The organism is Planotetraspora phitsanulokensis (assembly GCF_016863295.1).
GTDB lineage: Bacteria > Actinomycetota > Actinomycetes > Streptosporangiales > Streptosporangiaceae > Planotetraspora > Planotetraspora phitsanulokensis.
The window spans coordinates 113995-227905 of record NZ_BOOP01000003.1; the positions used below are offsets into that span (position 1 = coordinate 113995).

Genomic DNA, 113911 nt, shown 5'->3' on the forward strand with positions numbered 1-113911 from the left:
CTGGTCGGCTACCCAGTTCGACGTGCGCGACGCGTTCATCGACAGGTACGGCAAGGGCTCGTCCAAGGACCAGCAGGCCTGCGCCGAGGGCAAGAAGGCGCTCGAGAAGTGCCCGGGCAACCGGCGATGGGTGCAGCTGCACTTCGACGCGTTCCTTCTCACGGCCGCCGGCAACCTCAGCATGGTGGACATGCGGGACGCGATGCTCGCCGCGGACAGGATCCGCTTCGGCGGCGCCAACCAGGACATCATGTGGAAGGCGTTCGCGGAGCACGGCCTGGGCGAGGGCGCGGCCAGCAACGGAACGGCCGACCCCGACCCCACGCCCAGCTTCGCCTCTCCGGACGGCGGCAACGCGACGCTGACCCTGCAACCGGCGGGCGAAGCAGCCGAGGCGCCCGTCCGGCTGTACGTGGGCGACTACGAGGGCCGTGCGGTCCCGATCGCGGACACGGATCCGGCGACCGCCCTCGGCGCGACCTTCCAGATCGTGCCCGGCTCCTACTCCTTCGTCGCGGCGGCTCCCGGCTTCGGCCACAAGCGGTTCACGTCAACGGTGAAGAAGAACCAGGTCAGGGACTTGCACGTGGAGATGTCCCGCAACTACGCCTCGGCCGCGGCAGGTGCGGCGGCGACAGGCGACGGAGTCAACCAGGGCAAGCTGATCGACGAGACGGAGGCGACGAACTGGGCCTCGCTCACCGCCCCGGTGGCCGGCCGGTCCGTCGTCGTCGACCTGGCGGGCACGCAGGCCGTCCAGATCCGCAGGGTCGCGGTCAGCGCCATGCTCCGTCCGGACACCGGGGACCTCTCCGACCCCGGCGGCCAGAACCGGTTCAGCGCGCTGCGGGCCTTCGAGGTTCTGGCGTGTGACTCGACCCACGGGACCGACTGCGCCGACCCGGCGAACTACACCAGGATCTACACCAGTCCCAAGGGAGCCTTCGACACCAGCGTCCCGCGTCCACGCGGCGGCGACCTGATCATCAAGTCGTTCGACGTCCGCAAGACCGAGGCGACCCACCTGATGCTGCGCACGGTGTCCAGCCAATGTACCGGCAACCCGCTGTACGCGGGCGAGCAGGACAACGACCCCAACTCCGCCACCGACTGCGCGACCGCCAGCCCGTTCGCCGGTCAGATCCGGGCCGCCGAGTTCCAGGCGTTCTCGCACTGATCCGTCGACCGGTCACGCGGTGGGGGCGGCCCGGAGCCGGGCCTCCCCCACCGCCCCGGTGTGATCAGTCGGTGCCGGACTCCATCGCGGCGCTGTCGAGCAGCTCGTCGTCGCCGGTGACCTCTCCGCGGGAGGCGATCGCCTGGGCGCCGCCTTCGGGCATCGCGCCGATCAGGCCGGTCGAGGCGGCCTGCGCGGCGCCGATCAGCACCGGCTGCCCGCTGCCGACCATGCCGAGCCTGGCGTACTGCTCGAGCTTGGCGCGCGAGTCGGCGATGTCGAGGTTGCGCATGGTCAGCTGGCCGATGCGGTCGACCGGCCCGAACGCGGAGTCCTCGGTCCGTTCCATGGAGAGCTTGTCCGGGTGGTAGCTGAACGCCGGTCCGGAGGTGTCCAGGATCGAGTAGTCCTCACCGCGCCGCAGCCGCAGGGTCACCTCTCCCGTGACCGCCATCCCGACCCAGCGCTGCAGCGACTCGCGCAACATCAGCGCCTGCGGGTCCAGCCAGCGGCCTTCGTACAGCAGCCTGCCCAGCCGCCGTCCCTCGTTGTGGTAGCTGGAGAGGGTGTCCTCGTTGTGGATCGCGTTCACCAGCCGCTCGTACGCCGCATGCAGCAACGCCATTCCCGGCGCCTCGTAGATGCCGCGGCTCTTGGCCTCGATGATCCGGTTCTCGATCTGGTCGGACATGCCCATGCCGTGCCGGCCGCCGATGGCGTTGGCCTCCAGCACCAGGTCGACGGCGGAGGTGAACTCCTTGCCGTTGATCGTGACCGGCCGTCCCTGCTCGAAGCCGATCGTGACGTCCTCGGTGACGATCTCGACGGAAGGGTCCCAGAACCGCACGCCCATGATCGGCTCGACGATCTCGATGCCCGTGTCCAGGTGCTCGAGCGACTTGGCCTCGTGGGTCGCGCCCCAGATGTTCGCGTCCGTCGAGTAGGCCTTCTCCGTGCTGTCCCGATAGGGCAGGCCGTGGGCGAGCAGCCACTCGGACATCTCCTTGCGACCGCCGAGCTCGCCGACGAAATCGGCGTCCAGCCACGGCTTGTAGATCCGCAGGGAGGGGTTGGCGAGCAGGCCGTAACGGTAGAACCGCTCGATGTCGTTGCCCTTGAAGGTGGAGCCGTCGCCCCAGATCAGCACGCCGTCCTCGAGCATCGCGCGCACCAGCAGAGTGCCCGTGACGGCCCGCCCGAGCGGCGTGGTGTTGAAGTAGGTGCGGCCACCGGACCGGATGTGGAACGCCCCGCAGGCCAGGGCGGCGAGCCCCTCCTCCACGAGGGCCGCGCGGCAGTCCACCAGCCGGGCGAGCTCCGCGCCGTACGCCGTGGCGCGGCCGGGCACCGAGGCGATGTCGGGCTCGTCGTACTGGCCGATTTCAGCGGTGTAGGTGCAGGGCACCGCACCCTTGTCGCGCATCCACGCGACCGCTACCGAAGTGTCGAGGCCGCCGGAGAAGGCGATCCCGACACGTTCGCCGACAGGCAGAGAGGTGAGCACTTTGGACACGAGTAGAAATATATACACAGTCATGCATGAGCATGCAAGTCCGTTCGGGCGTTCCGCGGGCGTCCCACCCGCCCCTGCGGCCCCGATGCCCCTGCCGGCAGGGCCGACCAGGGCCATGTCCAGCGCGAATGCGGCGCTTCCCAAGAGGTGCGGCCGCCGCGTGGGCGCTCGCCTTTACGTTGTAGATTCATAAGCAGGGGGCCGATGCTCACCGAATCGAATCGGTGACCATCGGCCCCCCAGGGCGCGGGGAAGGCGCCTCTATGAGCCCATCGCGGCGCGGAGCGCCTCAAGGCGGTGCCGGTACTCGTCATCGTCGATCTTCCCGGCGGTGAACCTCTGGAAGAGGGCCTCCTCCGGAGTCCTCGACCTCTGGGCGCGGGTCTTCGCGTGGAGCGCGGCCCCCACGCCGCCGATGACGGCCACCCAGATCAAGACCGTGACGAGGAGGAAGAGGAGCTCCTCCTGGCTAGTTGCCATGCCGTACACGTGCATCCGGCCACCCTCCGATCAACATGTCTTCACCGATGCCGTGTATTCATCTTCGGGCGAGCGGCCAGGGGGCGCCAGGGTGCGATTCGCCTGGGTGTGGCACTGCCACCTTCGAGGGGCGACATCGGAGTCCGCCAATGCCCGACGTCACGGAGGGGCACCACTTTTGCTCGGCTATGCATTGTTTTGACCCTTGGATTTTTACTCTGTCCGGCATGGGAAATCCTCTGGGCGAGTTCCTTCGCGCTCGACGCCACCTCACGACGTTCGAGCAGGTGGGTCTCCCGCACATCGACGGTCGCCGCCGGACGCCCGGATTACGCCGCGACGAGGTCGCCGTGCTGGCCGGCCTGAGCATCGACTACTACACCCGGCTGGAACAGGGAAGGGAACGCCATCCCTCGGCCCAGGTGCTCAACGCTCTGGCGCAGGTCCTCCAACTCGGCCCCGAGGCCACCGAATACCTTCACGAGCTCGCCCACCCCCGGGCGTGCAAGCGTGGGCCGATCGATCAGGTCAACCCGACCGTGGCGCAGCTCGGGAAAGATCTGGACCATTTAGTCGTCTTCACGACAGATCGCCGGATGGATGTGCCGTACCGGAACCCACTGGCCGCCGCCCTCCACGGATGGCTGAAGCACAGCGACAACATGATCCGGATGCACTTCCTCGACCCCGCGGCACGCGAGTTCTACCTCGACTGGGAGCGAGAGGCCCGGTTCAGAGTGGCCCACGTCCGAGCCGCCACGGGAGTGGCCTACGGCGACCGGCAGTTGCTCGCTCTCGTCGATGAGCTCTCCGCCGGCAGCGAGGACTTCCGGCGAATATGGGACCGGCATGACGTACGGGTCAGGACGAACGAGTCCATCCGCTACCGGCACCCCGAAGCCGGGGAGATGACCCTTCTCTACGAGACATTCGCGATCAACAGCACCCCCGGCCAGAATCTCGTGATCGGCCGAGCCCAGCCCGGCAGCCCGTCCGAGCATGCACTGTGCCGGCTGAGGGCGCTCGCCGCCGCCCGCGGCTGATTCGACGGCGTCGGCTGAACCACCGGCCCTGGCGCGCCGCCGTCACCCCATGCCCGGGGCGTCCAGGAGACCGTGCCGAGGGCGCGCGTCCGCCGCTCCGCCGTGCGACGGTCGACCCCTCCGGCGCGATGCGAACGCCGGTCCATGGAGAGCGGTCACGATCCCGGCAAGACGCCGCCGAACCCGTTCCAAGGCCGGTCCGCGTCAACATCGCGATGAGATTCCATCGTGGACGCGTTAAGCGGCTTGCGTGACCCGCTATAGGAGGACCTACGTTCTACAAGCATCCTCAGCGTGGAATTTATGGTGATCTCCGGTGACCGTCGAAAATCTTATCGGCTTGATCGTTGCCGTCGCTCTGCTCGTTTATCTCCTCCTCGCGATCCGCTTCCCTGAGAGGTTCTGATGGCCGTCGAAGCGCCGGTCGCCCCGGACACCACCCGTGTCGAGGAGCCCCGATCCGCCCACAGGGTCGCCGCCGGGATGCTCGATCCACGGCAGCTCTGGAAGGCGATGCCGGAGGCACTGCGCAAGCTCGACCCGCGGACTCTGTGGCGCAACCCCGTCATGTTCGTCACCGAGGTGGGCGCGCTGCTGACCACGGTGTTCACCATCCCTCATCCGTCCCTGTTCGGCTGGCTGATCACCGCCTGGCTCTGGCTCACCGTGGTGTTCGCCAACCTGGCCGAGGCCGTGGCCGAGAGCAGGGGCCGCGCTCAGGCGGACACGCTGCGCCTCACGCGGCAGCAGACCGTCGCCCGGCGCGTCGCGGGCTGGGCCGAGGGTGTCCCGTCGTCGGCGATCCGCGCCGAGGAGATCCCGGCCGCGCTCCTGCGCCGTGGCGACGTCGTGGTCGTCGACGCCGGTGAGCTGATCCCGGGCGACGGCGACGTGGTCGATGGCGTGGCCAGCGTCGACGAGTCCGCGATCACCGGCGAGTCGGCCCCGGTCATCCGGGAGTCCGGCGGCGACCGCTGTGCCGTGACGGGAGGAACGCGCGTCCTGTCCGACCGGATCGTCGTGCGGATCGCCCAGGATCCGGGCGAGAGCTTCATCGACCGGATGATCGGTCTGGTGGAGGGCGCCAAGCGGCAGAAGACCCCGAACGAGCTCGCGCTCAACCTGCTCCTGGTCGCGCTGACCGTCATCTTCCTGATGGCCACCGTCACGCTCCAGCCGATGGCGATCTTCTCCAAGGGCGTGATGGCCGCGGCGCCCGACACCCTTGCCATCACCGGCGCGGGCATCTCCGCCGTCGTGCTGGTCTCACTCCTGGTCTGCCTGATCCCGACGACGATCGGCGCTCTCCTGTCCGCGATCGGCATCGCCGGCATGGACCGGATGGTGCAGCGCAACGTGCTCGCGATGTCGGGGCGGGCGGTCGAGGCCGCCGGCGACGTGCACACGCTCCTGCTGGACAAGACCGGCACCATCACGTACGGCAACAGGCAGGCCGACTCCTTCATCCCCGTCGGCGGGACGCGGGAGGCCGAGCTCGCGCACGCCGCCCTGCTGTCCAGCCTCGCCGACAGGACACCCGAGGGACGCTCCATCCTGGACCTGGCCCGCCGCCGCGTCGGCGCGCACGCGGGCGCCGAGGAGGACGGGCAGTGGGTGCCCTTCTCCGCCGTCACCCGGATGTCGGGCGTGGACCTCCCCTCGCGCAGCCTGCGCAAGGGCGCTGCCGCCTCGGTCTCCGCGTGGGTGCACGACCACGGCGGATCCGTTCCGCCGGAACTCGGCGAGACGGTCCAGAGGGCGTCCGCGTCCGGCGGCACTCCCCTGGTCGTGGCGGAGCAGACGCGCGTCCTCGGCGTGATTCACCTCAAGGACGTCGTGAAGCCGGGTCTTCGCGAGCGGTTCGCGGAGATGCGCCGGATGGGCATCCGCACCGTGATGATCACGGGCGACAACCCGACCACCGCGCGGGCGATCGCCGAGGAGGCGGGGGTCGACGACTTCCTGGCCGAGGCGACTCCCGAGGACAAGCTCGCTCTGATCAAGAAGGAGCAGGAGGGCGGCCGGCTGGTCGCGATGACCGGTGACGGCACCAACGACGCGCCCGCGCTCGCGCAGGCCGACGTCGGGGTGGCGATGAACACCGGCACGTCGGCCGCCAAGGAGGCCGGCAACATGGTCGACCTCGACTCCGACCCGACGAAGATCGTCGAAATCGTGGAGATCGGCAAGCAGCTGCTCATCACCCGCGGCGCGCTGACGACCTTCTCGATCGCCAACGACATCGCCAAGTACTTCGCGATCCTTCCCGCCATGTTCGGCCCGATCTATCCGGGCCTGTCCCGGCTCAACGTCATGGGCCTGCACTCGCCGCTCTCGGCCGTCCTCTCCGCCGTCGTCTTCAACGCCGTCGTCATCGTCGCGTTGATCCCGCTCGCGCTCCGGGGCGTGCGCTACCGCCCGTCCAGCGCCGGGACACTGCTGGCCCGCAACCTCTGGGTGTACGGCCTCGGCGGTGTGGTCGTGCCCTTCGCGGCCATCAAGCTGATCGACCTCGTCGTCCAGTTCATCCCAGGAATCTGATCATGACTCGTCTTCCGCGGTGGCTCGCCCACCACCTGGCGGCCTTACGGATGGTGGTGGTGCTCACCCTCACCCTCGGCCTGCTCTATCCGCTCGCGATGACCGGCGTCGCCCAGGCGGTCTTCGGTCATCGGGCCGGCGGCTCCGTCGTCAAGAAGAACGGCGCGGCGGTCGGCAGCGAGCTCGTCGGTCAGTCCTTCACCGGAACGGACGGCAAGCCGATCAGGCGCTACTTCCAGAGCCGTCCCTCGGCCGCCGGCGACGGCTACGACCCGGGCGCGACCGGGGCGAGCAACCTGGGCTCGCAGAGCGTCGTCGACGTCCTTCCGGATCCGGCCGACCCCGACTCGGGCAAACTCAGCCTGCTCACCCAGGTGTGCGCACGGAGCGTGGCCGTCGGCGAACTCGAGGGAGTCAGCGGCTCCCGGCCGTACTGCACCTCGGACGGCGTGGGCGCCGTCCTCGGCGTGTTCCGCGAGCAGGGGCTGAGCGGGCGGGCGACCCGCGTGGTCAGCCTGAACCAGGCGTGCCCCGCCGTGCCGTTCCTGTCCGCGTACGAAGGCGTGACCGTGGAATGCGCCAACCCGCGCGGCGACTACAGCAAGGCGCTGGTCGTGCCCGTCCGCGGGGACGCGCCCGCCGACCCCGTGGTGCCCGCGGACGCGGTCGCCGCGAGCGGAAGCGGCCTCGACCCGCACATCTCACCGGCGTACGCCGCCCTCCAGGCCCCCCGCGTCGCGCGGGAACGCGGCCTCGGCCTGGACCGGGTCAAGGAGCTCATCGCCGAGAACACCACTGGCCGCGGCCTCGGCTTCCTCGGAGAGCCCGGCGTGAACGTCCTGACGCTCAACCTCGCGCTGGACCAGGAGTCCTGATCATGTACGGCTGGCTGCAAGCACTGTTCGTCCTCGCCCTCCTGGTGGTGCTGCACGTCCCCGTGGGCGACTACATGGCCCGCACGCTGGACGGCGGCCGCCACCTCGCCGTCGAGCGCCGCCTCTACCGGATCTGCGGCATCGATCCCGACCGTGAGCAGGACTGGCGCCACTATCTGGTGGCGCTGATGGCCTTCACGGTGCTGAGCGTCGTGGCCCTGTTCGCCCTGTTCACCTTCCAGGGCTCGCTGCCGTGGTCGCTCGGCCACCCCGGCATGCCATGGCAGCTGGCCCTGCACACCGCGGTCAGCTTCACGACCAACACGAGCTGGCAGAACTACGCCGGCGAGGCCACGACGGGCCACCTGGCCGTCATGGCCGGGCTCGGCGTCCAGGGCTTCGCGTCCGCGGCCGTCGGCATGTGCGTCGGCCTCGCGCTCATCCGCGGCCTGGTCAGGCGGAGCGGTACGGAGATCGGCAACTTCTGGGTCGACCTGGTCCGCAGCGTCTTCCGCGTCCTGCTGCCGCTGGCCGTCCTCTTCGGAATCGTGCTGATCTGCATGGGCGTCCAGCAGAACCTGGACGGCGCGCAGGTCGTGAACACGGTCGCGGGCGGCACGCAGACCCTGATCGGCGGCCCCGTCGGCTCCTGGGAGCCGGTCAAGCTCATGACCGGAGACGGCGGCGGCTTCTTCAACGCCAGCAGCGCCCACCCGTTCGAGAACCCCTCGTCGCTGAGCAACAGCCTCGAGATCCTCATCATGCTGATCGTCCCCACCGCGTTCATCCGGACCTTCGGCCGGATGACCGGCAACCTCAGGCTGGGCTGGACGCTGCTCATCGTGGTCGGCATCCTGTTCGGCCTGCTGCTCATCGCGGGCAACGCCGCCCAGGCCGCGCACACCGGCACGGTCGCGCAGGCGGTGGGCGCCCAGACGGAGGGGACGGAGACCCGTTTCGGCATCCCCGCGAGCACGCTCTTCGGCGTCTCGGCGACGGCGAGCGCCGACGGCGCGCTCAACGCCTCCTACGACAGCTTCTCCAGTCTCGGCGGCGGGGTCCTGCTCGCGGCCATGATGCTGGGCGAGATCGCCCCCGGCGGCACGGGCAGCGGTCTCTACGGCCTGATCATGGTCGTGCTGGTGGCCGTCTTCCTGGGCGGACTCATGGTGGGCCGTACACCCGAGTTCATGGGCAAGCGCATCGGCTTCTCCGAGATGCGCTACGTCGTGCTCTACTCACTGGTGTCGCCCAGCCTCATCCTCGTCTTCACCGGGCTCGCCGTCGGGCTTCCGGCGGGGGTGTCGTCGATGGGCAACGTGGGGGCGCACGGTCTCACCGAGGTGCTGTACGCCTACACCAGCAACGTCAACAGCAACGGCAGCGCCATGGCGGGCCTGAACGGCAACACGATGTTCTACAACCTCACGATGACGGCGGCAATGTTCATCGGGCGATATCTGCCGATGGCCTTCGTCCTGGCGCTGGCCGGCCGGCTCGTGAGGCGGCAACCCCAGGCGGTGACGGCAGGCACACTGCGCACCCAGGGTGTCAGTTTCGTGGTCCTTGCCACCGGCACCGCTCTGATCGTCGCGCTGCTCAACTTCCTGCCCGCGCTCTCCCTCGGCCCCCTCGCCGACGGCCTGCTCGGCTGACCCAGTCCGTGCGCCGGAGCCCCTCCGGCGCACGGACCGCCGACGCGGAACCTCGGCACCCGACGCGATGGTTCGCGATGCCGGTCACCGACCGCCGCTTCCCGCTTGGCGAATAGGAGTCCGCCGGAAGGCGAATACGCCACAGCGGCAATTCTCTTCTTCGATGAATCAGGGACCGCGAACCGGAAAGGCGCCTTACCGGTCACCTCTCGATCCGCTCGGACGCGCCGCCCCTCGGACGGCGGCGCGTGCACGTCAATGAGAGCTCCATCGCCGTTCGCCACCCCTATTCGGCGCGAATTCACACCGCGAAGGGCCGTGCTCCGACGACATTCGTCGCAAATGCCGCGTAGATGTCACCTATATCCGCCTTCGGCGGCATGAGATTTCGAAGTCGTGAACGGCTCAGGCCGTACCGTGCGGAGGCTGTTCGACCGTCCACGCCGACGCCCGCAGCCATGGGGTGAGCGCCACGTCCGTCGCACGGCGGACGGCCTCCTGCACCGCGGCCGGGTCGTCGAGCTTGTCGGTGTCGTCGAGCAGCACCTGCAGCGCACTCGTGATCGCGCCGATGAACGCCCCGGTCAGCGCGGCCGCGCTCACCTCGTCGAGCTGCTCGGGGAACGCCTCGGCCAGATTCCTGGCGATCTCCCGCTGCGCGTCGAGCTGGATCTGCAGGGCGCGCCCGCGCACCACCGGCACGGTGCGCACCAACCGCAGCCGCAGCGCGGCGAGCCTGCTCGCCATGTCGTCGCTGTCCTCGCCGACCTTGCGCAGCGCGCGCAGCAACACCTCGGCCGGGCCGTCGTCTGGACCACGCGACTCGATGGCCTCGACCGCCGCCCGCACCCGCGCGTCGCTCTCCGGGAACAGCAACTCCTCCTTGCTGGCGAAGTAGCTGAAGAACGTGCGCGTGCCGATGTCGGCCGCGGCGGCGATGTCGGCGATGGTCGTCTCGTCGTAGCCGTCTCGTTCGAACAGCTCGATCGCGGCCTCGACGAGGGTCTGACGGATGCGGGCCCGCTTGCGTTCGCGAAGAGACACGGGCCACAGCATACGGCACTCGACGCAGATAGGCATCCGACGCATATCCGCACTCATTGCAAATCCGCACTGAGTGCGGTTATGGTGTCGGCATGTCCCCTCGCAGCGTGCTCATCTCCGGCGGCGGCATCGCCGGCCCCACCCTCGCCTTCTGGCTGGCCCGCCACGGGTTCCGGCCCACCGTCGTGGAGCGGTCTCAGGGCCTGCGCTCCAGCGGCAACCCCGTCGACGTGCGCGGCCCCGCCCTTCCCGTGGCCGAAGGAATGGGCATCATGTCCCGCCTGCGCGACGTCGCCACCCAGGCGACCGCGATGCGCGTCGTCGACGCCTCCGGACGGCAGGTGGCCCGTGTGGCCATGCGCGCCTCCCGCAGCGCCGCCGGCAATCGGGAGGTCGAACTTCCGCGCGGCGACCTGGCCGCCGCCCTCTACGAGAGCGCCCGCGACGACGCCGAGTTCCTGTTCGACGACACGATCGTCTCGATGCGGCAGGACGAGCACGGGGTCGACGTCATCTTCGACCACGCCCCACCGCGCCGCTTCGACCTGGTCATCGGCGCCGACGGGCTCCACTCCACGGTGCGGCGGCTGGCGTTCGGCCCGGAGGCCGGCTTCGTGCGGCACATGGGCGTCTACGTCGCGACCATGCCCCTCGACGGTGTCGTCGACCACCCGCACGACGTGGTCCTGTTCAACACCCCCGGCAGGCTGGTCTCCGTCCACCCGTCACGAGGCCAGGCCCTCGCCGCCTTCATCTTCCGCGGCCCCGCGATCGCCGGCTTCGACCACCGCGACACCGAGCAGCACAGGCGAATCGTCACCGAGGCCTACGCGGACGCCGGCTGGCGGGTGCCGGAACTGCTCGGGCGGCTGCGGAAGACCGAGGACCTGTACTTCGACTCGGTCAGCCAGGTGCGTCTGCCCACCTGGGCGCAGGGCCGCATCGCGCTGCTCGGCGACGCGGCGTCGTGCGTGTCGCTGTTCGGCGACGGCTCGAGCCTCGCCATGGCCGGCGCCCACACCCTCGCCGAGGCGCTCGCGCGGACGACAGACCACGCGGAGGCGTTCCGCCGCTACGAGACCGGGCACCGCACCCTCGTCGGACCGAAGCAGCGCAACATCGGACGAGCCGCAGGGCTGCTCATCCCGAGGACGCGACTGGGGATCGCCGCCCGCAATCTCACCGCGCGGGTCTTGATGAACCGCCCCGGCTCTGACGGATGACACGCGCCGTCGGCCTCCGGATTCCGCCTCACTCCCGACCTGCGGAAGTCGGCGGCGTACGGCGTCGTCCGCTCGCGTCCCCCTCTCCGGCACCGCCGGTTTCCGCGGCGGAACGCCTGAATTTTCCGTCAAGAAGGCGTTGACCATCCAGTCGGATGTAAGTAACTTCCAGGCAACGCGGTGACCTTGCATGACATTTACTCACATGCGAGTGGTTGGAGGACCAGATGCGTTACCGGCGGTTACTGACTCTGGCGGCGGTGGCGGTTCTCGGAGTGGGGACGGCGCCGGCCGCACATGCTCACGGCGGGAAGGACCGCTGGATCCTCGACAAGATCGCGAACATGAGTCTCGAGGAGAAGGTCGGGCAGCTCTTCGTGGCGAACGTCTACGGAGAGAGCGGTGACGCGCCCGCCCCGGCCGACGTCGCCGCGAACCAGGCGATGTACGGCCCCGGCGTCAGGAACGGCGACGACCTCATCGCCAAGTACAAGCTCGGCGCGATCCTCTACTTCCGGTGGTCGAACAACCTCAACGACCCCGTCAAGACGGCGGGACTGTCCAACGACCTGCAGCGGGCGGCGGCGAGGCAGCCGGCGAAGATTCCGCTGCTGATCGCCACCGACCAGGAGCACGGCGCCGTCTACCGGCTGGACGAGCCGTTCACCGCGTTCCCCGGGCAGATGGCGCTCGGAGCGACCCGCAGCGCAGGTGACGCGTTCACCACGGGGATGGTCACCGGCAAGGAACTGGCCGCACTCGGCATCAACCAGGACTACGCGCCGGTCGCCGACGTCAACATCAACCCGGGCAACCCGGTGATCGGCGTCCGCTCGTTCGGGGAGAGCACCTCGCTCGTGTCCGACCTGACGCGAGCCTCCGTCCGCGGTCTGCAGCAGGGCGGCGTCTCGTCGAGTCTGAAGCACTTCCCCGGTCACGGCGACACGATCACCGACAGCCACAACGGCGTGCCGTGGATCTTCCACACGAAGCAGGAGTGGGAGCAGGTCGACGCGCCGCCGTTCCGGGCCGGCATCGCCGCGGGCGCCGACATGATCATGACGGCGCACGTGGTCATGCCGTACCTGCAGAGCGACTGCGACGTGGTGACCCAGGAGGGCTGCGACCCCGCGACGCTCGATCCGGAGATCATGACGGGGCTGCTGCGCGGCGAGCTCGGCTACGACGGCGTCGTGGTCACCGACTCGCTGTCCATGCAGGGCGTGCGCGACAAGTACGGCGACGACCGCGTCCCGGTGCTCGCGCTCAAGGCCGGGGTCGACATGCTGATGATCGTCGACGACCCGGCGAGCTCGCTCTCCCTCGACGTCGCCTACAACGCCGTGCTGAACGCCGTCCACTCGGGCGAGCTGACGGAAAAGCGCATCGACGAATCCGTCTACCGCGTCCTGCGCCTCAAGCAGCAGCGTGGGTTCTTCCGCGGTGACCAGCTGGTCAATGAACGCAAGGTGCTCGACCGCGTCGGCACTCCGGGGCACGAGGCGCTCGCCCGCGCGGTCGCCGGCCGCACCGTGACGCTCGTGCGGAACGACGCCCACGCGCTGCCGTTGAGGAGAACAGGTCAGCGGGTCCTGGTGACCGGCTACCGCAACGTCGCGCCGCCGTCCGTGAAGATCCCGCCGACCGAGCGGCTCGCCGAGGCGATCGGCGATCTCGGAGTCACCACCGAGTTGTTCGAGACGGGGACGGCCCCCACCCAGGCCACCGTCGACACGGCGGTGGCCAAGGCCGGCGCGAGCGACCTCGTCGTGGTCACCACCGTGAACTCCAACAACTCCGCCTCCCAGCGCAACCTGGTCAACGCGCTGCTCGCCACCGGCAAGCCCGTCGTCATCGTCGCCGCCCGCAACCCGTACGACATCGTGGACTTCCCCGACGCCCCGACGTACCTCGCGACGTACTCGTGGGAGAAGCCGGCGATGGAGGCCACCGCACGGGTGCTGTTCGGCATGACCCGCCCCACAGGCAAGCTGCCGGTGACGATCCCGGCCGCCGACGGCTCGGTCCTCTACCCCTACGGACACGGCCTGAGCTACTGACCCTCCGGCAGAACGGAGCAACCCCCTCATGGGCCAGCCCTTCACACGAAGGGCCCTGCTGTCCACCGCGGCCGTCGCCGTGGCCGGGACAGGCATGGGCTTCCCCCGAAACGACGACCGTCCATCGCGCCGCGACTTCCAGACCGGCGTCCAGGTCCTGATGGCCGACGGCTACAGGCTCGTGCGTGGCCAGAAGGTCGGCATCGTGACCAACCCGACCGGCATCCTGCCTGACCTCACCCACGAGGTCGACGTGATGGCCGCCGACGACAGGATCGAACTCGTCGCGGTGTTCGGCCCCGAGCACGGGTTCCGCGGCGCGGCTCAGGCCGGCGGCTCCGAAGGCTTCTACGTGGACGAGCAGACCGGGCTGCCGGTCTACGACACGTACCTGAAGAGCGGCCAGGCGCTGGCCGACATCTTCACCAGGTCGGGCGTGGACACGATCATGTTCGACATCCAGGACGCCGGCGCCCGCTTCTACACCTACATCTGGACGATGTTCGACTCCATGCAGGCCGCGGCGCTGGCCGGCAAGCGGTTCGTCGTCCTCGACCGGCCCAACCCGATCACCGCCCGCAGGGCCTACGGGCCCGTCATGACGCCGCAGTTCTCCACGTTCATCGGCAGGGAGGCGATCTCCCAGGCGCACGGCATGACCGTCGGCGAGCTGGCGAAGCTGTTCAACGCCGAGTTCCTGGACCAGCCGGTGGACCTGACGGTCGTGGAGATGCGCGGCTGGAAACGGGACCTGGCGTACGAGGACACCGGCCTGCCCTGGGTCCTGCCGTCGCCGAACATGCCGACCGTGGACACCGCGTTCGTCTACTCGGGGACCGGCATGTTCGAGGGCACCAACCTGTCGGAGGGACGCGGCACGACCCGGCCCTTCGAGCTCATCGGCGCCCCGTACGTCGACCACCGGTGGGCGGACGCGCTCAACGCGCAGCGCCTGCCCGGCGCCGGGTTCCGCCTGGCCTACTTCACGCCCACGTTCTCCAAGCACGTGAACGTGTTGTGCGGCGGGGTGCAGCTGTACGTCACGGACCGGAAGGTGTTCGACCCGGTCAAGACGGCCATCGCGATGATCGTCACAGCGAAGGGGCTCTACCCGGCCGGCTTCGCCTGGCGATTCGACACCTCCGACCCGGCCAGGCCGTACTGGATCGACAAGATGACCGGCTCGACCCGGGCCCGGACCGACATCGACGCCGGGAAGGGCCCCGACGAGGTCGAGGCCGGCTGGGCCGCCGAGCTCGCGGCGTTCGCCAAGACGCGCGAGAAGTACCTGATCTACCGCGGGGGGCGCTGACCGTGCGTGCATCGCCGGCCCTCGTGGTCGCCGCGGCCCTCATCGTGGCCCTCACTGCCGTACTCACCGTGGCGAGTCCCCCCTCCGCGTCGGCGGCCGTCGGGGGCCCGCCGACCGTCACCATCGACGACGTGCGGTTCGCCGACAGGACGCTGCGGTACGGCGACGCCCGCATGGCGGGCCTGGTCCCCGAGTACGTGGACCGGATCGCGCCAGACGCCGCGGGGTTCATGCGGCCGTCGCCGACATGGCCGCTCTACTCGGGGGCGGTCGTGATCGCGGGCAGGAACGGCGTGATCGCGACCCACGAGGCGATGGGGAAGGCGGTGCGCTACGCCGACTCCACGCCCACCGAGCTGCCACCCGACCAGCAGATCCCGATGCGCAAGGACACGATCTTCGACCTGGCGTCGGTGTCCAAGCTCTTCACCTCGATCGTGGCCGCGCAGCAGATCGAGCAGGGACGGATCGGGCTCGACACCCCCGTGACCGCGTACATCCCGGAGTTCGCGGCCAAGGGCAAGGGCGGGATCACGGTCCGGCACCTGCTCACCCACACGTCGGGGCTGCCGGCGTGGATACCGCTGTACAACCAGCCGACGATCGAGGATCGGTACGCCGCGGTCTGGAACGTCGCGCCGGCGAACCCGCCGGACAGGGTCTACGTCTACTCCGACCTCAACCTGATCACGCTCGGGGTCATCGTGGAGCGGGTGACCGGCAAGCCACTCGACGTCGTCGTCGCGGAGAACCTGACCGGGCCGCTCGGGATGCGCGACACCGGTTACAACCCGGACCCGGCGCTCAAACCGCGGATCGCCGCCACCGAGTACCAGACCACGACCGAGCCCGACCGCGGCATGGTCTGGGGCCAGGTGCACGACGAGAACGCCTGGTCGCTCGGCGGGGTCGCCGGCCACGCCGGGGTCTTCTCCACGGCATACGACATGGCGATCCTGGCCCAGACGCTGCTCAACGGCGGCCACCACGGCCGAGCGCGCATCCTGTCGGAGGACTCGGTGCGGCTGCTGCTGACGAACTTCAACAGCGCCTTCCCCGGCAACGCGCACGGCCTCGGCTTCGAGCTCGACCAGATGTGGTACATGGACGGGCTCTCCTCGCCGGTCACCGGCGGGCACACCGGCTACACCGGGACGTCGCTGGTCATCGACCCGCTGTCGGGCTCGTTCATGATCCTGCTGACCAACCGGGTGCACCCCAGCCGAGACTGGGGCTCCAACAACCCCGCCCGCCGGGCGGTCGCCCGTGACCTGGCGCTGGCCGTTCCGGTACGGCCCGCCCAGGGCCGGGACGCGTGGTTCTCCGGAGTCGCGGACGCCCGGACGGCGACGCTCACGCTGCCGGTCGGCGCGCCGGAGGGCGCGCGGATGTCCTTCGCCCTCTGGTACGACACGGAGGCGGACTCCGACATCGGGTCACTCGAAGCCAGCGCCGACGGCGGGGCCACCTGGAGCCGCGTGCCGATGGAGCTGCGCGCCGGCCCGCACCGCTGGTCGTCGGACGGCACGTTCTCGGGTTTCGAGGGCCGCCAGTGGCTGCAGGCGACGGCCGACCTTCCGGCCGGGACCACCGGGCTGCGGTGGCGCTACGTGAACGACCCGCTCTACCAGGGCCGCGGCGTGTACGTGGACATGGTGCGGATCAGCGGGCCGGGGGTTCACTTCGAGGACCGGAACCCGCACGACGCGAACCTGTTCGTCCCCGACGGCTGGAGCCGCTCCATGTATTGACGCCCGGCTCACAGCGAGATCCATGCCCACCACGCACTCCCCTAAGGCGGAAAGTTCCGTGACGGATGATGAGCTCGAGGCGGTCAAGGTGGCGGCCCCGACCGAACGCGCCAACCCGCGTACGCTCGACATCGACCTCCGCTCGACCCTCGACATGCTGAAGCTCGTCAACGACGAGGACCGCCTCGTCGCCCCGGCGGTCCGGGCCGTCCTCCCCGAGCTGGCCAAGGCCGTCGACCTCGGGGTGGCCGCGCTGACGGCGGGCCGGTCGATCCACTACTTCGGCGCGGGCAGCTCCGGCCGCATCGCGGTGCTCGACGCGGCCGAACTCGTGCCGACGTACACGATCGACCCGGGGCAGGTCGTCGCGCACCACGCGGGCGGCATCGCCGCCTTCGAGCAGGCGATAGAGAACGTGGAGGACGACGAGGCGAAGGGCGCCGCCGAGGCGCTCGTCCTGCGCCCGGGCGACCTCGCGATCGGGCTGTCGGCCAGTGGGCGCACGCCGTACGTCGCGGGGGCGCTGCGCGCGGCGGGCGCGGCGGGAGCGGCGACCGTCCTGGTGTCGTCGAACCCGCCGGCCCCGCTCGGTGAACTGGTCGACGTCCACGTCGCGGTCGACACCGGCCCCGAGGTCATCGCGGGATCGACGCGGATGAAGGCGGGAACCGCGCAGAAGCTCGTGCTCAACACGTTCTCCACCGCAGTCATGATCCGGATCGGCCGGACGTACTCGAACCTCATGACCGACGTGACCGCCACCAACGCGAAACTCCGCGGCCGCCTGGTCACGATCCTCGAAGAGGCCACCGGCCGCACCGAGGCGCAGTGCGCCGAAACGCTCACCGCGGCAGAGGGGGACCTGAAGGTCGCCCTGGTCTGCCTCCTCGCCGATGCCCCCGTGGGAGAGGCGCGAATCGCACTACAGGCCGCCGGCGGCAGGGTGCGCGCAGCGCTCGCCGACCTGGCTACGAGCCGAAAGGAAGTCTCATGAAGAGAAGGTGGATCGCGGGGGCGATCGGGGCGCTCACTCTGGCGCTCGCGGCGTGCGCGCCCGGAAGCGGGTCGTCCGGCGAGAGCGACGAGACCGCCGGCAAGGTCACGCTCAGTCTGTGGTCGTGGCGGGTGGAGGACGTCAAGGCGTACGAGAAGATCCTCGCCAAGTTCGAGGAGTCGCACCCGAAGATCCACGTCGAGTTCAAGCCGTTCCAGGCCACCGAGTACAACAACATCCTGGCCACGGGCCTGTCCGGCACCGCCGGTCCCGACGTCGCCCAGCTGCGTGCGTACGGCGGCCTCCAGCCGCTGGTCGAGGCGGGCCAGCTGGTGCCGCTGGACGGCAAGGTGGACGCGCTGTCCGGCTTCGACGCCAAGCTGCTCGAGGGCGCCAAGGGTCACACGGACGGCAAGATCTACGGCGTTCCGTTCGCCTACCAGACGCTCCAGGTGCTCTACAACAAGAAGCTGTTCGCCGACAACGGCATCCAGCCCCCCGCCACCTGGGACGAGATGATCGCGGCGGCCAAGAAGCTGCAGGGGGCCGGGATCACCCCGTTCGCCGTCGCCGCCGGTCCCGACGCCACCTGGACACTGCCGATCGTCCACGAGATCTTCGGCAACGCCCGCTACGGCAGCACCGCGTTCCGGGACGCCGTGATCGGCGGCAAGAAGAAGTTCACCGACCCCGACTTCACGGCCTCCGTCAAGCTGATCAAGGACCTGGAGCCGTACTTCCCCAAGGACGTGGTGGCCGTCAAGATCCCCGACGTCCAGGCGCTGTTCGCCACGGGGAAGGCCGCGATGTACCCGACGGGAGCCTTCGACCTGGCGCCCGTGCTCAAGGCGAACCCGAGCCTGGAGGTCGGCCAGTTCCCGGTGCCGCCGCCACCCGGCTCCCCCGTGACCACGCCGGTCACGCCCGGCTGGGCCGACGGCTCGTTCGGCGTCAACGCCAAGTCCACCCACCAGGCCGAGGCGCTCGAACTGGTCAAGTGGATGGCGACGCCGGAGTTCGGGCAGCTCTACGCGTCCGAGCTGAAGCAGTTGTCCGCGGTCCCCGGCGTCACCCCCTCGGACCCGCTGCTGGCCGAGATGGCCAAGAACTACGCCGACAACGGCGCCCCGTACACACTGCTCGTCGACTTCCGGTACGGCCAGCCGAACGGTGACGCGGTCTTCCGGGACGAGGTGCAGAAGATGCTCGCGGGCCAGACCGACCCCGAAGCGGTCTCCGAGAGCGTGCAGAAGGGCGTCGAGCAGTGGTTCAAGCCAGGGAACTGAGCGCTCCTCGGCGTCGCGCGGCACGTACCGGCACCGGTCGCCGGTACGTGCCGCGGTGGCGGGTGCTGGCCGTCTTCCTGCTGCCGGCGTTCCTGCTCTACTCGGTGTTCATCATCTATCCGCTGGTCAGCGCGCTCGACTACAGCTTCTTCGAGTGGCGCGGGATCCGGCAGGCGGGGTTCGCCGGGCTCGACAACTACCGGGACCTGCTGAGCGTCTACCCGTACGACCAGCAGCTGTGGCGGGCGTTCGCGCACAACGGGCTGTTCTTCGCCGGGACCATGCTGGTCCAGAACACGGTCGGGCTGCTCTTCGCCGTCCTGCTGTTCCGGTACGGCCGCGGCAAACGGTTCCTGCAGGCCTCGTTCACCACGCCGTACCTGGTCGACCCGCTCGTCGTCGGCTACCTGTGGAGCCTGCTGCTCAACCCGACGTTCGGCCCGGTCAACGCGCTGCTCGAAGCGGTGGGCCTGGACTCGTGGGCGTTGCCGTGGCTGGGCGACACCCACACGGCGCTGCCGATCGTCATCCTGGTCAACGCGTGGCAGTGGGTGGGCTTCCCCATGCTGTTGTTCTCCGCCGCGCTCGCCAGCATCCCGGCCGAGTACCACGAGGCCGCGCGGGTCGACGGGGCCTCGGCCTGGCAGGCGTTCCGGCGGGTCACGCTGCCACTGCTCACTCCCGCGATCGGCGTGGTGAGCGTGCTGACGTTCATCGGCAACTTCAACGCCTTCGGGCTGGTCTACGCGATGGCCGGGTCGACCGGGTCCCCTGCCGGCTCGACCGACGTGCTCGGCCTGCTGTTCTACCGGGTCGCGTTCGTGGAGGGAGGCGTGGAGGCGATCGGGCGGTCCTCGGCGCTCGCCGTGCTGATGTTCGTGTTCATCTTCGGGGTGTCGCTGCTGGCCACCTCGTACTTCCGCCGCCGCGAACGGAGGCTGGTGTGACGGCCGGGCGCCGGGCGCCGGGGCGGGTCGCCGTCCACGTGCTGCTGTGGGGGTACGCGGTCGTCGCGCTGCTGCCGCTGGTCGTCATGCTGCTCAACTCGCTGCGGCCGACGAGCGAGGTCTTCACCGCGCCGCTCGGGCTGCCGACGTCCCCCACGTTGCGCAGTTACGGCCAGGTGTGGACGGATGCGTCGTTCAGCACGTACTTCCTGAACTCGCTGACCGTCACCTGCGGCGCGGTCCTGCTCGGCACGGCGGTCTCCGCGCTGGCGGCCTACCCGCTGGCCCGCTACGACTTCTTCGGCAACCGGGTGCTCGGCGCGTACTTCCTGGCCGGCCTGATGTTGCCGATCCGGCTGGGCCTGGTGCCGATCTTCTACCTCATGGACTCCATGGGCCTGATCGACTCGCTGCTCGGTCTCACGCTGCTGTACGCCGCGTCCGGGGTGCCGTTCTGCATATTCGTTCTGTCGGCGTTCTACCGTTCCCTGCCGGGCGAGCTGGACGAGGCGGCCCGGCTCGACGGGGCGGGCGAGTTCCGGATCTTCGGGCAGATCATGCTGCCGCTGGTGCGGCCGGCCCTGGCGTCGGTGATGCTGTTCCAGTTCGTACCGCTGTGGCATGAGTTCCTCTACCCGCTCGTGCTGCTGCGCTCCGACGAGAAGTTCACGATCCCGCGCGGGTTGTCGCAGTTCTTCGGCGAGTACACGACCGACTGGTCGGCGCTGTTCGCCGGGCTGGTCCTCGCCACGGCGCCGCTGTTCGTGCTGTTCGTCCTGGCGACCAGGCAGATCATCGCCGGATTGACCGCCGGTATGAGCAAGTAGTCAAGGACTGGCACGATTTACCCTGTACACGTCAGAAACTTGCACGGAGGCGACGTGGACCCCGGTGGCGACAACTCGAGCGGCATCCTGGTGCGACTGCGCGGAGCGATCCCGTCTCTGCGGCCCGCCGAGCAACGGGTCGCGCACGCGGTGCTGGCCGACCCTCAGGGGGTCGCCGACCGGCCGATCGGCGTGCTCGCCCGCGAATGCGGCACCTCGGAGACCACCGTGCTGCGGTTCTGCCGCGCCATCGGGCTGCGCGGCTACCCCGAGTTGCGGCTCACGCTCGCCCGCGAGGCGACGCGGGAGGCGTCGCGCGCCGGCGGGGGCCGGCCGCTCGACGGCGACATCAGCGTCGACGACCCGCTGGAGGAGATCGTCGCCAAGATCGGCTACAGCGACTCCCGAGCGGTGGCGGAGACCGCCGAGCACCTCGACGTCGCCGCCCTGGAACGCGCGGTCGACGCGATCGTCGAGGCCCGCCGGGTGGATCTCTACGGCGCGGGGGCGAGCGGGTTCGTCGCGGCCGACCTGCACCAGAAGCTGCACAGGATCGGCCTGATGGCGTTCGCCTGGCAGGACTTCCACAGCGCCCTCACCTCGGCCGCGCTGCTGCGCAAGGGCGACGTGGCGATCGGCATCTCGCACACCGGCACCACGGTCGACGTGCTGGAGGCGCTGCGGCTCGCCAACGACCACGGGGCGACCACGATCGCGATCACGAACTTCCACCCCTCACCGATCACCGAACTCGCCGACATCGTGCTGAAGACGGCGGCCCGCGAGACCCCGTTCCGCTCCGGCGCGATGGGCAGCAGGATCGCCCAGCTCACCGTCATCGACTGCCTCTTCGTCGGGGTCGCCGCCCGGCGGACGTACGACGAGACCCTCACCGCTCTCGAGGAGACCTACCGCGCGATCAGCAGCCGCCGGCGCAGGTGAGCACGGCCGTGGCCGTCACGCACGGGTGAAGGCCGCGGGTTCCGGGGCCTGTACGGACTTCGGATCTCCAGACGGGTTGGCGGCTTCGGATCCACAAGCCGGCTCCGCGGAGGCGGAGGCCGAATGGAAGGAGGGGCCACTCGTCCGAGTGGCCCCTCCGCTGCGCGCCGACGAGCGGCTAGGCTTCAGATTGGCAGTTCAACCGTGCTCTGCTGTGGCGGGCGCGGCCTCGAGAGGGTGTTCCAGCACCCTCTCGGGGGCCCGTCCAACCGGACGGTGCCTACTCGCAGAAGACACGCACTCTGGCCTCGGACTGGTCGACCTCCACGATCATCTCGTCGAGGTGCTCCACGAGCTCCTCGAGCTGTTCGGGCTTGAGCTGCGTCAGGTCGAACGGCACGCCCGACTTGTTCATTTCGGCGGTGGCCTTGGCCAGTGCCTGCGGCGGGATCAGGGCCGCCAGCCGTACGCCGGCCCGCAGCAGCTGCAGCGGCACCCGCACGTTGACCCGCGTCGGCTCGTCGTCCTCGATGGCGTCCACCACCACCCGCAGGTACTTCGCCTTGCCCTTCGGCCGGGTGTCGAGACTCGACGCCGGCGGCGTCTGGTCCCGTTCGAGCACGGCGATGAGCTGCTCCGCCTCCTCTGCGGTGATCTTGCCCTCGGCCAGCATGTCGAGGACGTCCTTGCGCTGTTCGTTCATCGGAATCTCTCCTATCGGATGGTTACGAGCACAGCCGTACGGCCCTGCTCGACGTCGACCCGGGTGCCGGGCGACGCGGTTACGATGCGCCAAGCGGCGCCGAATGCCCGCGCCACATTGACGCGGAACACGAGACAGGCCACGGCCGCCCCCAGTACGGCCAGGACCACGACCGGTGAGAACACGAGCACTACGGGGAGCACCGGGACCCAGATCCGGAGGGGACGACCGTCCGGGCGTTCGACCCGCACGGTCACCAACTGCGGCATCACGTCCGGCCCTCCAGTTCGGACAATGCCTGCTGTGCGGTGATCTCGCCGCGGCGCAGCCGATCGATGACGTCGGCCCGCGACGGCGCCGGATCGGTCTCGACGAAGTCGAGCATCTGCATGATCCGGTTCAGTCGCGATTTGATCGTCGGGTAGCTCACTCCGAAGATCCGCTCCATCTCCTTGATGGAACCGTGGCACCGCACGAACGCCGTGACGAAGACCTGATCCTCGACGTTGAGCTGAGCCAGTTGCGGCAACTCGAACTCGCCCTCGATCGCGACGCCGCTGCCCGCCAGGCGCACCCGCTCGACGACGAACGGCCGGCCCCGGGTCAGGTTCGTGAGTTCCTGCCAATCCATCGTCTGCTCTGTCATATTTAAAGTTATACCCGGCACGACTTTAACTTTCAAGAAGTTGATCTTAATTTTCTTAAACTCGCGCCCCCTCCGAGCTCGTCGCCGGCCCGCCGCCCCGCCCTGCGGCCTGTCACGACCCCGCCGCCGTCGATCCAGGGCCTGTGCGGACTCGAATCTTCACGCAGGTCAGAGGCTCCGGATCCACGCGAAGGCACTAATTCAGTCGCCGACGGGGCGCCGTCTGCGGCAGCATGGCCGTGATGTCCCGAGCGTAGAAGCACCTCGATCACCAGCAGGGGAAGGTCCCCGGAGCCACCGGCCCGGCGTGACGACCGTCCCCTGCTGAGGCCGCATGCCGTCAGCAGCGCCTGGGCCTCTCCTACGCGCCGCTCCCCCATCTGGGATGACGAGGATCCGCTGGCGGATCCGAATGTGATCGATGTGCAGGCGTCGAGTACGCCGAGAAATGGACTGACATGGAACTCCACGAGTACGCGCGGTATGACGCCGTCGGACTTCGTGACCTGATCGCAGCGGGCGAGGTCGGCGCCGAGGAGGTCGAGAGCGCCGCCCGGCACGCCCTGGCCATGGCCGACGCGGAGGTGAACGGCCTGGCCCTGCCGGTGTTCTCACCCGCGCTCGACCACGCCGGGGACGGGCCGTTCACCGGGGTGCCGTTCCTCATCAAGGACCACGGGCCGGTGGCTGAGGGGGTCCCGTTCTTCCTCGGCAGCCGGAGCCTGCCGGGCATCGTTGCCCAGCACGACAGCGACCTGATGGCACGCTTCCGCGCCGCCGGCCTGGTGACCCTGGGCCTGACCACCGTGCCGGAGATGGCGATCAGCTTCTCCACCGAATCGGTCAAATACGGGCCGACCCGCAACCCGTGGGATCCGGAGCGGGGCGTGGGCGGTTCGAGCGGCGGTGCCGCCGCCCTTGTCGCGGCGGGCGCCGTGCCCGTGGCGCATGGCAGCGACGGCGCGGGGTCCCTCCGGATCCCCGCCTCCTGCTGCGGGCTCGTCGGGCTGAAGCCGAGCCGGGGCCGCGTCACGTGCGGCCCCGACCTGGGGGAACCGATGCTCGGCATGGCGTACGAGTTCGCGCTGACGCGCACCGTCCGCGACACCGCCCACCTCCTGGACGCCGTCCAGGGGCCGGGTGTCGGCGACAAGTACACCGCGCCGCCGCCACGTGGCCGATATGCCGACGACGTGGGGGCCGACCCCGGCTTCCTGCGCGTGGCCGTGACGACCAAGGCCTGGTCGGGCGTAGTCGTGGACGGCGAGGTGGCCGCGGCGGCGGTCGAGGTCGGTCGCCTGCTGGAGGAGATGGGGCATCCCGTCACCGACGCGAGCCCGGTCCTCGACTGGGACGACGTCATGCGGGCCGCGGTGGCCGAATCGGTCGCGCTCGCGTCTCCGCTGCTCCTGGCTCCCCGGCGGCCGGACCCGGCCAGGATGGAAGCCGTCTCCAGGCGACTCCTTCAGGTCGCCGGCGACTACAGCGCGCTGGACATGATGGCCGCCTTCGGCGCGCAGAATCGGGTGACCCGGTCGGTGGGGGCGTTCTTCACCGAGTACGACCTGCTCGTCACCCCGGCCTTGGGCCGCCTCCCCGCACCCCATGGCACTCTGCGCTACGACGATCCCGGACACACCCTGACGAGCTGGCTGACGTCGCTCTTCGACTACGGCCCGTTCACCATGGTGTTCAACGTCTCCGGGCAGCCCGCCATCAGCCTACCGCTGGGCATGAGCGCCGGTGGCCTGCCGATCGGGGTGCAGCTCATCGCCGGCTACGGCCGTGAGGATCTGCTGCTCCGGGTCGCCGCCCGGCTGGAACAGGCCATGCCCTGGAAGGACCGGATCCCCCGGTTCTTCGTCGGGCGGCGCTGAAAGGACGGCTCCGCAGGCCCGCTCGCCTCAGGGGGGCGAGCCTGCGGGCCGAAGGGCCGCCTCGACGATGCCGAGTGCCTCGCGCTCGTCGAGGCCGACGCTGGCGACGACGGCCGCGTATTCGGCGGCCGCCTGGACGGCCCGCTCACGGGCCCGCTCGCCGGCCGCCGACACGAACGACCCCGCCCTCCCCCGGGTCTCGATCAGCCCGGCCTCCTCCAGCTCCCGGTAGGCACGGCCCACCGTGTTGACGGCCAGGCCGAGGTCGGTCGCGAGCCGGCGGATGGTCGGCAGACGGGAGCCCACCGGCAGCGTGCGGTCCTGAATCCGCCGGGCGAGCTGGGCCCGCAACTGCTCGAACGGCGGCACCGGCGAGCCCGCGTCGATGACGATCATCGAACGCCCACCACGCGCCGCGCCATGGCCGCGGCACACGGCGTCCTGACGTGGACGGCGATGTAGGCGCCCAGGCCCAGCAGCACGAAGCCGATGGAGGCGGCGTTCCACCAGCCGGGCGCGGTCCCTAACAGCAACACCACCGGCAGCGACCACAGCACGGCCGGCATGGTGCTCTCTCTCGCGTCCTCGATGCGCATGATGACGTCGGCCGTCAGCGAGACCTCGTCCTCGGCCACGACCGGCCGGGCCAGCAGGTCGCGCAACTGCAGGACCGAGCCGGCGGCGACCCCTGCCACGGCGACCAGCAGCACGACGGCCCCGTGCCGCGCGGTGCCCTCGCCGACGGCGAGGGCACTCCCCGCCAGCGCGAACGCGCCGCCGAAGGTTCCTGCCGCCAAGAAGGCATACGGCCGTCCGAGCAGGGCCCGCCAGCCGAGTTGCGTCGGATGGGCCGCCCGCCGCGCCAGCGACTCCCCGGTCTGCCTGTCGACCCGCCGCACCCAGGCGTCGACCATCATCCGGGCCAGCAACAACCCGACGATCAACACGCTCAGGACCAGCACCTTCGCCGGCGGATGCGACGCGTCCCCGCCGGACGCGGACGTGGCCAGCAGGTCGGAGGCCTGCACCAGCGCGGCCCCGAGGATCAGCACGGCCGGCAGGACACTGGCGAGGAGCCGTGCCCGGCGCCGCACCGCCAGTCGCGCGGTCAGCAACGGCGTCGGCGCACCGTCGCCGAGGCCGTGCCGTCGCAGCCAGGCTCCCGCGGCTTGAACGTCGAACTGCCGCCGCCCGGAGCGCGGCATGAAGCCGTTCATCATGCCCTTCTCCTTATGTCGCAAGCTTTGTATCAACATATTGCGTCATCGCTTGCGACAAAGTCAACAGAGAGGGCGTTCGGCACGGGCGAGAGCGCCTCCACGACCCGCTGCCGGATCAGGAATGCACCAGGACACCCATGGCCGGGAACCCCGTTCCACGCGCGTTCACAGGCCGGTCGGGATCCCGGGCTCGAGCCAGTGGACGAGGGAACCCGCACGCGGATCGGCGGCCAGCGTGTCGCGCAGGTGGTCAGGCGCTTCGGAGAAGTGTGACCAGCCCTCGTAGTGGACGGGGACCGCCACACGCGGTCGCGACAATGCGAGCAGTTCAACGGCGTCGCGGCCGTCCATGGAGTAGCGCAGGGGGCCGGTCTGCGGGAAGCGGACGCTGCCGAGGTGAAGGAGAAGGACGTCGACGTCCAGCGTGCGTGCCACCCGGCGGAGCGGCCGGTGCAAGACGGTGTCGCCCGTCATCCACACCGCGACGCCTGACCGGTCGCCGACGGCGAGGGCGAACCCGACCACGGCTCCGGCGACGGGACGGCTCAGGGGTGGCCCGTGCCGGCAGGGGGTGGCGGTGACGGTCAGCGGCGGCCTTCCCGGTGCGGTGAGGCGAGTCGTCTCCCCTGGCGCGAGGCCACGGGCGTTGGGCAGGGCCAGTCGCCGCGCCCCCGGCCTCGTCGTCACGACCGCGGTCGCGCCGGGAAGCAGCGCCCGGCCGAGGTCGTCCAGGTTGTCGGCGTGGTGATCGTGGCTGAGCAGAACCACGTCGACGGTGCCCACGTCTTCAGCCGACAGAGCGGGGCCGCGCTGCTTGACGGACGCGGTGCCCCACCCGAATCCGTACCGCCATCCTGCCGGATCGAAGGTGGGGTCGGTGAGGATGCGCCAGCCGTCCAGTTCCATCAGGACGGTGGGCCCGCCCACGTGGGTGAGGGTCGTCATGGGCGGGCCACCTTCCTGCATGCGGATCACTGGTCCGCGTGGGTTCCACGGGGAGAGGACGTCGCGTGCTCCAGGGCCCAGGCCAGGCCGTAGTCGGCCACGGCCTCCCATCCGGGTGCGGCGCAGGTCCAGTGGTCGCGGCCCTCGAACTCGTGGTACTCCGTGAGCGCGGGAGACTTCTCGTAGTGCTTGGCGTTCGACTTGTTCACCGACGGCGGCATGATGTGGTCCTTCTCGCCGCCGATGAACAACAGCGGAGCCCGGTCGGCGGAGTAGTCGACCCACGTGTCCTGGTGTCCGGGCTTGAAGTTCGCGAACAGCCCGTATTCCCACACCCAGTTGCCGGGCGCCGCGATGGCGTAGCGCTCCCACACCTTGCGCGACTCGTCCTCGGTGAGGGTGTTGGTGAAGGCGTAGTGGAACTCCTCGGGAGTGAAGCCGACGGCCTTGTGCCGGTTGGCCGGGTTCTTCAGCGCCGGGAACAGCGACTTCACCTGCGACAGCGGGTTGACCCGGACGCCCTCGGTGGGCGCGGAGTCGATGACCACCCCCGCGGATCCCAGCCCGCGGGCCAGGAGCAACTGGGTGAGCGTCCCGCCGAAGGAGTGCCCCACGATGATCGGCGGGGTCGGGACGGCCTCGATGACGGCGGCGAGGTGGTCGACGGTCTCGGGGACGGTCAGGTTGGCGATGACGTCCGGGTTCTCACGGAGCGCCTCGACTTCGATCTCGAAGCCCGGGTACGCCGGGGTGAGCACGGTGAAGCCCTTGGCCTCGTAGTGCGCGACCCAGTTCTCCCAGCTGCGGGGCGTCATCCATAGGCCGTGAACGAGCACCACGGTGTCGGGGCGGACATTGTCGTTCATGGGGGGCTCCTTCGGGAGGTCAGGCGTCGATGAACTCGAGCAGGTCGGCGTGCAGGCGATCGCGGTCGGTGTCGGGGAGTGCGTGCCCGCTTCCCTCGTAGACCTTCAGGACGGCGCCGTCGATCATTTCGGCCGACCGCTTGCCCCCGACCTCGAACGGCACGATCTGGTCGTCGTCGCCGTGGACGACCAGGGTGGGGACGTCGATCTTCGCCAGGTCCGGCCGGAAGTCGGTGGCCGAGAAGGCCGCGATGCACTCGTACGCGCCTCGGTGCCCGCATGCCATGCTCTGCAGCCAGAACGCGTCCCGGAAACCCTGGTCGACGTCCTGCCTGCGGTTGTGCCCGAAGAACGGGCCGTCGGCCAGGTTCCGGTAGAGCTGGGACCGGTTCGCGGCCTCGCCCGCGCGGATCCCGTCGAAGGTCTCGATCGGCAGCCCCTCGGGGTTGTCGTCGGTGCGCAACATCAGCGGCGGCACGGCGGACACGAGGACCACCTTGGAGACGCGGCTGCTGCCGTGGCGGCCGATGTAGTGGACGACCTCCCCGCCACCGGTCGAGTGCCCGACCAGGGTGAGGTCCCGCAGGTCGAGGTGTTCGATCAGGCAGGCCAGGTCGTCGGCGTAGGTGTCCATCTCGTTGCCGTGCCAGGTCTGCGACGAGCGGCCGTGGCCACGCCGGTCGTGGGCGATGGCGCGGTGCCCGTTCTTCGCGAGGAACAGGGCGGCCGCCTCCCACGCGTCGGAGTTGAGCGGCCAGCCATGGCTGAGGAGAACCGGGGATCCGTCGGTCCCCCAGTCCTTGTAGAAAATCTTGGCTCCGTCGTCGGCGGTGACGTGGGGCACCATGGCCTCCTTCAGCTCGATGGGATGGATCGAGCGTGCCGCCGGCGCCCGCCTTCGCGGACCACGTGATCCGCGTAGTCGCTCAGTCGTCGTCGGCTTTCAGTTTGTCCGCGAGCTGCCGCCGTGAGGAGATGCCCAGCTTCTGGAACACCTTGCGCAGGTGGTAGTCGACCGTGTTCACGCTGATGAAGAGGTTGGCCGCTATCTCCGGATTCGTGTGTCCGACCGCCGCCAGCCTGGCGATGGTCGACTCCTGGGTGGTGAGTTCGGGAGTGCCGGAGCCGCTGTGGGTCATCGGCGTCGTGCCGACGGCCTCGAGCTCGGCGCGGGTCCGCGGGACGAACATCTGAGCTCCACTGTGTTCGAAGTGCTGGACCGCCAGCTGAAGCTGTTCGCCGGCTTCACGGCGGCGCCTCATCCGCCGCAACCACTCGCCGTAGAGCAGATGGGCACGCGCGAGGTCGATCTCCGCGCCTGTCCGCCCAAGCACCTGGACCGCGGCCAGGAAATGGGATTCCGCCACTGCGTCGTCGCCGGCCAGGGCTCGAGTCCGTTCGGCGACCCCACGGCACCACAGGGACTCGTTCGCCGCGGCCCGCTCGACGAGCAGGTCGACGTACGGCTGTGCCTCGTGTGCGTGTCCGCTGCGGATCGCGGCCTCGACGAAGTCGGGGTACTGGTGGGGCGTCACATGCAGGAACGGCTCCCGGACCAGCGGCTTGAGGCGGTCGTAGGCGTCACGGTACTGGCCTTCGGCGAGGTCGCGAAGGCCGACGGCCGCGATCGCGGAGGCGCCGACACCGCCGAAGCCGACGGCGTTCGCACCGTCCGCGACGGCGAGGACGACATGGCGCGGCGAACCGGTCCACGCCATCAGGGCGGCGTTGATCACGTTCTCCGCGTCGTAGCCCATCGCCCGCCGTACTTCGCGGACCTGTTCGATGGCCTCCTCGGCCCGCCGCACGGTCCCACCGGTCAGCTCGGACAATGAGATGACCCACATCAGCTGGTCGAGGATCTGAAGCGCCCCCGCGTCACGGGCCACCGCGGCGGCCCGGGCGAGCGCGGCCCGGCGCCCGGCGTCGTCCCACAGGAAGGTCCCCAGCGAGGCGATCGCCGGGCCCATGTGCATCATCTCGTGGTCCGGCAACTTCACGATCGCATCGAACGCCGCCCTGACACGGGGAACCGCCTCCGTGTAGGGCTGCAGGACGAGTGACCCGAGGCCGGCCAGGATGGTCGACTCCGGTCCGCCACCCAGCTTCGACGCGGCCTCGAAGCGCCTGCCCAACTCGTGCCGCGTGACACCCCGCATGAGCCGGTCGGCGTTCGTACAGGACTCGAAGGCCTTGAGGAGCGCTCGTTGTTCACGCTCGGTGTCGAGTCCGTGGAACTCGTCCGCGGCACGGACGAGTTCGGCCGCCGCGATCGACAACACGGCCGGATCCACGGTGAATATGCCGAGCGCGCAGCGAACGACGATCATGCGCCCGCGATCGACGCGATCGGCGGTGTCGGCGTCCACCCTCTCGAGCAGTTCGTGGGTTATCTGGGCGGCGCCCGCGACGAGCGCGGCCTCTGCGGCGCCGACCAGGCGCGAGTCCTTGACGCGGCCGGGCGGGGTCAGCTCCGCGGCACGGGTGAGGATGCTCGCCCGGGACGCGAAGCCGCCACGGCGCGCGGCGAGGTCTGCCGCGTGCTCCAGCCGGTCGGCCACGTGCGCGTCCGTTCCCAGCGTGGCCTTCGCGGAATGCCACGCCTCGAGTTCGACCATCCCGTGCCGGTCAGCGGCCCCGGCCAGGGCGCGGTGCGCGCGCCTGCGGTCCGCGCCGGAGGACGCGTTGTAGACGGCGGAACGCACCAGCGGATGCCGGAACCGGACCGTTTCCCGCAGCTCCACCAGCCCGGCGGTCTCGGCGTGGTCGACGACGTCTTCACGGAGACCCATCGCGCGTGCCGCCGTGGTGATGAAGTCGACGTTGCCCGTGGCGTCCGCGGCGGCCAGGAGAACCCACTGCTGGACCTGGGGGTCCGTCTGGCGCACCCGCCGTGCATAGTGCGCTTCGAGACGACGGCCCACCGGGATCGGGTCGTCGCCGAGGCCGAGACCGCCGAGTTCCTGCGCGGACAGCCCCTCGGCGAGATCGATGAGCGCAAGCGGGTTCCCTCCTGTGGCCCGCGCGATCGCGGCCGCCGAGGCGGGGTCGATCGGAGCGGTGAGCGACCTGCTGAGAAGGGCGGTGGCCGACTCCTGATCGAGCCCGCCGAGCGCCAGTTCGGGAACGCCACCCATGCGAGCGGCGAAGCCCTCTTCGTCCCTTGCGGCGAAGAGCATAGCGACCGGCTCGACGGCGAGACGCCGGGCCACGAAGGCCATGACCTCCAGGCTCTCCTGGTCGAGCAGGTGCGCGTCGTCCACCGCACACAGGACGGGAGTCCCGGCGGCGGCCGCGGCGAGCAGTCCGAGCACCCCCAGTCCCACCAGGAAGCGATCGGGTGGCGGGCCCTCGGCGACGCCCGAAGCCACCTCGATCGCCTGCTGCTGGCGCTCGGGCAGGCCGGGCAGATGTCCGCTGAGCGGGATGGTCAGCCGCTGGATGCCCGCGAAGGGAAGCGTCGTCTCCGATTCGAAACCGTCGAGCCGGAGCAGCGACAATCCGGCCGCGCCGTCAGTGGACGCCTCCAGCAGCGCGGTCTTGCCGATCCCCGGTTCTCCGGTGATCAGCAGTGATCCACCGCGGCCGTTGCGGGCATGGCCGAGCAGCAGGCCCAACCGCCGCCGCTCGTCGTCGCGACCGACGAGTCCCCCGATTTTGATCACGCCGACGACGTTAAGCCACCCGCGCGGACCACACCAGGCCCGGAAACTACGGACATCACGTGGTCCGGCGCACAGGTCCACCGGCCGACGATGTGCGGGTCCCTCCGACCCGAGGAGTCCCTATGACATCCCGCAATTCCCAGGCCGGCGCACCCCTGCGCTCCCGTCCGCGACGCCGGTTGCTCGGGACGATCGCCGGCGCCGTGGCCACCGTCCTCGTGGGCGGGCTCGCTCTCACCGGGGCCACCGCCTCGGCGAACGCGTCCTCCGCCCCCCTCACCGCCGCCGCGCAGACGGACCGGACGTCGTCGCCGAAGCCGACGATCGTCCTGGTTCACGGTGCCTTCGCCGACTCCAGCGGCTGGAACGCGGTCGCCGGTCGGCTGCTCGCCGCCGGCTACAAGGTGGTCTCCTTCTCCAATCCGCTCCGCGGGCCGCAGGCGGACGGTGAGTACCTCCGTCAGTTCCTGACCGCCGTCGAAGGTCCGGTCGTGCTCGTCGGCCATTCCTACGGCGGCGCCGTGATCAGCAACGGCGCCACCGGAAACCCGAACGTCAAGGCACTGGTCTACGTGGCGGCCTACGCTCCTGACCAGGGCGAGAGCGTCGCCGCCGCGAACACGCTGGGCGGTGGCCACACCGACGTGACCGACCACCTCATCGTGCGGCCCTACCCGGGCGCCTCGCCCGGAGACGGGGACGCCTACATCGACCCCGCCTACTTCCACAACCTGTTCGCACAGGATCTGCCGCGGAGCACCGCCGGCGTCATGGCCGCGACCCAGCGGCCCGGCGCGCTGGCGGCGCTCGTCACGCCGTCCGGTGCACCGGCGTGGAAGTCGGTGCCGAGCTGGTACCTCGTCGCCCGCCAGGACAGGATCATCCCGCCCCAGGCCGAGCGTGCGATGGCGAAGCGAGCCGGCGCCACGACCGTCGAGATCGACAGCTCACACGTCGCGATGATGAGCCACCCCGACGTGGTGACGAAGCTGATCCTGCGGGCCGCCCGCTAGCCGTACCGATCTGACAGGGAGAAACGCGCCGGGAACGATGAGGCCCCGAGCGAACTCGGCGCGTTTCAATCCACGCGCCTCGTCCACGTGTTCCGTCCACCCGTTCCGCGAGGTCGCGCTGCCGTTCAGGTCGGGAGCTTCGTGAGGAGGCGCGAGGTGTGGTCATGCTCGAAACGCGCGTCGATGCGGCTCCACCCCCGCAGCGACTCCCGCAGGGCGGCGTCGCCGTGCAGGCGGCCCCGCGCGCGGGCGAGACACGCGGCGGCCCAGTCGTTCTCGCCGGCCACCTCGGCCACGGCGGTCAGGAGGCGGTCCGCTTCGGACAGGCCGGACAACACGGCCAGCTCGGCCGCGACGGCGCGGGCGTAGGCGGAGGGCCATCCCGTGGGCGGGTCGGCGAAGGCCCGGGAGACCAGGGCGGCGGCGTCCTCGACGGCGCCCGTCTCCACGGCGACGCGGGCGTCCACGAAGGCGGCGAAGACCGTGGAGCCGGCGGCCGGGGCGCGCCCGCCCGTCCCCTGAGCCTGCTCGGCGCGGGCCCGCCAGAGCCGGTACGCGGCGTGGTCGCCGTGCAAGCCGTGGGCGAGCGCGACGGCCGAGGCGGCCGGTGAGAGCCACGCCGCGATCGGCATGCCGGAGCGCCGCCAGGCATCCCACATGGGCTGGGCGAGCTCCAGAGCCTCGTCGAAGCGCCCGAGCAGCACCAGCGGCGGGATCAGCTTGCCCGCGGACCGGTACGGGTGAGCGCCCAGCAGGTCGTCGTCGGCGATCTGCTCGGCTGTGGACAGTGCGGCGAGCAGGTCGCCGGCGGCGAACGCGCTGAGCCAGGCGTTGTGAAAGGCGTCGAGGATCTCCGCCGCGCACGCCGGCCGACGGCGGTCCATCACGCCGACCAGTGCCAGCCGTTCCCGGGCGATGCCGCACGCCTGACGGAACCGGCCCGCGCGGATCGCCAGTGTGCCGGGCGCGTCCAGGGCGGCGCTGATGAGGACGGCGTCACCGGTGACACGCGCCGACGCCACGGCGGCTTCGGCGAGTGACGGGTCGGGGGACGGGTGGGGCGAGCGGGTACACCAGGCTGTCGCGGCGGCCAGGTGGGCTGCCACCACGGGATCGTCCGAGTCGCCCATCGCGGCCGCCTGATCCAGCAGCTCGCGCAACCGAGACCCGGGGATCCGTTCGGGGAAGCCCGAGGTGAACCTGTGCGCCGTGACCACCGCGTGGGCGAGCGCGATCGCCCGGGCGTCGCGGTCACCCGCGGCCTCCGCGTGTGCGGCCGACTCCACGAGCAGGTCGAACGCTCCGCGGGCGAGCCCCACCGCATACACGACCTCGGCGGCGGTGCGCAGGTCAGCGGCGGCGGCCGAGGCGGTGGGGGCGCGGCGGGCCGCCTCCTTGAAGTGCTCCAGGGATTCGCTGGCCAGATGACGGGCGTAGGTGAGGTGGCCGAGCGCGCGGGCGAGCCGGTGCGGCAGCTCGCCGGGGCCCGGTGGGGCGTTCCGCAGCGCCGCGCGCAGGTCGTCGCACACGGCGTCGAAGCGGTCCCTCCACTGGCCGTCGCCTGGGTGCTCCGCCAACTCGTGCGCGGTCTCGGCCGCCCAGATCAGGTGCAGTTCCTGGACCTTGTCCAGGTCGCCGCTCGTCTCCAGCCGATCCAGGGCGTACGCGCGGACGGTCTCCAGCAGCCGCCAGGAACCCGCCTGGTCACTGCGGACGAGCAGGCTCTTGTCGACCAGCCTGCCGAGGAGGTCGGCGACGGCGCCCCGGGAGGCGAAGAGGGCGACGCGGCAGGCGGCGTCGAGGTCGAACGCGCCTGCGAAGACGGCCAGCCGGGGGAACAGGGCCCGTTCCTCGTCGCCGAGCAGGTCGTGGCTCCAGCCGATCACCGCGCTGAGGGAGCGGTGCCGCTCGTCCGGGTGGCGGCTGCCGGCCAGCAGCCGCAGTGTGTCGTCCAGCGCGGCCAGCACGCCGTCCGCACCCAGTGACGCGCAGCGGGCGGCGGCCAGCTCGATCGCGAGCGGCATGCCGTCCAGCCGGGCGCAGATCTCGGCGACGAGCGCCGGCTCGGCCGCGAAGCCGGGATCGACCGCGGCGGCGCGGTCCACGAACAGCGCCTCGGCGTCGGAGGCCAGCGGCAGCGGCGAGATGGGCACCACCTGCTCGCCCGGCACGCCGAGCCGTTCCCGGCTGGTGACCAGGATCGTCGTGCCTGGGCACTCGCCCAGCACCCGGTCGGCGAGGCCGGCCACGGCGTCGAGCAGGTGCTCGCAGTTGTCGAGGATCAGCAGCCGCCGGTCCCGGCCGAGCGCGCAGGCCACGGACTCCTCCAACGACCTGCCCGGCGACTCGCTCACGCCGAGCGCCCTGGCCACCGCCCCGGCGACCTGTCCGTCCCGCACCGGGACGAGGTCCACGAACGCCCCGCCCAGTGGGAACTCCGGCGTGGCGGCCTCGGCGACGACCGCGGCCAGCCGGGTCTTGCCCACCCCGCCCGGCCCGGCCAGGGTGACGAGCCGGCCGGGCCGCAACAGGTCGAGTACGGCGTCGCGTTCGTGCGACCGCCCGGTGAAACCGGTACGCCAGGTGGGTGATCCGGCGATCGTGCCGAGGGGTGCGGGGACGGCGTCCCGCGCCCGCTCGGCGAGGGCGGCCAGCGCCCGCCGGTCGGCGACTCCGTACTTGCGCAGCAGCGAGGACACGTGGTTCTCGACGGTGCGGACGGAGATGTGCAGGCGTCTCGCGATCTGAGCGTTCGACAGGTGCTCGCCGAGGTGGGCCAGCACCTCCGCCTCGCGCCGCGACACCGATTCCGGGCTCATTCAACATATCTGACCGCAGTTGTCGACATTTCGGAACCCGATTGAGCGTCCCCCCGCGTAGGTGGTCTCTGCGTGGCCGATAGGTGGCCGGCACGCATGCCCTCCTCGGGGGTGACCGCGCAGACTGGGTTCCGTCCGGCCACGTGGCGATGCGAATGGGGTGACGGCCGTGAGCGGCGGAGTGCTGAACGAGGCCTACGAACGGTTCCACCGCACCGGCCCCGAATGGGGGGAGGACCAGCTGACCAATCACGGTCCGATGGCCGTGGAGGTGCTGGTGCGCCGAGGGCGGGCCGACAGCGTGGAGGGCTGGGTGGGTGCCTATCTGGACCGGCTCGACGACATGCCCTCCCGCACCGCCGACATCACCGACGCGGACTGGGCGGAGGCGCTCGGCGACGGGCGGCGGATCGGCGACTGGACCGTGTACTTCAGCCGGGCGCTTCAGGAACGGCCGTGGCGCGAGGTGCTGGCCCTGTGGTGGGCGCGGCTGCTGCCGGGCATCGTGGCGGGCACCACGCACGGGGTCATCAGGGTCGGGCACGTGGTTCGCGCGCTGCTCGCCGGCGCCGAGAACCCCGCCACCATCGGCGAGCTCGCCCACGGGCTGGCGTTCTGGGCGGCCAGGTCGCGGCCCGTGCCGGCCGCCGGCCCACCGGCGGGACGGCTCAGCCCGCGGGCGGCGCTGGACGCCGTCCCCCGAATCCCCGACCAGCGGGGCAACGTGGCAGGCCGGTTCGGCCAACTGCCGCAGCTACCCGGCTGGGAGGCCGCGGTGGCCGGGCTGTCCCCCGCCGCCACACCGGACGAGGTGCCCACCCGGCTGGCGGACCTGGTGACGGCGGCCACGCTGGGCTATCTGGCGCACGGCCACGGACAGCCGGTCCTGCTGGTGCACACCGCCACCGCGCCCAACGCGGTGCTGCACACGCTGCCCGCCCTGCCGCGCGAGCTCTGGGCGCCGAGCCTGAACGCCATCTGGACCACCACCGCGGCGATCCACTCCGCCTACGCCCCGCCCGAGAGCGCTCCGCGCTCGGCCCTGCCCACCCCGCCCTCAGGCTCGGGCGCCGTCGCCGAGGTGCTGGACCGTGCGGTCGCCCATGCCGACGAGCACGTCATCAAGTTCACCGACACCGCCGCCGAGGTCTACACCCGCACCGGCCACCCGGACGCACTGGCCGCCGCCCTCCGCGCCGCCGGTCTCATCCGGTCCCCGTCCTAGACCGGCCCCGTCCCCGCGACCGCTGCCCGTCGGAGACATGCCGCGGCGCCGCACGCCGCAGCTGAGGATCCGGCGGCCGCGCACACCGTCCACTAGATCTTTACCGTGGGGAAGAACCCACCCGAAAAGGAGAACGTGTGAAGCTCACTGTCACGACTTTCATGACCCTCGACGGCATCGCGCAGGGACCCGGTGGTCCGGAAGAGGACCGCAGCGGCGGGTTCGAGCACGGTGGCTGGCTCGTCCCCCATGTCGATGAGGACTTCGGGCGCGCGATGAACGACTGGTTCGTCCCGGCCGACGCGTTCCTGCTCGGCCGCAAGACCTACGAGGTCTTCGCCGCGACCTGGGGCAAGGTCACCGACGAGGACAACATCGTCGCGAACAAGCTGAGCACGTGTCCCAAGTACGTCGCGTCCCGCACGCTCGAGAGCGCCGACTGGGCGGGCACCACGGTGCTGCGCGACGACGTCGCCGAGGCCGTCGCCAAGCTGAAGGCCGAGCCGGGGCGTGAGCTCCAGGTGCACGGCAGCCTGACCCTGATCCAGACCCTCATCAAGGCCGACCTCGTCGACGAGTTCCGCCTGCTGGTCTTCCCCGTCGTGCTCGGCACCGGCAAGCGGCTGTTCGGCGACATCGTCCCGACCGGTCTCAAGCTGATCGACTCCAAGGCCACCGGCACCGGGGTCATGCTGCAGACCTACCAGGCCACCGGCCGCCCGGCCTTCGCCACGGTCCCGCCGCTCGAGTAGAGCCACGCCGCGGGCCTGGGCCGGAGCCACCCATGTTGGCCTGGGGTGGAGCCACCCTGTGGGCTTTGGGCAGAGCCACCCCGCGGGCAGGGGCGCGCCTGGCCCGGGCGGCGAATGACGACGAGAAACAGCGAAGCCGTGATCGCTCGTCCGCGATCACGGCTTCCGCCTGCGGGCGTCAGGGCGACCCGTGGGTCCTCACCGCCGCCCGCCGAACTCCCAGTCGTGCACCTCGATGTCGGCGTACCGGTCCTGGGTCAAGACTGCGCGTGCCGCGGCCGGGTCCGGCGCCCGGACCAGCGCCGCCGTACCCAGCCAGGTGGCCCCGTCGTCGGACAGCAGCGGACCGTACGCGATCAGTTCGTCGCGGTCGGCCGGCACAGCGAGGTCCACGGCCTGCCCCGAACCGAGGCCGAGCACCAGATACCGGTTGCCGCCGGTCCGGCCGCCGGGGAAGTCCCACATGGTGCGCCCCAGCAGGTTGCGCCACCGGCGCAGCATCACGTCCCGGTACACGCCGCCCTGGTAGTTGGGCTCGTCGAAGGCGAACGCACGGGCGGCGGCGGTGTCGGGCAGGTCGACGATGTGCACGCTGCCGGTGGCCACGTCGTCGTCGGCGGTGAAGGTCGGACCGCGGGCGATCAGCTCCTTCTCGTATCGGTCCATGTACGACCAGTGCTCTTCCAGCAGCTCGTCGCGCAACGCCATCGAGCCGGGCCTGTCGCGGTGATAACAGAAGAACTCCATGCCCCATTGTCGATCACGGAGTCCCGCTCTGACGCTCCTGCGGCCGCGGATCCATGCGGCCAGGCGGGCCAGGCGGGCCACAACCTATGGCATGAATCCGACCAGGCCTCAAATAGAGATCACCTACCATGCCGCATTCGGTAGCGTTCACATTCATATTCGGACATCGGCGACAGGGGCGAGGAATGGCGAGCAGATCCCGGTGGACGACCGACCACATGAAGAGGCCGGCGCGACCACCCAGGCGACGGCGCCGTTACAGGGTCCGCTGGATACGCTCAACGGTCAGCTGGGGTATCGCATCCGCAGCGGCCCTTCTTTTCTTGGCTTCGGTGATGATCTCACCTCTGTTCCTGGAGAGCCTCGCCGAGTTCGACGTTTCGTGGCCCCTTCTCGCCAACGTCGGGCAGACATACGACGCCGTGGCCGCATTGGTGACCACTCTCGCGTTGCTCGGCGTCGTCGGATCACTGATCATGCAGGCGCGGGACGTCCATGTCGCCCGGTTGGAGGGACGCCGGGCGAGCCATCGGGAACTGGTGCGGATGGCTTTGGATGATCCGGTCTACCGGCGAGCATGGGCGGTATCCATACCCGGCGCCGATCAATACGATCGGACTCGGCAGCACATGTACATCAATCTGGTCGTGTCATTCTGGGGCACCGGCTTAGAGCTCGGCACCATTTCCGAGGAGGAATTGCACTACGAGGCCATGACCTTGTTCGACGGAGAGGCCGGCCGCCGCTATTGGAAAGTCGCCAGAGATATTCGCATCAGAACAGCAGAAGGACCTCAACGTAGATTCGTGCGAATCATGGAGGCGGCGTACGTCGAGGCCCTGAGCGCCGGGCCGCCCGCCGTCCCCTCCGAGGATCCGGCGAGCGCGGCCACATCCCCGGTCTCACGTGACCGGGAACGGCTCACCAGAGTGGCGTTGGGGGCGGCCGGCGCTGTGACCTTGGTCGCGCTCGGGGCCGTCGCAGGCCGTATGCGACGCAGATAGCCCCCGACGACCGGAAGTGCCGAAGGGCTCAGCCTGCTGACGCCGGGGCCGTGGAGGACGCGGTCTGACGCTCTCTGGCGCCCGCGAACAGCGCGATGCCGACGCCGAGCAGCAGCAGGTTGGTCGCCAGATCGACGATATTCGTCAGCAGGTCGTGGCGGTCGCTCTGGGCGAAGGTGAGCAGGAAGCCTCCGACACCGTAGACGAGGGGCGCCCATCGGCGGCCGCCCGGCAGGTCGGCCCGGCGTGCGATGAGGATTCCCGCCACGAGCGCCACGAGCGCCGACCCGAGACCGCCTATCGGCAGGAGCAGGTTGTCCTGGCCGGTCGTGAGCATGATGATCCCGCCGATGCCCAGCAGCATCCAGCACACCGACCACAGAGCCAGCGTGATCCGGGACGGCAGGCCGGGACCGGCCTCCTTCAACAGGAAGAGCCCGGTGGTGAGCACGGCGACGGAAAAGCACGTGATGTCGCCGAGCGTGTTCCCGATGTACCAGGAGGCCGTCCTGTCCGCCGGGTCGCCGAGCATGAAGGGCCACCCGGCGAGGGAGAACAGGGCGCCGGCGATGCCGACGGCGCCGAAGACACGGGCGCGGGAGGAGTGGTGCATGTCGATCCTTTCTGCGGCGGCCGGGACAGGCCCACCTGTGGGGGTGATGAAACGGGGGTCAGGTGATGGGTTGGGCAGTGAGCAGCAGCGCGGCGACGACCACGGCGACACCGAGCCGCGCGGCGGAGATCACGACGTCGAGCGGGGGGACGGCAGGCAGCACGAACGCCGGCACGCCGGTAACCGCCGTCAGCGCCTGGGCGGACACGACCGTGTTGCGGGCCCAGACCGCCCCACGCCACGCCGCTGGAATCGCCGCGAGAGTGAGGACGGCGAGTCCGAGCACCACCGCCGGTGTCACGGATCCCGACGGCAGCCGATGGACGGACACGGCGATGTCCGAGTCGGCGCACATCGCCGCGATGACCAGCCCCCAACGTGCGGGGGCCGGGATCGGCGCCTTGCCCTGGCCGGCGTCGCGCATCGCATGAGTCCTTCCGGTGGTATGGGGACATCAGTCTGCGAAGACGGACGGCACGCGCGGATGAGTCGGGCTTCCCGAGGGGCGCCGGCGGAGCGGGAGGGATTCCCGGCGGAATCGGGACCGCCGCCCTACGACGACCGTGATCGTGTGCCTTACCCCGCCGCGCCGGTGATCGCCATACTGTGCGCATGGACACGGATCGCGACGCTTCCGCCGCAATACGGGTGCTCCTCGCCGACGATCACCCGGCGTTGCGGCGGGGACTCGCGCTCCTGCTCGAGACCCTTCCGGGCATCGACGTCGTGGCACAGGCCGGGGACGGCGAGGCGACGCTGCGGGAGGTGGCGCTGCACCGCCCGGACGTGGTCGTCATGGACCTGCACATGCCCGTGATGGACGGCGTGGAGACGACCGCGCGGGTGGTGCGCGACCATCCGAGCACGGCGGTCCTGGTCCTGACGATGGTCAGCGAGGACACGATGGTGACCGAGGCGTTGCGGGCGGGCGCCCGCGGTTACCTGCTGAAGACGGCCGAGTCCGACGAGATCGAGCGCGCGATCCGGGCGGTGGCCGCAGGTGACGCGATCTTCTCGCAGGCGGTCGCGGGGCGGCTCATCGACCGGCTGTCGACGCGGGAGCCGCCTCTCCCGCAGCTGTCCCCCCGGGAGCGTGAGGTGCTGGACGAGGTGGCCACGGGCGCGACCAACGGCGCCATAGCGCTGCGGTTGCACCTGTCGCACAAGACGGTCGCCAACCACGTATCGGCGATCTTGATGAAGCTCGGCGTCGCGACCCGCGGCCAGGCCATCGTGATCGCCAAGGACGCCGGGCTGGGCCGGCGTGGCTGACACGCGCACCCGTGCCCGCGTCCTCGTGACGGGAGTCGCCGGTCTCGTCCTGACCGCCGTCGCGATCGTCTTCGCCCGGCTCGCCGGCGTCACCTGGCGGGACTGGGTGGACACCTACGCGATCACCAACATCGTCTTCGGCGTCGGATTCCTCCTGCCCGCCTCGATCATCGGGTGGTACCGGCCGCGTCACCCCGTCGGCACCCTCTTCATGATCAGCGGTCTGGGGCACCTGGTCACCGCGGCCAGTGGCATGCTGCTGACGTACGGGCTCCAGCACGGCTGGCCGCTGCCGCTGGAGCGCACGCTGGTCACCTTCTACTTCGCGGGCTGGCAACTGGGGATCGGCTTCCTCGCCAACATCGCGTTGCTGCTCTTCCCTGACGGTCGGCTGCCGTCCCGCCGCTGGCTTCCCGTCCTGTGGCTGACGATCGCCGCCGGCCTGTACGAAACCGTGAGCAGCGTCCTGTCGACCGGCACGTTCTTCGGCCACCCCGGCGTGACGTCGATTCTCAACGTGGGCCTCGTCCAGCCCAACCTCGCCGACTCGGTCTTCGAGCTCCTGTTCATCCCCCTGAACATCGCGTGGGTCACGGCGCTCGTCGTCCGGTACCGGCGCGGCGACGAGCGGACGAAGCGGCAGCTGCTGTGGCTCATCCTGGCGCTGATCGCCATGATCGTGCTCAACACCCAGCGCTGGATCACCGGCGACGGGCCGATCCTCCTGCTGCTGTCGTTCGTGATGATCCCGCTGGCCGTGGGTGCCGCGATCGTGCGCCACCAACTGTTCGACATCCGGCTGGTGTTGTCCCGCACGCTCCTGTACGGCCTGACCCTGACCGTGATCGTCGCCGTGTACGCCGGCCTCGTCGCCGCGTTCTCCCTGTTCGTTCCCCCCACCGCCGAACGGGGCGCCCAAACCGGCGCGGCGATCCTGGTGGCGATCGGATTCACGCCCGTACGGCTGCTGATGCGGCGCCTCACCGATCGCGCCTTCTACGGCGGCCGATCCGACCCCGCCCGCACCGCGCAGCAGATCGGGCAGACGCTGCATCACGAGGACGACCTCGGTGGTGTGCTCGACCGCACCCGCGCCGCCCTGCGCATCCCGTGGATCGAGTTGTCCACGGCGGACGGCGCCCTCCTCGCTCAGGCGGGCACATCGCAGGAGGGCACGACCGTCGAGGTCCCGCTTCGGTACCGCGGCGACCACGTCGGGACGGTCCGCGTCGAGTTGCGCCGCGGCGAACGGAGCCTGCACACCGCCGACCGCGACACGCTCGGCCTGATAGGCACGCCTCTCGCAGTCGCGCTGCACGCCTTCCAGCTGACCGAGCAGGTGCGCCAGGCGCGCGTCGCCACCGTGGAGGCCGCCGGGGCGGAGCGCGTGCGCCTGCAGCGTGAGCTTCACGACGGCCTCGGACCTTCGCTGACCAGTGTGGCGTTCCGCGCCGACGCCGCGTCCAACCTGCTCCGGTCCGACGTCGAAGCCGCCGGGCGGCTGATCGGCGAAGTGCGCGCCGACCTGCGAGCGGTCATCGACGACGTACGGAACATCGTGTACGGCCTGCGCCCCATAGAACTCGATCGGCTCGGGCTCGACGGCGCCCTGCGCGAACACGTGGCGGCCATCCCCGCACAGACGGAGAAGGGCGTCGCGGTCGAGGTCACGGCCCCCCGTCCCATACCCTCCCTGTCCGCGGCGGTCGAACTCGCGGCCTACCGGATAGCGAAGGAGGCCCTGACGAATGTGCTTCGCCACTCCGACGCCCGCAACTGCCGCATAACGCTGCGCGTCGACGATGACCTACACGTGGAGGTGAGCGATGACGGGAGCCGGCCCGCCACCTGGCGTCCCGGTGTCGGGCTCCAGTCGATCGCCGAACGCGCGGAGGAGCTTGGCGGCGCGGCCTCCGCGGGGCCGATCGAGGGCGGATGGCTCGTCACCGCTCTCATCCCGATCCACCCCAGGGCGGCCGAGCCGGCCGGCGACCAGGGACATACACACCGGTCCGATGTCAGTGAAGGCACCGCTGGCACGCCGTCCGACCTCGGGAGCGGCGTGTGACGACCCGCGTGACCGCGGCGTTCTGAACGCCCGGCCGTACGGCGTCGAAGCCGGGCCGTACGACATCGCATGCTCACAGGTCGATCGGCGCGGCGAGCAGCCGTTCCAGCTCGCGGCCGGCCTCGTCGCACCCGGCGTCCCACAGCCGCTGCAGCTCACGCAGGTCGCCCGCTGTTGCCGCGCGTCGCGTGAGCAGGTGCCCGGCCCGCATGCAGCCCTCGTCCAGCAGGTCGCTCAGCTCTTCGAGGTCACCACGGGCGTCCGCGAGGTCGGCCAGGCGGTCCAGTGCCGTCTCGTTCCCCTCGTTGGCCAGCGCGCGGAGGGTGTCCCTGTCAGGGGTGATGTTCGCCATGGCCACATGCTGCAACCCTGCCCTTGGGGCAGGGTCAAGCGGGCGAACATGGAGACGTGATGACCATCAGCCGACTCGCCAGGTACGCCGCGACGGTCAACGCCTCATCCCCGGCGTGGCGGCGGCTCGACGCCCTGATCCGGGCCGGGCTCCCGCGCACCTGACCGTTGACTGCGCAGGTCACGGCCGCACCGGATTCGACGCCCCGCCGTGCAAAATGCCCGCCGAGCCGCCGGGGGGACGAAGCCACAGGTCACCGCGTCATCGCGAGACACCGTAAAGTGCCGTGGTGTTTGTGGCAGACCTTGCGAGAATCGGCGGCCGAACGGCGTGGCCGGAACACTTTTTGTCGGGTCTCCACAAACCAGCAGCTCAGCTATGCGCGATGCGGGACCTTGGTTTATCCCGGTGCGAGCGAGCAGGGTATCGAGAGGTGCAGACCGCGCTTCCGGGAAGGACCCGGACGTCGGCGTCTGCACTGCGGGCATTTGGGAGGCTCAACCGGTGTTCAGTCGTGTCGCCATCGTCAACCGTGGAGAGGCTGCGATGCGGCTCATTCACGCCGTCCGGGACCTTTCGGCGGAAACCGGGGCGAGGATCGAGACGGTCGCCCTCTACACCGACGCCGATCGCAACGCGACCTTCGTCCGTGAGGCGGACGTCGCCTACCCGCTGGGCCCCGCCTCGGCCCGCCCGTACCTCGACCACGCCGTCCTGGAGCAGGCGCTGATGGAGACCGGAGCCGACGCCGCGTGGGTCGGCTGGGGCTTCGTCGCCGAGGACCCGGCGTTCGCCGAGTTGTGCGACAAGATCGGCGTCACCTTCGTCGGGCCGAGCGCCGAGGCGATGCGCAGGCTCGGCGACAAGATCGGCGCCAAGCTCATCGCCGAGGAGGTCGGCGTCCCCGTCGCACCGTGGAGCCGCGGCGAGCTCGCCACCCTCGAGGACGCGCTGCGCGCGGGCGAGGAAATCGGCTACCCCCTGATGCTCAAGGCGACCGCGGGCGGCGGCGGGCGCGGCATTCGCATGGTCGCCTCGGCTGAGGAGCTGACCGACGCCTACGAGCGCACCCGCCAGGAGGCGCTTCGCGCGTTCGGCTCCGGTGTGGTCTTCCTGGAGAGCCTGGTCACCGGTGCCAGGCACGTCGAGGTCCAGGTCATCGCCGACGGGCAGGGCACCGCGTGGGCGCTGGGCGTCCGGGACTGCTCGGTGCAGCGGCGCAACCAGAAGATCATCGAGGAGTCCTCCTCCCCGGTCCTGGCGATCGAGCAGACCGCCGAGCTCAAGGCGTCGGCCGAGCGGCTCGCCGTGGCCGTCGGCTACCGCGGCGCCTGCACCGTCGAGTTCCTCTACCACCCCGGCGAGAAGCTGTTCGCCTTCCTCGAGGTCAACACCCGGCTGCAGGTCGAGCACCCGATCACCGAGATCACCACCGGCACCGACCTGGTCAGGCTGCAGCTGCACGTGGCGAGCGGCGGGAGGCTGGAGGGCGCCCAGCCGGCCGAGGCCGGGCACGCCGTCGAGGCCCGGCTCAACGCCGAGGACCCCGACCGCGACTTCGCGCCCGCCCCGGGCCGCATCGCGCGCCTGGTGCTGCCCGCCGGGCCCGGCATCCGCGTGGACACCGGCGTCAGCGAGGGCGACACGATCCCGGCCGACTTCGACTCGATGATCGCGAAGATCATCGCCTACGGCCGCGACCGCGAGCAGGCCCTGGGCCGGCTGCGCCGCGCGATGACCGAGACCACGGTGATCATCGAAGGCGGCGCCACCAACAAGAGCTTCGTGCTCGACCTGCTCGACCAGCCCGAGGTGATCGACGCGAGCGCCGACACCGGCTGGATCGACCGTGTCCGCGCCCAGGGCCGCCTGGTCAGCCACCGGCACTCCGCCGTCGCCCTGGCCGCCGCCGCGATCGAGGCGTACGAGGACGAGGAGGAGGTCAGCCGCCGTCGGCTGCTGTCCACCGCGCACGGCGGGCGCCCGCAGGTGCAGCACGACTCCGGCCGCCCGCTCGACCTCAAGCTCCGCGGGGCCGGCTACCGGGTGAGCGTCGCCCGGGTCGGGCAGAAGCGGTTCCGCGTCGGCATATCCGGCGGCGGCGAGCCGCACCTCGTCGACGTCGAGGTCGAGCGGTTCGACGAGCACAGCGGCCAGATCCTGGTCAACGGCCGCCGGTTCCGCCTGGTGTCGGCCACCCATGGGCCGATCCACCTGGTCGAGGTCGACGGCGTCACTCACCGGATCAGCCGCGACGAAGGGGGCGTCGTCCGCTCCCCCGCGCCCGCCCTGGTCGTGGCGACGCCGTTGTCGGTCGGCGACGAGGTCGAGCCGGGCGCGCCGATCCTGGTGCTCGAGAGCATGAAGATGGAGACGGTGCTGCGTGCGCCGTTCCGCGCTCGCGTCCGCGAGTGCCCGGTGTCGGTAGGCAGCCAGGTCGAGACGGGCGCGCCGCTGATGCGCCTGGAGCCCCTGGCCGACGAAGGAGCGGACGAGGAGGCCGCAGGCACCGGCGAGACCGTCGAGATCGACCTGCCCGCCGGGCCGACGGACGTGTCCGCCGCCGACCGGGTCGAGCGCTGCCTGCAGGACCTGCGCAGTCTGCTGCTCGGCTTCGACGCCGACCCGTACGAGCCCAAGAGCGTGCTGTCCGGGTATCTGGCCGCACGGGCCGAGCTGGGCGGCCGGCCGCTCGACGGCGAGCTGGACCTGCTCACCGTGTTCGCCGACATGTCCGAGCTGAGCCGCAACAAGCCAGGCGGCGAGCTCGACGTCGAGCCGCGCAGCCCGGTGCACAGCCCGCGCGAGTTCTTCCACAGCTACCTGCAGAGCCTCGACGTCGAGCGCGCCGGCGTCACCGAGGGCTTCCAGGCCAAGCTGAAGCAGGTCCTCGCCCACTACGGCGTCGACGGCCTCGACCGCACGCCGGAGCTGGAGGCCGCGGTCTTCCGGATCTTCCTGGCTCAACAGCAGATGAGCACCCGCGTCGCGATCGTGTCGGAGCTGCTGCGCCAGTGGCTGGCCGGGGCGCCGCCGCTGGAGCCGCTCAGCGAGCGCGCCGGACTCACCCTCGAGCACCTGGTCGAGGCCACGCAGGTGCGCTTCCCCACGGTCTCCGACCTGGCCCGCGGCGTGGTGTTCCGCTGGTTCGCCCAGCCGTTGTTGCGTCGCAACCGCGCCAAGGTCTACGCCGAGGTGCGCAAGCACCTGCGTCACCTGGACCACAACCCGGACGCGCCGGACCGCGCCGAGCGGATCCAGGCCATGGTGGCCAGCGCCGAGCCGCTGGTCCGCCTGATCGGCCAGTGGATCGGCCGTCCCGGACGGGACCACGCGCCGCTGCTGGAGGTGCTGACCCGCCGCTACTACGGCAACCGCGGCTTGTCCGACGTCACCGCTCGGGACGCCGCGGGCTGCCGGTTCGTCACCGCCGAGCACACCGGCCCGCGCGGCGTGACCCGCGTGGTCACGACCGCCGTCGACATCGCCGCCCTGCCCGACGCCATCGGCGCAGTCGGCACGCTGGCCGCCGACGTCGCCGAGCACGGGCTGGTCGCCGACCTCTACGTCACGTGGGAGGACCAGCCGGATGCCGACACGATGGCGGTGCGGCTCGGCCAGTTGCTCGCCGAGCACCCGCAGCCTGCGGGCGTCCGCCGGATCACCACCACCGTCGCCGGCACCGGCGGCGCGGTGATGCACCACCACTTCACCTTCCGGCCCGACGGCACCGGCTTCGCCGAGGACCGGCTGATCCGCGGCCTGCACCCGCAGATCGCGCAGCGCCTGCAACTGCAGCGGCTGCGCGAGTTCGACCTCACCCGGCTGCCGTCCGCGGACGAGGAGGTCTACCTGTTCAAGGCCGTGGCGCGCAGCAACCCGGCCGACGAGCGGCTCATCGCGATGGGCCAGGTCCGCGACCTGACGCCGCTGCGTGAGGCCGACGGCAGGCTGGTCGCGCTCCCCGCGGTGGAGGACGCGATCACCGCGGGCCTGGACGCGATCCGCAACATCCAGGCGCAGCGGCCCCAGAACAAGCGGTTCGACACCAACCGGATCATGATGTACGTCTGGCCGTCGACCGAGCTGTCAGGCGACGAGCTGAACGCGCTGGTCCAGCGCATCCTGCCGACCACGGCGGGCGCGGGGCTGGAGGAGGTCCAGTTCGTGGCCCGCCAGCGCAACTCGGCGGGCGAACTGACCGAGGTCGCCGTGCGGATCACCCTCGACCCCGGCAACGGCGCACACCTGCACGTCGAGGCGCCGTCGACGGAGCCGCTGCGGCCGCTGGACGACTATCGCCAGAAGGTGCTGCGCGCGGCCCGGCGCGGGAACGTGTACCCGTACGAGCTGACGGGCCTGCTCGCCGGGCCGGAGGGCAGCTTCGTCGAGCACGACCTCGACGAGCACGGCACGCTCGTGCCGGTGGACCGGCCGAAGGGGAGGAACTCCGCGGCGATCGTGGCGGGCGTCGTGACGACGCCGACCGAGCGGCACCCCCAGGGCGTCACCCGGGTGGTCCTGCTCGGCGACCCGACGAAGGCGCTCGGCGCGCTGTCTGAGCCGGAGTGCTCGCGCGTGATCGCCGCGCTCGACCTCGCCGAGCGGATGGGCGTCCCCCTGGAGTGGTTCGCGCTGTCGGCGGGCGCCCGGATCTCGATGACCTCCGGCACCGAGAACATGGACTGGGTCGCGGCCGCGCTCAAGCGGATCGTCACGTTCACCCAGGACGGCGGCGAGATCAACATCGTGGTCGCCGGGATCACCGTCGGCGCCCAGCCGTACTGGAACGCCGAGGCGACGATGCTCATGCACACCAAGGGCATCCTGGTGATGACGCCGGACTCGGCGATGGTGCTCACCGGCAAGCAGTCACTGGACTTCTCCGGCGGCGTGTCGGCCGAGGACAACTTCGGCATCGGCGGCTACGACCGCGTCATGGGGCCGAACGGCCAGGCGCAGTACTGGGCGCCCACCCTGCCGGCTGCCCGCGACGTGCTGATGGCGCACTACGACCACACGTACGTCGCGCCCGGTGAGACGGGGCCGCGGCGGGCCTGGAGCAACGACCCGGCCGACCGCGACGTGTCGGAGTTCCCGCACACGATCGCCGACAGCGACTTCGCCACCGTCGGCCAGATCTTCTCGGCCGAGCACAACCCGGACCGCAAGAAGCCGTTCGACATCCGCACGGTGATGCGCGCCCTGTCCGACCAGGACCACCCGGTTCTGGAGCGCTGGGCGGGCATGGCCGACGCGGAGACGTCCGCGGTGCAGGACGTGCACATCGGCGGCTGGCCGGTCTGCCTGATCGGCATCGAGTCGCGGTCGGTGCCGCGGCGCGGCTTCCCGCCCACCGACGGGCCGGACACCTACACCGCGGGCACGCTGTTCCCGCGGTCGTCGAAGAAGACCGCACGGGCGATCAACTCGGCGTCGGGCAACCGGCCGCTGGTGGTGCTGGCGAACCTGTCCGGGTTCGACGGCTCGCCGGAGTCGATGCGCAAGCTCCAGCTCGAGTACGGCGCGGAGATCGGCCGGGCGATCGTCAACTTCGACGGGCCGATCGTGTTCTGCGTGATCTCCCGCTACCACGGCGGCGCGTTCGTGGTGTTCTCCAAGGCGCTCAACCCGAACATGACGGTGCTGGCGCTGGAGGGCTCGTTCGCCTCGGTGCTGGGCGGCGCCCCGGCGGCGGCCGTGGTGTTCTCCGGCGAGGTGAACAACCGCACCGCGACCGATCCGCGGGTGACCGAGCTGCAGACGCGGGTCGCGGCGGCCAGCGGCGCCGAGCGGGCCGCGTTGAACGCCCGGCTCGCCGACGTGCAGTCCACCGTCCGGGCGGAGAAGCTCGGCGAGGTCGCCGCGGAGTTCGACCGGGTGCACAGCATCCAGCGCGCGGTCGAGGTCGGCTCGGTGGACGCGATCATCAGCGCCGCCGAGCTGCGGCCGCGGATCATCGAGGCCATCGAACGCGGAATGGGCCGGGCGGCGCGCGACGTCCAGGCCTGACCGCGAATTCATGATCCGCCGGGCTTGCCGATCTCGAGGCTCCGCACGCTGATCGGCATCCCGCGCCGCGGTCACACGCGGCGGCGGTCACACGCGCCGGCGGTCCTACGCCGCCGGCGCGGCCGACGCGGGACGGGACCCGCTGCCGGCCGGCCGAGACGGCTTCAGACGTCGATCTCGGTGGCCGGTAGCCCGCGTTCGTGCAGGTCCTCGACGAACCGCCGGGCGAGGCCGTCCGCCGGCGCCGCCATGATCGCGACCACGTCGCGCCGGACGGGCGGGTCCATGGGGCGGACCACGCCGTACGGGCAGGCGATCAGGGCGGAGGCCGGCACGATGGTGACGCCCATCCCGGCTCCCGCGAGCTGCGCCGCCGTCCGCGGGCTGCGGGTGCGCAACACCGGAGTGAACGTCACCTGGTGCGTCGCGGCGAACTGATCGATCCACACCGCCATCCCGTTGCCCCGGTCGTAGTGCACGAAAGGCTCGGTGGCGAGATCCGCGACGGCGACCGAGGGCCGGGCCGCGAAGGGGTGGTCCTCGGGCGCCACCACGACCATCTCCTCCTGGCCCAGCACCTCGACATGGGCGGAGGTGCCGGTGGGGCGCGGCCCGATCACGAGATCCGCCTCCCCCGCCATGAGGTGGTCCACCATGCGATCGGCGCTGGTGAACTCCATCAGGTCCAGCCGTACGCCGGGGCGCTCCGAACACCATCGGCGCAGCACCGGGACGAGCAGCCAGACCGTCATGGTCTCGGCGCAGGCGATTCTCAGCCGGCCCGCGATCCCGGCGCCGACCTCGTGCCCCACCCGTACGGCTCGCGCCGCCGCCTGGAGCGCGACGCGGGCCTCGGCGGCTGTGGCGTGGCCGGCGGCGGTGACCCGGACTCCGCGCGCCAGGCGTTCCACGACGGGAGTCCCCAGCTCTCGTTCCAGGGCAGCGATCTGGTGGGAGAGCGCGGGCTGGGACATGTACAGAGCGGCGGCGGCCTTGGTCACCGATCCGGTGTCCACCAGGGCCACGAGACACTCCAAGGCGCGAAGTGTGGCCATTCGCAAAAACTAACCTATACCCCTACAACTTTCATAATCCGACAGAAGCCAGGTCAAATGGCCAACGGCTAGTGTCGAAGTCAGGTGACGGAGGAAGGCCGCACCCGTTGCCGTGACCGGCCGTGCGCTCCGAAGGCGCTCCGATGGCGAGGATCATGATGGCGAAGCTGTTGTCGGTGAACGTCGGGATGCCGAAGGACGTGTCCTGGCAGGGCAGGACCGTGCACACCGGCGTCTGGAAGCACGCGGTCACCGGCCCGCGGATGGCCAGGCGGCTCAACATCGACGGCGACGGCCAGGGCGACCTGCGAGGACACGGCGGCGAGCAGCGAGCCGTGCTCGTCTACCAGATCCAGTCCTACGCCTACTGGCAGGACCAGTTCGGCCGGTCCGACTTCCAGTACGGCCAGTTCGGGGAGAACTTCACCGTCGACGGACTGCCGGACGACGACGTGTGCATCGGCGACCGCTACCGCATCGGCGAGGCGGAGTTCGAGGTCACGCAGCCCCGGGTCACCTGCTACCGGGTCGGCATGCGGCTCGGCGAGCCTGAACTCCCCGCCCTTCTCGTCTCCCACCACCGCCCCGGCTTCTACCTCCGCGTCATCACCGAGGGCGAGGTGCAGGCGGGCGACGCCATCGTGAAGACCAGGACGGGCCCCGGAGCGCTCACCGTCGCAGACGCCGACGCGCTGCTCTACCTTCCAGGCCAGGACCCGGACAAACTCCGCAGAGCGCTCGCGATTCCCGCCCTCAGCCCCGGGTGGCGGCAGTCCTTCCAGGACATGGCCTCCGGCCGTACGGCGGCGCCGCGCCCCGAAGGGTGGACCGGCTTCCGCCCGATGCGGGTGACCGCGATCGAGCACGAGACCCCGTCGGTGTTGTCCGTCCACCTCGAAGCCTGCGACGGAGGCGTGCTGGCGGTCGCGGAGGCCGGGCAGTACATCACGCTCCGGGTGGGCGGAGCGGGCGACCCGGCGCCGGTGCGCAGCTACTCCCTCTCCTCGGCGCCCGGCGCCCCCGCCTACCGGGTGAGCGTGAAGCGAGAGGAGCTCGGCCTGGTCAGCCGCTTCCTGCACGCCAACGTGCGGCCCGGCGCCGTGCTTGAGGCGGCCGCACCGCGAGGCGACTTCGTCCTCGCCCCCGGCACCGGGCCCGTGCTCCTCGTCTCGGCCGGCATCGGCGCGACACCGGTCACGGCGATGCTGCACCGGCTCGCCTCCGATCGCACCCCACGTCCCGTCTGGTGGATCCACGTCGCGCGCACACCCGCCGAGCACCCCTTCGCCCACGAGGCGCACACCCTGCTGGCCGCACTCCCCCATGCTCACGAGCACGTCTTCTACACGACGGACACGACGGACACCGCGCACACGACGGTCGCCGGAGGCGGTACGGGCCGCGCGGCGTCCGGGGGCACCGGCCCGGGCGCGTTGATCCACCACGGTCGGCCCACCCTGGACGGCATGGCGGCGCTCGGGCTGCCGACCGACGCCACCGCCTATCTGTGCGGCCCGACGTCCTTCATGACCGCGATGCGCGACATGCTCACCACGATCGGCCTGGCCGACGACCACATCCACACCGAACTGTTCGGCGCGCTCGCCGCCGTCACCCCCGGCATCGCCTCCCGGCCCGCGGTGGCCCCGCATCGACCGCCGGGCGAACCCGGCACCGGGCCGCTGCTCACCTTCGCCCGCAGCGGCCTGTCGGTCCGCTGGTCCCCCGGGTACCGGTCCGTGCTCGACCTCGCGGACGCCTGCGACGTTCAGACCCGCTGGTCCTGCCGTACGGGCGTCTGCCACACCTGCGTCACGCCGCTCCTCTCCGGAGAGGTGGGCTACTCCCCCGATCCGCTGGAACCTCCCGCCGCCGGCGAGGTCCTGATCTGCTGCGCCCGGCCGCGGGACGACGTGGTGCTGGACCTTTGACGTCCGGAACGACGGCGCCCGCGATCCCCAGCGGCCACGGGTTCGGAGCGGCCCGGTGATTCATCACGGGCGAAATCCTCGCTCCTGCAACACCCAGGTGTTTCCATCGGGATCGGCGAAATCCGCGAAGCTCGCGTAATCGCCTCGCTGCGGATCGACGCCGTCCTTCCACCCGCCCTGCCAATCATTCTTCGCGGCCTTGTGCCGCACCGCGCCGACCTCGACGCCGCGCCGTGACAGCTCGCGCCTGGCGGCTTCGACATCACCGACCACCAGGTACAACCCCCGCACAGACCCGGGCGCCGCATCGGTGAGACCCACACCGATCTGCACCGAGCAGGCGGATCCCGGCGGGGTCAACTGCACGACACGGAAATCGTCGTTCGGCCGGTAATCGACGTCGAGCGTGAATCCGGCCTGCTCGGTGTAGAACGCCAGGGATCGGTCGACGTCGCTCACCGGCAGGGTGACGACTTCAAGTTCATAGTCCATCCGCTCATCTTCTTGCCGCGTCGCGTTTCGCCGCCACCCGCGGCGGCTGACATCCGCATTCTTCTTTTCGATGGTCACGCACGAAAATTCGATCCCTCTCGGTTCGGCCGCCCGGCCTCGGGATCCCGAGATATTCGGCCTTCTTTTCCTCACGGCAGAAAACTCGAATCTCTCACCGGCCCGCCTCACTCGAATCCGCTTTTAGGCTTCGATTTCGAGGAGAACGTCAGGGAGAACGTCACGTCCTCATCGCTTTCGTGGACCGGTGGTCCGCACGGGGGAAGGAGCGCGGTAATGGGGTTGTCGTGGCAGCAGGGGCCGCTGTCGACCAGGTCGGTCGGGCGGTTCCTCGTCGAACAGCCGCTTCCCGAGCGGCTGCTGTTCGCGGAGCCGTTACGCCGGCGTATGCGCGTGCGGTTCGCCGGTGAGTGGATCGCCGACAGCGAGGACGTGATCCTGCTGCACGAGCCGGGCCGCTACCCCGTGGCCTACTTCCCGCTCGCGGACGTGAAGGCCGGCGTGTTGCAGAAGACGGATCATGTCACGCGGCATCGCGACCTCGGCGCCACGGCCTGGTTCGCCGTCACGGCCCCGAGCCGGACGGTCGAGCGGGCGGCGTGGCAACACGTCGAGTTGCCCGGCCACGCCGCCGAACTGCGGGCCCGGGTGGCATTCGCGTGGCGCGGGATGGACGCCTTCTACGAAGAGGACGAGCGGATCGTCGGCCACGCCGCCGACCTGTACCACCGCAACGACATCCGGTCGACGTCGCGGCACCTCGTGGTCCGCGACGGTGAGCGCGTGGTCGCCGACACGCACCGGCCGGTGGTGCTCTACGAGTCGGGGTTCGCGCCTCGCTGGTACGTACCGCGGGAGGACGTCGACGAGACCGCGTTGACACCGGTCGAGGGGCAGACCTTCTGCCCGTACAAGGGGCTCGCCAGCTACTACGACATCGGTGGCCGCCTCCGTGCCGCCTGGTCCTACCTGGAGGCCTGGCCCGAGGTGGACCGGGTGCGTGGGCTGGTGTCCTTCGAACCGGACAGGATCGAGGTGAGCCTCGACGGGCGGCGACTCGAGCTCGAGCCCGGCCAGACGGTCGTCTCGCACGGCATCGACCGCGGCCTGGATCCTTCGGAGATCCTCCGGCGGTCCTGAGATATCCGCCCTTTTCATCCTCGCGGCGGAGAAAACGCCTCTCTCGCCGACCGGCCTGGCCCCGAATCCGCTTTCAGGATTCGCTTTCGAAGAAACGTCAAGGAGAAGGTCATGTCCTCATCCCTGCAGGGGCGCAGAGTCCTCGTCGTGGGCCGCGGGAGCGGAATCGCCCGTGCCGTCACCCTCGCCGTTCGCGCCGCGGGCGCGACGGTGGTCGTGGCCGGCAGGGACGCGGGGAAACTGGCCGGATCGTACGAGGATCCCGGCATCGAGGCCGAGGCCGTCGACCTGACCGACGAGGCGAGCGTCGAGGCGCTCGCCGAGCGGCTCGGCCAGGTCGACCACGTCGTGTCCACCGCGTCGGCGCGGGCCCGGGGGCAGGTCGCGGACCTCGACCACGACACGATGTCGCTGTCGTTCAGCACCAAGGTGCTCGGCCCGATCCTGCTCGCGAAGCACCTGGCACCGCGCATGCCGCGAGACGGGTCGTTTGTGATCTTCTCCGGATCGTCGGCGCGCAAGCCCGCGATCGGCATGCTCGCCGTCGCCGCCACCAACGGCGCCGTGGACGTCGTCACCCGCTCGCTGGCGGTGGAACTCGCGCCGATCCGGGTCAACGCGATCTCTCCGGGCACGATCGACACCGGCGCCTACGACGCGCTCGGCGAGGAGCGGAAGGCCGCGCTGTTCGAACACCGCGGTCAGACGAACCCGGTGCGGCGCATCGGCACAGCCGACGACATCGCGGAGGCCGTGCTCTTCGCGCTGACCAACACCTTCCTGACCGGTGTTTCGCTCGCGGTCGACGGAGGCGAACCGCTCGTCTGAAAACCGCTTCCGGGCGGCCCCCGGCCCCTGCCGTTCCGGGAGCCGTGCGGTATTGACCCCGGTTTCGTTTCTAACGGAAAGCGTGCGCGTTTCCGTGAGAAACGAAAAGGAAGGCCAACTCGCCTCGGCCGCGATCGCCGGGACCGGCGGGCGGGACGGCCGAGGCTAGGCGTCGCCGGTGCCGAGCCAGGCGGCGACGCCGTTCAGCGTGCCCTCGCCGCTGCTGATTTCCACCTGTTCGGCGAGGTCGGCGATGGTCACGGAGCTCAGCGACGCCCGCCGTGCCGATTCGGCCGCGTCCATCGCGCGGGAGATCGGACACGGCGTGGTGCAGTATTCGGCCGGCGTCGCCACGGGGCCGCGCTGGCGGATCTCTGTGCAGACGAAGGCAGGCTCGGGCCCGTCGATGGCCTCGACGACGTCGAGCAGTGTGATCTCCGCCGGCGGGCGGCTCAGCATGTATCCGCCCGACTTTCCCTGCACTGAGAACACGAGGCCGGCTCGCGCGAGCGCCTGGAGTTGTTTGGCCAGGTAGGTGGGCGACACCTCGTGCAACTCCGCCAGCCGGGCCGCCGGCACCGGCTCCGCCACGGACGTGAGCACGACGCAGCAGTGCAGCGCCCACTCCACGCCCCCAGACATCTTCACCATGTCATGCTATCCGTGCCCCCATACTCGGACATGTTTTATCCGAGTATAGTTACCGCACAGGAACTTGCTTCGAAGTTGAAAGGCTCACCATGAAGATCGCAGTCATCGGCGGGACCGGCCTCATCGGCTCGCAGGTCGTCAGGAACCTCACCGCGGCCGGGCACGAGGCCGTGCCGTACTCGCTGTCCACGGGCGTGGACGTCATCACCGGCGCCGGCGTCGACGACGCGGTGGCGGGCGCGGACGTCGTCGTCAACCTCACCAACTCCCCGACGTTCGACGACGCCTCCACTGCCTTCTTCCAGATCTCGATGGACAACCTCCTCACCGCGAGCGCGAAGGCCGGCGTCGGGCACTTCGTCATCCTGTCCATCGTCGGCGTCGACCAGGTTCCCGACCTCGTCTACTACCGGGCGAAGATGCTGCAGGAGGACCTGCTGCGGGCGGGAACCGTCCCGTTCTCGATCGTCCGCGCCACCCAGTTCATGGAGTTCGTGGACGCGACCATGTCCTGGACCACCGAGGACGACGTCGTGCGCCTGCCGCAGACGCCGATTCAGCCGATCGCCGCCGCGGACGTCGCCGCCGCGGTCTCGGAGGTCGCCGCCGGCGCACCCCTGAACGGCGTCCGCAACATCGCCGGACCCGACGTCCTCCCCCTCGACGAGCTCGGCAGGATCACCCTGAAGGCCAAGGGCGACAGCCGTGTCGTCGTCACCGACGGCACCGCAGGCCTGTTCGCCGCGATCAAGGGCGACGTGATCATCGCCCCGGCGGACGCCGTCATCGCCCCCACCCACTACGCGGACTGGCTCGCGGCCGGCTGAACCATCCGGCTTCCGTCCATGCCCGGATGACCGTCAGCGGCGAGGCTGACGGTGGCGGCGATGCCCTGGCGGGTCATCTTCGTGTAGGGGCACAGCGCGCTCACCTGTGCGAGCAGCGGGGCGGCCGACTCGCGCTCGACTCCAGGCCAGATCACGACGAGGCCGGCCGTCAACCGGTACCCGCCGTCGTCCGGGTCGCGGCCGAAGGCGACGGCCGCCTCCACGACAATGGAGCCGGGGTCGAGGAGATGACGCCGCGCCACCAGGCTGAGGGCGCCGTGGAAGCAGGCCGCGTATCCGGCGGCGAAGAGCTATTCGGGATTCGGGCCCGAGGTGTCGCCGCCCAGTTCTCCGGGCATCCGCAGGTCCACGTCGAGGGCGCCGTCGGCGGAGCGGGCTCTGCCGACGGCACGGCCATGGGCGGAGCTGCCGCCGCTGACCGCGACGTGAGTCATGTAGATCGGTTTGAACGCGATGCCGCTGTCCTCGTTATCCGAGGACGGTATCGAGTCGTTCACCGGCCGGCCCTTTCCATGTCGAGGCGACGAGGAGGCTGTGGCAGGGACGGGTCGGTCATCGGCGATGCCAGACATGCAACTTGTCGGGGTTCAGCACGATCCACACAGCGGTGACCTCGGCCCCGGCGACGCTCACGCTGACCACCGCCACCGCCTGGCCCGCCCGGCGCAGCACCAGCCCTGTACGGCCGTTGACCGACTCGACGGTCACCTGCGTGCCGGGCGGACCGACCAGCAGCTTCGCGACGAATCGCGCCGCCGCGTCCGCGCCGTGGGTCGGGCGCACCGAGGCGCGCAACTTGCCGCCGCCGTCGCTCACGACCAGTGCGTCGGCGGCCAGCACCGCCTTCAGCGCCGCCACGTCGCCTGCCCCGCACGCCGCCGCGAACCGGCGCGCGACCCGATCGTGCCTGTCGAGCATCGCCTTCCGAGGCCCTGGCTGCCCGGAGGGCTGCGGCGCCGCGTCGGCACGGCGAGCCGGGCCGGTGGCGACGGGAGCAGGCGCCGAGCCTCGCTCCGGTGCGGTGCCGGAAGGCCGGAACACGTCAGGAGTGGAGAGCATTTCCAGGCAGATCCCCCCGGCGACCCTGGCCAGCCAGGCTCGCGGCACGGCGATGCCGGCCCGCTCCTCATCGTCGAGGGCGTACCACCGGCGATAGGTCTCCTGGACGATCCGGTCGGCCGTCGCGGCCGAGCCGAACATCCACAGGGCGATCTCGAGCAGGTGCTGCCGTTCGTCGAGCATCTCCGCCAGCGACCCGGCGCCCGTCTCGGTCATGTCCTGCCGCCCTCTCCGGCCGATGGGACGGGAAGGCGCCCGGGGAGACCGGGAAGCCCTTCGGTTCTCCAGGCGGTGCTCAGGCCGGCAAGGCCGCCGGCTGACGAGGTCGTCCGCACGATGTCCTCTGTTCTCTTTCGGTGTCCCCAGCTAAGACCGGACAGGGCGTCCTGTTGTGACGGCCCCGGGATGCCCACGGCGGGCGGCCGTGCCGGGCGCTCGGATGGACGCGCCCACCGGTGATGCCGCACGGTGGGGCCGCGGCCAGACGTGTCGACGTACCCGGGCGCGTGATCGCTTCGCCTCGACCGACGTGAGCTCGGCCTCGCCCCAGAACCGGGGCGCGTACGCGGCGACGAACCTCGCCACGCGCGTGCCGCCCAGTAGGGGAAACCGTGCGGCTCCCCTGATTCCGCCTCCGTCGGAGGAGCTGACGACGTCCTCGGCGAACAGGGACTCAAGGGCCGCGACGTTCCCCGTCTGGGCGGCGGAGAGGAAGACCTCCAGCAGCCGTCGATGTTCGGCCTTGTCGACGGGTCCGGGCAGCCAGGGCCCTATGTAGGCTTCGCGCCGCGCGCGGGCGGATTGGGCGACGTTTCTCCCTTTCCAGGGATCGAGGGGGCCTTTTCACCGGGTGCCGCATGGACGGCGGGCGGGGAGCCTTGCCGGTCGGCCGCCGGCGCCTCCTCGCGGAAGCCGATCTTCCGGTGGGTCCCGTCGCACAGCGGTTTGTTGCCGGACTGGCCGCAGCGGCACAGGGTCACCCTGTTGCGGGTCTCCAGCGGCCGGCCGTCCGACCGCAGGACCGGCACCCCGCCGGTGACCCACAGCGCACTGGCCAGCCCGTCCTCCTCCTCCAGGACCGAGACGGCCCGGGGGAGGTCGGGCTCGAGCGTGTCGCCGCCGCGTTCGAGGGCATAGCTGTACGACCCCGAGGGACAGTGGTCGATGCGGCCCATGACGTCGGAGCGCACGTCACTGTCGCCGGTGTCGGCGAGCATCTCGGCGATCGGCCTCGTGCGTCCGATGCAGAAGGCGGCGTGGACGCACAGCTCCCCCACCCGCTGGGCGGAGATCCCCACACCGTCGTGCACGTGCTGCAGTTCCCTGTACGGCTGCTCGCCCGCGGTCTCCGTGCCGTCGAACCCGATCGCCGCGTGGGTCCCGTCGCAGAACGGCTTGGTGCCCGAGTGGCCGCAGCGGCACAGCGCGTAGATGTCCTCGGTCTCCAGAGGTTCGCCGGTCTTCCACGTCAGCGCGTTGTTCTCCGCCGAGACGATCTTGGTTTTGCGCCGGAGCGGGACACCTCCGAACACGATGTAGGGGCCGTTGCGGAGGACGACGATCCGCTGCTCGTCTCCGGCGCCCCACCGGCGCAGCTCGGGTTCGACGTACTCGAAGGTGGGGCCGGCCGTCGTGCCGTCTTCGTCGGGCATCCGCACCAGCGCCTGGGCCTGGGCCTTGAGCTGGAACATGGTGGCGACGGCGACCCGCAGCAGCTTCGGGCTGCCGTTGAACGCCTGCTCGAGCAGATGCAGGATGTCGCAGTAGGTGTGGTTGAACTCCTCCTGGGCCGTGCGGATCGCGCTGCCTGGGGCATGGTCGGCCAGCCGCGGGTTGCGTCTCATCGGACGGACACCGGCGAGATCCACGGAGATCGCCTCGCCGGTGGGGCCGGACTGCGGGGTGTCGCCGCGCTGGTACCGCCGGCCGATTCTGAGTTCCTGGAACCGGTAGTAGTGCCCCACCTCGGCCCGATCGGGATGGAAGACGTCCTGGTCGCCGTCCCAGACTTCGCCGCGGGACGTGCCCTCGCCCTGCTCGACGATCTCCTCCAGCGCCGCCAGCGCCGAGGCCAGATCCGTGACCGCGACCAGCTTCCCGGCGGTGTGCCGGAAGCGGGCGGCGTTCACCTGGCGGGCCGGATCGCCGCTGAAGACCTTCTCCTCGCCGAGCCGGTCGCACAGGTGGCGTAATCCCTGTTCGATGGCGTCGTAGAACTGCCCGATCGTCTCGTACTCGTCGCCCTCCGGCGCGGCGCCGGGCGGCGCCGGCCGTTCGATCCGGAGGAACATGTCGAGGGCCTCGGCGCCGAACGGAAGCAGCGACAGTTCCAGGGACCGGTCGCCGTGGGGCAGTGGCCGGGGATGCGGCGGCAACATCCGCCGCGGGTCCAGTCGCGGGGTGCCGCCGACGGCGTTGAGCAGGTTCGCCGCCAGCGTCAGGTGCAACATCTCTTCGGAGAAGACGCTGCTCACCACGTCGACGGCTTCGGGGTTTCGCTCCGGGTCGAGCGAGTACAGCGCGCACAGGTAGGGCGGCAGGGTCGCGTGTTCCAGCTCGATCGCCCACTGCAGGTGCTCGCGCAGGCTGTCGATTGTGTCGATCCGCGCCGGTGGGCCGGGAGCGGGGGGCCTTTGCGGCTCTTCTTGTCTCATGAAACGTCTTGCCTCGGCTGTCTGAAGAGGAGGGATTCTCCGACGCCGGACGGGCGCCGGGCGGGTTCTTGGGCTCTCACGCGCGTGGCTCCTCTGGCCGGTGGTCGCCCTCCAGCGCCTCAACGGCCCCGAGCAGGCCCCGCAGGCCCATCTCCTCACGGTCGGCGTCCGCCGGATCGAACAGCCATTCCGTGACCGGCAGTTCGGCGGCCTCCTCAGAACGGCTCGTCTCGACCAGGGTCACTTCCTCCTCGACCTCGATCTCGAGCTCGTACAGAAATCCGTTATCGCCGTTCGCGGCGTTCATCGTTCCTCCATCAAGGGCGTGGGCAGATGGCGGGCCGGCCTGCCGGCCCGCGTGAATCACCTGGTCGATCTGTTCGGGGAACCCGGGCGTGGTGCCGGGAGCGGCACGTCCGCCCGCGCTCAGGACGGGCGAGGAGCGCGGCGGTCCGTGCGCTGGGCCAGCTCCTCGTCGGCCACCAGGGTGAGCATCGGCTGGCCGGGTTCGCACATCATCGTGACGGTGAAACGGAGCGGGACGTCGTCACGGTTGTTGCCGTCCTGGTAGTGGATGACGTCACCGCCCGGCTCCCAGAACGCCTCCCCGGCGTGGACGACCCGTTCCGGATCGCCCTCCACCTCCAGCAGCATCTCGCCTTCCACCACGAAGCCGAACGCCGGTCCCGAGTGCCGGTGCGGCGGGGTGCCGGGGTCGCCGGGCGGGTACTCGACGACCACGGTCATGACGTGGACGCCCTCCGGGATGAACGGCGGTTCGGCCTCCTGCAGCACGGTGAGCGCGGTCTTCCACGCGTCCGATCTCGGCGTGCGCCCGCCGGTCGCGGGGTCGATGTCAGCCATGGGAACCACCTTTCGTGGAGTGAGTGCGAAGGAGCCCGGGCGAGGGCCGCGTCACCATCCGGCCGCGTCGCTCTCCGGGCCGCGTTACTTTCAGGCCGCGTTCCGGGCCGCCCAGTCGCGGTATCGGATCTGGCCGAGGGTGGCGTCGTCGCCCGGCACCAGCGAGCGGTCATCCAGCTCGGCTCCGAAGTAGCGCGCGTGCGGGTCGGCGACGACCACACGCGGGTCGCCCAAGGCGGCCAGGGCGTCGCGGAAGAACTCGTCCATGCGGGACTGCTCGGGTCCGGCGATCTCGATCCGGCCGTTCAGCGGTCGCCCCACCGAAACCCTGCCGACCGCCTGGGCGACCTCGTCACCCGCCATGGGCTGGAACCGCACGGGCGCGATCCGCACCTCGTTTCCGTCGGTGGCCGAGTCGGCGATGCTCCGGACGAACTCGAAGAACTGGGTGGCGTGGACGATCGAGAACGGAATGGACGACTTCTCGATCAGATTCTCCTGCGCGACCTTCGCACGGAAGTAGTCGCTCCCGGGCAGCCGCTCCGTTCCCACCACCGACAGCGCGACGTGGTGACTGACGCCGGCGGCCGCCTCGGCGGCGAGCAGGTTGCGCGTGGAGGTCTCGAAGAACTCCAGCACCGCGTCGCCCACGAAGACGGGGGAGTTCGACACGTCGATCACCACCGCCGCGCCCGCCAGCGCCTCGGCCAGCCCCTCCCCCGTGAGAGTGTTCACACCGGTGCTCGGCGCCGCCGCCAGCAGCTCGTGACCCTGCTCTCCCAGATTGGCCACCAGCTTCGACCCGATCAGACCGGTGCCGCCGACTACCACGATCTTCATGACAAACCTTTCTGTCGCCGGCGCGCCTGTCGCCAACCGGTCGTCAGGTAAGACAGGACAGCCTCCGGGCTTGTGACAGCCGTCGTGAACTTCTTTGCCGCTTCGCTGACGTCCGGGCCGGAAGACCATGCGATCTTCTGGCCGCCGGAGTGACATCCCGGTCAGCGGCGCGACCTGAGGCAGCCTCGTCGGCCGGGCGCCGGTCCCGCGAGGAGCGACCCGCCCCGTGAGGAATGTCACAAATCGTGCCGCTATGGGTTGTTTTCCCGGAATCGCTTTCGGCCATGCGGCCAAAGGGGGCGCCATGAGCTCGCCAGAAGAGGCCCATGGCTTCCCTCGAGGGATCAGGGCTGAGGTTCGGCCTCGCGCGGACCCGGCTCCTCGACCGCTCTCCGGATCGTGGAGATCACGGGCCAGGATGACGCGCCCCCGCGCCGGCCCCGATCCGTGCCGGCCGCGATCGTGGCGGCGAGCAGGAGGACGCAGATGGCCGTGACCGCCGCCACGACGGCTGCCACACCGACCCGGGGCGCCGCGAGGGGCAGCAGCAGAATGAGGATGGAGCTGCCCAGAACCGCCGAGGGACGCATGGCGGGTTCCGCGACGACGAGCGCGTGGACCGCCCACAGCAGAACGAGGCAGACGCCGACGGGGATGGCGACGGCATAGCCGGACGCCATCGGTGACGCCCCCACCTGGTGCCCACTCTGCTCCACCGCCACTTCCAGCCCGGCGCCGAGGGCCGCCAGTGCCGCGAAGATGCCGTAGTGGCCGTATCCCCACAGGTAGGACCGGTGGCGGCGGTCGCTGAGCCCCTCTCCGGCCTCCACGAGGAAGTACAGCCACCAAAGAGAGAACAACAGGACGAGGCCGGAGACGGCGACGACGATGAAGGGACTGCTGATGTCACCCGCTTCGAGCGCTCTGCCGACTCCCCTGCTCGCGGCCAGGACACTCTCACCGAGCAGGATGATCGTGAAAAGGCCGTAGCGCTCGGCGATGTGGTGCGGGTGCCAGGTGGTGGCCAGGGCCTTCTCCGCCCACCACGGCACCGCGAGTTCCGCGGCCGCGAGACAGACGAAGGACAGCGGTTCCAACCACGGGGGCAGGACGCCCGCGTCCGTGACGAGGAACCGGAGAATCCACCAGATCTGCAGGATGCCGATGCCTGCGGCGTAGCGCAGCGCGGTGCGACGGCGCACCGGATCTTCGAGGCCCGCCCGCACCCACTGGGCGACGAGCGCCAGCCTCATGACGAGATAGCCCAGCGTGACGACCTTGAAGTCGCCGGTACTGGCCGCCAGCGGCACCCCTGCCGCGAGCACCAGCACACCGGCCATCTGCACCATGGTCAGCAGCCGGTAGGCGACGTCGTCGGTGTCGTAGGACGAGGCGAACCAGGTGAAGTTCATCCACGCCCACCAGATCGCGAAGAACACCTGGAGGAACGGGACCAGCCCGGTGAGGCCGTGATCCTCGGCGATGTCGTGCGCGAGTTCGGCGGTGACGGCGGCGACCGCGACCACGAACGTGAGATCGAACAGGAGCTCCAGCTGACTCGAAACGCGGTGCGGCTCGTCGATGGGACGAGCGCTCATCCGGACTCGGATCCGGCCCGTCGTGCTGGCTGGTGGCAAGGTCTGTCTCCTGTCGTCTCGTGACTCCGTCCCGTCTGAGACAGCGCAGCCCCCCGATCTGTGACAGCGCGGAGCCGCGAGACGCAAGAGAAGCATTTTTCCGGGGAGCTGTCACAGGCCGCGACGCTGTCCTGTCATAGCCGGTATCCGCATGACAGCGGACGTCCCCCGACCCGCACGAAGATCGTGGCAACCGGCGGACTGGCCTGATCGGGTCGAAATGGTCGAGGAGGCCGGGGCAGCCCGGCTCCAAGGCGAGGGCGCACGAACATCGACGTCATTCGCGTGCGGCATCCGTCACGCGCGACCGTCAGGTGACATCTCCCATGGAACGCATGCATCGGAAGGAGCATGTGCTGTGACGGCATTCCCTACGCCCCCATACGACTTCAAGGCTTCCCACCCCTCCTCCCAAGGCCGAGATACCCCGGCGATTCAGAACCCCGGTGACAGGACGTACGAGTTGAAACGCGAGCTGGAGGTGAAACAGCGGTTCGCCTCCGACGCCTCGCATGAGCTGCGCACGGCGGTCGCGGGGTTGCGGACGGAACTGGAGGAGGCACGCCTGCATCCCGATGAGACCGATCTCGGCGACCTGATCGGCCGGGCGCTGAGCGACGTCGCCCGGTTGGACGCGATCATCACCGACCTGCTCGTTCTCGCCGGGATGGAAGCCGGCCCTCCTCTGCGGCCACAGCGTGTCGACCTCGCCGAGATGGTCCGGGACGAGATCGCCCGCAGGACCGACCGCATTGACGTGCGACTTCGGCTGAACGCCGGGGTGACCGTCCAGGCCGTGCCGATCCGGATCAGCCGGCTGCTCACCAACCTGCTGGACAACGCCCAACGGCACGCCCGGCGTCTGGTCGAGGTCCAGGTGGGCACGGACGACGACCACGCCGTTCTGACGGTCACCGACGACGGCGAGGGCGTCGCGGAAAGCGAACGGGAACGGATCTTCCAGCGCTTCACCCGGCTGACGGCCGCACGCCGCCTCGATCACACCGGCACCGGCCTGGGCCTGGCGATCGCCCGCGACATCGCCCATGCCCACATCGGCAGCCTGCACGCCGAGGAGTCGGAAACAGGCGGCGCACGCTTCGTCCTGCGGCTTCCGCTCGCGGGCGCGGCCGCTCCGGCCGTTCGAGGTACGGAGCGACCTCTGCACAGGGCGATGGATTCTTGAGCCCTGCCGAGGAAGAGAAGCCGATGAGACCGGACCTCGACTACGCCGCCCTGTTCGCGGCCGTGCCGGGCCCCTGCCTGGCCATGACGCCGGACATGACCGTCGTGGCCGTCAACCAGGCCTATCTCGACGCCTGCGGACGCCGGCGGGAAGAGTTGCTGGGGCGGCACGTGCTCGACTCCTGCGCCCCCGACCACACCGATCCCGTCAGGCGTCGCGCGCTGCGGAACCTCGAGGCGTCGTTGCGCCGGGCCCGGGCCACCGGCAGACCCGACGTGATGGCGCCGCACAAGTGCTACATGCCCGGCGGCTCGCAGCCGTCAGAGGAACGCCGCTGGAGCACGATCAACTCTCCTGTGCTCGGCCCGGACGGGGCGGTCGTGCTGTTCGTCCACCGCATGGAGGACGTGTCCGCTTCCTCCCGGAGGATTGTGCCGGGCTTGAGCCCGCCAGACGCCTCCGGCGCCGAGCAGCTGCTGGATCGGCAGCGCCAGTTCGCCGCGGACGCCTCGCACGAGCTGCGCACGCCGCTCGCCGCGCTGCGGCTGCGGGTGGAGGAGGCGCAGCTCCACCCGGGCGACGTCGACCTGCCCGATCTGCTCGGCCATCTGACCGACGACCTCCACCGGCTGGAGAGCCTCATCGACGACCTGCTCCTGCTGGCCGCGCTCGAGGCCGACCTCGGCGGAAGGCTGGAGGAGGTGAATCTCACGAGCCTGGTGGAGACCGTGGCGGCCCGGTGGGCCGAGAGCTGTGACATTCGTCTGGATCTCGAGCCCGCGGTGACGGTGGAGGCCGCCTCCTGGCAGATCACCCGGCTGCTCGTCAATCTGCTCGACAACGCCCGGCGTCACGCGACGCGCAGGCTGAGGGTGGACCTGCGCCGCGACGGCGATCATGCGGAACTGGCCGTGGCCGACGACGGGCACGGTGTCCGCCCGGCCGACCGCGACCGCATCTTCCAGCGGTTCACACGCCTGGACACCGCCCGCAGCCGCGACCGCGGAGGCACCGGGCTGGGCCTGGCCATCGCCCGCGACATCGCCTCGGCCCACTGCGGCACCCTGCACGTCGAGGACTCCGCCGACGGAGGCGCGTGCTTCGTACTGCGCCTGCCTCTCGTCTCCTGATCCGCTGCTTCCGGCGTCGACGGTCAGCCGCCTGCCCGACCTCGGGGAAGACCGCCGACGTGGCAGACCCCGGCCGGTCACCGGCCGAGGCCCACCATGTGGAGGCGTCAGCGACGCCAGATCACGGCCGAGGTGGTGGCGCCGTCCAGGCGGACGTCGCCGTTCCAGGTCAGGAACGACTGCTGAGGACGGTAGTCCTGACCGAGGAAGAAGCCGCGCTTGATCCCGGTGACATGCAGAGCGGCGCCGGAGTCGGTGCCGACCACGACCCGGTGGACGCTCACCTCGGCGATGTCGTCCGCCGTCGTGCCGGCCGGCAGTTCGACTGTGGTGGCCGCCGGGTCGTCACGCTGGATGGACCAGGTCGGGTCCACGTGGTGCGACGTATAGACGGTGTCACCGTTGACCAGGCGCACACCGAGTGAGAGTCCCACCCAGGACGAACCCGTGTTGGCCGACTCGGTGGACTTCTTCACCACCGCGTACAGGTAATTGCGCTGGTCACTCACGTCCGGCGTGACCGGTGTCGCGTCCGAGGGCGCCTCGATCTTGCCTTCGCGGAGCATCTCCTTGGCCATGATCTCGTAGGTCCAGGAGTTGGTGTCCATCAGGTTCTCGCGAGCCTGGTCCGCCGGACGCGTCTGCAGGGGCGACAGGAAGAACCGCATGGGGTCGTCGACCGTGTCGCACATGTTGTTGTTCGACGTGCAGGTCTCCAGGAGGGCGTGGTCGCCCTCGTACCGGCCGGAGAAATGGAGCGTCTGGTGGTTGGCGGCCTGGTAGGTGTCACTGCCCGGAACCCGGCTGCCGTGCTCGTCCACCTCGACGTCGTAGATCCACTCGATGTCGGTCGTGCGACCCCAGCGGGCCATCAACGCGGGCGTGTTCGTTCCGCCGTCCTCGTTGCTCCAGACCACCGAGTAGGTCAGCCTCGTGTGGCCGGGAGTGGCGGCCGGCGCCGACTCATGCCACGCGATGAGAGGGGTGTCGGTGGTCGCGTTCTGGTACGGGCTCCCGAGAGCCGAGAGGTTGCGGCCGTAGACGACCGGCGCGTACCGCAGGACCAGATACTCCGGGCTCCCGGGGGCGTACGTCGTGACTCGCAGTGCGTCCAGCACGACCGACCTGCTCGCCACCGCAGAGCGCTCATCCGCGAAACGCAGGCGGAGCATGTGCACCCCTGCTGTCAGCCGCCCGAGTGCGAGTTGCCGGTGCAGCGTCTCCCCTCCGGAGACCACGAGATCGGTGGCGTACCGGTTGTCGACCGAAATGGACACGACGGCCGACTCTCTGCCCTTGACCGCCCAGTCCGTGCCCGGCGCGGCGGCGTTCAGGTCGATCACCGCCTCACCGGACTTCTTCACGACGACCGGCACGCGTACGTCCGGACGATCACGGTGGACCTGGATGTGCCGCGAGTGGGTGGTGTCGCCGTGCTTGGCCTGCGCCATGCCCGGCTCGGCCGTACCGGCCAGAGCCACCACGGCGGCGGCCGAGACGGTCAACAGGTGGACGAGTCGCATCAGGTTTCCTCCTCTGCGGGATGGCACCGCGGACGGCGGAGAAGAACGATGAGCCGTACAACCGCACGCCCGCGATCAAAACCGATCGGCCACCAGATCTAATGATCGAAACCGACCAGCCGGCCAATGCCGGGAGAGCACTCGTTGAAGATCGGGACAAGCCGCCGATGCGGCGACGCGGCTGGTTGACGAGACTGAAGGCGTTCAGGTGCCCCCACTCGGTTTTCAGGTGATGCACGGTGATGCGACGTGAGCCGGATCCGACGGACGAGTTGAAGCGCCTGGATCTGGCGCTGGAAGAGTTGCGGCATGCCACCTTCGGCCTCTTCGGCCCCGCGTTGCGGGCCCGGTTTCACGCACAGCTCGGCTGGGAGTGGTCCGCCGTCCACTACCGGCTGCTGCGTGTGATCGAGGCGACGGATCCGCTGCGGCCGACCATCGGCGAGTTGGGCGCGGCAGCCTTGATCGACAAGGCGCGGGCCAGCCGCCTGGTGAGCCAGTTGCAGACCGGCGGCCTCGTCCGTCGACGGATGGGCCGCCTGGACCATCGCCGCCGCGAGATCGAACTCACCGAGGAAGGCCGGGCCGTCCTGGCCGAGGCCCGTGCGGTACGGCTCGCCTACCTGCGCCGGGTCCTCGCCGGGTGGGAAGAGAGCGGGGCGGGCGAGCTGGCCGTCCTGCTCGAGCGATTCAACAGTGCGATCCGGGACGTACCGCCCATGTAGATGTCGGGTGTCATTGACAGTTCGGGCGATCTTCGTGTCTCCACCATCCGTGACACCGGCCGGGGTCGACAGCCGGCGACACCGTGGTCGTAAGCGCCGGCCGTCGTCTGGAGGCAGAGATGAAGCGGGATCTGGAGGTCAGGCGAGGCGAACTCGCGCGAGTCCGCGTCGTCGAGGAGGCGGAGCCGGAAGTCGGACCTGGTCAGGCACTGCTGAGAGTCGACCGTTACGGCCTCACCTCCAACAACGTCACCTACGCGATGCTCGGTGACACCCTGCGGTACTGGGACTTCTTTCCCGCGCAGAGCGGGTGGGGGCGCATCCCCGCCTGGGGATTCGCCGACGTCGTCACGACGAGGGTCGCCGGCCTGGCCGAGGGCGTGCGGGTGTTCGGCCTGCTGCCCATGTCCACCCATCTGCTCGTGACGGCCCAGCATGACAACGGCAGCGGCTTCGTCGACCGCAGCCCACATCGCGCAGCGCTCCCGGCCGCGTACAACCACTACCGGCACCTGGACGGCACCGATCGCAGCACGGCGATGGAGGAGCGACGGATGCTCCTGTGGCCGCTGTTCTCCGCCTCGTTCCTCATCGACGATCTGCTCGGCGAGCACCGGTGTTTCGGCGCCGACGCGGTCGTGCTGTCCAGCGCGTCGAGCAAGACGGCGATCGGCGCCGCCTTCCTGCTGCGGAAGCGACCAGGGGTAACCGTCGTCGGCCTCACCTCGCCCGCCAACCTCGCCTTCGTGACGGGGCTCGGTGTCTACGACTCCGTGGTCGCCTATGACGCCCTCGCCGGTCTGCCCGACACGGACACGGCCTTGGTCGATCTCGCCGGCAATGCTCGCTTACAGCGGCAGGTGCACGACAGATACGCGGACCGGCTCAGGGCCCGCGTCATCGTCGGGGCCACGCATGGAGACCTCGGAAGGGAGCCCGGCGACGCCCTTCACGGGCCGACCCCGTTGTTCTTCTTCGCCGCCGACCAGATCCGCCGACGCGCCCGCGAATGGGGACTCGGCGACCTGGAGGACCGTATCGAGGTCGCGTGGCAGGGGTTCCGCGCGGCATCCGCGCCGTGGTTCCGGATCGATCGCCGCCCGGGTCCCGATGCCGCGGTGCAGACCTATCTCGACGTGCTCCAGGGGAGGGCCGACCCCTCGATCGGTCACATCCTGTCGATGTGGGCGCCGGGTTTCCGCGCGACCCGTCCTCCCGGCTCCTGAGCAGGGCGACCGCCTCGTCTCCGGCCGGTAACAAGATCTTCAACCGGCGTTTCCCGGCCCCTGCCGAGGCGGCCCGGCGCACCCGCGGCGTCGAACCTGGCCTCCGGCCTTTCGCCGGATGTAAGCGGCACGTGTAGACGACACCGCCCGTTTCTTGTCAGTAGATCATGACATTTCGTCATTCGTTCTGTCTTGCGACTGTCCTTGTGGCTCATCCCCCTGGACCCGAGCACACCCCGCCCGGGCCTGGAGACAGAAGGAGACGACTCGTGCGTCGAGTCACAACCGCCGTCCTCGCCGTCCTCGCCACTCTTGCCATCACACTCACCCTGGGTGTCGGCCCGGCAGGCGCCACCGCGGACCGCCTCGTGGCGCCGGCGGTCGCGGCCGCCGGGATCCCGATCGGCCAGAACATGACCGGCAAGGCGACCTACTACAACGACGCCGGATACGGAGCGTGCGGCTCCCAGATCGACGCGGCAAGGGAAAACCTGGTCGCCGTCTCCCGCCAGTGGTGGACCACCGCCAACCCGAACAACGATCCCCTGTGCAGCGGCATTTCCGTGCAGGTGACCTACAACGGCAAGACGATCACCGTGCCCGTCAAGGATCAGTGCCCGTCCTGCGACGCGACGCACATCGACCTCAGCCAGGCGGCGTTCGCGCAGTTGGCGTCGACGGATCCCGCGACGACCCCCGGCGTGATCAATGTGTCGTGGAAGTTCGTGAGCTCCAACGGCGGCGGGACGACACCCGGCGGGGCGACCGGACAGATCACCGGCCTCGCCGGTAAGTGCATCGGCGCGGCCGGCGGCAACTCCGCCAACGGCACGGCTGTCGACCTGTACGCGTGCGTCGGTTCGGCCACCCAGCAGTGGACCCTTCCGGGTGACGCGACGATCCGGACCGCGGGCAAGTGCATGGACGTCGCCGGGGCCGGCACCACGAACGGCGCCAAGGTTCAGTTGTACGACTGCAACGGCACGGCGGCGCAGCAGTGGGTCTACACCAGCGGCCGCGACCTGGTGAATCCGAACTCGAACAAGTGCCTGGACCTGACGGGCAACTCCTCAGCGGACTTCACCAAGGCGCAGATCTGGACCTGCACCGGTGCCGCCAACCAGAAGTGGTCCATTCCGGCCTGACGGTCCCACCGGGGGGCCACCGCACAGCGTGGTGCGGTGGCCCCGCCGACGTACCGGACTCGACCCAGCCGTGCAGGACCTGGTCCAGCTTGCCGCCGTACTCGTAACCTCCGAGCAGCCACTGCAGGCCGACCGTGGTCAGACCGGTCGCCTTCGTCGACGGGTTGCGCACGCCGGGGCGTCGTCGCACATGTGGATCTCCACGATCTCGGAAGCCGTCTCAAGGCCACGGAGTCGCTGAGATCCCGAGAATCTCACCTAGATCGCCTCTCGCGACGATCGTCACGGTATCGACGGCTCTGCGAAGCGCACGGCGGATCATCCGGCAACGCCTGAGGAAGAGGGAGTGAACGGAATCACTCAGAGGCCCGTTCACCGCGCTTGCCATATCAGGACAAAATCCCGCATCATGCCTGATGGGTTCTCGGCCGTCCCGCGATGGCCGGACCCGAGGGGACCGGGGCTCCAGTGCCGAGAGGAAGGGAGCGGACCGCTACCCGGTAACACGTCTCGAGGAGACCGCGATGCCGCATCGCCCCCCGTCCCGAGAAGCCGGCGTCGGTTCGGAGTCCCCGAACCTCGACTTCACGGGCACGACTCCGTACGAGGACTATGTCCAGGCGGATGTCCTCACCCATCTGCAGCACCCCCTCTCCGACGACCCCGGCGAGATGGTCTTCCTGGTCACCACCCAGGTCATGGAGCTGTGGTTCACCGTGATCGTCCACGAGTGGGAGACCGCCTGCCGCGCGCTGCGCGAGGACCGGATGCCCGTCGCGATGGACGCGCTCAAGCGCAGTGTGCGCGAACTGGAGGCGCTGAACGCCTCCTGGCGGCCGCTGTCACAGCTCACCCCCGGCCAGTTCAACGCGTACCGGGGCGCGCTCGGTGAAGGCTCCGGCTTCCAGTCCGCGATGTACCGGCGACTGGAGTTCCTGCTCGGCGAGAAGTCGTCGTCCATGCTGGTGCCGCACCGAGGGGCGCCGCGTGTCCACGCGGAGCTGGAGAAGGCGCTGCTCGAGCCGAGCCTGTACGACGAGGTGCTGCACCTCCTCGCGCGGCGCGGTCACGCCTTACCGCGAGCCGTGCTGAAAAGGGATCTGTCCCAGCGGTACGAGCCTTCGGCCGAGGTCGAGGCGGCATGGGCGGAGATCTACTCCGGCGACCGGGACGCCGACCTGGCACGGCTCGGCGAGGCGCTGACGGACGTCGGCGAGCTGGTGTGGCGCTGGCGCAACGACCATCTCGTCGCGACCCGGCGCGCGATGGGCGCCAAGACCGGAACCGGCGGTTCGGCCGGCGTGGCCTGGCTCGAGAAGAGAGCCGCGAAGAACGTGTTCCCCGAGTTGTGGACGGCACGCAGTCATGTCTGATCACGTACATCTCATGAACCTCCCGGAGAAGGCCAGCAAACTCGACGAAGCGGACGCTCTGCGCGGCAAGCGCGCCGAGTTCGTCCTCGACGAGGACGACACCGTCTATCTGGACGGCAACTCGCTGGGCGCGCTGCCCGCCACCGTGCCCACCCGGATGGCCGACGTGGTGGCCAGGGAGTGGGGACGCCTGCGCATCAGGTCCTGGACAGAGTCCGGGTGGTGGACGGCGCCGGAACGGATCGGCGACCGCATCGCCCCGCTGGTCGGCGCGGCCTCCGGCCAGGTCGTGGTCGGCGACTCCACCAGCGTGAACATCTTCAAGGCCCTGGTGGGCGCGGTGCGGATGGCCGACGCGGAACGCGACGAGATCGTCGTCGACGCGACGACGTTCCCCACCGACGGCTACATCGCGGAGTCCGCCGCGCGGATGACGGGCCGCCGCCTGGTACCCGTCGACCCGGGCCAACTCCGGACGGCCCTCGGCCCTCGCACCGCCGCCGCACTCGTCAACCACGTCGACTACCGCAGCGGGCGGCTGCATGATCTGCCCGGTCTGACGGCCGCCGCGCACGCCGCGGGCGCCCTGGTGGTGTGGGACCTGTGCCACAGCGCGGGCGCGCTGCCGGTGGGGCTCGACGCGCACGGCGTCGACCTCGCGGTCGGCTGCACCTACAAGTACCTCAACGGAGGTCCCGGCTCCCCCGCCTTCCTGTACGTGCGCCGGGACCTGCAGGCCGGCTTCGACTCGCCGCTCCCCGGGTGGAACTCCCACCGGGACCCCTTCGGCATGTCGCCGCGGTACGAGGCCGCGGACGGCGCGCTGCGCGCCCGGGTGGGCACCCCCGACATCCTCTCGATGCTCGCTCTGGAGGCGGCCCTCGAAGTGTGGGACGGGGTGCCGATCGAGGCCGTGCGGGACAAGAGCCTCGCCCTGACCGACTTCTTCCTGGAGTGCGTCGAGGCGTACCTGCCCGCGGGACGAGTCGAGTCGATCACCCCCGTCCCGCACACGGACCGGGGCAGCCAGGTCGCGCTGCGCTGCGCCGACGCGGGCGAGGTGATGGGCGCGCTGATCGCCCGCGGGGTCGTCGGCGACTTCCGGCATCCCGACGTGCTGCGCTTCGGCTTCACGCCTCTGTACGTGTCGTTCGCGGACGCCGAGCGGGCGGCGCGGGTGCTGGCCGAGGTGATCTCGTCCCGTTGACTTTCGGCGCGACACGTCGTGGTCCACACCCCCGAAGCGAAGGAGGAATCGCGCGCATGGCCGTAGCGGGAACGCCGGCGGTGTCCGAGGACGCCGCGGCGCAAGACGCCGCCGAGCAGGAGTCGGCCTTCTCCCATCCCTTCGTCGAACCGGACGCCACCGCCTCCTACGGCGACCACCCCGATCAGGTCGTCGATTTCTACGCGCCCCGCGTGGACCTCGGCGGGGCGAAGGCTCCCCTCGTCGTCGTCCTGCACGGAGGCGCCTGGCGCGCCGCCTACGACAGGCGGCACATCGCGCCCCTCGCGGCCTTCCTCGCGGGACGGGCTTTCGCGGTCGCCTCGGTCGAGTACCGGCGGGGCGGCGCCGAACCGGGGGCGGCGGGACGCTGGCCGCAGACCTTGGACGACGTGGCCGCGGCCATGGACGCGCTCCCCGGCCTCGTGGCGGACGCGCTCCCACAGGCGGACCCGCGCCGGCCGATCGTGGTCGGGCATTCGGCCGGCGGGCATCTCGCGCTGTGGGCGGCGGCCCGCCACAGGCTGCCGGACGGCTCGCCCTGGCGGCGTCCCGGACCGTCCTTAGGCGGGGTCGTCGCGCTCGCGCCGATCGCCGATTTCCTCAAGGCCGGCGAACTGTCCGTGTGCTCCGGAGCCGCGCTCCAGTTCCTCGGCGGGCCCGACCGGTTCGAGGAGCGGCGCCCGTCCGCGGATCCCGCGGCGCTGCTGCCCACCGGCGTCCCCAGCACCGTCGTCCAGGGTGACGCCGACATCGTCGTCCCGGCCGAGGTCGCCGAATCCTTCGTCCGCGCGGCAGCCGACGCGGGCGAGACGGTTCGCCTCACCCAGGTCGCCGAGGCCGGCCACTTCCCGTTGATCGATCCCGCGGCGGACGCCTGCGCCCTGGTCGCAGAGGAGATCACACGCCTGGTGGCGGTCGCAGGCTGACCCCGCGACGCGGTCCCGGGTTGCCCGACGAACTGTCCTGCTTCGGTTGATGGTTGACATGATCAACCCGGAGCCGTGCCGGGCGTGCGACTCGCGGCAGATGAGGATGCGCTGGACTTACCGACAGGCACCAGGAGCGGGCGGGGGTCAGAACTCGTAGGCGTCGCCGTCGGATACTGCCGCTGGCAGCGCCTCGTTGCCACCGTCAGCCAGGAGCACTTGAAGCAACTCGACGACCGTCGTCGCGAGGACCGGCATCTCACCGACCACGCCATACGTGTCCCACGCTGCGGCATAGCAGCGTCCCGCTCGCTCGGGCGACAGGTCCATCACCACATGCGGCTCGGTCGACAGCCCCTCGCCCCCGTCCACGATCACGTAGCAGTTGTTCGTCAAATCTGCGGGATCCTCCTCTGCCACCTGCTGAGCGACCTCCGGCGTCAGCAACCGCGGACTGGCGGGCACGAAATCACCAGGCCCACACACGCGCCGTGGGAAAGGGGCGTCTTCGAACAGGAGCGCCCCACCGCACAGCTCGTACAGTTGCCGCAGATCTTCGGGAAGCACGACATTGCCGGACACGACGGCAGACCCACCACCGGGGACCACGTGGCACCCCGACCGACCAGCGATCTCGCGCAACACTTCAGCCAAGGCAGTCCGGGAACCTTCTGACGACGTCACCGCATGATCGTATGAGTGCCGGCTGCCCCAGTACCGACGGGCGGCGCCTGCTCGCCGGCTACTTGTTAACTGGCGGCACGACCGCAGCCCGGCCAGGCTTGGTCGAGGTGACCGGCGGGGTAGCTCTCTCATACGGCTGCCCACCGCGGATACCGCGCTCACCTCGGCCCGCATGAGCGAGCGTCGTCGCCAACCCGAACGCGGCGCGCAGACCGTAGTCGCACAGCCCCTCCGTCCTTCGTGCGTGTCGGGACGCTACTTGGCGAATAGGTGCGAGATGTCACGGAACGCTTTGAACTCCAGCGCATTGCCGGCAGGGTCGCGAAGGAACATGGTCCACTGCTCCCCCGGCTGCCCTTCGAACCGCAGGTACGGCTCGATCACGAACTCGGTGTCGGCCGCCTTGAGACGGTCCGCCAGGGTATGGAACTGTTCGATGGTCAGCACCACCCCGAAATGCGGGACGGGAACCTCGTGCCCATCCACCGAACTGTGTCCCACCTCGCCACCGGCACCCTTGGTTACGTGGGTGACGAACTGGTGACCGTAGAGGTTCCAGTCGATCCAATTCTGCGCGGACCGCCCCTCCTCCAGCCCGAGCACACCGCCGTAGAACTCCCTCGCTGCCTGCAGGTCGTCGACCGGCACCGCGAGATGGAATGCGGAACGATCTGGAGCCGAATTGATCATATTTCTCTCCTCCTATGTGCGCCCTGGGCCGCACCACGGTCGGCACGGCGCCCATTCCCCTCCCTCAGCCAGAGCAATCACGCCGTGGACTCGGCAAACCGACCCCAGAGCCCTCACCTGGCCGGATGAAATTTTCGACAAGCGCAGCATTCCAGGGTTGTCAGCGACCGCTTCCCGATCGGCTGCGCCTCTCCTTCTGAAGGTGCGGCCTGAGGATCGGCGAACGGGCCGGGCTGAAGGTGAGCCGCGCGTCCACCTGGACCTGACACGGCCGGTACAGGGGTTCAGGGCCGCCTGGCGTGGCGGGCGGCCCTGAACCCCGGGCTATGGCGTGGCGAGCGCCTCCGTGGGCGAGAGGCGGTAGGCGCGGATCGCCGGGTACAGGCCGGCCAGGCCGCCGATCGCGACGGTGGCGGCGACACCGCCGGCCACCGCCCAGGCCGGGACGATGCACCTGAGGCAGAATGCGGAGGTGCTGGAGATCCGGTTGTTCCGATCCGGCGACGGTCCGGCCGTGGCCGACGTCATCGAGCGGTGCCTGCGCGAACTCAACAGTCGCGATTACCCGGAAGAGATCATCGAGCGCATGTGCGCACACTTCTCCGCCGAGCGGATCGTGCAGCTCGCCGACGAGCGGCAGATGTTCGTCGCCGAGCGGGCGGGGATCGCGGGCACCGTCTCCCGCGATGGCAACAAGGTCTTCACGATGTTCGTCCATCCCCGGGCGATCGGTCAGGGTGTCGGACGGCGGTTGATGCGCCACATCGAGGCGCTGGCTGCAGCCGAGGGGTACGACTACATGGAAACCGGCGCCAGCGTGACCGGGCATGGGTTCTACCAGCGGCTGGGTTACGTCGACGTGCGCACGAGCGAGACGGAGTTCGGCTTCAACTACATTCTCCGGAAACCCCTGCGATGACGCCGCTGGAGACGCAGACGCCCCGTTCGACGGCAGGGCAGCCGAACGCGCGGTCGAAGTAGGGTGATCGCCGTGAAAACACTGATCGGCCGTCTCGTCCTGCCCTTGATCTGTGTGCTGCTCGGCTGGGGCGTCTACGCGTTCGGCGGAATTGGGCAGGGCGACGAACTGCGCTGCGGCGATCGCGTCATGACGACCAGTGACACGTGCGAGCACGTCACCAATGGCGCGACGCGGACCAACGACTACTACCAGGAGAAGGCCGAGAACGAGCGCCTGTCCAACCTGGTGAAGAACGCCGGCCTCGGCATCATGGGCCTGAGCGGGCTGTCAATCCTGTACGTGCTGGCCGGCAGCGGCGTGCAGGCGGTCCGGAAGAGGGCACCCGCACAGCCGTAGCGGCACCAGGCGGACGGCTTGATTGCTACACCCGGGCGACTGCGCCGTACATGGACACCTCGGCTGGGAGGGGATGCTGGTCGTGGTCCGGCCGCCACTCGCTGATCGGCACGACCCCCGGTTCGACCAGATCCAGACCGCTGAAGAACCGGGCGAAGGTGTCCCGGTCGCGGGGCCGGGTGTCGACGTGCCCGGCGGCGAGCATCGCGTCGAACACCGCGGCGGCCTGCGGTTCGAGGAAGTCTTTGGTCACGTTCGTCGCCACGAGGTAGCTGCCTGGCGCAACCGCGTCGAGCAGGTCCGCTACCACGTGCCGCGCCTGGTCGTCGTCGTGGATGAAATGCAGCACCGCGACGAGGAGGATCGCTACCGGCTTGCGCAGGTCCAGCGTCGCAGCCAGTTCTGGGGCGGCGAGGATGGCGGCCGGGGTCCGCAGGTCAGCGTCGATGTAGCTGGTGGCGCCTTCGGCCGATCCGACCATGAGCGCTCGCGCGTGGGCGAGGACCATCGGGTCGTTGTCCACGTAGACCACGCGGGACTCGGGGGCGATGGCCTGGGCAACCTCGTGCGTGTTGTCGGGTGCGGGCAGACCGGTGCCGATGTCGAGGACCTGCCGGATGCCGGCCTCTCCGACGAGGTGCCGGATGGCCCGGCTGTGGAAGGCGCGGCCCTCACGGGCGGTGCTGCGGATCGCAGGGTACGCCTGGGCGATCCGGTCACCCGACTCCCGATCGACTGGAAAGTGGTCCTTCCCGCCGAGCCAGTAGTTCCACCGACGCGCAACCGAGACGGTGGTGGTGTCCAGTCGGGGATCTCCCGGCGGCTGGCTGATATCGCTCGCGGGCACGGGGCCTCCGGGGGAAGACGCGGACGAGGACGCCAGGATCGGCGGTTGCACCGGCGTTCATCGTAGCGTCGCGTCAACGCTCGGAGACACCCCATCTGGCCACCGGCCGCCCCAGCCAAGCCCACCGCACGCGGCTTCCCATTCAGCGACAACCGGCTTCTGACCGGACGTGGCCGGCATCCCAGGGCCGGTGCCCGTAGGACGGCGACGCCACAGCCCTCTTGATCACGTGCGCTGTGATCGGCAGAGTCGGATGTCCTCCCACGTAGGGAACGACGCCTGCTCGGCGGTATGAGAGGGCGCGGATCGCGGCATGAGCGGGTGCCTCGTCAGTGGCGGGTGCCGCTCAGTCGGCTCTCGGCTCCCCACAGGTAGAAGGCTGGCAGGCCACGCTGCAGTCCGGAACGATAGATCCCTATCCCATCCACCGCTGTCGCCTTGTTGAGGTGTTCGGCCTGGACGGCTCGGGCTTTGCGCAGAAGTTCATCGGTGGTGAAGAACGAGCCGTTGTCGGCGCTGACTCGGATCCCCGGCTTGGTGCCTCCAGCCGGCCCGAAAGGCAACAGGTACAGCTGCGGCACCTGCAGCCGGGAGTTGGCCGCGACAAGCCTCGCCGGATCGCCAGAAGACCACGTCAGGTCCGTAGCCTGTACGGCGACGAAGGGCAGATCGGGCCGGTGGACCGCGCGTTCGTCCTCCGACAACGGATCCGATCGGACAAGGGCCGCCTGATCGGCGACCGTTGAGGCGGTGGTCACGTAATACGTGATCCGTTTGCGCTTGATCTGCTCCAGGTCCGCGAGGCCCCAGCCGTCGCGATGCGGCCACCAGCAGTCATACATGACGATGTTGGTGTCGTGGACGAGCACCCGGAGGGGACGCTCGTCGTGCGAAAACCGGAACACCGTGCCGGGCTCGAGCTGGGACAGGTCCACGAGGCGCAGCGTAGTCCGACAGATGGAACCAGCGCGGTCACCGGCAACGGATTGAGGCATGGACCGGAAGACACCAAGAGGACAGACCAAGGGCGCGCTCATTGAGCGATGTCGTGCGCCCTGGCACCGCTCGAACGGGCACTGGCGACGGCCAGTACGGACTGTTCCAGAGCTCCGGCGGACAGCGCGCGCCGGGCGGCATGTCCGGACGTCGGTCAACACTGCACGTCGTGACGGCGCGTGTCGCACCGGATCGCCGCCAGAAGAGCACGCTCGTCAGATCCCGGTATCCAGCGCATCCGAATCGTCGACTGATCCGTCCCGCTCGAACACGCCGCTGTCGTTCACCCGCCAGGTCACTTGTATGCCGGTTGGTCGTTGGAGCCTTCGTCGTACCTGCGCCACATCGTCCAGGCGGAATGAGTCCGACATCCGGAAATAGACGATGCCGTCCACGACCGTGGGGTGGAGCCCGAGGTTGGACAGCAATTGTGTTGCCGCGTCGCGGCTAACGGCGGTCGGCACCACGTATGCGCGTCCGCCTTCGTTCTCGCAACAGCTCCGCGTGTCGCACACAGCCCACAGGCTGGCCAGCAGTCCGGCAATGCCTCGATCCACACACGCCTCTTTGCCGTGCGCTCGGAGATGAACCTGGCGGTGCCTGACGGCGATCAGTCCGCCGTTCGTCTTCCGGCAGGCTGGACACAGTGGGTAGGGCCCAAGCACGACCGACATCACTACCCCCAGGCCGAGAAGATCGAGCGTCCAGTTACGGACTTGCGAGATCCCTTGAACGCGTCACCGGTCGGGACAGAACGACAGGGCTCGAGGAACCCGGTCGCCCATCTGCATCCGGTCGACGAGTGCGAGCATGTCGGCGCGCTCGCCTGCCGTCAATGGCAGCTCCTCCTCGGAGAGCACGTCGGCCATCTGTTCGAGGGCAAGGCCCAGTTCGTTCGCGTCGATGAACTCAGCGATCAAGTTGAGGCCCTTGCCCGGGAGACGATCATCCAGTCGGATGAGGAGGCTGCGCAGAACCCCAGCGACGTCCTCGTAGTCGGCGCGATCCACACGAGAGATGGTTTCAGAGGAACACACTCATTTGCCGTCGACAGCGCTCTCTTGCCGAGATCAGTGAGCCTGCCTCTCTCCGCTCGACGCATCGGATGGCGCGGTCTTCGCGGGCCCGTCGAGGCGCAGGATTGTTTCCTCGATCTCCTTATTTCGCCCGTCGGCGTACGAGATCTCCGTGCCTATGACCGCGAATCCTGCCTTCTGCAGCACCTTGAGCGATCTCACATTGTCACTCGCGGCGCGGGCGAACACGGGCCGCACGCGAACCGATTCCAGGTGCAGGGCGAGCGCTCGGCCAGCGGCAGAAGAGGACGTCCGAGGAGATTCTCGCGTACGCCCCGATGCCGGCGGTGTCTGGTCGACCAGCGCACCCCACCTGCGAAGCAGCTCCCTGGCCGGACCTTGTCAGGTCTGGTCAGGGAGCCGATGGCTCAGGCGGAGCGCAGTGCGTCGGTCGGGGCGAGGCGGGCGGCTCGCGTGGCCGGGTAGAGGCCCGCGAGCGCGCCGATCAGCACAGCGGCTCCGAGGCCGGCGGCGATGCCTGTGGGCGGGATGAGCGGCTGCCAGTGGTGGTTGATCGCGGTGATGTAGGTCGCGACCGAGCCGAGGACCGTCCCGGTGAGGCCGCCGAGCACGGCTAGGAGCAGCGATTCGAGCAGGAACTGGGTGGCGATGTGCGGGCGGGTGGCACCGAGGGCGCGGCGTAGGCCGATCTCGGTGCGGCGTTCGAGTACGGAGATGACCATGACGTTCGCGATGCCGATGCCGCCGACGAGCAGGGCGACGGTGCCGAGGCCGAGGAGGAGGGATGTGGTGGAGTCGGCGACGAGTAAGCGGGATTCGAGCGCGTCGGACGGGCGGGTGACCGCGACTTCCTGGGGGAACTGGGGGTTGACGGCACGGGCCAGCAGGCCTGCGGTTTTCGTGACGTGTTCGGTGGCCGCGCGCAGGTAGAGGAGGGTGGGGTGGCCGGTGTAGCCGAGTGAGGCGGCGATGCCGGTGCCGATGAGCGCGGACCGGTCGATCTCGGGGGCGAGTTCGACGGGTTGCAGGATGCCCGCGACGGTGAACCATCGGTCGCCGAGCCAGACGCGGGTGGCCGGGTCGAGGTGGGCGATGCCCAACGTCTCGGCGGCCCCGTGGCCGAGCACCACGACCGGGTAGCCGCTGGTGGCCGGGGTGAGGAACCTCCCAGCTGCGAGGTGGCCGTCCAGGGTGGACAGCAGCGTCGTCTCGGTGACCCGGACCTCCATCCCGCCCGACTGCCCGGCGGGGATGCGATCGTTGCGGTAGACGCCGGTGTCGTGGAGTTGGGCGGTGGCGGTGACGCGTTCGACGCCGTCGGTGCGGGCGATGCTCGTGCGCGCGTTCGGCGGCAGCGGCTCCTCGTTGCCGCCGAGTTCGGCCACGGTCAGCAGGTTGGTGCCAAGACGGTCGATCCGGTCGAGCAGTTCGGACTGGCTGGAGCGGGTGATGCCCAGCACCGCCACGGTCGCGGCGATGCCGATGGCGATGCCGAGCGTCGACAGCGCGGTCCGCGTCCTGCGGCTGCGCAGCCCGACCGTGGCCAGCGGCACCAGATCACCGGCGCGCAGCCGGGAGACGGGCGTGGTCATGACTCACCGCCGATCCGGCCGTCGTGGATCTGGATGCGGCGGGTACAGGCGGCCGCGACATGCGGATCGTGGGTGATCACGAGCAAGGTGACGCCGTCGGCGTTGAGATCGCGGAGCAGGGTGAGGATCTGGTCGCCGTTGGCCGAGTCGAGGTTGCCGGTGGGCTCGTCGGCCAGCACCAGGGCGGGACGACCGACCAGGGCGCGGGCGATGGCGACCCGCTGGCGTTCGCCGCCGGAAAGCAGGCGGGTCAGATGGCCGACCCGGTGGGACAGGCCGACGCGCTCGAGCGCGTCCATGGCGGCGTTACGGCGACGGCGCGGCGGCAGGCCGCGGTAGAGCAGGCCGCCGGCGACGTTGTCGAGGGCCGTGAGATGGTCCAGCAGGAAGAACTGCTGGAAGACGACGCCGATCGTGTGGGCGCGCAGCCCCGACAGCCGCCGGTCCGACAGTGTCTCGATGCGCTCCCCGGCCAGGTGGACCGACCCCGCGGTAGGACGGTCGAGCCCGGCGGCAAGGTTGAGCAGCGTGGTCTTTCCCGATCCGGACGGGCCAAGGACCGCGACCATCTCCCCGGCCCGTACGGTCAGGTCCACCCCGCGCAGCGACTCGACGGGAGGCGTCCCCGGATAGGTCTTCACCGCGCCCTCGAAGGACAGCACCACATCGTTCATGGGGCTGTTCATGAGATCGTTCATGAGATCGTTCATGGGGCGGTTCATGAGACGGGCACCTCCACCTTGGCACCCTCCTCGATGCCGGTCACCTCGACGGTTCCCGACTGGTCGTCGTAGAGCCCGGGCACGACCTGGACGAGTCTGCGGGCGGTACCGTCCAGCACCGCGACCTGGTAGCCGCCGTTGGAGCCGGCCAGCAGGGCGGTGACGGGGACGGTCAGCACGTTCCGCCGCCGCTCGCTGATCACGTCGACGTTGACCGGAGCCTGGTCGAGTTGGGCGAGTTCTCTACCCGGCTTGACCAGGCTGATCGTCAGCGGGATGGTGGCCGGGCCCTCACTACCCTGCGGCCCCTGCTGCTGCTGAGGCGGCGTGGTCGCCACTTTCCCGATGGAACGGATCCGCCCGTCATAGGTGTGTGAAGATCCGTAAAGCGAGACGCTGACCCGGTCTCCCACATGCACCTGCGACCGCCGATCGGTCGTCAGGGAGACCCGGACGACCTTCGTCGTGGAGCTCACCACGAGCACCTGAGCGCCCGGCCCGGCCAGAGCACCCGCGGGGCTGTGGATCTGCGTGACCCGCACAGCCCCCGGCAGGAAGATCACGTCGCCGGGCTCCAGTCGTCCTGTCCGGGACGCGTAGGGCAGGCCGCGCGCCTTCTGCCAGCGCCGCACGGCCGCCGCGGTGGAGGCGGAGAAATGCCGGTCCACGGTCCCCGGCTCCATGCCCAGCGCGGCCAGGTTGCGTTCGAGTTGCTTGACGTCGGCGCCGTCGGTCATGCCCAGAGCGAAAGCCCGGTAGGCGGGTGTCCGGCCATACAGCAGCACCGTGGACGCCGCCCCGACGGCGAACAGGCGGCCGCCGCGCTTGATCACCGCGCCCGGTGCGGGAACCGAAGTGATCACTCCCGGCGGGAGCTGGCTGACGATCGTGAACGACCCGTCGAAGCCGAGGGTCCCTCCGAGCGGTATCCGGGCGACGATGTCACCCCGGCCGACCGTCACGGACGTGACGGCCACCGGCGATCCGCTCACCTTGGGAGCGGCAGGACCCTGGCGGGTGATCGCCCAGGCGCCGGTCCCGGCCGCCGCGACCGCGACGACGACAACGAGCACGCGCGCGGTCCTCATGAGACACCGATCCTGCCGGACCAGAACTGCTCGCACGCGATTGCGGCGGTCCTGATGCGGTTCGATTTGCCCTCGGCCTGCAGCGGCGTCCCGGACAGCGGGAAGGTCCCGTCGGCCTTGGGATCGGGCCACTCCGGAATTCCGTGCTGGCGTATGCATTTCGCGAAGTTCCGCAGGGCGGGCACGTCCTTCGGACCCGGGTCCCCCACTCGGGGCGGCCTGCGCTGCCTGGGTGGGGATGCGTCCGACAGCTGGTTGAGGAGTGACTTGCACTCGGGGAAGCCCTCCAGCGAGCGGAACACGGTCTTCACATCGCCGTTTCCACCGGGAAGGTTGAAGTCGATGTCGTCGCCCTCGGGGTTCACGACCGGGTCGGGGAAGTTCGGGTGGCCGTGGGCCCGGGCGCACTGGGCCATTCTCTTTCCGATCGTCATCAAGCGCTGGACGTTGTTCTGGCTGGGCGAGGGGGACGGCGTGTCGTCGCCGCCGGCGGCCGAGCACCCGGTGATGCACACCAGGGTCAGGGCCGTACAGGCAAGGATGCGTTTCATGCTCCCCAGGTTGGACGTGCCGCCCAGGCCGCCGCGTCTGCCGTCCGGCGGACCCGGATGTATATCTCACGACAGATCCGCTTTTCATCCCGGCGCGGATACCCTGCCGCCATGCGCACGTTCCTGGGCGACTGCGCCATGGTCATCGTGCTGGCCGTGACCAGTGCGCTGCTGGGCGCCGACCCATTCTTCGACACGCCGGCGCAGCGCAAGATGATCAACGTCTACGGGTCGGTGGACGACTGGAGACTGCAGATTGTCTGCTGGTGGCTGGCGGCCCTGCTCGCGGTCGCGGCCGTCTTCGCCCGGCACCGGTGGCCGCTGGCGGCGATGCTGCTCGCCACGGCGTGCGTGGCCTCGCACCTTCTTGGCTGGCCGGCGATGATGCTGGTCTCGCCGAGTCCCAAGGCGCTGCTCGGCAGCGATCTGCTGCCCCTCGACCTGGTCGTTCTGGTCGTTCTGTACGCGCTGGCGAGTGCCGCCGGTACTCGCCGGCTGTCGCTGGCGGTGCTCGTCACCCTCGAAGCCGGGCTGGTCGGCATCGGCCTGGTCGGCCCTCTCATTGACACCCCAATACTCACCCTCCTGGCGAAGACCAACCCGGCGAAGATCCCTGCCGACAAACCTGCTCTGGCGGACCCGCTGCCGGACGTGCTGTGGCAGGTTCTGTCGTATGCGGTAGTTCCGGCGCTGCTGCTGGGCATCGCCTGGGCCGCGGGTGACAACGCCCGGACCCGCCGTTTCCACCTGGCCGTCCTGCAGGCGCGGGCGGCCGACCTGGAACGCGAGCAGGAGCAGCGGACGGCCCTGGCCGTCGCGACCGAACGCGGACGAATCACACGCGAACTCCATGACGTCGTCGCGCACGGCCTTTCCGTGATGGTCGTCCAGGCCCAAGGGGCGCAGGCGGCTCTGCACCGGCATCCGGAACGCAGCGAGGTCGCGCTGGCCAATGTGATCTCGACGGGAAGAGCCTCGCTGGCCGAGATGCGCCGGCTGCTCGGCCTGGTACGCACCGACCCGTCGCTCGCTCCCCAGCCCAGCCTGGCCACGCTCCCCGACCTGATCGAAAGCGTCCGGTCCAGCGGAACCCCGGTCGAGTTCGCGGTCACCGGCGAGCCCGCCACACTGCCCGCGGGCATCGAGTTGTCCGCCTACCGGATCGTCCAGGAGGCACTCACGAACGCCTTGAAGCACGCCCCACCGGGCAGCCGCTGCAGCGTGGACCTGTCCTTCAACGCCGACACCTTGCACATCCGGGTCGCGGACACCGGCGCGGGCGGGGAGACACCGGTCTTCGGCAACGGGCTGCGCGGCATCGCGGAACGAGTGAACGCACTGGGCGGGACCTTCAGGGCGGGACCGGCCGACCACGGCGGCTTCGAGGTCACCACGGTCCTGCCGGTGGTGGTGCCGGCATGATCCGGGTCGTGATCGCCGACGACCAGGCCCTGGTCCGCACCGGCTTCCGCATGATTCTGGACGAGACCGACGACATCCGCGTAGCCGGTGAGGCCGCCGACGGCCTCGCGGTGCTTTCGGTCGCCGCCCAGGAGACGCCTGACGTCGTCCTCATGGACGTCCGGATGCCCGGGATCGACGGCATCGAGGCGACCCGCCGCCTGTGCTCCGCGGAGACCGGCCCACATGTGATCATCCTGACCACCTTTGACCTGGACGAATACGTCTACGCGGGCCTGCACGCGGGAGCCGCGGGGTTCCTGCTGAAAGACACCCTCGCGGCCGACCTGGTCACCGCGATCCGTAACGTCGCCGCGGGCCAGAACGTCGCCGCGCCCTCGGTCACCAGCCGCCTGGTCAAGCACTTCGTCGGCACGGCAACGCGCCCGGCGAACGGCTCAGGCCTGGCCCTCCTGACGTCCCGCGAACGCGACGTTCTTTCACTCATCGCCCAGGGCATGTCCAACCATGAAATAGCCGACCAGCTCATCATCAGCGAAGGCACCGTCAAGACCCACGTCAGCCGCATCCTCGCCAAGCTCCAGCTCCGCGACCGCATCCACGCCGTCATCTACGCCTACGAAACCGGCCTCGCCAACTAGGCGCACGCCGCGTACTTCCTTGTGCGCTAGCGGAGCCGCAAGCCTGCGATGACGAGTCCGACCATGAGGCGCGCGTCGTAGCCAGGGCTGTCGGCGCCGATGCAGAGATTGCCGATGCCGTGCATCAGGACGAGGGCGTCCACGCCGGGGATGATCTCGCCTGCCGTGGCTGCGGCGTCGAGCAGTTGGGCGCAGACCGGGACGAGGCGGTCGAGGAAGTAGGCGTGCAGCGTCTGGAAGGCGGCATCGTCGGACCGCATCGCCTCAGCCAGTCCGTGCTTGGTGACCAGGAAGTCGACGAAGAGGTCGATCCAGCTCGCCAGGGCGGCGTGCGGTGTGGCGCTCTCCGCCAGCAGCGCCGGGCCCGCCTCGGCGCACGCCTCGACCTGGTGCCGGTACACCGCGACGATGAGATCGGCCCGCGTCGGGAAGTGGCGGTAGATCGTGCCGACGCCCACTCCGGCCATGGCGGCGATGTCGCGTACAGGCGCATCGACTCCGGAGGTGACGAACGCCGCGGCGGCCGCCTTGAGTAGCGCCTCCTCGTTACGTCGGGAATCAGCCCGCTGCTTTCGCGGGGCACCCGATCCGCTGCCCGTGCCGGCCACTGTTACCCCTGTCACATCCCTTGAAAAGCGGAACCGCGTTCCGTATATTCCTTTAGCGGAACCAAGTTCCGCATTGGCAGCATGCCAGAACGGCAGGCCCATGCCAAGTCACGAAGGAACGACCATGCACGCAATGCCAGAGCCCACGCCGGTCGTATCGGTGCACCCCCTCACGCTGCCGGCCCCGGATCGCGGCGACGATCTGCAGGTGCGGGTCTCCGCACCCACGACCGGCCACGAACTGCCCGTCATCGTCTTCTCGCACGGCTTCGGCCAATCGGCGACCAACTACGCCCCGCTGGCCGACTTCTGGGCCTCCCACGGCTTCGTCGTCATCCAGCCCACCCACCTCGACTCGCGGACACTGAACCTCCCGCCTGACGACCCCCGCACACCGCTGATCTGGCGAATCCGGGTCGACGACCTGAAGCGCACCCTCGACCGGCTCGACCTGCTGGAGTCGTCCGTTCCCGGCCTCGCCGGACGCCTCGACCGCAGCCGCATCGCCGTGGCCGGGCACTCCTGGGGCGCCCAGACGGCGAGCACGCTGCTGGGGGCGCGAGTCCTCGACGCCGACGGCAACCCCGGAGAGGACATGTCCGACCCGCGGATCAAGGCGGGCGTCCTGCTGGCGGTGACCGGCCGGGGCGGAGCCGACCTTTCCCCGTTCGCGGCCGAGCACTTCCCCTTCATGAGCCCGAGCTTCGTGGACATGACCACCCCGGCCCTCGTCGTCGCCGGCGACCAGGACGACTCCCCACTGTCAGTCCGGGGGCCGGACTGGTTCACCGACGCGTATCACCTGAGCCCGGGCAGCAAGAGCCTGCTCACCCTGTTCGGAGCAGAGCACTCGCTGGGCGGCATCTCCGACTACGAAGCCAAGGCGACGACGGACGAAAGCCCCGAGCGGGTTGCGCTGATCCAGCGGCTCACGTGGGCCTACCTTCGCGATGCCCTCGGCCTCAAGGACTCCGTCTGGCCGGCACCGGTCGAGAGCACCCTCGGCCGCCTCGAATCCAAGTAGAAACAGCGGACTCCACGCGTACCCGAATCATCGCCGGCTGATCAATGTTCGGCGCGTTCGATCCGTGCGTTGAGAGCGGCGGCAAGCGCGTCGGCGGGCCACGCGCTGGTGTTGGAGCGGACATGCCTGACCGCCGGGCTTCGGTCGAGGAGCCGACGGGCGATGGCTGCGCTCTTCGACCTGCCGGTGGCGAGTGTGTTCAGCAGAGCGCATGTCTTCGGCTGCGTGATGGGTGTGCCGTCGGCGGCGCACATCTCGTCGAGCAGAGCCAGAGGCCCGTACCTCTGCTGACCGGCAAGCCGGTCGAGCCACGTCGGAAGCATGTCGATGAGGGCTGCGCGCACCGTGGCACGGTGCAGAGCCGAAGCGGCGGCGGTCTCTTGGAGAAGGGTGACGAGGCGTGCGCTGGAGACGTCGGTCGCGCCTTCGACGGTGGTGAGCAGCGAGCGGGCGAGTTCGGTGCTGGTCACCCTGGCGTCGCCGATCGTCTGGATGAGGACGTCGACGGCAAGCGTGCGTTCCTCTGGTTTCTCGTGGCTGACATGCCGGATCATGGCGACGAGCGCCTCCGGAGGTACGGGCTCGTGCGGATCGAGCAGCAGTCGCAGTCCTACCGCGGTGGTGGTTGCGTCGCGCCACAGCCATCGGTGGTCGCCTGGCCACAGGGTGGCGGCCCAGTCGGGGGCGTAGCGTTGCGCGCATTCGTATGCGTAGGCGACCCGCATTTCTCGGTAGGCGGGCAGTTGGCTCAAGTCCGTGCTGAGTTCGCCATTGGCGTCCACTATGGGCGGCATGTGCCGCAATTGTTCGTTGACCTCGATGGCCAGCTCCTCGGACGTTACGCGGGGTGCCTCGTCTCGTTCGGCGGCCCCGAACAGGCGCGGCGGGCTCTCATGCGTCTCATCGCGTAGCCATCCGATCACGTCGGCGACCACGTCGGGGAGCTCGGACGGGTCGTCGTCGCCGCCGAGGGCCGCCCGTACCGCCCGGCCCAGCGGGCCGGGCAAATCGGCGGCCTGGTGAAGCGCGGCGGCCCGCCCGGACGGTGCCAGCCGGGCCAGCGCTACAGCAGTGTCGATCGGCCGTTTGATCTCGCCACCGCCCGCGCCGGCCCGCTTCACGAGAATGGTCGGGTCGATCCAGCCGCGTCGGTCGGTCGGCAGGGCGAGCAGTGGTCGGGGATCCGGGTCGCCAAGTCCGAGCGCGACTTCCCGGATTCGACTGGTCAGCCAGATGCCCGGGCTCGTCATCGGGTGGGCCGGCCCTGCGCCCCGCTGGGGTTCGATCCAACTCGCCACCAGTAGGCACATGTCGCCGCTTGCCCGCTCACCCCAGTCGGGGGCGTCGCGCTCGAAATGTTGGTTGACGCGTGCCAGCAACGGCCCGACCCGCCGGCCGAAATCGCTTGGCCAACGGGGACCGATGCTCGCCAACCCGTCGAGCGCGCGCTCAAGGTCGACGATCCCTCCTCGACCGTTCACCACGCGCAGGAGCACCCGGATGAGCTCATCCACGCCGGACACCGGCCGTATCTCGGCGGCGCCGGCGTCAGCCCCCGGTCGTACCTGCACGGCCGGAGGCTCGTTACCCTGGCGGACCGCCTCAATCGCCGCATCCACACCGCATGTGTGGGCGACCTCGGGTGGAACCTTCTCCGACCGGCGGATGAGGTCGTCGAGGTCGACAGCCGGCGTCGGTGGTTCGGCGGTCGGCTGGTGCGGCAGCGCGGTGCGCAGGCGCTGCGCGGCGGTGGCGGACAGTTCAGGAAGCAGTTCACTGAGGCGCGCCGCAATGTCGGGATGCGCCACCAAGTGTGGGGCCACCGCTTCGATCCCGGCCAGTTGCACCTCGGCATGCGGGTGGGCAACGGCGGTCGCGAACCGCTCCACCGCGCGCCGCTCCACCCCGGGATCGCGGCGCAGCGCCGAGGCCACGATGGCGAGCGCAGTCGTCGCGGTCGATTTGGCCGGAGCCAGCAGGGCGGGTTCCACGGCGTCGATCAGCTCGGTCGGCGGGATGAGGTTGGCGCGGCCGAGTCGAGCCAGGGCACGGACGGAGTAGCTGACCACCGCTGGTATCCGGTGGCCGACCAAGGCGAACAGCGCCTGCTGCCGCGCCGCGAGTTCGCTGGGCGTCGCAGCCAGCTTGTCGAGGAACTTGCGCAGCCTGGTGGCGTCCGGTCCGTTCAGGTCTCCGGTCAGCAGTTCCAGCAACTGGTCCAGGATCCGGTCGCGGATGGGATGTCCCGGCGGGAAATGCGCGTTGAGGACGGGCGACCACGTCTGGCGCCGGGCCGAGGAGCCGGCGACTATGTCCCGCGAGACGATCCGTAACAAGCCGTCGGGCAGCTTCAGCAGCGCCGGAAGGTCGACCGTCAACAGTGCCGGGTCGCGCAGCACCATGTCCGCCAGACCGGGTTCAGGCCCCCACGCCGCATGGTCGGCCATACCGAGCAGATAGGCCTCTCCGGTCGGGCGGGCCAGCGCACCATCGAGGACCAGCCGCCAAGCCGCGTCCCAGCGATGGTCGGTGATGTACTGCGCGGCCAACGCTGCCAGCCACGGCGGCCGACGATCGAGCAGAATACGGTGTAGCTCGTCGATGTCGAAGGCACGCGCGAAGTCGAAGCGCTCATACCACTTCGGATGGCTGTACTCGCGCTGCGCAGGAAACTCGGCGATGTCCCCCGTGCCGAGCCAGGCCAGCGCCGCCGTCTTCATCCGTTCGAACCACTCGCGGGCTTCGGCCATGTCGCTTGCGTCGGGCACGTGGCCGTACAGCAGCTCGTCGTGCCGGCGTTTGGCGTCCGCGAACGCCTTCCCGGCGATCGGCGCCAGGCCGGCGCGAGTTTCCTCGTCGAGCGGAGCGAGCAGCTCGACGAGGGCGTGCCGATCTGCTTGTTCGATCACCTCGTGCAGCCGGTCCGCGTTGGTCGTCATGACACCTCGCCAAGGTGAGCGCGGGCGGCGAGCACGTGCCGGCACGGTCCCCGCGAATCAAGGTGCCGCGTGTACCACTGGCACGTGCAGCTCGCCGAGTCGCCGTCGAGGTTCACGCGGTGTTCGATGTCGCCGCTTCGTACGAAGATCTCATGGCCACCGGACTGCAGCTCACGGATCTCGATATCGGCCCGGGTGATGGTGGCCGCTCTGCCCACCCGCGGCGCGAGCCTGGGTATCAGCTCCTGCGCGAACGGTAGGTCCCGGCGAAACCACGCGTCGGCGGCCAGGTCGCGACCGACGAGCCCCTGGCTGCCCAGCACCGTGAGCAGCGCCTGGATCCGCTCCGGCGACGTGTCGGCAAGCCCTGCGAGTTCGTTTTCATCGAGCCGCGCCCGCCACCCGAGGTACCCGCGCAGCTGCACCGCCTCAGCCACGGTGGGCGCGTCAGCGAGCAGGTCCAGCGCCGCTCCTTCACCCGAGAAGCCACGCGCCACGTCCGGGCTGAGCACGAACCACACCCGGGCGCCCGGCACGGCCAGCTCGAAGGCGCAACTGCGCGCGCCATCGCCGGGCCGGGCCCAGATCCGCATGCCTGTCGCGAAGCGAGCCAGCGGCCGCAACTCGCGTAACCGGTACGGCCCGGCCACAGATACGGCACCAGATCTGGGCGCCTGCGAGAAGCGAAACCCCGACTGCGCGGGCACCAGTTCATAGGGCGGCGCCGACGCGGAGCTCGCCGGCGGCAGCGCGTCCAGCAGCCGGCGAGCCCCCACCGCCCCGAGTCGCGCCATCGGGCGCATGCCGACCTGCGCCAGCGCCGCCTCGCCGAGCCCCTTGACCCACCGCACCGGCAACTTGACCTTACGCTCCACAGCCGATCCGACCCTGGTCGTCACACGCAATCCCGCGCTGCCCACCGACAGTCGCAGCTCCGTCGCATCGTCCACTCGGGCCAACGCGTCGCGGACCTCCTGGCCAAGATCGACATTCGTCGTGCCGGTGCCGACCGAAACCTCGCCCAAATGGTCACCCAGCAGATCGACCCGCGCGTACACACCGCAGCAGGACGAGAACGCCTCGATCCGCAGCATCTCGTCACCGCTGGTGAGGACGGGATCGAGCAGACGGGCCGACGCCGGCATGAAGTATCGGGCACGCGCCACCGCACCGACACTCAGCAGCAACGCCGCGACCAACCGCGGCCGGCCGACCCACCCGTCAAAGAACACCGGCAAGCCGCCGATCGTCGGCGACAGCGTGGCCAGCGCGACGGTCAAGCGACCGGCATCATCAGCGACCACTTGTGATGGCCGGTCATAGACGACTGACAGATCAACCATCGAGTACCCATCCAATGCCACACCGTCTCCGCGCCGACAACACGGCACGCCCAGCTCTCAACCGCCGCGAGCCTAACGGCGCCCACCGACAACACGCTCTCGTCGGCATGACCGGCTCCCTTGGGCTGTATGGCTTGGTCATACAGTCATCGGCCCCGAGGTCCAGCCCGAGCAGCATGTCCTTCTCCGAAATGCGCGCGGTGAGCAGCAGGATGGGGACCTGCCCTGGCGAGTCGGGCGGGGGCCCCATCCGCCCGGAGGCCGCGCCTCCACGGACCCGGTCCTGGCCCTCGACGCGTCAGGGCGTCGCGAACGGATCCGCGGCCGGGGTTCGGCTTGGGAGCCGTGCCGTCACGGCGTGGCCAGCGGGATGATCCTGCGGTACTTGCCGCCTGCCGACTGCTCGGGCGGCTCCTCGGCGTGTTCGAGTGTGACGTGGTCGGCCTTGTGCTCGGTCAGCAGGTGAGCGATCTCGTCCCGGACCGTTTGCCACACGCGGTCGGGGTCGGCGCCCTCCGCGGGCTTCAGTCGCACGCGCAGCGTGGTGGACGCGGTCTGGACGAGCTGGAACTGCTCGATGCCGGGAAGGCGGTCCAGCAGGGTGCCGAAGGCCATGGGAGAGATGCCGATGTGCTCGCCGCGGTCGGTGGGGAAGGCGAGTATCTCGGCCGCGCGGCCCTGCACTTGAACAGCGGGTAGCGGGCTGCCGCACGGGCAGGGGTCGGGACGCAGCAGGACGTTGTCGCCCAGGTTGTAGCGCAGGATCGGCTGGACCCGGTTGGCGAGGTTGCTCAGCAGGACCGTGTGCGACGGCTGACCTGGTGGGACAGGACGGTAGTCGGCGTCGACCGGCTCCAGCACGGCCCAGTCGCTGTTGACGTGAAGCCAGTTGTGCGCGCAGCCGTACGCGAGGAAGCCGCACTCGGTGGCGGCATAGGCGGAGCGGACCTGGGCGTGGAACGCGGTGGAGATCCGGGCGCGGTTGTCCGCCGTCAACGCCTCACCACCGGCGATGACCATCCCTGGGTGGATGCGCAGGCGGCCGGCGTCCTGCTCCCCGGCCAGCAGCCCGAGCATGCTCGAGAAGCCGGTGAGGGAGCTGGGGTTGTACCGGTTGAGCTCGGCGGCGAGTTCCGGCAGCGGCTGGTGAATCGAGAATTCCCTCAGCATCCAGCTGAGCCGTGGGTGGTCCCGGCGGAACCGTGCCGCCGTGGCGACGGTGGAGAAGTGGCCGCCGGGTGCGGAGACGATCGCGGTACGGCCGCCGCCGCGCAGCAGACGGACGGCGTCGCCGATCCCCAGCCCGGCGCGGGCGCGCTGTCCGACGGCGGTGCCCACCGCCACACCCTGCTTGTCCAGCAGGAAGATGCCGCGCAGCCCACTGGTGCCGGAGGTGGTGACCACGAGGTACCGCCCTTGGAACCACTCACCCACGAGCGCGGGGTCGGCCACGAACGCCTGGGCCTTCTCGAGCGTCACGTCCCGGTCGGTGACCCAGTCGTCGAAGCGGGCCATCAGCGTCTTCTTGTCGGTGACCGGGAGCAGTGCCGGGTCGTCGACCCCTTCAGGAAGCCCCCGGTACGACTCGCGGAAGTACGGCGAGTGGGCGCGAGCATGAGCCACGATGTCGGCCAAGCGGGAGCGTTGCCGCTGCGCGATCGCCGCGGGTCCCTGCCGCAGAGCACGTCGTGCGTCGCGGGCGAGCCGCCGCACACTTTCCGTCATGACGGGGTTGTCCTTTCCTTCTATGCGGGATGCCGGTTCTGCCGGCCCTTGGCGGTGACTCGCTCGAACACGCCCGGAGGCGCATAAGCGAGCTCGGCAAGGCACGCGTCAAGGACCGCCGGAGTCCGGCCGCACAGAAAGCAGGCCGTTCAAGGCGATGTCCAGGCCGCGCCGGGAGGCCTCCCACAGCTCGTCCTGCGACCGGCCGAGCTGGACACTGGCCAGGGTGGCCTGCTGGATGGCGCCCATCAGGGCTCCGGTCATCGCCGCCGCGGTGATCGGGTCCAGCCGGGGGAACGCCTTCAGCAGCTCGTCGGTGATCCGCCGTTGCAGGTCCACAATCAGGTAGAGCGCCTTGGCCTGCAGCGCCGGCGTGCTCAGGACCAGCCGGTACGGCACCGGCAGTTCCTCGGGTTTCCTGGAGGGGACGAGGGGCCGGCGATAGGCGCCGTACTCCTGGACCATCCTCGCCAGCAACTCGCCCGGGCCCTCCTGCGGCCGCCGTTCCGCGAGCGCCCCGAGCAGCATGTCGAAGTTGCGCTCCACGTCGACGAACAGGACCTCGTCCTTGCCGCGGAAGTAGCTGGAGAACGTCTTGGGGTCGACATCCGCCGCCGCGGCGATCTGCGCCAGCGTGGTCTGCTCGTACCCCTGCTCGTCGAACAGCCTGAGGGCCGCCGCGATGATCCGCTCTCTGGTCAGCCGCTTCTTCCGCTCACGCCGAGACTCCTCCATGGCCCAAATATACGGCTACAGGAAACTTCCGCACAATCGGAACATTGCGCACTCCGCAACTTTTAGGAGCATCGCAAGGAGAGCGGCGCGGCCGAGTGGGCACGAGGTGCTCGGCGACGTCCAGTCCGGCGTGATCCCGGCCCCCGTTGGCCAAGCGCCCTGATCGGCGGGCTGCCGCAGCCGCTGGCGAACGCGGGGCCGCACCGCTGGGGGTCGACGGCAGACAGGATGATCAGCGAGGCGAGGCCTGCCTGCTCAGCCCGGTTATCACGCGCCAGGCCTGCCAGAGGTCCCGGCGGCGATCAGGTCTGATGCGGTGTCGTGTCAGCGGCCGTGTCAGCACGACAACGGCCCGGTATCAGAGCGGTCGGCGATGGTGGATGCCATGAACGGTTCAGCGATTGCGGCCGTCCGTTCAATTGGATTCGTACCAGATTTAAGGAGCACCACCATGTCCATCACCCTCACCGACCAGGACACGTTCACCCTGCGGACCGCCGCGTGGGGCGCCGTCTCGCTGATGGCCGCCGCCGGCGCCGCCGGCTCGCCCCACAAGGTCGCCACCGAAGGCTCCATTGCCCTGGTCTCCGCGACCGGCCTGGTCGGGCACGTGCTCGTCAAGGCGCCCAAGGGCCTTAACAGCAAGTCCACCGCTGGACTCGCCGACAAGGTGCTGCCGGCCCTGACGGCGGCCATGAGCCTGCTGAAGAAGCAGGCACCGGCAGAGGCCGACAACTTCCGCCGTACCGTCATCGTCGCCATCGAAGCATCCGCCCGGCCGCAGAAGGGCGTGCCCAGCCCCACCATGGCGGAGATGGCCCGCAAGATCGCCGAAGCCCTCGACGCCGCTTGATCCGATGTCGACCTGCGCAGCCACAACTCGTCACGGGGTCCTCTCCGGACCCCGTGACACGGCGGCAGGTCGGGTCAGGGGGTCAAGCCCCGCCACGGCGGCCAAGCCGGCTCGCTCACCCTGGCCGGCGATGCGCCGTCGACGGCCTCGCTCACGCCCGCCGCCGCGCCGAGCTCACCGGGCTGCCCGAGGAGATCATCTGGCTGTCCTGCGGCGACGATGCGATTCATTTGCGATGGCAAGGTCCACATTCAGCGTTACCGAGTGCTTTCACACGGATGTAATGCCAGGCCGTGGTGGTGCGATGGCGATGCCGGCGGCTGTGGTCGTCGGCCCTCGTAACCGGGCATGGACGGATAATGAGGGTGGTACGCGCTAAGAAAGCTCGGCATGGGGCCGGTCACCCACGCGAGCGGCCGGCCCTGCGGATACGCCCTGGACACCGCGAGGGTGACGGCCGGGGCAGTGGAGGCCGTTTGAAGATCACGTCGGCTGTCGCGGCCATCGCCGGCTCGCCGTCGGTCGTGGCCGCCAGGGTCGTTCCCGTCGTCGCGGTCCTCACGTTGTTCGGAGTGTGGAACCGCGCGCTGCCGGTCATCGCGGAACTCGTGATCGTGGTGCTGCTGGCCGCCTCCGTGCTGGCCGCGGTACACCACGCCGACGTGGTCGCCCGGCGCGTCGGGGACCTGTTCGGGGCACTGATCCTGGCCGTGGCCGTCACCGTCATCGAGGTGGGCCTCATCATCGCCTTGATGATCTCCGGTGGCGCCTCGACCTCCTCCCTTGCCCGCGACACCGTGTTCGCCGCCGTGATGATCACTTGCAACGGCATCCTCGGCCTGTCGCTGATGCTCGGCGCCCTGCGTGCGCGGGTCGCCGAATTCAACCCCGAGGGCACAGGCGCCGCACTGGCCACGGTGATCACTCTGGCGACACTGAGCCTGGTGCTGCCGAGCTTCACCACCAGCGCCCCCGGCCCGAACTTCTCCACGCCACAACTGGCGTTCGCCGCCGCCGTGTCCCTGGTCCTGTACGCGCTATTCGTGTTCGTCCAGAACGTACGGCACCGCGACTCCTTCCTGGCCTCACCCCCGGCCCGGCAACCGGCCGTCGCCGACCGGCGTGACGGCGACGCGCACGAGGAGACTCCGTCCCTCCGCGCCGCTCAGGTCAGCCTCGGCCTGCTCGTGGCCGCACTCGTCGCCGTCGTCGGCCTGGCCAAAGTGGAGTCCAAGACCATCGAGGAGACCGTCCTCACCGCCAGGCTGCCGCAGTCCGTCGTCGGCGTCGTGATCGCTCTGCTGGTGCTGCTTCCCGAGGCTCTCGCCGCGGCTCGCAACGCCCGGCGCGGCCGCACCCAGATCAGCCTCAACCTCGCCCTCGGCTCGGCCATGGCCAGCATCGGGCTGACCATCCCCGCCATCGCGGTGGCCTCCATCTGGCTTCAGGGCCCACTGCTGCTCGGCCTCGGCCCCACCCAGATGGTGCTGCTGGCCCTTACCGCGATCGTCGGCACCCTCACCGTCATGCCCGGTCGTGCCACCCTGCTCCAGGCGGGGCTGCACCTCGTCCTGTGCGCCGGCTATCTGTTCCTCGCGGCGAACCCCTAGACGATCATTTCGCCTCCGCTGCTCTGTGTGCCGCGGCGGATGTCGTCAGCGAGTGCCGGTGATGAGCCGTTCACGGTTGAACGCCAGGGACACGATGCGCCAGCCGAGTGCGTCGAGGAGCAGCAGTGCCGCCGCGAGGCCGAGGGCGCGGCCGAGCGTCGGGTGGATCACGTCGAACGCGACGAGGGATGTCAGCACGAGCATCGGGAGGCCGGCGAGCAGGCCGAGTTGCTGGGCGACCCTGATGTCGTTGGATTTCGCGGATATGCCCATGCCGGCCCAGATCGACCAGGCGGCGATCAGCGGCGTGAAGAGCACCTGGGCGAGGATCTGCGGCCATTGCAGCAGCGCTGAGGCCACGGCCGGATCCGCGAAGAGCCGGACGACGGCGATGAAGATCGCATAGACCGTGTACGCCACCGTCGCCGAAGGGAGGAGCGCGGCCAGCGCCTTGCCCAGCAGAAACTCTTCCCGGAGCACCGGCGTGGCGAGCACGGGCTCGAGGGTTTCCTGCCGGCGTTCGCCCGCCACCGCGTACGCGGCGATGAGCACGGGGGTGAGCGCCGGGATGCCCAGCAGGTACAGCAGGATGTGCGCGTGCGCCAGCTGACCTGACGAGGAGGCGGGCAAGCCGAAGACCACGACGAGCGGCTGGACGAGGAAGATCAGCGGAATGATCGCCATCGCCACGACGATGGAGGGCGTCCGACGGTACTCCCGCAACTCTTTGCGGACGACGGCCCGGATGCGCCTGCTGCTCATGCTCATCGCTCCCCCACCTTCTCGTCGGCATTGACGGGTGCGTCGACCAGTTGGAGGTAGACGTCCTCCAGCGAGTGGTTCGACGGGCTGATCGACAGCACGTCGGCTCCGGCGGCCACCAGCGCGCGGGCAGCCGCGGGCGCGGCGAACGCCGGGTCGGTGACCGCCAACTTGTAGGCGCAGCGGCCGTCCGGGTGCCAACCGTTCACGGCCGGGAGACCGGCGAACACGCGGCCGGGGTCGGCCAGCGGGGCAAGGGTAGTGACCGTGAGTGTTCTGGCGAACAGTCGATCACGCAACTCGTCGGGTCGACCGATCGTCCGCAGCGTGGTGTTCAAGATCGCAACGTGGTCGCAGAGTCGCTCGGCCTCTTCCAGGCGATGCGTGGTGAGGAAGACGGTCACGCCCCGTTGGCGGAGCTGGTCGATCAGCTCGTGCACGTCTCGGGCCGCGACCGGATCGAGGCCTGCGGTCGGCTCGTCGAGGAAGAGCACCTGCGGGTCGCTGAGCAGTGCCCTGGCCAGCGCGACCCGTTGACGCATGCCCTTGGACAAGGATCCGCAGGCATCATGGGCCCGATCGGCCAGGTTCACGGCCTTCAGCGCGCGTTCGATGCGCTCGCGCGGGTTGGCCGTCTGGTACAGGTCGGCGAAACATTCGAGGTTTTCCGCCACGCTCAGGCGAAGGTACAGACCAGGCGACTCGGGCATGATCGATATTCGCCGACGGATCTGCGCCGCATTCTCCGGCGTGAGCGGGATGCCGGCGACGGTCGCCGATCCCGATGTCGGCGCGATGAGGGTGCCGAGTGTCCGTACCGTCGTCGTCTTCCCCGCGCCGTTGGGTCCGAGGAAACCGAAGACCTCGCCTACACCGACCTCGAACGAGACGTCTTCGAATGCGACGCGGTCACCGAAACGTTTGCTCAGACCGTGGACCGACAGTGCTGGGGAACGCGTGCCGTGCTCCTGACCATCCATCTGCGCCGTCCTTCCACTGGCGGGCCCGCACCGACTCCAATAAATGTGATATCAGAATGATAGTCAATCGAGCAATGGGTGAACAGGCAGCCGACCCGCTCACCGCACGCGGCTACAGCGACGCGCGAGATGCGCCAGATGCGCGAGATGCGCGAGAACGGCGCACTCGTCGAACGACACGATGAGTCAGGAGGTGAAGCTCACGCCGCATGACCCGCTGCGCCGGCTACTTCTCGCCAAGGAACCATGAGTGAGGACACCGGATCGCTCACCCGGCCGGTCACTCCCGCAGCTAGACCCGTTTGATCGTCGCGAACCAGGCGGGTGCGCCGTTGTCGTGGAATGTCGTCTGAACCCGGGCCGATTCGATGGCGGCGACATTCCATCCAGCGCCAGGGTTGAACGCCGCTCTCAGCTCTTCCCGGCTGACGGGGTGCGGGCCGGTCTCGGGACCCTCGTCGCTGAAGCACAACACGTAGAGGGTTCCACCGTGCTCGGTCACCGACGCGAGACTCGCCGCGTACGCGGGTCGCTCGTCGCCGTCGCAGGTGTGGAACATTCCGCAGTCCAGCACGGTCTCGAACCTGCGCCCCAGACGCTCCAGGTGGAACGCGTCGGCCACTGCGAACTCGGCCGCGATCCCACGGTCGGCGGCCTTCTCCCGGGCGATCGCGAGTGCCGTCTCGGCCACGTCGACGCCCAGAACCGGAAATCCCAGCGAGGCCACGTGAAGAGCGTTGTCGCCGGTCCCGCAGCCCACATCGAGCACCGCTCCGGCGAATCCGCCTTCGGCTGCCAGACGCACCATTACCGGCTGCGGCCGGCCGATGTCCCAGGGCGCGGGGCCGTCATGGTACGACGCGTCCCAGGGCCGACCCGTCATCCGTTCGTGACTGGTCGGCTGCCGACCACTGAACGGATCGTCAGCGAGGGTTTCCGATCGCTCCGACATGGTCGTCCCCTTCCTCACAGCCGATCCGGCCACCTCACCGTGGTACGCCAATCCACGCGTCTTGACCATCCCTCAATTCGTACAGGTGCCCGATACGGCGCCGCGGAGATTCCACCGAGTGCGAAACAGACGTGCACGGACTCCGTCGTGCGACAAGACTGCGCGGTATGAGCCCCCAGGAGTCGGTCGACCGGCAGCGCGAACTCACCGATCTCTATGCGGCCTTCAACAGGCGCGACATTCCGGCAGTGCTCTCGGCGCTCGCGGCCGACGTCGTGTGGCCGAACGGCTGGGAGGGCGGCGCCGTCCGGGGTCACGATGAAGTGCGCGAATACTGGACACGCCAGTGGGCTCAAATCGAACCGACCGTCGTGCCCACCGGCTTCACAAGGGAGAGCGACGGCCGCGTCGCCGTCACGGTGCACCAAATCGTGCACGGCAAGGACGGCGAGGTCATCATGGACGGCCAGGTCACGCACGTTTACGGCTTCCGCGACGACCTCGTGACCGACATGGAGATCCGCCAGTAAGTGCGAGCGTGAGTCGCTCCGGCTTCGGCGGAACCGCTCAATTGAAGTAGTGCCATCCACCGCCTTCGGCGACTCTCGTCTCGGAGTCGAATCCGACTCTGAGCTTCTCGGCGTTCGGCCACGCTTCTTCGGCGAAGCATGCCACGACTATTTTCCGCATCTCATGAGTGGCGGCCACGATGCTCTCCATCTCGTCGGATGCCGGTTCTCGATCAGGAAAGAACCATTCCGGGATCTCGGCCGAGCCATGTGTACACCCGAGCCCTCTGCAGACGATGCCGGCGAACGCGGCGACGACCGCCGGAGCCACGAACAGGACTCGTTTCGAAGGCCACACGGACGCGGACGGCATTTCTCAGCTGACCGCGTCGAGCAGCAGCTTCGCGGCCACCGCCGCCCCGTCGGCGCGGATCGTGCCGGCAACGGCGGTCGCCCGTGCGCGGGTCTCGGGGGTCAGCGCCGTTTTGAGCGCGGCCGACAGGGACTCGGTGGCCGGCGTCGGACCGTCGTGTGCCGCACCGATACCCAGCTCGGCCACCCGGCCGGCCCAGTACGGCTGGTCGGCCAACTGGGGCACCACCACCTGAGGCGCGCCGGCCCGGGCGGCCGTCGTCGTCGTGCCCGCGCCGCCGTGGTGCACGACGGCGGCCACCCGGGCGAACAGTGCCTGCTGGTTGACCTCGCCGACGACGAAGCAGTCGTCGCGGTCGTCGATCAGGGCCAGGTCGGCCCAGCCGCGGGCCACGACCGCGCGGCGGCCCTGCGCTCGGATCGCCTCGATGACCACCTGGGCGACGTCCGTCGACGTGCGCATGGGCATGCTGCCGAAGCCCACGTACACCGGTGGCGTGCCGGCGTCCAGGAACGCCGCCAACTCGGTCGGGAGCGGGCGGACGTCGGGCAGGATCCACGCGCCGGTCTGCACAACGTCGAGATCCGCGGGTTCCCGCCACGGGTCCAGGATCGGGTCCGTGGCCAGCCACGGCCGGTCGCCGATGACGTAGTCGCGGACGTCGTCCACCGGTGGCAGGCCGATGGACGCCCGGTTCGTGTTGAGCGCCTCGCCGAACAGCGCGTTGACGCTCTGGGCGTCCAGTTCCCACAGCACCCGGTTGTCGTTCACCTCCGGCGGGAACGGCCGGCCCGGATACGCCAGCGGCGGGTGGTACGGCGACGGCAGCGTGACCTGCTGGAAGGTAACGGACACGCAGCGGATGCCCAGTTTCTCCGCCACCGACCGCGCGCCGGCCGCGGCCGGCAACATGCCGGTCGCGACCAGCACATCACATCCCTCCGCCGCCGCGGTGACCGCGTCGAGCTGGCCGGCGATCAACTCGGCCGCGCGCTGGGGCAGGGACGACGGCGGCGGCGCCGAGTTCGTCAGCGCGCGCGCCGACCAGCCGACCGGCACCAGCGGCACGCCGATCTCGGCCAGCCGCTCCGCGAACTCCTCGTCCGGCGGCGCGCACATCCGCACCTCCGCGCCGAGTTCCCGCAACCGCACCGCGAGACCCGCCATCGGTTCGACGTCCCCGCGCGACCCGTACGTCGACAACAGCACACGCACTTCGCATCCCCCGTTTCCGCATGTCATGGCCTCGGCCGACGATTCTGCGGCACGACCCGGGTCTTGCCGCAAGCCCCCCCTGCGCGCTATACGTTGAGAGTGGAAGGGCGGCGGCAGCCCCCTTTCCCCTCATCGTCCGATGTGGACGGACGACCTCCTCACGAAGCGGCGGCACGCCGGGCGGCATTCGGCGGACGCATGCACGGCACCGAGGACTCCGGCCATGACGCCCACTATTAGAGTTCTCCGCATGCCGGAGATCGCGCCCCGCCAGTTGATCTTGACCCTGTACGGTCTGTACGCACGGGACGAGCACAACTGGCTGTCGGTCGCCTCGGTCGTCAAGCTCCTGAGCGACCTGGACGTCGACCCGGCCGGCGTGCGTTCGTCGATCTCACGTCTCAAGCGGCGCGGGGTGCTCGAGTCGCTCAAGGTCGGGCGGACCGCCGGCTACTGCCTCTCCCCCGGCGCGCTCGAGCTGCTGCGCGAGGGCGACGTGCGGATCTTCTCCCACCCGAGAGCCCGATTGGCGGACGGGTTCGTCCTCGTGGTCTTCTCCATCCCGGAATCCGAGCGCGACCGTCGTCACGCCTTGCGCTCCACCCTCGCCGAGATGGGATTCGGCACGGCCTCGCCGGGGGTCTGGGTCGCGCCGGGAACGCTCCACGAGCACACGGTCCGCACGATCGAGCGAATGGGGCTGACCGACTACGTCGACCTCTTCGTCGCACAGCACCGGGCATTCGGCGACCTTCGCGAGCGGGTCGCCGAATGGTGGGATCTCGATGCGATCGAGTCGGAGTACAACGAGTTCGTCTGTCGTTTCCAGGACGCCCCGAAGCGGTTCGCGGCGGCCGCCGACGGCCCGAAGACGGCGTTCGAGATCTACGTGCCGATGCTCACCGAGTGGCGCCGCCTGCCGTACCGGGATCCCGGCCTGCCGCTCGAACTGCTCCCCGATGGCTGGATCGGCAGTCGCGCCGAGGACCTGTTCGCCGACCTTGACGCGCTGTTGCGCCGGCCGGCGCGCGAACACGCGCTCAGGACGATTCACTCCTGACCTGAGCCCAGGGCTGGAAGGGGCCCCGTCACGCGGTGAGCGCGGCCCGCCAGCTGTCTGGCCAGCGCGAACTCCTACGGCCGCCGTCCGCGACGTGCACGGTGACGTACGACCCGTGCGCCGCAAGCGTCCGCGGCCGTCCCTCGAACTCCTCACCCCAGACCTCGAACGAGAACGTCATCGACGAATCGCCGAGCCTGATCAGCTCGACGACGGCGGTGACCTTCTGGCCGAACCTCAGTGGGGCTTCGAACTCCACCTCGTAGCGCACTCGGGGGGCCTTCTGGAAGTAGTCGTGGAGCCCCCGTTCCCGCATGAGCGCGGCCTCGGCCGACTCGACGAACCGCACGACCGCCGTGTTGTGGTAAATGCCGGCCGCGTCGGTGTCGACCCACTCCACGCGGGTGTGGTGGACCCCGACCGATCCCTGCTTGTGCGTCTCCGTCACGCGGACACCGCGGCCCGGTCCGGCGTCCACCGCACGTGGACCTGGTCGTCCTGGCCCGCACGCAGGAGCGCCAGACGCGGCGGGATCTTGTCCGTGCGCGAGGTCGGCGGCCTGCGACGGCCGGCGTTGAACTGCACCGGCCAGTCGGCGCCCGGACCCCGGTACTCCTGCTCGGCCCCGGCGTGGAGCGTCCATTGCGGGTCGTACAGGTGGGTGCGGCCGAGAGCGCACAGGTCGGCGCGGCCGGCGAGCAGGATCGAGTTCACGTCGTCGTAGGAGCTGATCGCGCCGACCGCGATCACCTTCGCCCCTGCGGGCGCGGCCACCTCATGGCGGATCCGGTCGGCGAACGGGGTCTGGTACGAACGGCCGAACGCGGGCTTCTCCTCCCTGGTGACCTGACCGGAGGAGACGTCGATGGCGGCCGCGCCGTGCTCGATGAACGCGCGGGCGATCTCGACGGCGTCGTGCTCGGTGTTGCCGTCGGGAACCCAGTCCGTCGCCGAGATGCGGACCGTCACCGGAATGTGCCCCGGCACCACCGCGCGGACGGCGTCGAAGACCTCGAGCGGGAAGCGCAGCCGGTTCACCAGCGGTCCGCCGTACTCGTCGGCGCGCTTGTTGGCGATCGGGGACAGGAACGAGGAGAGCAGGTAGCCGTGTGCGGCGTGCAGTTCGATGAGGTCGAAGCCTGCGTCGGCAGCGCGCCGCGCGGCGGCGGCGAAGTCGGCGACCACCTGGTCCAGGTCGGCGCGTGTGGCCTCACGGGGCACGTGGCAGCCCACGCCGTACGGCAGCGGGGTGGGGCCGATGACCTCCCAGTTGCCCTCGGCGAGCGGGTCGTCCATGCCCTCCCACATCAGCTTGGTCGAGCCCTTGCGGCCGGAGTGGCCGATCTGGGCGCCGATCTTGGCGGTGGTGCGGGTGTGCACGAAATCGGTGATCTTCTTGTACGCGTCGCGCTGCTCGTCGGTCCACAGGCCGGTGCAGCCGGGGGTGATCCGTCCCTCCGGGGAGACGCACGCCATCTCGGTCATCACCAGTCCGGCGCCGCCGAGCGCCTTCGAGCCGAGGTGGACGAGGTGGAAGTCGTCGGCGACGCCGTCCACCGCCGAGTACATGTCCATCGGCGAGACGATCACGCGGTTCTTCAGCTCCAGTTCGCCGATGCGGATCGGCTGGAACATCGCGGGCGCGGCCTGGTCGCCTCCGTTGGCCCTCGCGAAATCCGACTCGATCAGTCCGGCGAAGCCCGCGTCGCGATCCCTGAGGTTCTCGAAGGTGATCCGCCGGCTGCGGGTGAGCAGGTTGAAGCAGAACTGGGCAGGCTCCTGGTCGGCGTACATGCCGATGTTCTCGAACCACTCCAGCGATGCCTGCGCGGCCCGCTGGGTCGACTCCACGACCGGCTTGCGCTCGGTCTGGTACGCCTCGAGCGCCGCCTCGACCGTCGGGTTCTCGTGCAGGCACGCGGCGAGCGCGAGCGCGTCCTCCATGGCGAGTTTCGTGCCTGAGCCGATCGAGAAGTGCGCGGTGTGGGCGGCGTCGCCGAGGAGCACGACGTTGCCGTGGTGCCAGCCGGTGTTCCGCACGGTGGTGAAGTTGAGCCACTTGGAGTTGTTGGTGAGGATCTCGTGGCCGTCGAGTTCCTCGGCCCAGATCTCCTTGATCCGGGCGACGGCGTATTCGTCACTGGTGCCGGGCGGGAACTCCTCGCTCTCCGTCCGGTCGAACCCCGCTCGGCGCCAGACGTCCTCGTGCATCTCGACGATGAAGGTCGAGCCCTGATCGGAGAAGGGGTAGCCGTGGATCTGCATGGTGCCCCACTCCGTCTCCTTGACGAAGAACTGGAACGCCTCGAAGACCAGGTCGGTGCCGAGCCAGATGTACTTGTTCCGCCGGCGGTCGAGAGTGGGGCCGAAAGCGTCGGCGTACTTCGTCCGGACCGTGGAGTTGAGTCCGTCGGCGGCGACGACGAGGTCGTACGCCGATCTGAGCTCGTCCGCGTCGGGCGCCGACGTGCGGTAGTGGACGGTGACGCCGAGCTCCGCGACGCGCTCCTGCAGCAACTGCAGCAGTTCCTTGCGGCTCATCGCCGCGAAGCCCTGCCCGCCGACGGTGAAGGGGCGGCCGTTGAACTCGATGTCGATGTCGGTCCAACGGGCGAACCGGCTCTCCATCTTCTTGTAGACGACCTGGTCGGCGCTCTCGATGCCGCCCAGGGTCTCGTCGGAGAAGACCACACCGAAGCCGAAGGTGTCCTCGGGCGCGTTGCGCTCCCAGACGGTGACCTCGTGCGTGACGTCGAGGCCCTTCATCAGGGCAGCCAGGTAGAGGCCCCCGGGGCCGCCGCCGACGATGGCGATCTTCAAAGGAGTTCCTTTCACTGCGAAGCGGCAGGAACGTCGGCCTGCTCTTGTTCGACGATGCGGCGAAGCACGAAGTGCTGCAGCTTGCCGCTGCGGTTGCGCGGCAGCGAGTCGATGAACCGGACGTCGCGCGGGTACTTGTACGGCGCGATCTGGCCCTTGACGTAGTCCTGGAGCTCCCGGACCTTGGCGGCGTCGCCGGCGACGCCCTCGCGAAGCACCACGAAGGCGCAGACGATCGAACCCCGCTCGGTGTGGGGCTCGGCCACGACCGCCGACTCGACGACGTCGGGATGGGTGTCGATCGCGGCCTCCACTTCGGGGCCGCCGATGTTGTAGCCGGAGGAGACGATCATGTTGTCGGTGCGGGCCCGGTAGAAGAAGTAGCCGTCCTCGTCCCGGAGGAAGGTGTCGCCGGTGACGTTCCAGCCGTTGACGACGTAGTTCTCCTGCCGTTCGTCGTCGAGGTAGCGGCAGCCGACCGGGCCGATGACGGCGAGCATGCCCTCCACACCGGGACCGGCCTCCTCGCCGTCCGCCCCGAGGACGGTCGCGCGATAGCCCGGGACCGGCTTCCCTGTCGCCCCGGGGCGGATGTCCGCTCCCGCCGCGGAGATGAAGATGTGCAGCAGCTCGGTCGCCCCGATGCCGTCGATGATCTCGAGGCCGAGCTCGTCGCGGACCTGCTCCCAGACTCCCTGCGGGATGTGCTCGCCGGCGCTGACGGCCGAGCGGAGGCCGTGCAGAAGCTTGGCGCTGCCGGACCTGAGGATCTGCTTGTACGCCGTGGGCGCGGTCGCCAGCACGGTAACGCCGTGCTCGGCGACGAGTTCGGCCAGTTGGACCGGGGTGGCCGACTCGGTGAGGAAGGCGCACGCGCCGGACCGCAGGGGGAAGACGACGAGCATGCCGAGGCCGAAGGTGAACGCGAACGGCGCGGTGCACGAGACCACGTCGTCGGGCCGCAGGCGCAGGACGCTCCGGCCGAAGGTGTTGTCGATGGACAGGATGTCGCGGTGGAAGTGCGTGGTGATCTTCGGGACGCCCGTGCTGCCGGAGGTCGGCCCGAAGAGCGCGACGTCGTCGGCGGCGGTCGCGACGTTCACGAACTCGCCGGACTTCACCGTGGCCCGCCGCGTGAGGTCGTCGGCCCCCGTGCCGCCGTACGCCATGATCGCGAGTCCCGGGCCGACGGTGTCGCGGACGGTCTCGACCTCTTCGACGAAGCGGTGGTCGACCAGCGCGATCGCCGGCTGAGTCTTCTCGACGATGGGGGTCAGCTCGTGGGCACGGAGGGCGGCCATGGTGGTGACGACGATGCCGCCGGCCTTGAGGACGCCCAGCCAGGCGGCGACGGTCCACGGGTTGTTGGGCGAGCGCAGCAGCACCCGGTTGCCGGGTACGAGGCCGAGGTCCTCGGTGAGCACCTGCGCGACCTGGTTGGCGCGCCGCTGTAGTTCGCCGTAGGTCCAGGTCTCGCCGGTCGGCGTCCGCAGAGCCGGACGGCCGGCGCCGAATCGTTCCACCGGCACGTCGATGAGCTCGGTCGCGGCGTTGAGCCGCTCGGGGTACCGCAGGGTCTCGGTCGTGAACTCGAGCGTCGGCCACTGCTCGGCCGGTGGCAGGTGGTCTCGGGCGAAGGTGTCGGGATAGGCGGAGGGGCTGAGGTCCATCGGTGTCGTCCTTAGGGGGTGCGAATCATGCCTTCTTGGGCGACGGTGGCCAGGTGGGTGTGGTCCCGGGTGAAGAAGCGGCCGGCGGCCAGCCCGCGGCCGGACTCGGCGGCGCCCGCCTCCTGTGCGTAGAGCAGCCAGTCGTCGACGACGCCTCGGCCGGGGGCGCGGTGGAACCACATCGCGTGGTCGAGGCTCGCCGTCACCAGGCCGGGATCGGCCCAGGCGAGGCCGAGCACCCGCAGCACCGGCTCGAGGATGGTGTAGTCGCAGACGTAGGCGAGCGCGGCCATGTCACGTTGCTCGTCGGTGAGGCCCTCGACGGGACGCAGCGCGTCGAACGGCTTGACCCACACGGCCTGGTGCGGGACCCGCTCCCCCTCCACCGCGAGGTAGACGGGGCCGGGCACGTGACGCATGTCGAAGCCGCGGCCGCCGGCCCAGTACGCCTGCGACTGCTCGGTCATCGTTCCCTCCAGCCCGAAGCCCGCGAGGTACGACGCGGAGCCGGGCAGATCCTCGGGGGCGGGGACGTCGAGCGGAGCGCCGGGGGAGAAGCTGCCGCCAGGCTCGCCGGCGGCGAAGTTGGCCAGGCAGACGTAGACCGGTTTGCCGTTCTGGAAGCCGCGTACCTGCCGGGTGGCGTAGCCGCGGCCGTCGCGCAGCAGCTCCACCTCGTAGCGCACCTCGGCGCCGATGTCGACGGGCCGGAGGAAGTAGGAGTGCATCGAGTGCAGGGTCTTGCCGCCCTCTCCCCCGGCCACCGACCGCATGGCGGCGGCCGCCGCCTGGGCGACCATGTCGCCGCCGTACGCCTTGGGCCAGGGGCAGGCCTGGGTGACCGCGCTGAAGGCGAGGTCGAGATGCTCGGGCTCGGCGGCCTTCAGGGTGACGGCGGCCGTGAAGATCTCGCTGGTGGGACGCGCCTGGTCGGTCACGGGCGGTCCAGCCAGTCGCGCAGGTCCGCGTCGGGGACGTCCGCGAGGTTGACGACGATGTTCTCGGGCGTGCGGGTCGTCATCCAGGTCAGCGACTTGTTGCGGTCCAGGTTGCACTCGATGTGCGGCATGAAGGGCGGGACGAAGACCCAGTCGCCCTCCTCCATGTCGATGTAGTCCTCGAACCGCTCGCCGAAGTAGATCCGCGCCCGGCCGGAGAGCACGTAGCCTCCGGTCTCGGCCTCGCCGTGGTGATGCGTCACCGACCGGTAGCCCGGCTCGTTGCTGACCTTGCCGAACCACAGCCTGGTCGCGGGGGTGTGCTGGATGCTGACGCCGGAGACGCGCGTGGCGCCAGCGGACTGACCGGTGTCGCCCACCTCCAGTCCCCCTCGGGTGACCACAGGCACGACGAGGCCGCTCGCGGCGGCGTACATCGAGTTGTCGCCCTCGAGGACGTATTTGCTCGGATCGGGTTCCATCGAGTTGCTCCTCAGCGGTTCGTGAAACGGTTCTGCAGGGTGCCGATGCCGGGGATCTCGGTCTCGACCACGTCGCCATCGGCCAGATAGAGGGGCGGCTTCATCCCCATCCCGACGCCGCCGGGTGTGCCGGTCAGGACGACGTCGCCGGGACGCAGCCGGGTGAAGGCCGAGACGTAGGACAGCAGCGCCGCCGGGCCGAAGACGAGGGTCCTGGTGTTGCCTCGCTGGCGCCGCACGCCGTTGACCCGGCAGATCACCTCGACGCCGCCCGCCACGTCGATCTCGTCCGGAGTGACCAGCACCGGGCCGATCGGGGTCGAGCGATCCCAGGCCTTGCCCTGGAACCACTGGAGCGTGCGGTTCTGCCAGTCACGCACGGAGATGTCGTTGGCGACCGTGTAGGCCGCGATCGACCGCTCGGCGGTGGCGACGTCCGCCCGCTCGAGGTCCGCTCCGACGACCACGGCGAGCTCCGCCTCCCAGTCGACGTCGACCCCGGCCGGAAGCGCGATGTCCTCCTCAGGGCCGATCAGGGTGTCGGCGTACTTGGCGAACAGGGTCGGATGCGCCGGGAGCTCCCGGCCCATCTCCCGGATGTGGTCGGCGTAGTTGAGCCCGCAGCAGACGACCTTCGCCGGCCGCGGCAGCGGGCAGGCGAGATGCCAGCCGTCGAGAGCCTCCTCGGCGAGGTCGGCGACCGTGCCGATCTCGGCGCCCGTGTGCGTCAGGAGGTCGCTCAGATCGGCGAACGGCAACCGGCGCCAATCCCCCTCCATCCGGATGGCGGCGGCGGTCACGCCGTGGCGGCCGACAAGCGTCGCCAGCTTCACTACCGGCCTCCTCGCAGCACTGGATCGAGGTCTGTACGAGACCACATGTATGCCGTATTCTTCACGACCGTCATAGAATGTCAATAGAATCTCGGATGACTCGTCAGGCCCGCCAACAGTGCGAGGAGACCGCCCATGCGACCGGTTGCCGTCAACCCCGATGCCCTGCCCGCCCCCAGCGGCTTCTCGCACGGGACCCTCTCCGGGAACACGCTCCATCTGGCCGGTCAGACGGCCCTCGACGCGGAGATGCGGATCGTTCCCGGCGGCATCGTCGAACAGTTCCGCCAGGCGCTGTCGAACGTCCTCGTCACGCTCCGCGAGGTCGGCGGTGAGCCCGAAGACCTCGTCAGCGTGACCATCTACCTCACCGACATCCCGGACTACCAGGCGCACGGCAGGCAGATCGGAAAGGTGTGGAGGGAACTGATCGGCCCCACCTACCCCGCCATGGCCGGCATCGGCTGCACCGCCCTCTGGCAGCCCGAGGCGATGGTCGAGATCGTCGGCGTGGCCGTCATCCCGCAGTCGCGTCTCCTTCACCCCGGGCCGGTGACCTGACGGCGTTCCGGGCGCGCGTCATAACGGTTTCCGAATGAGGCCGCGCCAAAAACCTATGTATTGGTCTGTATACGAGGATCACGACAGCGCAATAAAATCCACCACCGGTGCGCATGCCTCAGCGCACCGGTGGCCACGACCAGACCGGAGAGAACTCAGTGACGGCGGACCAGGCACCCGACCCGGTCCCGGCGACCGGGGCCACGGCGCTGCCGGTCGCGATCGTCACCGGGTTCCTCGGCAGCGGTAAGACGACCTTCGTCAGAGGCCTGCTCGACGCAGGCGGCAGCGGCCGGACAGCGGTCATCGTGAACGAACTGGGCGAGCTCGGCATCGACGGCGCGCTCCTCGAAGGGGCGGCGCGGTCGGTGATCGAGCTCCCCGGAGGCTGCATGTGCTGCGAGAGCCGCGGGGACGTCGGCAGGGCGCTCGCCCTGCTGGCGGAAAGGGCCTCGGAACTGGACGCCGTCGTCGTCGAGACCAGCGGCGTCTCGGATCCACTGGGGGTCGCCGACCTCCTCGCACACGGAGTCTTCCCGGCGGACCTCCGGCTGAGCCAGGTCGTCACCGTGGTGGACGCGGAGAACTTCGACCGCAACCTCGCCGACGCCGACGCCGCGTACAGCCAGATCGTCAGCGCCGACCTGTTCGTGGTCGGCAAGTCGGACCTCGTGGCGCCTGACGTGGTCACCGCCATCGGCGAGCGCCTTGCCGTACTCAACCCCCACGCGGCCGTCCTGCCGTCCGACGGGGGCCGGTCGGCCGCCGGCCTCCTCGGCGAGGTTGCCGGGGTACCCGCGATCTCGGCCCGGCGGCAGGCCGTCCACACGGAGCCCGGCTACGACAGCGTCGCGTGGGAGACGAACCGGGAGATCGGCCTCGACCGGCTGCTCGCCTGGGTGGAGGCCCTGCCGCCGAACATCTACCGGGTCAAGGCGCTCGTCCGGCAGGGCCGGACGGACGTGGCGGTGCACCGCGTCGGAGCCCGCGTGACCGTGCTCGCCTCGGCGGGCGCGCGCCGGGAGCCCGGGGACGGCCGCACACGGGTGGTCGCCATCGGCAGAGGCATCGCCGCCGAGTCGATGAGGGCCGAGCTCGACGCCATGGAACCGTCCGACGAGGAGACAGCGTGATGATCGAAGAGGGGCGTCTCGTCCCCGACACCGTCCTGCACAACGCCAAGGTCATCACCCTCGACGGCGCGTCCACCATCGCCGAGGCGATCGCCGTCGGAGGCGACCGGATCGTCGCCGTGGGCGCCGACGCGGACGTGCTGCCCCTGGCGGGGCGCGGCACGCGGGTGTCCGATCTCCACGGCGCGAGCGTCATCCCGGGTCTGATCGACAACCACACGCACCAGCTCATGGCCGGCCTCGACAGCGCCGAGGCCGGAGCGAAGGTCAACGTGGCCTCGGCGACCTCGATCGCCGAGATCCAGGCGCTGATCGCGGCGCGCGCCCGCCAGGTGCGGCCCGGCGAATGGATCACGACCTCGTGCCTGTTCCGCGGCGCGCTGACGGACGGGCGGTTCCCCGACAGACATGACCTCGACGCTGCGGCACCGGACAACCCCGTCTACGTTGCCGACGGCGGCCGGAACATCATCGTCAACACCCGGGCGCTCGAACTCGCGAACATCGACGCGAACACGCCCGAGCCCGAAGGCGACCCCGAACTCGCGGACGGCCACATCGTGCGGGACGAGGCGGGCGTCCCGACAGGACATCTCATCGTCGGCGCCGGCGACCGAGCACGCCTGAACTGGTGGAGACGTCTCGGGCAGCCCATCAAGATGTGGGACTTCCTGGACTTCGACGTCGACACGAACCTCAGGGCCCTCCGTGCGCAGATGCGCACCTTCAACGCCGCGGGGATCACCGGCGTCCGCGACATGGGGGTCGCCCCCCGGGAGATCGACACGTACGTCGAACTCGTACGCCGGGGCGAGGCGACGGTTCGCACCAACCTCGTCCTCGGGCTTCCCGTCCAGTACCTGCCGACGGATCAGATCATCGCGGCCCTGCGCACGTACATGGGCCCCAAGCAGGGCTTCGGCGACGAATGGCTGCGGATCGGAGGCCTCAAGGTCGTCGCGCAGAACTACGGCTACTGGTCGATGCATCCCGGGAAGATCCGGGCCCTGCTCGTCGAGGGCAACCGCCTGGGCTGGTCCTTCGCGATCCACGGGACGCCAGGCGACCTCGGTGACGACATCGAGATCCTCCTCGACGCCATGGAAGAGGCCCACCGCGAGCACGCCATCGACGAGGCACGGTGGTCGTACGAGCACGCGTTCGGGCTGGTGAATCCCGACCACCAGCGCCGGCTGCTGGATCTCGGGGTCACCATCGCCGCCAACCCCCACCTGTCGTACGTGGGAGCCGGGCGCTCGGCGGCGATGCAGCAGGCCCTGCAGAGCCTCCATCTGGAGGAGCCTCCCGGCGGCATGACGGAGCACCGGCGGACGGTGCTGCGCTGGGGCCAGCCGATCCGCACCTGGATCGGCGCGGGCCACCTCGTCACAGGAGGCAGCGACTGCCCGGCGGTGGCCTACGACTCCGAGAACCCTTTCCTCGGGCTGTGGGCGACCTTCTCCCAGGAGACGCTCGCCGGCGTCCTCATGCCGGAGGAGAAGATCGACCGGGAGACCGCCCTGCGGATCTGGACGGTCAACAACGCGGTCGCGACCGGCGAGGAGCACCTCAAGGGGAGCCTCGAGCCCGGCAAGCTCGCCGACTTCGCCGTGCTCACCGGCGATCCCCTGCTGACCCCCGACGCCGACTTCCTGTCCCTGAAGGTCGCCGAGACCGTCGTGGGCGGAAGGACGGTCTACGAGCGGAGCTGACCACGCCGGCGGACTCCCCGTCGGCGCCGACTCGCCCGGACCGCACTGACACGAGAGGTAATCCGATGGACATCACGATCAACGTCGCCGGCGCCGAGATGGAGGGGCGGCTGCACCTGCCCGAAGGCTCCGGCGCCCATCCCGCGGTGCTCGTCTGCCCGGGCCTGACCCGCGACATCGCGGGTCTCGGGTTCATCCGCGACGCGCTCCTGGGGGCCGGCTTCGCCGTCCTGGCCATCCGCTATCGCGGGATGAACCTGCTCGACGACGACGAGGACGTCGCCGCCGCGCTCGACCACCTCGCGGCGCACGAGAGCGTCGATGCCCGCCGGATCGCGATGGCCGGTCACTCGCGGGGCTCCATGGTCGGCCTTCGCACCGCCGCGCAGGACGCGCGGGTGAAGGCCGTCGCGGCCATCCACCCGGTCACCGACTTCCTCGGCTATGTCCGGGCGACCCGGGCCTACGCTCCCGTCCGCTTCGACGCCCTGGTCGCCCGGTTCGGCGGCGCCGACCCCGACGTCGACCCGGCGCCGTACGAGCGCTACGCCGCGATCAACTACGCCGACCGGATCAAGGCCCCGACGCTCCTGATCGCGGGCACGGCCGACATGCACTCGCCCGTGCACCACTCGGTCCTGATGCACGACGCCCTCGTGAAGCACGGCAACGCCGAGACGCGCCTGGAGATCATCGAGGGCTCCGGACACTTCTTCGAGGTCTACTACGGCGGCGACTGCAGAGAGGCCACCGCGAAGCTCGTGGTGGAGTGGATCTCCTCTCACGTGTGACCGCGGCCCCGGGGCGGCGACCGCGTGCGGATCCGGAACACCCCTGTCACATCTCGGCGCCTACCCTGAGGGAGATGTGGGAGGTGACCCGATGACTCTGCGGATCCACCAGCTCGAATGCTTCATCGCCGTGGCTGAACACGGCCACGTCACCCGCGCCGCTCAGTCCCTGTTCATGACGCAACCGGCGCTCTCCTCGCAGATCCGCGCGCTGGAGGACGAGCTCGGTGTGGCGCTGTTCTCCCGGCATGCCAAGGGGGTCGACCTGACCCCGGCAGGCGAGGCGTTCCTCCCCCACGTTCGAGCCTCCCTGCTCGAGCTGGAGCACGCCGTCGACGCCGCCAGGGCCGCGGCGACGGGTGTCCACTCCGTCGTGCGGGTCGGGCTGATCGTCGGCACCCAGGTCGACGTCATCTCCCGTGTGCTCCGGGCGTTCCGCCAGGTCGCCCCCGGGAGCCGGATCGAGTTCGTGGAGTACACCTTCGACAAACCGTCGGCCGGCCTGCGGGCCGGCGAGACGGACGTCGCCTTCGTCGTGCTCCCGATGCACGAGGAGGATCTGAGCTTCATGCCGCTCGAGCAGCCGGGTGTGATCGCCACCCTCTTCGACGAGCATCCGCTCAGCGACCGGTCGAGCGTGTCCATCGGCGAAATCCTCGAAGAGCCCTGGGTCTGCGCGGACACTCCCGACGAGATCTGCCGCGACTACTGGCTCGCGGCGAGCCATCGCGTGGCGCCGCCGGTGGT

The 113911-nt window shown here is 70.0% G+C and carries 105 protein-coding genes and 1 pseudogene (2 of these 106 running past the window's edge); 49 read left to right on the top strand and 57 right to left on the bottom strand.

The genetic code is table 11. The features are described 5' to 3' along the window. On the top strand, positions 1-1177 hold the end of the coding sequence (locus Pph01_RS03370) for a M36 family metallopeptidase (RefSeq protein WP_239116406.1). Its footprint begins 1736 nt before the window's first position; only the last 1177 of its 2913 coding nucleotides appear in the window; its start codon lies beyond the left edge, outside the window; the stop codon is at positions 1175-1177. A 64-nt stretch (positions 1178-1241) separates the two neighbouring features. Here Pph01_RS03370 and argG read toward each other — a convergent pair whose 3' ends face one another. Both argG and Pph01_RS03380 read right to left on the bottom strand, forming a co-directional pair. Next, positions 1242-2690, bottom strand: coding sequence for an argininosuccinate synthase (gene argG, locus Pph01_RS03375; protein ID WP_204071424.1), 1449 nt, complete (start codon positions 2688-2690; stop codon positions 1242-1244). Between the two features lie 261 nt (positions 2691-2951). Next, positions 2952-3170: an SHOCT domain-containing protein gene (locus tag Pph01_RS03380; RefSeq protein ID WP_204071425.1), complete on the bottom strand. Its 219-nt coding sequence runs from the start codon at positions 3168-3170 to the stop codon at positions 2952-2954. 227 nt (positions 3171-3397) lie between these two features. Between Pph01_RS03380 and Pph01_RS03385 the strand changes: the two genes are divergently transcribed. The 5 genes from Pph01_RS03385 to kdpA all read left to right on the top strand — a co-directional run bounded on the left by Pph01_RS03385 (position 3398) and on the right by kdpA (position 9284). Then, positions 3398-4213, top strand: coding sequence for a helix-turn-helix transcriptional regulator (locus Pph01_RS03385; protein ID WP_204071426.1), 816 nt, complete (start codon positions 3398-3400; stop codon positions 4211-4213). 316 nt (positions 4214-4529) lie between these two features. Further along, positions 4530-4619, top strand: a complete 90-nt coding sequence (kdpF, locus tag Pph01_RS43620) for a K(+)-transporting ATPase subunit F (RefSeq protein WP_204071427.1) — start codon at positions 4530-4532, stop codon at positions 4617-4619. Continuing rightward, the gene (kdpB, locus tag Pph01_RS03395) at positions 4619-6754 is read left to right on the top strand and encodes a potassium-transporting ATPase subunit KdpB (protein WP_204071428.1); all 2136 of its coding nucleotides are present in this window, start codon (positions 4619-4621) and stop codon (positions 6752-6754) included. The genes kdpF and kdpB overlap by 1 nt, the downstream gene beginning before the upstream one ends. A 2-nt stretch (positions 6755-6756) precedes the next feature. Further along, positions 6757-7629 (top strand): potassium-transporting ATPase subunit C, encoded by an 873-nt coding sequence (locus Pph01_RS03400; protein ID WP_204071429.1) that lies wholly within the window; start codon positions 6757-6759, stop codon positions 7627-7629. 2 nt (positions 7630-7631) lie between these two features. After that, positions 7632-9284: a potassium-transporting ATPase subunit KdpA gene (kdpA, locus tag Pph01_RS03405; RefSeq protein WP_204071430.1), complete on the top strand. Its 1653-nt coding sequence runs from the start codon at positions 7632-7634 to the stop codon at positions 9282-9284. Between the two features lie 405 nt (positions 9285-9689). On the opposite strand, the gene Pph01_RS03410 is transcribed toward kdpA, so the two are convergent. After that, the gene (locus Pph01_RS03410) at positions 9690-10328 is read right to left on the bottom strand and encodes a TetR/AcrR family transcriptional regulator (protein WP_239116407.1); all 639 of its coding nucleotides are present in this window, start codon (positions 10326-10328) and stop codon (positions 9690-9692) included. Between the two features lie 92 nt (positions 10329-10420). Between Pph01_RS03410 and Pph01_RS03415 the strand changes: the two genes are divergently transcribed. The 9 genes from Pph01_RS03415 to Pph01_RS03455 all read left to right on the top strand — a co-directional run bounded on the left by Pph01_RS03415 (position 10421) and on the right by Pph01_RS03455 (position 21670). Continuing rightward, a complete protein-coding gene (locus Pph01_RS03415; RefSeq protein ID WP_204071431.1) occupies positions 10421-11551 on the top strand; it encodes an FAD-dependent monooxygenase in 1131 nt (376 codons plus the stop codon). Between the two features lie 260 nt (positions 11552-11811). Then, a complete protein-coding gene (locus Pph01_RS03420) occupies positions 11812-13611 on the top strand; it encodes a glycoside hydrolase family 3 protein (protein ID WP_239116408.1) in 1800 nt (599 codons plus the stop codon). 28 nt (positions 13612-13639) lie between these two features. Next, positions 13640-14923, top strand: coding sequence for an exo-beta-N-acetylmuramidase NamZ family protein (locus Pph01_RS03425; protein WP_204071433.1), 1284 nt, complete (start codon positions 13640-13642; stop codon positions 14921-14923). Positions 14924-14925: 2 nt separating this feature from the next. Next, positions 14926-16674: a serine hydrolase domain-containing protein gene (locus Pph01_RS03430; protein ID WP_204071434.1), complete on the top strand. Its 1749-nt coding sequence runs from the start codon at positions 14926-14928 to the stop codon at positions 16672-16674. 22 nt (positions 16675-16696) lie between these two features. Then, positions 16697-17668 (top strand): N-acetylmuramic acid 6-phosphate etherase, encoded by a 972-nt coding sequence (locus Pph01_RS03435; RefSeq protein ID WP_204071435.1) that lies wholly within the window; start codon positions 16697-16699, stop codon positions 17666-17668. Then, complete coding sequence (locus Pph01_RS03440; protein ID WP_204071436.1) at positions 17665-18954, top strand: extracellular solute-binding protein; 1290 nt, start codon at positions 17665-17667, stop codon at positions 18952-18954. The genes Pph01_RS03435 and Pph01_RS03440 overlap by 4 nt, the downstream gene beginning before the upstream one ends. Before the next feature lie 47 nt (positions 18955-19001). After that, complete coding sequence (locus Pph01_RS03445; RefSeq protein WP_204071437.1) at positions 19002-19901, top strand: carbohydrate ABC transporter permease; 900 nt, start codon at positions 19002-19004, stop codon at positions 19899-19901. Beyond that, the gene (locus Pph01_RS03450; protein WP_239116410.1) at positions 19898-20728 is read left to right on the top strand and encodes a carbohydrate ABC transporter permease; all 831 of its coding nucleotides are present in this window, start codon (positions 19898-19900) and stop codon (positions 20726-20728) included. The genes Pph01_RS03445 and Pph01_RS03450 overlap by 4 nt, the downstream gene beginning before the upstream one ends. A 54-nt stretch (positions 20729-20782) precedes the next feature. Then, a complete protein-coding gene (locus Pph01_RS03455) occupies positions 20783-21670 on the top strand; it encodes a MurR/RpiR family transcriptional regulator (protein WP_239116411.1) in 888 nt (295 codons plus the stop codon). Between the two features lie 280 nt (positions 21671-21950). Here the strand turns inward: Pph01_RS03455 and Pph01_RS03460 are convergent, their stop codons facing one another. Genes Pph01_RS03460 through Pph01_RS03470 form a run of 3 tightly spaced genes read right to left on the bottom strand, consistent with a single transcriptional unit; the run spans position 21951 to position 23055 of the window. Beyond that, positions 21951-22373: an SHOCT-like domain-containing protein gene (locus Pph01_RS03460; protein ID WP_204071438.1), complete on the bottom strand. Its 423-nt coding sequence runs from the start codon at positions 22371-22373 to the stop codon at positions 21951-21953. Positions 22374-22384: 11 nt separating this feature from the next. Beyond that, positions 22385-22642, bottom strand: coding sequence for a hypothetical protein (locus Pph01_RS03465; protein ID WP_204071439.1), 258 nt, complete (start codon positions 22640-22642; stop codon positions 22385-22387). Continuing rightward, positions 22642-23055 (bottom strand): DUF2089 domain-containing protein, encoded by a 414-nt coding sequence (locus Pph01_RS03470; protein ID WP_204071440.1) that lies wholly within the window; start codon positions 23053-23055, stop codon positions 22642-22644. Before Pph01_RS03470 ends, Pph01_RS03465 begins: the two co-directional genes overlap by 1 nt. A 422-nt stretch (positions 23056-23477) precedes the next feature. Between Pph01_RS03470 and Pph01_RS03475 the strand changes: the two genes are divergently transcribed. Further along, entirely contained in the window at positions 23478-24896 is a 1419-nt protein-coding gene (locus Pph01_RS03475; protein WP_204071441.1) for an amidase, read from the top strand. A 27-nt stretch (positions 24897-24923) separates the two neighbouring features. Here Pph01_RS03475 and Pph01_RS03480 read toward each other — a convergent pair whose 3' ends face one another. The 6 genes from Pph01_RS03480 to Pph01_RS03505 form a co-directional block, all read right to left on the bottom strand. After that, positions 24924-25292: a GntR family transcriptional regulator gene (locus Pph01_RS03480; protein WP_204071442.1), complete on the bottom strand. Its 369-nt coding sequence runs from the start codon at positions 25290-25292 to the stop codon at positions 24924-24926. Next, on the bottom strand, positions 25289-26116 hold the full coding sequence (locus tag Pph01_RS03485) for a hypothetical protein (protein WP_204071443.1): 828 nt from the start codon (positions 26114-26116) through the stop codon (positions 25289-25291). Before Pph01_RS03485 ends, Pph01_RS03480 begins: the two co-directional genes overlap by 4 nt. 165 nt (positions 26117-26281) lie before the next feature. Continuing rightward, positions 26282-27061 (bottom strand): MBL fold metallo-hydrolase, encoded by a 780-nt coding sequence (locus Pph01_RS03490; protein ID WP_204071444.1) that lies wholly within the window; start codon positions 27059-27061, stop codon positions 26282-26284. A gap of 26 nt (positions 27062-27087) precedes the next feature. Beyond that, the gene (locus tag Pph01_RS03495; protein ID WP_204071445.1) at positions 27088-27927 is read right to left on the bottom strand and encodes an alpha/beta hydrolase; all 840 of its coding nucleotides are present in this window, start codon (positions 27925-27927) and stop codon (positions 27088-27090) included. 19 nt (positions 27928-27946) lie between these two features. Beyond that, the gene (locus tag Pph01_RS03500) at positions 27947-28774 is read right to left on the bottom strand and encodes an alpha/beta fold hydrolase (protein ID WP_239116412.1); all 828 of its coding nucleotides are present in this window, start codon (positions 28772-28774) and stop codon (positions 27947-27949) included. Between the two features lie 79 nt (positions 28775-28853). Beyond that, a complete protein-coding gene (locus Pph01_RS03505) occupies positions 28854-31592 on the bottom strand; it encodes a helix-turn-helix transcriptional regulator (protein ID WP_204071446.1) in 2739 nt (912 codons plus the stop codon). A gap of 122 nt (positions 31593-31714) precedes the next feature. On the opposite strand from Pph01_RS03505, the gene Pph01_RS03510 reads away from it, so the two are divergent. Beyond that, positions 31715-32605, top strand: coding sequence for an alpha/beta fold hydrolase (locus Pph01_RS03510; protein WP_204071447.1), 891 nt, complete (start codon positions 31715-31717; stop codon positions 32603-32605). 125 nt (positions 32606-32730) lie between these two features. Here the strand turns inward: Pph01_RS03510 and Pph01_RS03515 are convergent, their stop codons facing one another. Then, the gene (locus Pph01_RS03515) at positions 32731-35424 is read right to left on the bottom strand and encodes an ATP-binding protein (protein WP_204071448.1); all 2694 of its coding nucleotides are present in this window, start codon (positions 35422-35424) and stop codon (positions 32731-32733) included. 169 nt (positions 35425-35593) lie between these two features. Between Pph01_RS03515 and Pph01_RS03520 the strand changes: the two genes are divergently transcribed. Then, positions 35594-36649 carry a questin oxidase family protein gene (locus Pph01_RS03520; protein WP_204071449.1) on the top strand — a complete coding sequence of 352 codons (1056 nt, stop codon included), beginning with the start codon at positions 35594-35596 and terminating at the stop codon, positions 36647-36649. A gap of 137 nt (positions 36650-36786) precedes the next feature. After that, positions 36787-37401 carry a dihydrofolate reductase family protein gene (locus tag Pph01_RS03525; protein ID WP_204071450.1) on the top strand — a complete coding sequence of 205 codons (615 nt, stop codon included), beginning with the start codon at positions 36787-36789 and terminating at the stop codon, positions 37399-37401. Between the two features lie 198 nt (positions 37402-37599). Here the strand turns inward: Pph01_RS03525 and Pph01_RS03530 are convergent, their stop codons facing one another. Then, positions 37600-38148 carry a YciI family protein gene (locus Pph01_RS03530; RefSeq protein ID WP_204071451.1) on the bottom strand — a complete coding sequence of 183 codons (549 nt, stop codon included), beginning with the start codon at positions 38146-38148 and terminating at the stop codon, positions 37600-37602. A 332-nt stretch (positions 38149-38480) separates the two neighbouring features. Between Pph01_RS03530 and Pph01_RS03535 the strand changes: the two genes are divergently transcribed. Next, positions 38481-39152 (top strand): DUF6082 family protein, encoded by a 672-nt coding sequence (locus Pph01_RS03535; protein WP_239116451.1) that lies wholly within the window; start codon positions 38481-38483, stop codon positions 39150-39152. A gap of 28 nt (positions 39153-39180) precedes the next feature. On the opposite strand, the gene Pph01_RS03540 is transcribed toward Pph01_RS03535, so the two are convergent. Continuing rightward, positions 39181-39765 (bottom strand): hypothetical protein, encoded by a 585-nt coding sequence (locus Pph01_RS03540; protein ID WP_204071453.1) that lies wholly within the window; start codon positions 39763-39765, stop codon positions 39181-39183. 58 nt (positions 39766-39823) lie between these two features. Next, positions 39824-40189 carry a hypothetical protein gene (locus tag Pph01_RS03545; protein ID WP_204071454.1) on the bottom strand — a complete coding sequence of 122 codons (366 nt, stop codon included), beginning with the start codon at positions 40187-40189 and terminating at the stop codon, positions 39824-39826. 188 nt (positions 40190-40377) lie between these two features. Between Pph01_RS03545 and Pph01_RS03550 the strand changes: the two genes are divergently transcribed. Further along, positions 40378-41037, top strand: coding sequence for a response regulator transcription factor (locus Pph01_RS03550; RefSeq protein WP_204071455.1), 660 nt, complete (start codon positions 40378-40380; stop codon positions 41035-41037). Further along, positions 41030-43105, top strand: a complete 2076-nt coding sequence (locus tag Pph01_RS03555; protein ID WP_204071456.1) for a sensor histidine kinase — start codon at positions 41030-41032, stop codon at positions 43103-43105. The genes Pph01_RS03550 and Pph01_RS03555 overlap by 8 nt, the downstream gene beginning before the upstream one ends. 73 nt (positions 43106-43178) lie before the next feature. On the opposite strand, the gene Pph01_RS03560 is transcribed toward Pph01_RS03555, so the two are convergent. Further along, on the bottom strand, positions 43179-43457 hold the full coding sequence (locus tag Pph01_RS03560) for a hypothetical protein (RefSeq protein WP_204071457.1): 279 nt from the start codon (positions 43455-43457) through the stop codon (positions 43179-43181). A gap of 504 nt (positions 43458-43961) precedes the next feature. Here Pph01_RS03560 and Pph01_RS03565 point away from each other — a divergent pair. Continuing rightward, entirely contained in the window at positions 43962-49469 is a 5508-nt protein-coding gene (locus tag Pph01_RS03565; protein ID WP_204071458.1) for an ATP-binding protein, read from the top strand. A gap of 164 nt (positions 49470-49633) precedes the next feature. On the opposite strand, the gene Pph01_RS03570 is transcribed toward Pph01_RS03565, so the two are convergent. Further along, positions 49634-50524, bottom strand: a complete 891-nt coding sequence (locus Pph01_RS03570; RefSeq protein WP_204071459.1) for a LysR family transcriptional regulator — start codon at positions 50522-50524, stop codon at positions 49634-49636. 143 nt (positions 50525-50667) lie between these two features. On the opposite strand from Pph01_RS03570, the gene Pph01_RS03575 reads away from it, so the two are divergent. Beyond that, positions 50668-52455 (top strand): MOSC and FAD-binding oxidoreductase domain-containing protein, encoded by a 1788-nt coding sequence (locus Pph01_RS03575; protein ID WP_204071460.1) that lies wholly within the window; start codon positions 50668-50670, stop codon positions 52453-52455. Positions 52456-52518: 63 nt separating this feature from the next. Here Pph01_RS03575 and Pph01_RS03580 read toward each other — a convergent pair whose 3' ends face one another. Continuing rightward, on the bottom strand, positions 52519-53025 hold the full coding sequence (locus Pph01_RS03580) for a VOC family protein (RefSeq protein ID WP_239116413.1): 507 nt from the start codon (positions 53023-53025) through the stop codon (positions 52519-52521). Between the two features lie 216 nt (positions 53026-53241). On the opposite strand from Pph01_RS03580, the gene Pph01_RS03585 reads away from it, so the two are divergent. Together Pph01_RS03585 and Pph01_RS03590 are read left to right on the top strand one after the other, a co-directional pair. Beyond that, positions 53242-54105, top strand: coding sequence for a DUF427 domain-containing protein (locus tag Pph01_RS03585; RefSeq protein WP_204071461.1), 864 nt, complete (start codon positions 53242-53244; stop codon positions 54103-54105). A gap of 111 nt (positions 54106-54216) precedes the next feature. Then, entirely contained in the window at positions 54217-54933 is a 717-nt protein-coding gene (locus tag Pph01_RS03590; protein ID WP_204071462.1) for an SDR family oxidoreductase, read from the top strand. Between the two features lie 165 nt (positions 54934-55098). Here the strand turns inward: Pph01_RS03590 and Pph01_RS03595 are convergent, their stop codons facing one another. Continuing rightward, positions 55099-55575: an RrF2 family transcriptional regulator gene (locus Pph01_RS03595; RefSeq protein ID WP_204071867.1), complete on the bottom strand. Its 477-nt coding sequence runs from the start codon at positions 55573-55575 to the stop codon at positions 55099-55101. A 98-nt stretch (positions 55576-55673) separates the two neighbouring features. On the opposite strand from Pph01_RS03595, the gene Pph01_RS03600 reads away from it, so the two are divergent. Then, complete coding sequence (locus Pph01_RS03600; RefSeq protein WP_204071463.1) at positions 55674-56411, top strand: SDR family oxidoreductase; 738 nt, start codon at positions 55674-55676, stop codon at positions 56409-56411. Here the strand turns inward: Pph01_RS03600 and Pph01_RS03605 are convergent. From Pph01_RS03605 to Pph01_RS03640, 8 genes and pseudogenes are all read right to left on the bottom strand, one after another. After that, a pseudogene (locus Pph01_RS03605) lies at positions 56384-56710 on the bottom strand (OsmC family protein); the annotation flags it as partial. The gene Pph01_RS03600 and the pseudogene Pph01_RS03605 sit on opposite strands and share 28 nt — an antisense overlap. Before the next feature lie 12 nt (positions 56711-56722). After that, on the bottom strand, positions 56723-56929 hold the full coding sequence (locus Pph01_RS03610; protein WP_204071464.1) for a hypothetical protein: 207 nt from the start codon (positions 56927-56929) through the stop codon (positions 56723-56725). Positions 56930-56984: 55 nt separating this feature from the next. Further along, positions 56985-57707 carry a nuclear transport factor 2 family protein gene (locus Pph01_RS03615; protein ID WP_204071465.1) on the bottom strand — a complete coding sequence of 241 codons (723 nt, stop codon included), beginning with the start codon at positions 57705-57707 and terminating at the stop codon, positions 56985-56987. Between the two features lie 554 nt (positions 57708-58261). Further along, complete coding sequence (locus Pph01_RS03620; RefSeq protein ID WP_204071466.1) at positions 58262-60145, bottom strand: ferritin-like domain-containing protein; 1884 nt, start codon at positions 60143-60145, stop codon at positions 58262-58264. 76 nt (positions 60146-60221) lie between these two features. Next, positions 60222-60452: a hypothetical protein gene (locus Pph01_RS03625; protein ID WP_204071467.1), complete on the bottom strand. Its 231-nt coding sequence runs from the start codon at positions 60450-60452 to the stop codon at positions 60222-60224. Positions 60453-60571: 119 nt separating this feature from the next. Further along, on the bottom strand, positions 60572-61009 hold the full coding sequence (locus Pph01_RS03630) for a cupin domain-containing protein (protein WP_204071468.1): 438 nt from the start codon (positions 61007-61009) through the stop codon (positions 60572-60574). Positions 61010-61099: 90 nt separating this feature from the next. Continuing rightward, positions 61100-61849: an SDR family oxidoreductase gene (locus Pph01_RS03635; protein WP_204071469.1), complete on the bottom strand. Its 750-nt coding sequence runs from the start codon at positions 61847-61849 to the stop codon at positions 61100-61102. Between the two features lie 344 nt (positions 61850-62193). Then, complete coding sequence (locus Pph01_RS03640) at positions 62194-63447, bottom strand: low temperature requirement protein A (RefSeq protein WP_204071470.1); 1254 nt, start codon at positions 63445-63447, stop codon at positions 62194-62196. A 502-nt stretch (positions 63448-63949) separates the two neighbouring features. Here Pph01_RS03640 and Pph01_RS03645 point away from each other — a divergent pair. Then, positions 63950-64672, top strand: coding sequence for a sensor histidine kinase (locus tag Pph01_RS03645; protein WP_204071471.1), 723 nt, complete (start codon positions 63950-63952; stop codon positions 64670-64672). A gap of 23 nt (positions 64673-64695) precedes the next feature. Continuing rightward, on the top strand, positions 64696-65802 hold the full coding sequence (locus Pph01_RS03650) for a PAS domain-containing sensor histidine kinase (RefSeq protein WP_204071472.1): 1107 nt from the start codon (positions 64696-64698) through the stop codon (positions 65800-65802). Between the two features lie 107 nt (positions 65803-65909). On the opposite strand, the gene Pph01_RS03655 is transcribed toward Pph01_RS03650, so the two are convergent. After that, positions 65910-67325 (bottom strand): hypothetical protein, encoded by a 1416-nt coding sequence (locus Pph01_RS03655; protein ID WP_204071473.1) that lies wholly within the window; start codon positions 67323-67325, stop codon positions 65910-65912. 242 nt (positions 67326-67567) lie between these two features. Here Pph01_RS03655 and Pph01_RS03660 point away from each other — a divergent pair, with 242 nt between their 5' ends. The 6 genes from Pph01_RS03660 (at position 67568) to Pph01_RS03685 (ending at position 73948) form a co-directional block, all read left to right on the top strand. Continuing rightward, positions 67568-68050, top strand: a complete 483-nt coding sequence (locus tag Pph01_RS03660) for a MarR family winged helix-turn-helix transcriptional regulator (RefSeq protein ID WP_204071474.1) — start codon at positions 67568-67570, stop codon at positions 68048-68050. A 119-nt stretch (positions 68051-68169) separates the two neighbouring features. Continuing rightward, the gene (locus Pph01_RS03665) at positions 68170-69276 is read left to right on the top strand and encodes a DUF2855 family protein (protein ID WP_204071475.1); all 1107 of its coding nucleotides are present in this window, start codon (positions 68170-68172) and stop codon (positions 69274-69276) included. Positions 69277-69545: 269 nt separating this feature from the next. Beyond that, positions 69546-70421, top strand: coding sequence for a cysteine/serine endopeptidase inhibitor (locus tag Pph01_RS03670; RefSeq protein ID WP_204071476.1), 876 nt, complete (start codon positions 69546-69548; stop codon positions 70419-70421). 524 nt (positions 70422-70945) lie between these two features. Next, positions 70946-71794: a tryptophan 2,3-dioxygenase family protein gene (locus Pph01_RS03675; RefSeq protein ID WP_204071477.1), complete on the top strand. Its 849-nt coding sequence runs from the start codon at positions 70946-70948 to the stop codon at positions 71792-71794. Between the two features lie 13 nt (positions 71795-71807). After that, positions 71808-73001 (top strand): kynureninase, encoded by a 1194-nt coding sequence (gene kynU / locus Pph01_RS03680; RefSeq protein WP_204071478.1) that lies wholly within the window; start codon positions 71808-71810, stop codon positions 72999-73001. Positions 73002-73057: 56 nt separating this feature from the next. Beyond that, complete coding sequence (locus Pph01_RS03685; protein WP_204071479.1) at positions 73058-73948, top strand: alpha/beta hydrolase family protein; 891 nt, start codon at positions 73058-73060, stop codon at positions 73946-73948. A 147-nt stretch (positions 73949-74095) separates the two neighbouring features. Here Pph01_RS03685 and Pph01_RS03690 read toward each other — a convergent pair whose 3' ends face one another. The 3 genes from Pph01_RS03690 to Pph01_RS42620 all read right to left on the bottom strand — a co-directional run bounded on the left by Pph01_RS03690 (position 74096) and on the right by Pph01_RS42620 (position 75850). After that, positions 74096-74530 carry an SMI1/KNR4 family protein gene (locus tag Pph01_RS03690; RefSeq protein ID WP_204071480.1) on the bottom strand — a complete coding sequence of 145 codons (435 nt, stop codon included), beginning with the start codon at positions 74528-74530 and terminating at the stop codon, positions 74096-74098. 357 nt (positions 74531-74887) lie between these two features. Next, positions 74888-75322 (bottom strand): VOC family protein, encoded by a 435-nt coding sequence (locus Pph01_RS03695; RefSeq protein ID WP_204071481.1) that lies wholly within the window; start codon positions 75320-75322, stop codon positions 74888-74890. 324 nt (positions 75323-75646) lie between these two features. Beyond that, entirely contained in the window at positions 75647-75850 is a 204-nt protein-coding gene (locus Pph01_RS42620; protein ID WP_239116415.1) for a hypothetical protein, read from the bottom strand. On the opposite strand from Pph01_RS42620, the gene Pph01_RS03705 reads away from it, so the two are divergent. Next, entirely contained in the window at positions 75837-76241 is a 405-nt protein-coding gene (locus Pph01_RS03705) for a GNAT family N-acetyltransferase (RefSeq protein WP_204071482.1), read from the top strand. The two genes, Pph01_RS42620 and Pph01_RS03705, sit on opposite strands and share 14 nt — an antisense overlap. A gap of 72 nt (positions 76242-76313) precedes the next feature. After that, the gene (locus Pph01_RS03710) at positions 76314-76640 is read left to right on the top strand and encodes a hypothetical protein (protein ID WP_204071483.1); all 327 of its coding nucleotides are present in this window, start codon (positions 76314-76316) and stop codon (positions 76638-76640) included. 25 nt (positions 76641-76665) lie between these two features. Here Pph01_RS03710 and Pph01_RS03715 read toward each other — a convergent pair whose 3' ends face one another. The 9 genes from Pph01_RS03715 to Pph01_RS03755 all read right to left on the bottom strand — a co-directional run bounded on the left by Pph01_RS03715 (position 76666) and on the right by Pph01_RS03755 (position 83473). Beyond that, positions 76666-77487 carry an SAM-dependent methyltransferase gene (locus Pph01_RS03715; RefSeq protein ID WP_239116416.1) on the bottom strand — a complete coding sequence of 274 codons (822 nt, stop codon included), beginning with the start codon at positions 77485-77487 and terminating at the stop codon, positions 76666-76668. 329 nt (positions 77488-77816) lie between these two features. Then, positions 77817-78422 (bottom strand): hypothetical protein, encoded by a 606-nt coding sequence (locus Pph01_RS03720; RefSeq protein ID WP_204071484.1) that lies wholly within the window; start codon positions 78420-78422, stop codon positions 77817-77819. A 276-nt stretch (positions 78423-78698) separates the two neighbouring features. Then, positions 78699-79040, bottom strand: a complete 342-nt coding sequence (locus tag Pph01_RS03725) for a hypothetical protein (protein WP_204071485.1) — start codon at positions 79038-79040, stop codon at positions 78699-78701. A 180-nt stretch (positions 79041-79220) separates the two neighbouring features. Further along, a complete protein-coding gene (locus tag Pph01_RS03730; RefSeq protein ID WP_204071486.1) occupies positions 79221-79493 on the bottom strand; it encodes a MafI family immunity protein in 273 nt (90 codons plus the stop codon). Between the two features lie 60 nt (positions 79494-79553). Next, positions 79554-79748 carry a GNAT family N-acetyltransferase gene (locus tag Pph01_RS03735; RefSeq protein ID WP_204071487.1) on the bottom strand — a complete coding sequence of 65 codons (195 nt, stop codon included), beginning with the start codon at positions 79746-79748 and terminating at the stop codon, positions 79554-79556. A gap of 179 nt (positions 79749-79927) precedes the next feature. After that, entirely contained in the window at positions 79928-81112 is a 1185-nt protein-coding gene (locus Pph01_RS03740; protein WP_204071488.1) for an ABC transporter permease, read from the bottom strand. Continuing rightward, positions 81109-81834: an ABC transporter ATP-binding protein gene (locus Pph01_RS03745; RefSeq protein ID WP_275412792.1), complete on the bottom strand. Its 726-nt coding sequence runs from the start codon at positions 81832-81834 to the stop codon at positions 81109-81111. Before Pph01_RS03745 ends, Pph01_RS03740 begins: the two co-directional genes overlap by 4 nt. Further along, positions 81831-82922, bottom strand: a complete 1092-nt coding sequence (locus Pph01_RS03750; RefSeq protein WP_204071489.1) for a peptidoglycan-binding protein — start codon at positions 82920-82922, stop codon at positions 81831-81833. Before Pph01_RS03750 ends, Pph01_RS03745 begins: the two co-directional genes overlap by 4 nt. Beyond that, entirely contained in the window at positions 82919-83473 is a 555-nt protein-coding gene (locus tag Pph01_RS03755; protein WP_204071490.1) for a hypothetical protein, read from the bottom strand. Before Pph01_RS03755 ends, Pph01_RS03750 begins: the two co-directional genes overlap by 4 nt. Positions 83474-83584: 111 nt before the next feature. Between Pph01_RS03755 and Pph01_RS03760 the strand changes: the two genes are divergently transcribed. Further along, positions 83585-84895 (top strand): sensor histidine kinase, encoded by a 1311-nt coding sequence (locus Pph01_RS03760; protein ID WP_204071491.1) that lies wholly within the window; start codon positions 83585-83587, stop codon positions 84893-84895. Beyond that, complete coding sequence (locus tag Pph01_RS03765) at positions 84892-85536, top strand: response regulator (RefSeq protein WP_204071492.1); 645 nt, start codon at positions 84892-84894, stop codon at positions 85534-85536. Before Pph01_RS03760 ends, Pph01_RS03765 begins: the two co-directional genes overlap by 4 nt. 26 nt (positions 85537-85562) lie before the next feature. Here Pph01_RS03765 and Pph01_RS03770 read toward each other — a convergent pair whose 3' ends face one another. Then, positions 85563-86159, bottom strand: a complete 597-nt coding sequence (locus Pph01_RS03770; RefSeq protein WP_239116417.1) for a TetR/AcrR family transcriptional regulator — start codon at positions 86157-86159, stop codon at positions 85563-85565. 109 nt (positions 86160-86268) lie between these two features. On the opposite strand from Pph01_RS03770, the gene Pph01_RS03775 reads away from it, so the two are divergent. Next, entirely contained in the window at positions 86269-87168 is a 900-nt protein-coding gene (locus tag Pph01_RS03775) for an alpha/beta hydrolase family protein (protein WP_204071494.1), read from the top strand. Positions 87169-87209: 41 nt separating this feature from the next. On the opposite strand, the gene Pph01_RS03780 is transcribed toward Pph01_RS03775, so the two are convergent. From Pph01_RS03780 to Pph01_RS03800, 4 genes are all read right to left on the bottom strand, one after another. Next, a complete protein-coding gene (locus tag Pph01_RS03780; RefSeq protein ID WP_204071495.1) occupies positions 87210-90107 on the bottom strand; it encodes a DUF6493 family protein in 2898 nt (965 codons plus the stop codon). Then, on the bottom strand, positions 90104-91450 hold the full coding sequence (locus Pph01_RS03785) for an SWIM zinc finger family protein (protein ID WP_204071496.1): 1347 nt from the start codon (positions 91448-91450) through the stop codon (positions 90104-90106). The genes Pph01_RS03780 and Pph01_RS03785 overlap by 4 nt, the downstream gene beginning before the upstream one ends. A 351-nt stretch (positions 91451-91801) precedes the next feature. Beyond that, a complete protein-coding gene (locus Pph01_RS03795) occupies positions 91802-93175 on the bottom strand; it encodes a hypothetical protein (protein ID WP_204071497.1) in 1374 nt (457 codons plus the stop codon). 108 nt (positions 93176-93283) lie between these two features. Further along, positions 93284-93910: a TetR/AcrR family transcriptional regulator gene (locus Pph01_RS03800; RefSeq protein ID WP_204071498.1), complete on the bottom strand. Its 627-nt coding sequence runs from the start codon at positions 93908-93910 to the stop codon at positions 93284-93286. A 451-nt stretch (positions 93911-94361) separates the two neighbouring features. Between Pph01_RS03800 and Pph01_RS03805 the strand changes: the two genes are divergently transcribed. Together Pph01_RS03805 and Pph01_RS03810 are read left to right on the top strand one after the other, a co-directional pair. After that, positions 94362-94763 (top strand): hypothetical protein, encoded by a 402-nt coding sequence (locus Pph01_RS03805; RefSeq protein ID WP_204071499.1) that lies wholly within the window; start codon positions 94362-94364, stop codon positions 94761-94763. Between the two features lie 476 nt (positions 94764-95239). Further along, a complete protein-coding gene (locus Pph01_RS03810; RefSeq protein ID WP_204071500.1) occupies positions 95240-96373 on the top strand; it encodes a calcium:cation antiporter in 1134 nt (377 codons plus the stop codon). A 45-nt stretch (positions 96374-96418) separates the two neighbouring features. Here Pph01_RS03810 and Pph01_RS03815 read toward each other — a convergent pair whose 3' ends face one another. The 3 genes from Pph01_RS03815 to Pph01_RS03825 form a co-directional block, all read right to left on the bottom strand. After that, on the bottom strand, positions 96419-97135 hold the full coding sequence (locus Pph01_RS03815; RefSeq protein WP_204071501.1) for an ABC transporter permease: 717 nt from the start codon (positions 97133-97135) through the stop codon (positions 96419-96421). A gap of 2 nt (positions 97136-97137) precedes the next feature. Next, positions 97138-98115 carry an ABC transporter ATP-binding protein gene (locus Pph01_RS03820; protein WP_204071502.1) on the bottom strand — a complete coding sequence of 326 codons (978 nt, stop codon included), beginning with the start codon at positions 98113-98115 and terminating at the stop codon, positions 97138-97140. A gap of 292 nt (positions 98116-98407) precedes the next feature. Further along, positions 98408-98998 carry a class I SAM-dependent methyltransferase gene (locus Pph01_RS03825; protein ID WP_239116418.1) on the bottom strand — a complete coding sequence of 197 codons (591 nt, stop codon included), beginning with the start codon at positions 98996-98998 and terminating at the stop codon, positions 98408-98410. 236 nt (positions 98999-99234) lie between these two features. Between Pph01_RS03825 and Pph01_RS03830 the strand changes: the two genes are divergently transcribed. Then, positions 99235-99597 carry a nuclear transport factor 2 family protein gene (locus tag Pph01_RS03830; protein WP_204071504.1) on the top strand — a complete coding sequence of 121 codons (363 nt, stop codon included), beginning with the start codon at positions 99235-99237 and terminating at the stop codon, positions 99595-99597. A gap of 37 nt (positions 99598-99634) precedes the next feature. On the opposite strand, the gene Pph01_RS03835 is transcribed toward Pph01_RS03830, so the two are convergent. Both Pph01_RS03835 and Pph01_RS03840 read right to left on the bottom strand, forming a co-directional pair. After that, positions 99635-99907: a hypothetical protein gene (locus tag Pph01_RS03835; RefSeq protein ID WP_204071505.1), complete on the bottom strand. Its 273-nt coding sequence runs from the start codon at positions 99905-99907 to the stop codon at positions 99635-99637. Positions 99908-99952: 45 nt separating this feature from the next. Beyond that, complete coding sequence (locus Pph01_RS03840) at positions 99953-101164, bottom strand: glycosyltransferase (protein WP_204071506.1); 1212 nt, start codon at positions 101162-101164, stop codon at positions 99953-99955. Between the two features lie 250 nt (positions 101165-101414). Between Pph01_RS03840 and Pph01_RS03845 the strand changes: the two genes are divergently transcribed. Beyond that, the gene (locus tag Pph01_RS03845) at positions 101415-102224 is read left to right on the top strand and encodes a PaaX family transcriptional regulator (protein WP_239116419.1); all 810 of its coding nucleotides are present in this window, start codon (positions 101415-101417) and stop codon (positions 102222-102224) included. 28 nt (positions 102225-102252) lie between these two features. Here Pph01_RS03845 and Pph01_RS03850 read toward each other — a convergent pair whose 3' ends face one another. Genes Pph01_RS03850 through Pph01_RS03875 form a run of 6 tightly spaced genes read right to left on the bottom strand, consistent with a single transcriptional unit; the run spans position 102253 to position 108967 of the window. After that, positions 102253-102672 (bottom strand): acyl-CoA thioesterase, encoded by a 420-nt coding sequence (locus Pph01_RS03850; protein WP_204071507.1) that lies wholly within the window; start codon positions 102670-102672, stop codon positions 102253-102255. Then, the gene (locus Pph01_RS03855) at positions 102669-105044 is read right to left on the bottom strand and encodes a bifunctional salicylyl-CoA 5-hydroxylase/oxidoreductase (RefSeq protein ID WP_204071508.1); all 2376 of its coding nucleotides are present in this window, start codon (positions 105042-105044) and stop codon (positions 102669-102671) included. The genes Pph01_RS03850 and Pph01_RS03855 overlap by 4 nt, the downstream gene beginning before the upstream one ends. 11 nt (positions 105045-105055) lie before the next feature. Continuing rightward, entirely contained in the window at positions 105056-106714 is a 1659-nt protein-coding gene (locus Pph01_RS03860; RefSeq protein WP_204071509.1) for an AMP-binding protein, read from the bottom strand. 11 nt (positions 106715-106725) lie between these two features. Further along, the gene (locus tag Pph01_RS03865; RefSeq protein WP_204071510.1) at positions 106726-107652 is read right to left on the bottom strand and encodes an acyl-CoA thioesterase; all 927 of its coding nucleotides are present in this window, start codon (positions 107650-107652) and stop codon (positions 106726-106728) included. Further along, positions 107649-108134 carry a cupin domain-containing protein gene (locus Pph01_RS03870; RefSeq protein ID WP_204071511.1) on the bottom strand — a complete coding sequence of 162 codons (486 nt, stop codon included), beginning with the start codon at positions 108132-108134 and terminating at the stop codon, positions 107649-107651. Before Pph01_RS03870 ends, Pph01_RS03865 begins: the two co-directional genes overlap by 4 nt. 11 nt (positions 108135-108145) lie before the next feature. After that, complete coding sequence (locus Pph01_RS03875; RefSeq protein WP_204071512.1) at positions 108146-108967, bottom strand: fumarylacetoacetate hydrolase family protein; 822 nt, start codon at positions 108965-108967, stop codon at positions 108146-108148. A gap of 135 nt (positions 108968-109102) precedes the next feature. Between Pph01_RS03875 and Pph01_RS03880 the strand changes: the two genes are divergently transcribed. From Pph01_RS03880 to Pph01_RS03900, 5 genes are all read left to right on the top strand, one after another. After that, on the top strand, positions 109103-109528 hold the full coding sequence (locus tag Pph01_RS03880) for a RidA family protein (RefSeq protein ID WP_204071513.1): 426 nt from the start codon (positions 109103-109105) through the stop codon (positions 109526-109528). 113 nt (positions 109529-109641) lie between these two features. After that, entirely contained in the window at positions 109642-110661 is a 1020-nt protein-coding gene (locus tag Pph01_RS03885) for a CobW family GTP-binding protein (protein ID WP_239116452.1), read from the top strand. Continuing rightward, positions 110661-112373: an amidohydrolase gene (locus tag Pph01_RS03890; RefSeq protein WP_239116453.1), complete on the top strand. Its 1713-nt coding sequence runs from the start codon at positions 110661-110663 to the stop codon at positions 112371-112373. Before Pph01_RS03885 ends, Pph01_RS03890 begins: the two co-directional genes overlap by 1 nt. Before the next feature lie 65 nt (positions 112374-112438). After that, on the top strand, positions 112439-113164 hold the full coding sequence (locus tag Pph01_RS03895; protein WP_204071516.1) for an alpha/beta hydrolase family protein: 726 nt from the start codon (positions 112439-112441) through the stop codon (positions 113162-113164). A gap of 91 nt (positions 113165-113255) precedes the next feature. Next, positions 113256-113911 carry the 5' portion of a LysR family transcriptional regulator gene (locus Pph01_RS03900; protein ID WP_204071517.1) on the top strand. Its footprint extends 268 nt past the window's final position, so 656 of the gene's 924 nt are visible here — the first part of the coding sequence; the start codon lies at positions 113256-113258; the stop codon falls past the right edge of the window.

What these genes read in the sequence shown, in the direction of transcription:
- Pph01_RS03635 (WP_204071469.1), bottom strand. Translation starts at nt 61,849, where the DNA reads ATGAAGATCGTGGTAGTCGGCGGCACCGGTCTGATCGGGTCGAAGCTG.
- Pph01_RS03745 (WP_275412792.1), bottom strand. Translation starts at nt 81,834, where the DNA reads ATGAACCGCCCCATGAACGATCTCATGAACGATCTCATGAACAGCCCC.
- Pph01_RS03575 (WP_204071460.1), top strand. Translation starts at nt 50,668, where the DNA reads ATGGCGAGGATCATGATGGCGAAGCTGTTGTCGGTGAACGTCGGGATG.
- Pph01_RS03480 (WP_204071442.1), bottom strand. Translation starts at nt 25,292, where the DNA reads ATGATCGTCATCGACGCGGGCTCGCCGGTGCCGCCGTTCGAGCAGTTG.
- Pph01_RS03895 (WP_204071516.1), top strand. Translation starts at nt 112,439, where the DNA reads ATGGACATCACGATCAACGTCGCCGGCGCCGAGATGGAGGGGCGGCTG.
- Pph01_RS03600 (WP_204071463.1), top strand. Translation starts at nt 55,674, where the DNA reads ATGAAGATCGCAGTCATCGGCGGGACCGGCCTCATCGGCTCGCAGGTC.
- Pph01_RS03595 (WP_204071867.1), bottom strand. Translation starts at nt 55,575, where the DNA reads ATGTCTGGGGGCGTGGAGTGGGCGCTGCACTGCTGCGTCGTGCTCACG.
- Pph01_RS03760 (WP_204071491.1), top strand. Translation starts at nt 83,585, where the DNA reads ATGCGCACGTTCCTGGGCGACTGCGCCATGGTCATCGTGCTGGCCGTG.
- Pph01_RS03640 (WP_204071470.1), bottom strand. Translation starts at nt 63,447, where the DNA reads ATGAGCGCTCGTCCCATCGACGAGCCGCACCGCGTTTCGAGTCAGCTG.
- Pph01_RS03750 (WP_204071489.1), bottom strand. Translation starts at nt 82,922, where the DNA reads ATGAGGACCGCGCGCGTGCTCGTTGTCGTCGTCGCGGTCGCGGCGGCC.
- Pph01_RS03755 (WP_204071490.1), bottom strand. Translation starts at nt 83,473, where the DNA reads ATGAAACGCATCCTTGCCTGTACGGCCCTGACCCTGGTGTGCATCACC.
- Pph01_RS03440 (WP_204071436.1), top strand. Translation starts at nt 17,665, where the DNA reads ATGAAGAGAAGGTGGATCGCGGGGGCGATCGGGGCGCTCACTCTGGCG.
- Pph01_RS03585 (WP_204071461.1), top strand. Translation starts at nt 53,242, where the DNA reads ATGGGGTTGTCGTGGCAGCAGGGGCCGCTGTCGACCAGGTCGGTCGGG.
- Pph01_RS03765 (WP_204071492.1), top strand. Translation starts at nt 84,892, where the DNA reads ATGATCCGGGTCGTGATCGCCGACGACCAGGCCCTGGTCCGCACCGGC.
- Pph01_RS03545 (WP_204071454.1), bottom strand. Translation starts at nt 40,189, where the DNA reads ATGCGCGACGCCGGCCAGGGCAAGGCGCCGATCCCGGCCCCCGCACGT.
- Pph01_RS03435 (WP_204071435.1), top strand. Translation starts at nt 16,697, where the DNA reads ATGCCCACCACGCACTCCCCTAAGGCGGAAAGTTCCGTGACGGATGAT.
- kdpB (WP_204071428.1), top strand. Translation starts at nt 4,619, where the DNA reads ATGGCCGTCGAAGCGCCGGTCGCCCCGGACACCACCCGTGTCGAGGAG.
- Pph01_RS03815 (WP_204071501.1), bottom strand. Translation starts at nt 97,135, where the DNA reads ATGAGCAGCAGGCGCATCCGGGCCGTCGTCCGCAAAGAGTTGCGGGAG.
- Pph01_RS03655 (WP_204071473.1), bottom strand. Translation starts at nt 67,325, where the DNA reads ATGCGACTCGTCCACCTGTTGACCGTCTCGGCCGCCGCCGTGGTGGCT.
- kdpA (WP_204071430.1), top strand. Translation starts at nt 7,632, where the DNA reads ATGTACGGCTGGCTGCAAGCACTGTTCGTCCTCGCCCTCCTGGTGGTG.
- Pph01_RS03775 (WP_204071494.1), top strand. Translation starts at nt 86,269, where the DNA reads ATGCACGCAATGCCAGAGCCCACGCCGGTCGTATCGGTGCACCCCCTC.
- Pph01_RS03460 (WP_204071438.1), bottom strand. Translation starts at nt 22,373, where the DNA reads ATGAACGAACAGCGCAAGGACGTCCTCGACATGCTGGCCGAGGGCAAG.
- Pph01_RS03590 (WP_204071462.1), top strand. Translation starts at nt 54,217, where the DNA reads ATGTCCTCATCCCTGCAGGGGCGCAGAGTCCTCGTCGTGGGCCGCGGG.
- Pph01_RS03510 (WP_204071447.1), top strand. Translation starts at nt 31,715, where the DNA reads ATGACATCCCGCAATTCCCAGGCCGGCGCACCCCTGCGCTCCCGTCCG.
- Pph01_RS03685 (WP_204071479.1), top strand. Translation starts at nt 73,058, where the DNA reads ATGGCCGTAGCGGGAACGCCGGCGGTGTCCGAGGACGCCGCGGCGCAA.
- Pph01_RS03845 (WP_239116419.1), top strand. Translation starts at nt 101,415, where the DNA reads ATGCCGGAGATCGCGCCCCGCCAGTTGATCTTGACCCTGTACGGTCTG.
- Pph01_RS03570 (WP_204071459.1), bottom strand. Translation starts at nt 50,524, where the DNA reads ATGGCCACACTTCGCGCCTTGGAGTGTCTCGTGGCCCTGGTGGACACC.
- Pph01_RS03495 (WP_204071445.1), bottom strand. Translation starts at nt 27,927, where the DNA reads ATGAACGACAATGTCCGCCCCGACACCGTGGTGCTCGTTCACGGCCTA.
- Pph01_RS03665 (WP_204071475.1), top strand. Translation starts at nt 68,170, where the DNA reads ATGAAGCGGGATCTGGAGGTCAGGCGAGGCGAACTCGCGCGAGTCCGC.
- Pph01_RS03800 (WP_204071498.1), bottom strand. Translation starts at nt 93,910, where the DNA reads ATGGAGGAGTCTCGGCGTGAGCGGAAGAAGCGGCTGACCAGAGAGCGG.
- Pph01_RS03820 (WP_204071502.1), bottom strand. Translation starts at nt 98,115, where the DNA reads ATGGATGGTCAGGAGCACGGCACGCGTTCCCCAGCACTGTCGGTCCAC.
- Pph01_RS03500 (WP_239116412.1), bottom strand. Translation starts at nt 28,774, where the DNA reads ATGGTGCCCCACGTCACCGCCGACGACGGAGCCAAGATTTTCTACAAG.
- Pph01_RS03560 (WP_204071457.1), bottom strand. Translation starts at nt 43,457, where the DNA reads ATGGCGAACATCACCCCTGACAGGGACACCCTCCGCGCGCTGGCCAAC.
- Pph01_RS03425 (WP_204071433.1), top strand. Translation starts at nt 13,640, where the DNA reads ATGGGCCAGCCCTTCACACGAAGGGCCCTGCTGTCCACCGCGGCCGTC.
- Pph01_RS03675 (WP_204071477.1), top strand. Translation starts at nt 70,946, where the DNA reads ATGCCGCATCGCCCCCCGTCCCGAGAAGCCGGCGTCGGTTCGGAGTCC.
- Pph01_RS03830 (WP_204071504.1), top strand. Translation starts at nt 99,235, where the DNA reads ATGAGCCCCCAGGAGTCGGTCGACCGGCAGCGCGAACTCACCGATCTC.
- Pph01_RS03515 (WP_204071448.1), bottom strand. Translation starts at nt 35,424, where the DNA reads ATGAGCCCGGAATCGGTGTCGCGGCGCGAGGCGGAGGTGCTGGCCCAC.
- Pph01_RS03540 (WP_204071453.1), bottom strand. Translation starts at nt 39,765, where the DNA reads ATGCACCACTCCTCCCGCGCCCGTGTCTTCGGCGCCGTCGGCATCGCC.
- Pph01_RS03485 (WP_204071443.1), bottom strand. Translation starts at nt 26,116, where the DNA reads ATGATGAACGGCTTCATGCCGCGCTCCGGGCGGCGGCAGTTCGACGTT.
- Pph01_RS03475 (WP_204071441.1), top strand. Translation starts at nt 23,478, where the DNA reads ATGGAACTCCACGAGTACGCGCGGTATGACGCCGTCGGACTTCGTGAC.
- Pph01_RS03385 (WP_204071426.1), top strand. Translation starts at nt 3,398, where the DNA reads ATGGGAAATCCTCTGGGCGAGTTCCTTCGCGCTCGACGCCACCTCACG.
- Pph01_RS03880 (WP_204071513.1), top strand. Translation starts at nt 109,103, where the DNA reads ATGCGACCGGTTGCCGTCAACCCCGATGCCCTGCCCGCCCCCAGCGGC.
- Pph01_RS03885 (WP_239116452.1), top strand. Translation starts at nt 109,642, where the DNA reads ATGCCTCAGCGCACCGGTGGCCACGACCAGACCGGAGAGAACTCAGTG.
- Pph01_RS03625 (WP_204071467.1), bottom strand. Translation starts at nt 60,452, where the DNA reads ATGAACGCCGCGAACGGCGATAACGGATTTCTGTACGAGCTCGAGATC.
- Pph01_RS03785 (WP_204071496.1), bottom strand. Translation starts at nt 91,450, where the DNA reads ATGGTTGATCTGTCAGTCGTCTATGACCGGCCATCACAAGTGGTCGCT.
- Pph01_RS03860 (WP_204071509.1), bottom strand. Translation starts at nt 106,714, where the DNA reads ATGGACCTCAGCCCCTCCGCCTATCCCGACACCTTCGCCCGAGACCAC.
- Pph01_RS03650 (WP_204071472.1), top strand. Translation starts at nt 64,696, where the DNA reads ATGAGACCGGACCTCGACTACGCCGCCCTGTTCGCGGCCGTGCCGGGC.
- Pph01_RS03415 (WP_204071431.1), top strand. Translation starts at nt 10,421, where the DNA reads ATGTCCCCTCGCAGCGTGCTCATCTCCGGCGGCGGCATCGCCGGCCCC.
- Pph01_RS42620 (WP_239116415.1), bottom strand. Translation starts at nt 75,850, where the DNA reads ATGACGTCGGCCACGGCCGGACCGTCGCCGGATCGGAACAACCGGATC.
- Pph01_RS03780 (WP_204071495.1), bottom strand. Translation starts at nt 90,107, where the DNA reads ATGACGACCAACGCGGACCGGCTGCACGAGGTGATCGAACAAGCAGAT.
- Pph01_RS03870 (WP_204071511.1), bottom strand. Translation starts at nt 108,134, where the DNA reads ATGGAACCCGATCCGAGCAAATACGTCCTCGAGGGCGACAACTCGATG.
- Pph01_RS03740 (WP_204071488.1), bottom strand. Translation starts at nt 81,112, where the DNA reads ATGACCACGCCCGTCTCCCGGCTGCGCGCCGGTGATCTGGTGCCGCTG.
- Pph01_RS03490 (WP_204071444.1), bottom strand. Translation starts at nt 27,061, where the DNA reads ATGACGACCCTCACCCACGTGGGCGGGCCCACCGTCCTGATGGAACTG.
- Pph01_RS03620 (WP_204071466.1), bottom strand. Translation starts at nt 60,145, where the DNA reads ATGAGACAAGAAGAGCCGCAAAGGCCCCCCGCTCCCGGCCCACCGGCG.
- Pph01_RS03530 (WP_204071451.1), bottom strand. Translation starts at nt 38,148, where the DNA reads ATGGAGTTCTTCTGTTATCACCGCGACAGGCCCGGCTCGATGGCGTTG.
- Pph01_RS03615 (WP_204071465.1), bottom strand. Translation starts at nt 57,707, where the DNA reads ATGACCGAGACGGGCGCCGGGTCGCTGGCGGAGATGCTCGACGAACGG.
- kynU (WP_204071478.1), top strand. Translation starts at nt 71,808, where the DNA reads ATGAACCTCCCGGAGAAGGCCAGCAAACTCGACGAAGCGGACGCTCTG.
- Pph01_RS03465 (WP_204071439.1), bottom strand. Translation starts at nt 22,642, where the DNA reads ATGCCGCAGTTGGTGACCGTGCGGGTCGAACGCCCGGACGGTCGTCCC.
- Pph01_RS03550 (WP_204071455.1), top strand. Translation starts at nt 40,378, where the DNA reads ATGGACACGGATCGCGACGCTTCCGCCGCAATACGGGTGCTCCTCGCC.
- Pph01_RS03805 (WP_204071499.1), top strand. Translation starts at nt 94,362, where the DNA reads ATGTCCATCACCCTCACCGACCAGGACACGTTCACCCTGCGGACCGCC.
- Pph01_RS03400 (WP_204071429.1), top strand. Translation starts at nt 6,757, where the DNA reads ATGACTCGTCTTCCGCGGTGGCTCGCCCACCACCTGGCGGCCTTACGG.
- Pph01_RS03660 (WP_204071474.1), top strand. Translation starts at nt 67,568, where the DNA reads ATGCGACGTGAGCCGGATCCGACGGACGAGTTGAAGCGCCTGGATCTG.
- Pph01_RS03890 (WP_239116453.1), top strand. Translation starts at nt 110,661, where the DNA reads ATGATCGAAGAGGGGCGTCTCGTCCCCGACACCGTCCTGCACAACGCC.
- Pph01_RS03795 (WP_204071497.1), bottom strand. Translation starts at nt 93,175, where the DNA reads ATGACGGAAAGTGTGCGGCGGCTCGCCCGCGACGCACGACGTGCTCTG.
- Pph01_RS03380 (WP_204071425.1), bottom strand. Translation starts at nt 3,170, where the DNA reads ATGGCAACTAGCCAGGAGGAGCTCCTCTTCCTCCTCGTCACGGTCTTG.
- Pph01_RS03630 (WP_204071468.1), bottom strand. Translation starts at nt 61,009, where the DNA reads ATGGCTGACATCGACCCCGCGACCGGCGGGCGCACGCCGAGATCGGAC.
- Pph01_RS03695 (WP_204071481.1), bottom strand. Translation starts at nt 75,322, where the DNA reads ATGATCAATTCGGCTCCAGATCGTTCCGCATTCCATCTCGCGGTGCCG.
- Pph01_RS03825 (WP_239116418.1), bottom strand. Translation starts at nt 98,998, where the DNA reads ATGACGGGTCGGCCCTGGGACGCGTCGTACCATGACGGCCCCGCGCCC.